This is a genomic window from Halobacillus aidingensis (assembly GCF_900104185.1).
Lineage (GTDB): Bacteria > Bacillota > Bacilli > Bacillales > Halobacillaceae > Halobacillus > Halobacillus aidingensis.
In genome coordinates this window covers 1-115343 of sequence record NZ_FNIZ01000004.1, presented here as the reverse complement: position 1 = coordinate 115343, position 115343 = coordinate 1, and the positions used below count along the sequence as shown (strand labels likewise).

Here is a 115343-nt window from a genome sequence, read left to right as displayed (position 1 = left end):
TGACAAGGGACGAGCTTGTTGATTTGCAAAAAGAAGTGTTGGAGGTCTATGTCGATCGTACGGTTAACCGTTATATCATCGATCTTGTGACAGGGACACGGACTCATGACGGCGTTTACCTTGGGGTCAGCCCGCGTGGATCGATTGCATTGATGAAAGCGGCTAAGGCTTACGCGTTTATTCACGACCGCGATTATGTCGTACCTGATGACGTTCAATTCATGGCTCCGTATGTCCTTTCTCACCGTATGATTCTTACATCGGAAGCACGGTTTGAAGGGCAGACGGCTGAGGCGATCATTGACAGCCTGCTATCCTCCACGTCCATTCCAGTGAAGAGGAACATCAGTGAATGAGACGGAAACTTGGAATCATCGCTAGAAGCCTTGTCGTAGCGATCCTTTTCGTCATCCTCTTTTCCTACGCCATGTTTCAGGGGGGTTTTGTCAGCTGGTTCCTTTTTTATGCATTTCTGCCGTTTCTCCTTTATATGGCGGCTGTCCTCATTTATCCGGTCCATAATTGGAAAATCGAACGGAATCTTTCTAAACGAATGGCGATGGGAAGTGAAACCATCGATGTCGAAGTGAAGTTGAAACGGAAAGTTCCTTTTCCAATCTATTATTGTATTATCGAAGAACACTTACCGGAATCGCTGAAGAAAGTGGACGAGCATTTGGATAAATACAAGACCATGGATAAAGCAGATCAATTCTATGAACCACGTAAAGTGAAAAGGGTTGTTTTTCCTTGGTTCAGTAAGACGATCACTTACCGTTACCAGCTTGAGAAAGTCCCCCGGGGAGACCATAAACTGAAGGCACTCAGAATTAAGACAGGAGATTTCTTCGGTTTTGTAAAAAAGGAGCACGTTTATCATCAAGAAAGCAAATTGCTTGTTTTTCCATATACCCGCCCTGTGAAAATGAAAGACCGGGTGTACAGTTTTGAGCAGGGGGCAAGTCCTTCATTCAAGTTGAATGAAAAGAACACGAACATGGTAACAGGTGTTCGTGAATACATGCCTGGTGACCGCTTTGCCTGGGTGGACTGGAAAACGACGGCGAAGAAGAATGAGATGATGACGAAAGAATTTGAACAGGAAAAAAGTGTCGACATGATGCTGATTCTGAATGGCGTCTATCATCCGGAGATGAGCGAATTGAGTTTTGAAGGGGCGGTGGAATTCACAGCTTCCTTAATGAAGGAGTTCCATAAAACATCTTCCCCGCTATCTTTCATGTCCCTCGGTGACGGACGTAAATACTTTCCTTTTCATCAGGACCACGCTCACCAGCAGCAAATGCAAGGGCATTTGGCCAGAATCCGTCCTGTCGGGCGTATTCCTTTTGCACAACAGTTGGAGCGGGAAAAATCATTGGTTCCAAGTGGTGTGATGCTCATGATCGTCAGTCATCATTTGGACAAGGAGGTCCAGGTTGCGATTAGTAAACTGGCAAAAAGGAGTAAGCGTGTTGTCTTTTTCTATGTACGTCCTCATGGACAAATGTCGTTCCAGGACCATCAAGCTGTGAAGCAGATGAAAAGTCAGGGCGTCGTTGTCAATGTACTGAATGAGGAACAGTTGACGAAACAACAATTTGAGGTGAACACATGATGGAAGAGAGACAATCGTTCATCTATAAACTGATTCTCTATATTACTGGCTTTCTGTTGTTCTGTGAATGGATGCGGCCGATGGAGCAGATTTCCGATACGAATGATGTGCGTGTGTTCTTCATCTACGCGACGTTCTGCTTTTTTATATCCTTTTTGCAAGTGCCGTGGTATCTATCCATTCCCTTGAAAGGGCTGGGGCTTGCGTTCATCATTGATGGACTTTATATCGCGGAACGCATCTTTTCGCGTGACTGGTTTTCTGTTTTATATGAACAGGTGTTATTCAACATCCAGATGATCCAGTCCCAAGAGTGGTGGCAGATGACACCGCTCTTCCGAAGTTTATTGTTTTTGATTCTTCTATGGCTGATGAGCTATTTACTTTATTATTGGTTCGTCGTAGCCCGCCGAATGTTCTTTTTCGTCGTATTGACACTCATTTACGTCACAGTCGTCGATACGTTTACGATTTTTGATGGTAAATGGGCGATTGTAAGAACGTTCATCTTGGGCATGGTTGCGCTCGGGTTATCAAGTTTTGCAAAAGTGATGGAACAAGAGTCAATTTCTTTTAAAGGATTGCAAAAAGCGCAGGTATGGGCTCTTCCACTCCTTGCGATCATTTTGTTTTCCTCTGCGGCTGCTTACGCCTCACCGAAGCTTGATCCGCAATGGCCGGATCCTGTCCCTTATATCGAAAGCGCGGCAGGCGGGGCTGGACCTGGTGGAAGTGGCAGTGGCACCGTTCAAAAAGTCGGGTATGGAGAAGACGACAGCCGGCTTGGTGGTTCTTTCATACAAGATGACACTCCTATGTTCCGTGCGACGGCGGATGGAGAACGTTATTGGCGGATCGAGTCGAAAGATACGTACACAGGAAAAGGTTGGGAAGATACACTTGAAGAGCCAGTGACCAGCATGGACCCGCAAAACATCAGCTACGAATTGTTTACGGACAATGTAGAAGTGGAAGAACAGACGGTCATGATTGAAATGTCACGGCAGGCTTCTTTCCAAAAGTTGGTCTATCCCTATGGCTTATCCTCCCTTGTAAGGTTCCCGAATGATTACGAGCTTTTGGTCCATGAGAACACGGGAGAGATGGATACCGTAAAAGGAGATTCTCCTGCGAAGGTGAATGAATTCGTCGCCAATTATGAGTATCCTTCCTTTGAATACAATCAATTACGGGAAGCGGGAGATGACGATCCTCAAGAAATCCGCGATCAATACCTTCAGCTTCCAGATGGATTGCCGAACCGGGTGAGGAACTTGGCAGCTCAAATCGTCGAGGCCGAAGACAATCGATATGATCGTGCCAAAGCGATCGAGTCTTATTTTTCTTCCAATGGCTTTGAATACTCGACTACCGAGGTTCCCGTGCCAGATGAAAATGAAGACTACGTCGATCAGTTCTTATTTGAGTCCCAACTTGGTTATTGTGATAACTTCTCTACATCCATGGTCGTCATGCTCCGTTCTGAAGGAATTCCTGCCCGCTGGGTGAAAGGATTTACCGGAGGAGAGCGCATCGACACACGTGAAACTGAGCTTAGTGATGGTTTGCAAAATGTTTATCAAGTCACAAGCGGAAACGCCCACTCCTGGGTAGAGGTTTATTTCCCTGAAATCGGCTGGGTGCCTTTTGAGCCGACCAAAGGATTTACGAACAACACGGACTTCTATACCGATGTGGAAACAGAAGAAGGGGAAGATCCATCAGCAGCCCCGGATAGTGAGACACCGGAAGATCAAATGGGGAACCCACAGCAAATGGAAGAGGAAGAAAGTTCTGATGCTGCAGGCGCAGCAGGCTCTTCCGATCAAAGGTACACATGGTTATGGGTGCTATTGAGCGCAATCCTTGTAGTAGCGATCATTCTTTACTTCACAAGGTATCGTTGGATGACGGCGCTGCTCATTCGTAAATATAGGAAAAACAAAGATGAAGAAACGTACGAAAAAGCCTATCATTACCTTTTGAAGGTGCTTGATCATAAAGGATTCAAGCGTAAGCCGGAACAAACCTTGCGTGAGTTTGCGATATCGGTCGATCAGCATTACCAGTCGAATGACATGCGGCGGTTGACCAACCATTATGAACGTGTCATCTACCGGAATGAAGCCCAAAGTACACATTGGCCTAAAGTCACTGAATTATGGGAAAATTTAATCAAAAAGACATTGTCTTGATTCCTTTTCATGCGGTTGATAGAATGAATGAAAATTATCAGATGCATTCTTCCTTCGTATATCCTCGGGAATATGGCCCGAGAGTCTCTACCGGGGCACCGTAAACGCCCTGACTATGAAGGTGGGAATCACGTGACATGTATGTACATGGATGGATTTCTGCCTTCGTCGTCGTAGATTTGAGGCAGGGAATCCATCCATTTTTTTATGAAAATAAAAGTCTATAGATCAAGGAGTGGAACAGATGGAACAAGTACAAGGCATGATTCTCGTGCTGGACTTCGGGAGCCAGTATAACCAATTGATTACACGCAGAATCCGTGAATTCGGTGTGTATAGTGAGCTTCACTCTCACAAAATGAGCATCGAAGAGATTAAAGACATGAACCCGAGTGGAATCATACTATCCGGTGGACCGAACAGCGTCTACGGGGAGGAAAGCTTCCGTTGTGACGAGCAGATTTTCGAACTTGGCATTCCAGTCCTTGGGATCTGCTATGGCATGCAATTGATGACCCATCATTTTGGTGGAAAAGTCGAACGTGCTAAAGAGCGTGAATATGGAAAAGCGGATATCAACGTGGCGAAAGAGCCGGTGATTTTTGCTAAAACACCGAGAGAACAAACGGTTTGGATGAGTCACAGCGACAAAGTCATTGAAGCTCCTGAAGGGTTCCAAGTGGATGCGACAAGCCCGTCCTGTCCAGTAGCCGCCATCAGCAACGATGAAGCACGCATGTATGGCGTCCAGTTCCACCCGGAAGTCCGCCATTCAGAATACGGAAACGACATCCTCCGCAGTTTCGTTTTTGACGTATGTGAGGCGACCGATGATTGGACGATGGAACATGTTGTGGAAATGGAAGTGGAGAAGATCCGTGAAAAAGTCGGCGACCGTAAAGTGTTGTGCGCCTTGAGTGGTGGCGTAGATTCCTCTGTCGTCGCTGCTTTGATCCACCGTGCCATCGGTGATCAGCTCACATGTATTTTTGTCGACCACGGTCTGCTTCGTAAAAATGAAGCGGATGACGTTATGCGCACTCTCGGAGACGGCTTTAACATGAACATCATCAAAATTGATGCGAAAGACCGATTCATGAGCAAGCTTGCAGGTGTTTCGGATCCTGAGAAGAAGCGGAAGATCATCGGCAATGAATTCATCTATGTTTTTGATGACGAAGCAGAGAAATTGAAAGACATCGACTTTCTGGCACAAGGAACGCTTTACACGGATATTATCGAAAGTGGTACAGAGACCGCACAGACGATCAAGTCTCACCACAATGTCGGCGGCCTTCCTGAGGACATGCAATTCGAATTGATCGAGCCGCTGAACACGCTGTTCAAGGATGAAGTGCGTGCGCTTGGAACAGAGCTTGGAGTACCTGAACATATCGTCTGGCGCCAGCCATTCCCAGGACCGGGACTTGCCATCCGTGTGCTTGGTGAAGTGACAGAAGAGAAGCTTGAGATTGTTCGCGAGTCAGACCATGTCCTTCGTGATGAAATTAAAAAAGCAGGTCTTGACCGTGACATTTGGCAATACTTCACCGTGCTTCCGGACATCCGTTCCGTTGGGGTCATGGGCGATGAGCGTACGTATGATTACACAATCGGTATCCGTGCGGTGACATCCATTGATGGAATGACATCGGATTGGGCCCGTATTCCATGGGACGTCCTAGAGAAGATCTCTACGCGAATCGTCAACGAAGTCGATCACATCAACCGGGTCGTTTATGATGTGACGAGTAAGCCACCTGCAACGATTGAGTGGGAATAATCGAACGTTAGTTTACAATTATATCTTAACGTTCGGATTTGGGGTTGACGAATGATGTCGAACCTTGTAAGATAGAGACAAATGAATAAAGCAACACCGTCGTATAATTTTGGGGATAAGGCCCATGAGTTTCTACCAGACTACCGTAAATCGGTCTGACTACGTTGGTGAATAGACGATGAGGGAGACCTGTATAATAGTCTCACCTTTCGTCCGTTTCCTTCGTATAGATGTAGACACTCTTGGAGCTTCCAAGAGTGTCTTTTTTTGGTACCAGGTACATCCGCATGCTTGATGTGTACCTGGTACCAGATGGCCTCAGGACGGTACCAGGTACGAAAAAAAGAGAAAGCGTACCCGGTACCGATCTAGGTGAACGTAGTGCCAGGTATGGAAAATTTATTGTTGTGTACCGGGTGCGAATAGAGATACGGCGTGAGATGAATAGAGGGAAAAGGGGAGGAAACGTATATGAGTAAGTTTTTTAAGTTTGAAAAGTTTGGGACGACGTATCGCAGAGAGTTTATGGCAGGTTTAACGACCTTCCTTGCGATGGCGTACATTTTGTTTGTTAACCCGTCCACACTTGCGCTTGATGGAATTGAGCAGCTTCCTGAGGGTGTGACAAGGATTGATAAAGGAGCCGTGTTTACAGCGACGGCGATTGCAGCGGCTGTTGGTACACTCATTATGGGATTGTTCGCGAAATATCCGATTGCCCTCGCTCCGGGAATGGGTTTGAATGCGTTCTTCGCGTACACCGTCGTTTTAGGTTTCGGGATTCCGTGGGAAACCGCACTCGCAGGTGTTTTGGCTTCTGGACTTATTTTTATTGTATTAACCGTGACAGGCCTGCGGACGATGATCATCGATGCGATTCCTGCGAACTTGAAGCTCGCGGTCGGTGCCGGGATTGGTTTATTCATCGCATTCATCGGTTTCCAGAATTCCGGGATCGTGCAGAACAGTGATGCGACATTAGTACAGCTTGGCGACTTGACGGCAGGGCCGACGCTGCTTTCTATTTTCGGAATCATCGTCAGTGTTATGCTGATGGCGATGGGATTGAAAGGCGGTATTTTTTACGGAATGGTCCTGACATCCATCGCAGGTATGGTGACAGGTTTGATTGCTCCGCCGGCTGGCTTTGGAGATATTGTAAGCACAGCTCCTAGCGTTGCGCCGACTTTCGGTGCTGCCTTTACCCATTTCGGTGAAATTTTCACGATTGAAATGCTTGTCGTCATTTTAACGTTCTTATTCGTCGACTTTTTTGATACAGCTGGAACGCTTGTAGCAGTAGCGACACAAGCTGGTTTTATGAAAGATAATAAATTGCCGCGTGCCAACCGTGCGTTATTTGCTGATTCAGCAGCAACCGTAGTCGGTGCCGCTGTCGGTACGTCCACAACGACATCCTATATAGAGTCTACGGCTGGTGTCGGAGCTGGTGGACGTACAGGGTTCACTTCCGTTGTCACAGCTGGATTCTTCATTCTGGCGCTCTTCTTCTCGCCATTATTATCTGTGGTGACCGCAGAAGTGACGGCGCCTGCGTTGATCATTGTTGGTGTGCTCATGGCTTCCACTTTGAAAAATATCGATTGGGATCAGTTTGAAATCGCGGTTCCTGCCTTCTTTACGATTGCGGCGATGCCGATGACCTACAGCATTGCAACAGGAATTGCCATCGGATTTATTTTCTATCCGATTACGATGCTTTTAAAGGGGCGCGGAAAAGAGATCCATCCGATTATGTACTTCCTTTTTGTTATCTTTGTGTTGTACTTTATCTTCCTGGCATAGGGAGATACTGATAAAAGAGCGAATCTCACCGATAAATATGCGGAAGTCACTGATAAACTGCTGAAACCGACTGATAAATGGTGCAAAGCTACCGATAAAATAGCTGAAGCCGTTGATATGGGTGGAGTGGCTAATATAGTAGGATGACCTGCTAATATATGCTGAAAGTTGCTAATATATTCGATGAACCTGCTAATATAATCGCAAAACCTGCTAATAAAAGCTTCAAAGCTGCTAATATGTCAGTAGAAGCTAGAGCTACCCAGCTCAATCGGCAAAAAAAGAAACCGGCAAGTCGCCCAAACGGCTGCCGGTTTTATTCATCTTCCAAATGGCGGATCGTGATCGGACGCTGTTTCGTTGAATCTGAAATATAGCGGTGGAGCTGGATCACAAGCAGTCCATGCTTATACGTCGCTTCCACTTTGTCATGCCGAACGGGGAAGGGAAGATCGATACTTCTTTCAAATGCTCCATCGGCGATCTCTGATTTGATCTGGTGGCCCCCACGGTTATTGATTTCAATTTTTCCACTTAACGTCAATGTCGAATGGTCAACAAGAACGTCGACATTTTTCGGGTGATTCATTCCAGGGATGTTGACGAAGCAAAGCAGTTCATTGTCGTATTGATACATGTTGATTGCTGGAACGGCGGGTTTCATCATGCCGTCGAAGTCTCCCCAGAAGTCCTGCCCGAAGAAGCGGTCGAGGTTGGTTTTCCAATCTTTAAATTGATTCATGTCATCGTCCTCCAAAAAATGTCATAGATTGCGTTAAAAACTTGTTGTGCACGTCTCTTCTCATGGTTTATAGTGTATGCAAAGTACATCGTCTAGGTGAATGTCACGGTTTGTGCAAACCCTAGCGTAGGAGGCTCTCAACTATGTTAGAAAACCCATTATTGCTCGTTGGGATTATTTTAGCTGTCAATATTGTCTATGTTTCGTTTTTTACCCTCCGTATGATTTTCACGCTGAAGGGACAGCGCTATTTTGCTGCGTTTATCAGCATGTTCGAAATCGTGACGTACATTTACGGGCTGGGGCTCGTCCTCGACCGCCTGGATCAGATTGAAAACGTCATTGCCTATGCCGTCGGGTATGGTCTCGGTGTCATTGTCGGAATGAAGATTGAAGAGAAGCTCGCTCTCGGGTATATTACAGTTAATGTGATATCTTCAGACCCAGACATCGAATTCACCCGCAGACTTCGTGAAAAAGGATATGGTGTTACGAGCTGGTACGCTTATGGCATGGAAGGCGATCGCTTGGCGATGCAGATCCTGACACCACGGAAGTACGAACTCGCTTTGTATGAAACGATCCGTTATATCGACCCGAAAGCTTTTATCGTGGCGTATGAACCGAAGCAGATTCATGGTGGATTCTGGGCGAAATCCGTTAAGAGAGGAAAGATTCGTGATGCCCAAAAAGAACAAGAACAGCAAGAAGCGCTTTGAAGTCGGTGAAAAGGAATCGATCGGGCAATGTCTCGACCGAATGAAAAAAGAAGGATACACGCCGATCCGTCGCGCGGAAGAGCCTGTCTTCCGTGAAGAAACCCGTAATGGGGAAAAAGTGATGGAACCTGTAGGAAAAACGATCGTATTTCATGCGGTAAAGGAATAAAACCGAACGATCAATTGTAACGTTTTTATTAATGTTCGATATTTGCGTTGACATGTTGGAACAGAAATTGATATGATGAAGGCAGAATTGCATAGACGACCTCATATATGACGGGGATATGGCCCGTACGTCTCTACCTGGGAACCGTAAATTTCCGGACTATGAGGGGAGTTTAAGCTGTGAAAAAGCTTTCTCAGACCGGACACACGTGTGCCTGTTCGACTCCTCTCATCTTTTGAGGGGCGTCGAGCAGGCATTTTTCATGCTACGAAAGAAAAGAGGGATTCGATGGCAAGTGTAGGCGTAATCATGGGCAGCATTTCAGATTGGGAGACGATGAAAGAAACGTGCAGCGTTTTGGATGAGCTTTCAATCGATTATGAAAAAGAAATCATCTCAGCACATCGTACACCTGAAGATATGTTCACATACGCGGAAACGGCCCGGGATAAAGGGTTGAAAGTGATTATTGCAGGGGCAGGGGGCGCGGCTCACTTACCTGGGATGGTCGCATCTAAAACGACACTACCGGTCATCGGCGTTCCGGTGGAATCGAAAGCATTGCAAGGGTTGGATTCTCTTTTATCCATCGTGCAGATGCCAGGGGGCGTTCCTGTCGCTACCGTTGCGATCGGGAAAGCAGGCGCGAAAAATGCGGGTCTTCTGGCAGCGGAAATGATTGGAGCTTTCGATCAGGAAGTAGCTTCAAAACTATCAGACTATCGCCGGCAGATGGCAGATAAAGTCGACGGAATGAGGAGGGATCTTCGTGAAACCTGAAGTGATTCGACCAGGAAGAACGATCGGGATTTTAGGAGGCGGCCAGCTCGGTCGTATGATGGCTGTCGCGGCAAGACATATGGGCTATCAAATCGCTGTGCTTGATCCTGCAGAAAATTGCCCTTGTGCCTCAATCGCTGAGGAACACATCATCGCTGAATATGATGACTTGCAAGCAGCGGAACGATTGAGTGAGGTCAGTGATGTGATCACCTACGAATTTGAAAACGTCGACCTCGATGTGGCACGGCTTTTCGAAGAAAAAGGGAAGCTGCCGCAAGGAGCATTTGCGCTTGAAGTGACCCAAAACAGGGCCAAAGAGAAGGAGATTGCCGTCGATGCTGGACTGTCCGTTCCTGAGTATCGTATCGTGACCACTTTTGAAGAGGTGGAAGAAGCGATGGAAGTCACAGGCTATCCTGCTGTCATCAAGACGGTCAGCGGCGGCTATGATGGCAAGGGACAGCAGAAAATCGAAGGCGAAACTCATCTCGAAGATGTCCGGTCTTTCATGAAAGAAGGCGGCACCTACATTGTGGAGCAGTGGCTTGAATTCGATCTTGAAATTTCTCAAGTGTTCACAAGAGGAATGGATGGACGTATCATCCCTTTCCCGATTGCGGAAAATATCCATAAGAACCACATTTTGCATGAATCAAGAGTTCCGGCAACCGTTCCTGGGAAAGTGGAAGAGCGCGCGCATGAAGCTGTTGAAGTATTAGCTGAACGAATCGGAGTGGTCGGTACATTCGCTGTTGAAATGTTCGTCAAAGGAAAGGACATTTTCATCAATGAAATGGCGCCACGGCCTCATAACTCAGGGCATTATACGATTGAGGCGTGCAGCGTGTCACAATTCGAACAGCACGTCCGTGCGATTTGCGGTCTCCCGCTGTTACCGGTCCATTCGTTCGGGGCAGCGGTGATGGTGAACGTGCTCGGGAAACATCGAAGCATTTTGCTGGATCGTCTGGAATATTATCATGGCTTTCATTTTCACGACTATGGAAAAGAGGAAGCCCGTCAGACCCGTAAAATGGGGCACATAACCTTTGTGGGGGACAATTTAAAAGAAATCGACAAAGTCATCACAGAAAATCAGATCCATTTATGGTAGGAGGAAGACAATGATTGAACGTTATACACGCCCGGAAATGGGTGCAATTTGGACAGAAGAAAATAGATACCAGGCTTGGCTTGAGGTTGAACTTTTAGCTTGTGAAGCGTGGAGTGAACTTGGGGTCATCCCGAAAGATGACGTGAAGAAATTACGCGAGAATGCATCCTTTTCCATCGACCGCATACACGAAATTGAAGCAGAAACACGCCACGATGTTGTGGCTTTCACCCGTGCCGTTTCTGAAACGGTGGGAGAAGAGCGAAAATGGGTGCATTATGGACTGACTTCAACAGACGTTGTGGACACGGCGCTGTCCTATCAATTGAAGCAGGCGAATGAAATCATCCGTAGAGACCTCGTCAACTTTATCGAGATCCTTGGTGAGAAAGCGAAGGAACACAAACACACGGTTATGATGGGCCGTACACACGGTGTACATGCCGAGCCGACGACGTTTGGACTGAAGCTTGCCCTTTATTATGAAGAAATGAAGCGTAATCTCGAGCGTTTGGATCTTGCAATGGACCACATTCAGTTCGGAAAGCTTTCTGGGGCTGTCGGAACGTATGCGAACATCGATCCATTTGTTGAAGAGTATGTGTGTGAAAAGCTTGGCCTGAAGCCAGCACCTGTTTCGACACAAACCCTGCAGCGTGATCGTCATGCTCATTATGTATCCACACTTGCTTTGGTTGCGACTTCGATTGAGAAAATTGCTGTGGAAATCCGCGGCCTGCAAAAAACGGAAACACGTGAAGTGGAAGAATTTTTTGCGAAAGGTCAAAAAGGTTCCTCTGCGATGCCGCATAAACGGAATCCAATCGGTTCTGAAAATATGACCGGAATGGCACGCGTCCTGCGCGGCAACATGCTGACGGCATTTGAAAATGTACCGCTATGGCATGAACGTGACATCTCTCACTCTTCCGCAGAGCGAATCATCCTGCCTGATGCAACGATCGCTTTGAATTACATGTTGAACCGTTTCGGAAACATCGTGAAGAACTTGACTGTCTTCCCTGAACGGATGCAGGAAAATATGGAGAAAACATACGGACTCATCTTCTCCCAGCGTGTATTGCTGACGCTCATCGATGAAGGCTTGGTCCGCGAAGAAGCTTACGACCTCGTCCAGCCGAAAGCCATGGAAGCATGGGAGCGCGGCATCCCGTTCCGTGAACTGATTGAAGCAGACGACAAGATTACATCCACCCTGTCCGAAGAACAGCTGGATGCCTGCTTCGACTACAAGCACCACCTGAAACAAGTCGACCGCATCTTCGACCGCATCGGACTGTAACGCTGTAACGAAAGATGATGGACAAATAATGGAAAATACTGTATGACCTGGTACACCAGAATCTGGTGTACCAGGTCATACAAAAAATCCCAATTCCTTAGCGAGGTGTTTCTGAATGAAGGGTTCTTTATTGTACGAAGGGAAAGCGAAACGGGTGTATCATACGGCGGATGAGTCGGATCAGCTCGTTTTATCTTATAAAGATGACGCTACAGCATTTAACGGCAAGAAAAAAGACGAGTTCGCAGGCAAAGGACGCCTCAACAACTTGATTACCTCGAAAGTATTCCAATACTTACACCAGCACAACATTACGACCCACTTTATCAAAGCTCTGAACGATACCGAACAGCTGGTCAGACGAACGGACATCATTCCTCTTGAAGTCGTCGTCCGCAACCAGGCTGCTGGCAGCATTACGCGCCGGCTCGGCATCGAGGAAAAAACGAGCTTTACTCCACCGATCATTGAATTGTTTTACAAGAAAGACGAATTGAATGACCCGCTCATCAACGATGTCCACGCGTATCATCTCACGGACATCACGGAACAAGAACTCACGTTTATTAAACAGCAAGCCTTAGACATCAACATTGAACTTCAAAAGCTTTTCCGTTCGGCAGGGCTGACACTTGTCGACTTCAAATTGGAATTCGGCCGCCTCAAAGACGGCACGATCGTCCTTTCTGATGAAATTTCCCCGGATACGTGCAGGCTTTGGGACAAAGAAACAGGCGAGAAAATGGATAAAGACGTCTTCCGGGAAAGTACCGGTGACTTGATCGATACGTACACCAAAATACTACATCGACTGGAGGAGAGCGTATGCGCAAAGTAAAGATTCACATCACGTTGAAAGAAGGGGTCCTTGATCCACAAGGAAAAGCTGTCCACAACTCCCTGCAATCGTTAGAATATAACAACGTCCAGGACGTACGCGTCGGAAAATACATGGAAGTGATGGTTGAAGACAGTGACAATCTTGAAGCGGAGATCGATCGCATGTGCGACCAGCTTCTTGCCAACCCTGTCATCGAAAATTACAGCTACACGATTGAGGAGGCGGGTTAACGTGAAATTCGCTGTCATCGTTTTTCCAGGATCGAATTGTGACCGTGATATGTACTTTGCTGTTAAAGATCAACTCGGGGCAGAAGCGGATCTTGTCTGGTATAAGGAAGCAAATCTAGCAAACTATGACGGGATTCTACTGCCGGGCGGTTTCTCTTATGGCGATTACCTGCGCTCGGGTGCCATTGCCTCTACTTCTGATGTCATCACACAAATCCGCGAAGCAGCCGAGGCAGGAAAGCCAGTGCTTGGCGTGTGCAACGGATTCCAGATCCTTCTCGAAATGGGACTTCTGCCTGGTGCAATGCTTCCGAATGAAAAGCTCAAGTTCATGTGCCATTACGAAACATTGACCGTCGAGAATGCGGATACGATGTTTACCCGTCAATACGAGGAAAAGGAAAAAATCCAAATTCCAATCGCGCATGGAGACGGCAACTATTTTTGTGACGAAGAAACGCTTCAGAAGCTCCAAAACAACAAGCAGATCGTCTTTACGTATGACCAAAACCCGAACGGATCTGTCGGAGATATTGCCGGCATCACGAATGAAAAAGGAAATGTGCTCGGCATGATGCCACACCCGGAACGGGCGGTCGAAGCTCTTCTTGGTCACGATGACGGTCTTCGTCTATTTCAATCGATTTTGACACACTGGAGGGAACACCATGCCATCAATGCTTGAGATCAGTCCAGAACAAATCGAAGAACAGCACGTCTATAGAGAGATGGGGCTGAAGGATGACGAGTATGCATCGATTCGCTCGATTCTCGGCCGTCGTCCGAATTACACAGAGACCGGCTTGTTTTCGGTCATGTGGTCGGAACACTGCAGCTACAAAAACTCCAAACCGCTTTTGAAAAAGTTCCCGACTGAAGGGTCGCACGTGCTCCAAGGTCCAGGGGAAGGAGCGGGAATCATCGACATCGGTGATGATCAGGCCGTTGTTTTCAAAATCGAAAGCCACAATCACCCGTCTGGTGTTGAACCGTATCAAGGGGCGGCAACTGGCGTCGGTGGAATTTTGCGTGACGTCTTCTCGATGGGCGCACGCCCAATCGCGCTTCTGAATTCGCTCAGGTTCGGTTCGTTGCAGCAACCACGTGTGAAGTACCTTTTTGAAGAAGTCGTCCGCGGCATTGCCGGTTATGGCAACTGTGTCGGTGTCCCAACGGTCGGCGGAGAAGTCCAGTTCGATGATGCGTATAATGGAAATCCGCTCGTCAATGCGATGTGTGTCGGATTGATCGATCATAAAGATATCCAAAAAGGAATTGCGGCCGGTATCGGTAACACGGTCATGTACGTCGGAGCCAAGACCGGGCGCGACGGCATCCACGGCGCTACCTTCGCATCGGAAGAATTGTCGGAAGAGTCCGAAGAAAAGCGTCCATCCGTACAAGTCGGGGATCCGTTTATGGAAAAACTGCTCATCGAAGCTTGTCTTGATGTCATCCAGCACGATGCTCTTGTCGGTATTCAAGATATGGGAGCGGCAGGACTGACTTCATCCGCAAGTGAAATGGCGAGTAAAGCAGGCACAGGAATGACGATGAATCTCGACCATATCCCGCAGCGCGAAGAAAATATGACGGCTTATGAAATGATGCTCTCTGAATCTCAGGAAAGGATGCTGCTCGTCGTAGAAAAAGGACGCGAAGAAGAGATCGCAAAAGTTTTTCGTAAGTATAATCTTGAAGCGGTAGCGGTCGGTGAAGTGACGGATACGAAACGCTTCTGCCTTGAGCATCACGGGGAAGTTGTTGCTGACGTTCCCGTTGATTCTCTTGCTGAGGATGCACCGGTCTACCATCAGCCGTCCCGTATCCCTGCGTACTATGAAGAGTTTCAAAGAATGGAAAATTATATTCCGAAAATCACAGATTACCGGGAGACATTGGTGAATCTATTGAAACAGCCGACAATCGCCAGCAAAGAATGGGTGTACGATCAGTATGATTCCATGGTCCAGACGAATACCGTCGTCACACCAGGATCTGATGCGGCTGTGCTTCGCGTACGCGGTACAAACAAAGCGCTTGCGATGACGACCGACTGCAATTCCCGTTATCTCTATGTAGACCCTGAAGTCGGTGGGAAAATCGCAGTTGCTGAAGCAGCAAGAAATATCGTCTGCTCGGGTGGTCGCCCACTGGGAATCACAGACGGACTCAATTTCGGATCACCGGAAAATCCGGAAATCTTTTGGCAGATGGAAAAAAGCGTCGACGGCATGAGCGAGGCGTGCCGTAACCTTGAAACGCCTGTCATCGGTGGGAATGTCAGCTTGTACAACGAATCGTTCGGTGGTCAGGCGATTTACCCGACACCGATCGTCGGTATGGTCGGTTTGATTGATGATGTTAAGCATATCACTCGTTCCCATGCGCAACATGCCGGCGACCTCATCTATGTAATTGGGGAAACGAATGCAGAATTCGGGGGCAGTGAACTGCAGGGCATGCTTGAAGGAAAGCATTTTGGAAAAGCCCCGTCGCTGGATTTAAAGATTGAGTATAACCGTCAAAAACAGCTTTTGACAGCGATTCGCGCAGGACTTGTCGTCTCTGCTCATGACGTATCAGAAGGTGGTCTATCTGTTGCCCTTGCCGAAAAGCTTTTTGAAAACGAGTTCGGTTGTGAGGTGACGCTAGAAGGCGAACCTGTCACAGCGTTGTTTTCAGAATCGCAGTCGCGTTTTATCGTCACCATAGCCCCGGAACAAAAGGACGCGTTCGAACAGAGTGTCACGGACGCCCGTTTGATCGGAACCGTGACGGAGAACGGGGTGTATAGAATCAAGCAGGAAGGCGTCGTTCTGGAAGAAAAGACATCAGTGCTGAAAGAAGCGTGGAAAGGAGCGATCGGATGCTTGGTGAAATCAAAGGTTTGAACGAAGAATGCGGCATTTTCGGCGTCTGGGGCCATCAGGATTCGGCCCAGCTGACGTATTACGGACTGCATGCCCTCCAACACCGTGGTCAGGAGGGAGCGGGCATCGTCACAACAGATGGGGAACAGCTGAAGCTCGCCAAAGGGCACGGCCTCATCAATGAAGTTTTTTCAGAAAATCAGCTCGATGACTTGAGTGGTCATGCTTCGATCGGTCACGTGCGCTACGCAACGGCAGGGGACGGCGGCTATGAAAATATCCAGCCGCTTCTCTTCCGCTCCCAAACAGGGGGACTTGCACTTGCGCATAATGGAAACCTTGTGAACGCCCAAGCGTTGAAAAACCAGCTGGAGGCGCAGGGAAGCATTTTGCAGACGACTTCCGATACTGAAGTGGTTGCCCATTTAATCAAACGTGCCCGCCATCTGCCTCTCGAGCAGGCCATCATGGAGGCTCTGTCGATGATCAAAGGCGCGTATGCGTTTCTCGTCATGACTGAGGACCGCATGTTTGTCGCCAATGACCCGCGCGGGTTGCGTCCACTCAGCCTTGGTCATCTGGGAGAATCATGGATCGTCTCTTCAGAAACATGTGCCTTCGATGTTGTCGGTGCCGAGTATGATAGGGAAATCGATCCTGGTGAGCTCTTGATCATATCAGATGAGGGAGTGGAATCCAAACGGTTCTCCGCTCCGATTCAGCGCACGCTCTGCTCGATGGAATATGTCTACTTTTCAAGACCTGACAGCAATCTCGACGGAAAAAATGTCCACGCTTCCCGTAAACGGATGGGCAAATCGCTTGCGGAAGAAGCTCCGATTGATGCGGATGTTGTGACAGGTGTTCCGGACTCAAGTATTTCGGCAGCCATCGGTTACGCAGAAGCTTCCGGGATTCCGTATGAGCTCGGGTTGATCAAAAACCGCTATGTCGGCCGGACATTCATACAGCCGTCTCAAGAGCTACGTGAACAGGGTGTGAAAATGAAGCTCTCTGCTGTCCGAGGGATTGTCGAAGGGAAAAAAGTGGTCATGGTCGATGATTCGATCGTGAGGGGTACGACGAGCCGCCGAATTGTGAAGATGTTGAAGGATGCGGGAGCGAAGGAAGTTCACGTGCGGATTGCGTCTCCACCGATTAAAAACCCGTGCTATTACGGCATTGATACTTCAAACAGTGGGGAATTGATCGCCGCGAACAATTCCGTCGAGGAAATCGAAGAGCAAATTGGCGCTGACAGTCTCGCTTTTCTATCAGTTCAAGGATTGAATGACAGTATATATCAAGGAGAAGAGTCGCTGAGACACGGCGGTTGTATGGCGTGTTTCACCGGCAATTACCCGACAGAAATTTATCCGAACACGATGCATCCATATGAAAAGGCATAGGAGGGAAGCGAGATGAGTCAATCGTATAAAAAGGCGGGAGTCGATGTCGAAGCTGGTTACGAAGCGGTCGAGCGGATGAAGAAGCATGTCGCCCGTACGATGCGTCCGGAAGTGCTGGGAGGACTCGGTTCTTTCGCTGGATTGTTTGATCTCAGCGGCATGAGCTATGAACAACCTGTCCTTGTGACAGGCACAGACGGAGTCGGAACGAAGCTGAAGCTGGCGTTTGAGATGGATCAGCATGATACCATCGGTGTAGATGTTGTCGCGATGTGTGTCAACGATATCGTCGCGCAGGGCGCAGATCCGCTTTTGTTTTTGGATTACATCGCCTGTGGAAAAAATGATCCTGCGCGTATCGAGCAGATCGTCAAAGGAATTTCAGATGGCTGCGAACAGTCCGGGGCTGCCCTAGTCGGTGGCGAAACGGCAGAAATGCCAGGCATGTATGAGGCGGATGAATACGACCTCGCCGGCTTTGTCGTCGGAATGGCGGATAAGGAGCAGATCATCACAGGTTCTGAGATCAAAGAAGGAGATGTCTTAGTCGGCCTTCCTTCCTCCGGCGTCCATTCGAACGGCTTTTCTCTTGTCAGGAAACTCATCGCAGACCTGGACCTCGATACGGTACCTGCGGGCTGGACCCGCACACTTGGAGACGTCCTGTTAACGCCAACGCGGATTTATGTTCCTGAGATTCAAGCGCTGAAGAAAAACACCACCATCAAAGGCATCGCGCACATTACAGGAGGCGGCTTTTACGAAAACCTTCCACGCACACTGCCGGAAGGACTTGGGTGTGAAATCGACATCGACAGTTGGCAGGTGCCGGAAGTGTTCCGCTTTTTACAGGAAAAAGGATCGATCAGCAATGAGGAGATGTTCGGTGTGTTCAACATGGGCATCGGCATGGTCGTCGTGCTTGATCCTTCTGATGTAAACGCCGCGTTCGGAGCTTGTGATGATGCGGTCGTCATCGGAAAAGTGACGAACGAGGAAGGAGTGCAGGGAATATGATCAACATCGCTGTCTTCGCCTCCGGCACCGGTTCGAATTTCGATGCAATCGTCAGCAAAGTGGAATCCGGAGAGCTCGAAGCGAACATCGCCCTGCTCGTCTGTGACCGCATCGGGGCCCCTGTCATCGAAAAGGCTCAGAAGCATGAAATCGATACCGTCGTTTACCGGGCGAAAAGTTTTGCAGACAAAGCCGCCTATGAGCAGGCGGTGCTCGATGACTGCCGGCAGCGAGGGATTGAATTCATCGTGCTTGCTGGATATATGCGCCTTATCGGACCGACGTTATTGAAGCCTTATGAGCGCCGCATCGTCAACATCCACCCGTCCCTGCTGCCGGCGTTCCCAGGGAAAGATGCCATCGGTCAGGCGTTGGAGAAAAAAGTGAAAGTGACTGGCGTAACGGTCCATTATGTCGATGACGGCATGGATACAGGACCGATCATCGCCCAGGAACCTATTCCTATAGAAGAAAACGACACAGCTGATGATGTAAAAGACAAAATCCAGGCGGTCGAACATCGCCTCTACCCACAAGTGATTCAATCATTATTCATCAAGGAGGAATCTCAATGAAAAAACGTGCCCTACTGAGCGTATCCAACAAACAAGGATTGACTGATTTTGCAAAGAAACTTCACGAACTAGACTATGAGCTTATTTCTACAGGTGGCACGAAACGAGCCATTGAAGAAGCAGGAGTCCCGGTCAAATCCATTTCCGAGGTCACTGAATTTCCGGAAATCATGGACGGACGTGTGAAGACGCTTCATCCTTCGGTCCATGGTGGGTTACTCGCAAAGCGCTCGAATGAAGAGCATATGAAGCAGCTCGAGGAACTGAACATCGAGACGATCGATCTTGTCGCTGTGAACTTGTACCCGTTCAAAGAGACAATCGCGAAAGAAGGCGTTACGGAAGCAGATGCGATTGAGAACATCGATATTGGTGGACCGACGATGCTGCGCTCGGCTGCGAAGAGTTTTGAAGACGTCGCGGTCGTCGTTGATCCTGTCGATTACGTTGAGGTCGTTGAAGGACTCAAGAACGATGCACTTTCTTATGAGGCCCGCCGTAAGCTTGCGGCCAAAGTGTTCCGTCATACCGCCAATTACGATGCGATGATTGCGGAATACTTTTCCGGTTTGACAGAAGAGCCATTTCCAGAGACGTATTCCGTCACTTATGAAAAAGTACAATCCTTACGCTACGGAGAAAACCCGCACCAGGACGCGGCTTTTTATAAGAAAGCGAACTTCGATGGCACGTCGCTCGCTGAAGCGGAACAGCTGAACGGAAAAGAGCTTTCCTATAACAACATTCAGGATGCCAACGCGGCTCTTGAAGTGGTGCTTGAGTTCAACCAGCCGGCTGCTGTCGCGGTCAAACACATGAACCCATGCGGTGTCGGAGTTGGTGAGAACTTGCATGACGCTTATGTAAAAGCGTATGAAGGTGATCCTGTTTCGATCTTCGGTGGAATCGTTGCCTTGAATAGAGAAGTCGATGCCGATACAGCTGCGAAGCTGAAAGAGATTTTCCTTGAGATCATCATCGCTCCGTCCTTCAGTCAAGAAGCGCTTGATATTCTGACAACGAAGAAGAACCTCCGCCTGTTGAAAGTGGACATGAAGAAAGCCGACCGTCCGGCTCATAAGCTCGTGACCGTCAATGGCGGGCTGCTTGTCCAGGATGCGGATGAAGGGTCTCTCGATGATGTCGAGCTTGAAGTGGCAACAGAACGTGAGCCGTCTGAACAGGAGCTTGAAGATTTGAAGCTTGGTTGGAAAGTCGTCAAACACGTGAAGTCGAACGCGATCGTCGTAGCGAAAGGGGACCGCACGCTCGGTGTCGGTGCAGGACAGATGAACCGTGTCGGTGCAGCGAAAATCGCTTTTGAGCAGGCAGGTGAGAAAGCAGAAGGCAGCATCATGGCGTCCGACGCCTTTTTCCCGATGCCGGATACTGTGGAAGCCGCAGCGGAAGCGGGTGTGACAGCGATCATCCAGCCTGGCGGTTCCAAGCGTGATCAAGATTCCATTGATGCCTGTAACAAACATGGCATCGCGATGGTCTTTACAAAAATGCGTCACTTCAAACATTAATCGAAAGGGTGGAGTCTTATGAACGTATTGGTCGTCGGTCGAGGTGGCCGGGAACACAGCCTTGTACAAAAGTTCGCAGAAAGTGATCAAGTAGATCGTATTTTCGCTGCCCCTGGAAATGCAGGGATGAGCAAAATTGCTGAATGCATCGATATGAGTGAGCAGGATTTTGACGGTCTGGTTGCTTTTGCCCGGGAGAACAATGTGGGCCTGACCGTGGTAGGCCCTGAGAACCCTTTGCTTGATGGATTGGTGGATGCTTTCCAAGAAGCGGCTCTGCCGGTGTTCGGTCCGACCAAAGCGGCCGCTCTGATCGAAGGAAGCAAGCATTTTGCTAAACAGCTGATGCACAAATACGAGATTCCGACGGCTGGATACGAAGCTTTTTCCAATGTGGAAGCGGCTCAATCTTACATTAGGGAAAAAGGTGCGCCGATTGTCGTGAAGGCGGACGGACTGGCGGCAGGAAAAGGGGTCGTCGTGGCTGAAACCGTGGACGAGGCGTTGTCAGCAGCGGAAGACATGCTTGAAAATGGCCAGTTCGGCGATGCGAGCCGTGAAATTGTCGTGGAGGAATTTTTGGCAGGCGAAGAATTCTCGCTCATGGCGTTTGTGAATGGTTCGAATGTCTATCCGATGATTCCTGCGAAAGACCATAAGCGCGCATTCGATGGAGATCAAGGTCCGAATACAGGCGGAATGGGCGCCTTCGCTCCTGTGCAAGCATTGAATAATTCTTCGTACGCCTTTGCTGTCGAGGAGATTGTGAAGCCGGTAGCGGCAGCGATGGTGGAAGAAGGCCGCCCGTTTACAGGGATTTTATATGCAGGCTTGATCGAAACTTCAGAGGGCCCGAAGGTGATTGAATTCAATGCGCGATTCGGTGATCCGGAAACGCAGGTCGTTTTACCTTTGTTAGAAAATGACCTCGTGCAAGTGGTGAACGATGTACTGGATGGGAAAGATCCTGGATTGAAATGGTCAGAGGAAGTTTGTGCAGGTGTTGTGGTCGCTTCCGCGGGCTATCCTGGTCCATATGAAAAGGGGCGTCCGTTACCTGAGCTTAAAGCGGATGATGGTTTTGTCGTCCATGCAGGGACAGCTTGGGAAAGCGGGAAGTATGTATCCAGCGGCGGGCGCGTCCTTTTGATTGGGAACAAAGGAGAAGACTTGGCGCAAGCGCTGGATCGTACGTATCAATCGCTCCGTCCATTTGAGAATCAGAGGGACTTTTTCTTTCGAAGAGATATCGGACGTACATCAGTCTCTTCGGCGGCTTCGCATGCCGACGTAGAATAAAGCGGCTATCGAGCCGATGACGGTGACGATGACGAAACCGACGTCTGTAAAGTACTCCATAAAATCCATATGTTTCATCCTTTTGAAGAAAGAGCGGGGCAGCCCGCTCTTTTTTTGTTAGTGATTGTGATATATATCAATGGGAAGTCGTATATATCAATTGAAAATTGAAGATATCGACCAAAATCCGGATATATCGGCTAAACTTTATTTTTATCGGCCAAATTTTTAATATATCGACGGAACAGGAAAATCATCGGCAGAAACATGCCGTACACCTCCGCGTTTATTGGTCCTGCGGAATATTTTGCTGCCAGCTTTGCTCAATGCCGTCTTTTTCTGTAGACATTTCCTCATAAACGGCTGTCAACGGGCAGAAACGTACAATTCCTTCCGCAACCTTCAATGCAGACAACATGATTAGAAGCGGGTGGGAAGAATCGCACTCTTTACGTGCACCGCGGATCGTCAAATAGGTCAGCATACTAAGACCTGCGGTGATGCGGACCATACTGTTGATGATACCGATATTCGGTTTCATTGTGCTTCCTCCTTACCAGAATGGAAGTTCCTGTGTTACGATAGAACATAATGATCTCAGGGAGGTACGCTCCATGAACGAAACACGCTTTCGTTGGCGGAACCGTCAGCTGCGTGAACATGCAGCCGTCATTGATGGAAAAACGGCGCCGACGAAGTTAATCAAAAATACAACTTACTTGAATGTTTACTTAAAGAAATGGATGCATGGCCATATCTGGTTGTATAATGATCGCATCATTTATACCGGCCAAAAGCTTCCTTCCAATACAGAAGGTACGGAAATCATTGATGGCACAGACAGTTATATTGTGCCTGGCTATGTTGAACCGCATGCCCACCCATTTCAGTTATATAATCCCCAGAGCTTTGCAGAATATGCGGCAGAGACAGGGACCACGACGCTCGTCAACGATAACTTGATGTGGCTTTTTTTAACAGAAAAAGAGAAAGCGTTTTCTTTATTGGAAGAGTTCATGGATTTACCTGCAACCATGTACTGGTGGGCGCGCTTTGACCCGCAGTCCGTGCTTCGAGATGAAGACCGTTTTGCCTTTGATTCGCAAATCCCGGATTGGATCGCTCACGATGCGGTCATCCAGGGTGGAGAGCTGACGGCATGGCCGGATGTCCTTCATCATGGGGACGAGCAGATTTTACACTTTATGCAGGAAACCAAACGTTCAAGGAAGCCTTTGGAAGCCCACCTGCCGGGCGCTTCTGAACAGACGCTTGTGAAAATGCGCTTGCTCGGAATGGATTCAGAGCATGAATCGATGAGTGCTGACGATGTTCTGAAACGATTGGAAATCGGTTATCAGACAGGGTTACGCTACTCGTCCATCCGCCCGGATCTTCCGGATATTTTACAAGGGCTTGTGGAACAAGGGCATACTCACTTCGACCATATGATGTACACGACCGATGGATCCACGCCTGGATTTTATCGTGAAGGACTGATCAATCCATGTATCCAAATTGCATTGGATGCCGGCGTGCCGGAAATTGATGCGTACATGATGGCGACGTATCAGGCGGCCCGTCATTTCGGAATTGAAAATCGTGTAGGAAGCTTGAACGCCGGGCGCGTCGCTCACCTGAACTTTTTATCAGACCCGAAAGACCCGATGCCTCACTCCGTCATTGCAAAAGGTGAATGGACGAAACGTGATGGTGAGGTTTTGAAAAAAGAAACACTAATCCAGTGGGAAAAAAATGGCGTGAAGCCGCTCGATCTCGATTGGGAAGTGACCGATGCAGATATGCAGTTTTCCATGCCGATCGGTCTTGAGATGGTGAACGATGTCATCATGAAACCTTATGCCATCGATACGGACATTTCCACCGACCGATTGAGCGATGAAAATAAAGAATCCTACCTCATGCTGATGGACCGTGAAGGCGAATGGATGGTCAATACACTGCTGAAAGGTTTTACGCAGACATTAGGTGGCCTTGTCAGCTCGTACAGCAATACTGGGGATATCATATTGACAGGAAAGTCACGTAAAGATATGAAAAAGGCCTTTCAGCGCATGAAGGAAATCGGTGGGGGAATTGTGCTCGTCAATGAAGGAGAAATCCTTTTTGAACTGCCATTGTCTCTTGGCGGCGTGATGGCCGATCTGCCGATGAGAGAGCTCATGGAGGAAGAAGCGAAATTGAAAGAATGCCTGCTGGATCATGGTTTTACGTTCAATGATCCCGTTTACACGCTTCTCTTTTTGTCATCCATGCATCTGCCATTCATTCGCATCACACCGCTTGGAATCATGGATGTGAAAAAGAAAGAGGTACTCTTTCCTTCGATAATGCGTTAAAATAAGAGAGGGAATACAGATAAGGAAGTGCTGTCATTGAGAAAGCTTACATTCTTCAGCTTGCTTGCCGTCCTTTTTCTCAGCGCTTGTAATGAGGAAGCAGGGGCTGCACAACCTGAAGAAACGAAAGAGAAAGAAACAGCGGTCGAAGAACAAATAGAGACAGAAGAGAACGTGACCGTTGATGAAAAGGAAGAAACCGAACAAGCCCGCACAGAAACATTTCCACTGACGGGGGAAGCGACGGCTGAAAAAGCAGACCACCGTGCCTTGTCCGTCATGGTGAACAACCATCCGAAAGCAAGACCTCAATCAGGCTTGAGTCAGGCCGACATCGTCTATGAAGTTTTGGCAGAGGGGCAGATCACACGTTTCCTTGCTTTGTTCCATAGTGACATTCCTGATACAATAGGTCCGGTAAGAAGTGCACGTCCATACTATTTCGAAATCGCTGATGGCTTTGATGCGCTTTATACGTACCACGGTGCGTCGACGTCGATCAATCAACAAGTAGCAGGCAGCGGTGTCGATTACCTGGATGGAGCGATGTATGATAACAACGGCTGGTTATTCGAACGGTCCTCGGATCGTGCAGCTCCTCATAACTCTTATCTTTTGACAGAGGGAGTCGAGCAGGCGGTTGCGAACAAAGGCTATGATGAATCAGGAGAACCTGAAGCACTACCGTTTGCTGAAGAAGGTTCGTTTGAAGGAACACCCGTGGATGACGTCCAGATTACTTATGGCAGTCGGACGAATGTAAGTTTTACTTATGATGCTGCGAAAGAGCAGTTTTTACGTTCCAGTGATGGAGAGCCGACCATCGACCGTTTGAATGAAGAACGGGTGGCTGTAGAAAATGTTTGGATCATAGAAGCAGACCACCGGATTATTGATAACGCCGGTCGTCGTGCGATTGATCTCACTTCAGGCGGGAACGGGTATCTTTTACAAAAAGGACAAATGAAAGAAGTAGAGTGGAAGAACGTCGATGGACGATTGCTTCCCTATAAAGACGGCAGCCCGCTGGCATTTACACCAGGGAAGACTTGGGTGAACATCATTCCAGGAAACGCTGCAGTAGAATCGGAGTAAGGAGGGAAAAGGCATGCAGATCGATAAATTGAGAGGAAAGACGCTCGATCAACTGTTCGAAGCGGTTTTATCTTTGCAAAGTGTAGAAGAATGCTATGAATTCTTTGATGATCTCGCAACGATGAATGAAGTGCAGTCACTCGCTCAGCGATTGGAAGTAGCGCGCATGCTGCGTGAAGGCTTCACTTATCATAAAATTGAAACCGAAACAGGTGCATCCACGGCGACGATCTCCCGTGTGAAACGCTGCTTGAATTATGGCAATGACGCTTATACACAAGCGCTTGACCGTGTGCAAGCGAAACAAACCGAATAGTTTATGAGAGGCTGCCTTTATTGTTAGGCAGTCTTTTTTTGTTGGCGCTGGTGAAACACTTCCATGATTCTAAGAAAAAACGGACAGGCATAGGCTAGTACTATGGAAGGGGAGCTGTCCGATGAAGACGATGTTGAAAAAAGGCGCCATGATCATTCTCGGCAGTATGATACTTTCACTTGGCATCAACTTTTTCCTGATTCCAGATCATGTTTTAGATGGAGGCATCATCGGAATCGGGATGATCGCCAATTACATATGGGGGCTTGAGGTCGGGCTGACGATTATCTGCTTCAGCATTCCGATCTTTACGCTCGCCTGGTTCTATTACCGTACGTATTTCTACAACAGTCTGCATGGGTTGTTGATTTCTTCTTTTTCCATTGACCTTCTCCAAGGGTTGCGCGCCCATCATTTGCCGCTCGATCCAGCGATCAGTTCCATCATTGGAGGAGCGCTCGTTGGCGGAGGAATCGGGTTGATGCTCCGCGTGCATACAAGTACGGGTGGCACCGACCTGCTCGCCCAAATGATCGCCGATTGGTGCAAAGTCAATGTCGGCTTCGTCATCCTCGCGATAGATGCCGTTGTCATCGGTGCCAGTGGCTATCTGTTTTCGCTCGAGACACTCATGCTCTCCGCCATCACCATCCTAAGCGTCGGACTCGTAACCATGACCTTCACATCCACCCGCCTCCTACCTGAGCAACCTTCGTGACCTGGTAATATATGTATGACATCGTCTTTGATGATTTAGTTTGGTAATAATTGTATGACCTGGTCTCCAATAACTTCCCAGCAACACAACCATAGCCCGACTCTCATTTTAAATAGAGAGGACGGGCTTTTGTATGTTTACAATTTATGGTGTACCAGGTCATACATATATTACCAAATCAAACTCCCGCAACCACTCTCACAAAGGTCATAGAATTGTTTGGTTGTGCCCCTCAACCCGGGGATGAAAATTTGCTATAATGGGTAGATGGATAACTGTTGTTTTGGAGGACGGAAATGTACAATATAAGCGAGTGGGATCATGTGTTCAAGCTTGATCCGAATAAGACGATTACAGACGCAGAATTGAAGAAGATATGTACATCAGGAACAGATGCGATTATTGTCGGCGGTACAGACGGCATTACGTTCGAGAACGTCATGGATTTGCAGGAACGCATTGAGGCGTACGATATCAGTTTCGTGCTTGAAGTTTCGGATATTGAAGCGATAACGCTTGGGTTTGATGCTTATTTCATCCCTCTTGTGCTGAATAGTGGCGATAAGAAGTGGATGATCGATGTGCAGCACCAGGCGATCAAAGAATATGCAGATGTGATCGAATGGGAGGACATGCTGCCCGAAGGGTATTGTGTACTCAACCCTGAAGCGAAGGTGTTCAAACGGACCGATTGCTCGCTTCCGGATTATGAAGATGTCCTAGCCTATGCCCGGATGGCTGAACACATCTTCCGTCTGCCCGTTTTCTACATGGAATACAGCGGAACGTACGGGAACCCCGGCTTGGTCAAAGACGTGGCTCGTGAATTAAAAAATACATCTCTCGTCTACGGCGGGGGCATTACTTCGGAAGAACAGGCGTCAGAAATGGCCGCTTATGCAGATGTCATCGTTGTCGGCGATGTGATTTATGATAACCTAGAGGTTGCTCTTAAAACGGTCGAAGCCGTTAAATCAATGAAGATGAAGGATGGTGGACCCTCATGACACAGGCATTGAACGCATTGATTCAAGGCTTGAATACAGAACAACGAGAAGCGGTGACCCACACAGAAGGCCCGCTGCTCATCATGGCAGGTGCAGGAAGTGGTAAAACACGAGTACTGACTCACCGCATCGCCTATCTACTTAGTGAAAAAGATGTTGCGCCACGGAATATATTAGCGATTACGTTTACCAATAAAGCGGCACGCGAAATGAAAGAGCGTGTCGAATCTCTTGTCGGCAAAGACGGAGAAAAAATCTGGATGTCCACGTTCCACTCGATGTGTGTACGGATCCTGAGACGTGACATCGACCGGATCGGTTATGACCGTAACTTTTCCATCCTGGATTCGAGCGATCAGCTTTCTGTCATTAAACAAGTGCTGAAAGAGATCAACCTCGACCCGAAAAAATGGGACCCACGTGCGATGCTCGGTGCGATCAGTAATTCGAAGAACGAACTGATGACCGCGGAGGATTATGAAAGAAAAGCGAACAACATGCATGAAGAACAGATCGCTCAAATTTATAAAGGCTATCAAAAGAAGCTCCGCAAAAATCAGTCACTCGATTTCGACGACTTGATCATGCAGACTCTGAGACTTTTCGACGAAGTGCCCGAAGTGCTTGAATCCTATCAGCGCCGCTTCCAGTACATTCATGTCGATGAGTATCAGGATACGAACCATGCCCAATATCAACTCGTTAAACATTTGGCGAGCCGATACCAGAACCTTTGCGTCGTCGGAGATTCCGACCAGTCGATTTATGCGTGGCGCGGAGCGGATATTCAAAACATCCTGAACTTTGAAAGTGATTACCCGAAAGCACGGACGATTCTACTTGAGCAGAACTACCGCTCCACAGAATTGATCTTGGATGCTGCCAATAATGTCATTGATAAGAACAGTGGCCGTAAGCCGAAGCGTCTTTGGACGGACAATAAAGGTGGAGAGAAGATCCATTACAAGCAGGCAGGAACCGAACGTGAGGAAGGTCTTTTTGTCACAGATAAAATTGAAGACCTCGTCCGCCAAGGAAAGTTCCGCTATCAGGACGTGGCGATCTTGTACCGTACGAACGCCCAATCACGTACGATTGAGGAAACGTTCGTCAAAGCAGGCATCCCGTATCAGATGATCGGTGGCACGAAGTTCTATGATCGTAAAGAGATCAAGGACCTGCTGGCCTACCTGCGTCTCATCGCCAACCCGAACGACGACTTAAGCTTCCAGCGTGTCGTCAACGAACCGAAGCGCGGTGTCGGAAAAACGAGTATGGATAAAATGCTTGCCTATGCGGCAGATCACGACATTTCCCTATACGAAGCTGCAGCCGAAGTTGACTTTGTCGGCGTCAGCGCCAAAGCAGCGAAAGCGATCATGAGTTTTCGTAAGATGATCCAAAACTGGGCGGAGCAGCAGGAATTCCTTTCTGCGACCGATATGGTCCAGGAAGTCATCGACAAAACTGGCTATGAAGAGATGCTCATGAACGAGAAAAGCATTGAAGCGCAAAGCCGTCTAGAGAACATCGAAGAATTTAAATCCGTTACAAAGAATTTCGAAGAGTATGCAGAAGATAAGACACTCGTCGCTTTCTTGACGGATCTCGCTTTGATTGCGGATATTGATTCTATGAATGAAGACCCTAGTAGTGACGATACGGTTACGTTGATGACACTGCACTCAGCGAAGGGACTGGAATTCCCGGTCGTCTTCCTGATCGGTATGGAAGAGAACGTCTTCCCACACAGCCGTGCGCTTATGGATGAAGAGGAAATGGAAGAAGAACGCCGTCTCGCCTATGTCGGAATCACCCGTGCGGAAAAAGAGCTGTTCATTTCTCATGCAAAAATGCGTACGCTCTACGGCCGGACGAACATGAATCCAATCAGCCGTTTTATTCATGAAATTCCGCAAGAGCTGATCGAAGGAAAAGAAGAGAAAGAAGAACTGCCATTTTTCAATAAAAAACGTGAAAGCACGCCTTTCGGTACGAAGCCTCAAGCAGCTCCGAAAAAACGTGCCGCGAAGAAGCCTGAGAAAAAAGCTTCGTCAGGTGGAGAGAAGATCGGCTGGCAGCCTGGGGACAAAGCGCAGCACAAAAAGTGGGGCGAAGGCACGGTCGTCAAAGTGCAGGGTGAAGGAGATGCGATGGAACTCGATATCGCCTTCCCAGCACCAACAGGCATCAAGCGCCTGCTTGCCCGTTTTGCTCCGATTACGAAAGCGTAAGGAAGTGGATGGATATGAACGCAACGGAAGCTAAGCAAAAGATCGAAATACTCAGACAGAATCTCGAGCAGTATAGCTATGAATACCACACGCTCGATGCTCCGAGTGTTTCGGACTATGAATATGATAAAAAGATGCAGGAACTGATTAAGCTTGAAGAAGAATATCCGGATTTGCAGACGCCGGATTCGCCTTCCCAGCGGGTCGGCGGAAAACCTCTCGATGCTTTTGTAAAAGTACAGCACGACATCCCGATGCTCAGCCTTGGAAATGCTTTTAACGATGAAGAACTGCGTGACTTCGACCGTCGCGTGAAAAATGGCACTGATGCAGAGGTCAATTACGTATGTGAACTGAAAATCGACGGCCTTGCGGTTTCTTTGAAATACGAAGATGGCATCTTCGTCCGGGGAGCGACGCGTGGAGATGGAACGACCGGGGAGGATATTACGAAAAACCTTCGTACTATCCGCAACATTCCTCTTCGCCTGAAAGAACCAGTGACCGTCGAAGTCCGTGGTGAAGCGTATATGCCGAAGAAATCGTTCATGGCATTGAATGAAGCGAAAGAATCAAATGGGGAGGAACCTTTCGCCAACCCGCGTAACGCAGCCGCAGGTTCACTAAGGCAGCTGGATCCGAAAATCGCCGCCAAGCGTAATCTGGATATTTTCCTATACGGCATCGGCGTCTGGGAGAACGATCCGACCGAAGCCCACAGTGAACGCCTGGAGAAAATGAAAGAGCTCGGATTGAAAACGAATCCGGAGTGGAAAAAGTGTAACGATATCGAAGAGGTCATCGACTATGTGAATAGCTGGGTCGAACACCGCGCGGACCTTGATTACGAGATTGACGGCATCGTCATCAAAGTGGACAGCCTAGATCAACAAGAAGACTTAGGCTTTACAGCGAAGAGCCCGCGCTGGGCAACGGCCTATAAGTTCCCAGCTGAAGAAGCAATCACGAAACTGAAAGATATTGAACTCAGTGTCGGCCGTACAGGAGCCGTGACGCCGACAGCGATTCTTGATCCCGTCAAGGTCGCGGGAACAACGGTCCAACGTGCATCCTTGCACAATGAAGATCTGATTATCGAAAAAGATATCCGCATCGGAGACACGGTCGTCATCAAAAAAGCCGGGGACATCATTCCGGAAGTCGTCCGCGTTCTTGAAGATCAGCGGACAGGAGAGGAAGAACCGTACCGCATGCCGGAAGAATGTCCGGAATGTGGCAGCGAGCTCGTCCGTCTCGATGAAGAAGTCGCCTTACGATGTGTGAACCCGAACTGCCCGGCACAATTACGGGAAGGCTTGATCCACTTCGTTTCAAGAAATGCGATGGATATTGAAGGTCTTGGAGAAAAAGTGATTGCCCAACTGTTCCAGGAAAACTTGATTCATACGATCGCAGATTTATATAAGCTCGACCGTGAAGAGCTCCTACAGCTTGATCGTATGGGTGAAAAATCGGTGGAGAACCTTTTGAACGCGATTGAAGCTTCAAAAGAAAACTCCCTCGAACGACTGCTGTTTGGTCTTGGCGTGCGTTACGTCGGTTCAAAAGCAGCTAGCACGCTTGCCCAGCATTTTGAACATATGGACGCTCTCGTCGAAGCGGATGCTGAGGCTCTAGAAGCTATTCCTGAAATCGGCAGCAAAATGGCCGAATCGATTGCCAGCTATTTTGATGAAGACCAGGTCATACAATTATTGGAAGAATTGAAGCAGCTCGGTCTCAACATGGAGTATAAGGACGCTAAGAAGAGCGATCAGCCGATCGATTCTCCTTTCAACGATAAGACTGTGGTACTTACAGGGAAAATGGAAGAATACAGCCGTTCGGAAATGAAGAAAATGATCGAGGAACTTGGCGGTAAAGTGACAGGAAGTGTCAGTAAGAAAACCGACCTTCTCATCGCTGGCGAAGACGCCGGTTCCAAGTACACGAAAGCATCAGATTTGGGGATTGAAATTTGGGATGAAGAGCAGTTTAAAAACGCTCTATCCTGATTGATCAAACGTTTTATGGTTATACAAGAGGAGCCGGAGCGTGATTGAACAAAGACGCTCCGGCTGGTCTCATTAAGGGAGTGGAAAGCATGAGGAAGATGCACGCACTGTTGCTTAGTTCATTGCTCGTCGTAAGCGCGTGTACGCCCGTTTTTGACAACAGAGAAGAAGTCATACAGGAAACGAAAGATGAAAAAAATAATCAATCCGCCATCATCCCGAACTACAATATGTCGGAAAAGGATTATCGGATGATCCTGACAGAAAGCAGTCCGAAGGTTTCAACCGCACGAGCCGTGACGACGAACCAGATGGGGAACCGGATGGACATCGATGAATTCGAAAGTGGCCTCCGCCGCCATTCTAAAGAATATTTCGATCCGGACAAGTATTTTTTCCAGCCAGGTCAATACTTTGAAGGGGATACGCTGCTCCAGTGGTTAGGCCGGGAGAGTTCAGGAAATGAAGATGGCTTAAATCCGGAACTTAATGAAGATGAAGCGACCGAAGAAGAGTTTCGTGAAAGTCCACGATATATATCGAATATCATCGAGCAGAATTACTTAGTTAGACAAGATGAAAATAAGGTGGAGCTAAGCGGAGTGACCATCGGAATTTCATTGAGAACCGTCTATAATTTCACGGCTGAAGGCCAAAGCCTCTCTGTAGACCATTCAACTGAGGAGCTTCTTCAAAAAGGGAAAGAATATGCCGGGGAAATTTTGAAGCGGATTCGGGAGAGAGAAGAGCTTAACAATGTTCCGGTTGTTTTTGCCCTGTATGAAGAAGAGGAAGCGAGCTCGAAAGTTCCAGGCAAGTTTTTAAGTAAAACGTATGTCAAAGGGTCCGACCTTACCATTAATGGTTGGGATAACATTGATGAAAAGCACGTCCTGTTTCCTTCCAATGAAGGAGAAGAGGATCACTTCGATGACTCACAGATCTTTACGGACTTCAGAAAAGAAGTATCCGATTACTTCCCGAACTTTGTAGGTATGATCGCCAATGGATTTTACGTGAATAACGAACTTCGCGAAGTGTCGATTGAAATTCCGATCCAGTTCCAGTCTGAATCGGAAGTTGTCGGTTTTACACAATATGTGTACAGTCTTGTAAACGAAATGTTTGCAGATCATTATAACGTCCAAGTGAATATCCACAGCATGGATGAACCGGAAAGTCTGATCGTCAAAAAAGCCGGCGAGCAGGAACCTTTCGTTCATGTTTACGAATAACACAAAGACCACATGGCCCACTCCATGTGGTCTTTGTTATTAAAGAAAATGCCAGGATTGTTTAAGAGTGGATTTCGAGACTTTAGTTGAGAGGATAGGGGCTGCGGGGAATAACTCGCTTTCCGCGGGAGCGCGGTGAGCCTCCTCGGACTGCGTCCTGTGGGGTCTCACCCTGCACTTTTTCCCCGCAGGAGTCTCGCCATTCCCCTTCGCCCCTTTGCCGTGGGAAATTCTCGAAACCACTTCTAAGAAATCAGCTTGTATGATCGAGGAAAGTGGATCATATAAACCTCTCCACAGAACGTAAAAGCTTGATACAAAGCGCTTTATATTTCTAACAGTTGGATAGTGGCAGGCAATCCAACTTGCTACAGGGGGTCGTTTCTCCCTTATATCGAATGGGTTGGTTGGGAAGCTGCGAGACTCCCGTGGGCGATGGAGCTAGACGAGTAGCTTCCCAGGCACCCCTGACTCCCATTATGGCAAACGAATCCCGAAAACATATCGAAACTGAGTCTTCCACAATCGGAAGCTTTCTTATAAGAGAAGTGGTTCGTGGAATGATTGAAATTCGACAAAAGTAGAAAAATATCGAGCAAATCCGATTATATTAGAAAATGTTTGGCCACAGTTGTGCACAGGCGGATATTTCCGATGAAATCAGTCTCAATCGATTGAACTAGATTCACCGTTACGATAGAATAGTTATGGAAACGCTTAATGTGGTAATTTTCAAACTATTACATAGCGTCACCCATTTTACTTTTCAAGGAGGCGGTTTTTTTATGGTAGTCCCTTACAAACACGAACCATTTACTGATTTCACAGTGGAAGAAAATCGGAAAGCTCTGCAGGCGGCAATCAAGCAGGTAGAAGCGGACCTTGGAAAAGAGTACCCTCTGATCATCGGCGGGGAGCGGATCATGACGGATGACAAGATCGAGGTCGTCAATCCGGCCAACAAGAAGGAAGTCATCGGCTATGTGTCGAAGGCGAATCAGGACTTGGCTGAGAAAGCTCACCAGGTGGCAGACGAGACGTTTGACTGGTGGAGAAAGACGAAAGCGAAGTTCCGTGCAGATATCCTTTTCCGCGCTGCGGCAATCGTTCGTCGTCGTAAGCATGAGTTCACGGCACACCTCGTGAAAGAAGGCGGGAAACCATGGAAAGAGGCAGATGCGGATACAGCAGAAGCGATCGACTTCATGGAGTATTATGGGCGACAAATGCTTGAAATTGATAAAGGCGTGGAAATCAATTCCCGTCCGATAGAAAATAACCGGTTTCATTACATTCCGCTTGGGGTAGGGGTTGTCATTTCCCCATGGAACTTCCTTTTTGCCATCATGTGCGGAACGACGGTTGCCGCTATGGTATCCGGCAATACGGTTCTTCTGAAGCCGGCGAGTGCAACTCCGATCATCGCTTACAAAATGATGGAAGTGTTAGAAGAAGCAGGACTGCCGAAAGGGGTCATCAACTATATCCCGGGAAGCGGAAAAGAAGTCGGCGACTATCTTGTCGATCACCCTCGGACGCGTTTTATCAGCTTTACAGGCTCTCGTGAAGTCGGTACCCGTTTGTTCGAACGTGCCGCAAAAGTCCACGATGGTCAAAAGTGGTTGAAGCGTACCATCATAGAGATGGGCGGAAAGGATACGATCGTCGTCGACAGCGATTCTGACCTCGAGCTTGCTGCTGATGCGATTACGTATTCGGCCTTCGGTTTTTCCGGACAAAAATGCTCCGCATGTTCCCGTGTCATTGCTCATGAAGGTGTGTATGATGAGCTGCTGGATCGAGTCGTTCAGAAGACGAAGGAACAAGTGAACTATGGCGATCCAACCGATAACAGCAACTATATGGGGCCGGTCATCGATCAGGGCGCTTATGATAAGATCATGAGTTATATCGAAATCGGTAAGGAAGAAGGAAGACTGATGACAGGCGGAAAAGGAGACGACAGTAAAGGCTGGTTCGTCGCACCGACGGTTTTTGCTGACCTTGATCCGGAAGCCCGCCTTATGCAGGAGGAGATCTTCGGTCCAGTTGTAGGCTTCACGAAGGCGAAATCATTCGATGAAGCGATCGAATTCGCTAACAATACCGAATATGGCTTGACTGGGGCAGTCATTTCCAACAATCGCGAGCATATTGAAAAAGCACGCGAAGATTTCCATGTCGGTAACCTGTACTTCAACCGTGGATGTACAGCAGCCATTGTAGGCTATCATCCGTTCGGTGGATTCAATATGTCCGGAACCGATTCGAAGGCCGGTGGACCTGATTATCTTATTCATCATATGCAAGGCAAAACAACATCTGAAATGTTGTAATAGAACGACCAAAAAATCCCTCATCCACATGTATGTGGAAAGGGATTTTTTTATGAAAAATGGAACATACTAACGCTGTCGGGAAAAGGGAACATTTCCCCATTTTTTTATGGGCTCTAAAATTTTTAAAAATAAATTTTGTGAATGAATATCATAAAAATGTCACATATGTGTATTTTTATACTGAATTAACGAATAAAAATACAATTACGACCCATTAACACAATTTTTGCAATGTTCTTACAAAAGTTATATGATATAGTTGTACCTGTGTTTGGTTTTTTTAAGTCAATACGACTTAAGAACCATGCGTCGGTACGATTTGCATAGGATTGTATAAACCAACATTTGGGAGGTGGAAATGTGTTTGAACTCGCTACTGCAACATCAGCAACCATCGCTGGAGCAACATGGTTCTGGTTATTTGTACCAATGCCAATTTTAATTATTCTATCTATCATTACACTATTCACTGAGAGGAGCGAATAACAAAACATGAGTACTGCTACGTTAATAACGTTTATTGTCTATTTAATCGGTATGCTGGGAATCGGTTTTGCTGCATATCGTCTAACAAGTGATTTATCTGACTATGTCTTAGGTGGTCGTCGTTTAGGTCCAGGAGTTGCCGCACTATCTGCCGGTGCATCCGACATGAGTGGTTGGTTGCTACTAGGTTTGCCTGGCGCGATTTATGCTGGAGGATTGTCCGCAGCTTGGATCGGTGTCGGTCTCGCTATTGGTGCATACTTAAACTGGCAGTTCGTCGCACGCCGACTTCGTGTATTCACGGAGATTGCAAATGACTCGATTACTGTTCCAGACTATCTTGAGAACCGCTTCCGTGATCACTCCCACGTGTTACGTGTCATTTCTGCAGCTGTCATTCTTTTATTCTTCACCTTCTATACATCTTCCGGTATGGTTGCCGGTGCGAAGCTGTTTGAAGCTTCCTTTGCATTGAGTTATACACAAGCTCTATGGTTAGGTGCAATTGTTACTATATCTTACACTTTCTTAGGTGGATTCCTAGCCGTAAGTTGGACAGACTTTGTTCAAGGTATCTTGATGTTCTTTGCATTGATCGCTGTACCAATTGTTGCGATTACTGAACTTGGTGGTTGGAATGCTGCAACAGACGCAGTAGCCCAAATCGATCCATCTCACTTGAACATGGTTCAAGGTGTCGGTGCCCTTGCGATTCTATCTTCCCTTGCTTGGGGACTTGGTTACTTCGGTCAGCCGCACATCCTTGTACGTTTTATGGCCCTACGTTCTCCTAAGGACGTTCCGAAAGCACGCTTGATCGGTATCGGCTGGATGGTTCTAGGTCTTTACGGTGCGATCTTCACAGGTCTATTCGGACTTGCGTACATCAACACTGCGGATGTAGCGGATCTTTCTACATTTAATGCAGAAGTGATGACAGAAGGCGGCATCCAAATGCTTGTCGACTCGGAGAAGATTTTCATCACGTTCTCCCAAATCCTGTTCCACCCAGTCATTGCAGGTATCTTACTAGCAGCGATCCTATCTGCCATTATGAGTACCATTGACTCTCAGTTGCTTGTATCTTCTTCTGCACTTGCAGAGGACTTCTACAAAGCACTGTTCCGCCAGAATGCTACTGAAAAAGAATTGGTATGGGTTGGTCGTGCTGCCGTAGCCGGTATCGCCTTGATCGCCGTGCTTCTTGCAGGTAACCCGGACAGTACCGTTCTTGGTCTTGTATCTTACGCTTGGGCAGGTTTCGGTGCCGCATTCGGTCCCGTTATCATCTTGTCCCTATTCTGGAAAGGCATTACACGTAATGGTGCGCTTGCCGGAATCATCGTCGGTGCGGTTACCGTTGTTGTATGGGCGGACTTCTTGAGTGGCGGAATCTTCGACCTTTATGAAATCGTACCTGGTTTCATCCTTGGTGGACTTGTCGCTATTCTTGTCAGCCTTGCTGGTCAACCACCGAAAGATATTGCTGAAGAATTTGATAAAGTTACGAAAATGTAAAAAGTTAAGTTCTTCACTACAAAATTCCCGGTCTTATGGCCGGGAATTTTTTCTTTTAATAAGGGGATAAAAGGCAATGGTGGAAATATAGTTGTAGTCGTTTATAGGGTCAGTGTTGTGGAGCTAGGCTCGCTTTCCTGCCGGGTTTCGCCTAGCTTTTTCTTAATCAATCTATTTTAGATGACTTTTTCTAAATCGTTATGTGGCTAATCAGCGTTTTATTGAATCCGAAGAATTACACTTCAGTAAACGCTACATTCACAGTTCTTCCAGTCAGGAAGCTATCCAATCATACAGCGAGTTTCGGGAATCCCTCTTTCCCAACCCACCAAATCCACTTACTAAAGTCTAGAAACTAACCCTTCCAAATAAGGGAGCTTTCACGGTAAGACAGCGTCCTTTTGATGTGTTAAGATAAGAAAGGTGTATCCGTACGTTGAAAATGGATTCTGATATTTGGTATGATCATATATTATGTGAGATCGAAATGGAGGTCGCATTATGTCCAGAATTAGCAAAGAGGAAGTGAAGCACGTCGCGAATCTCGCGCGCCTTGCGATCACGGAAGAAGAAGCAACGACATTCACAAAGCAGCTTGATGACATCATCACGTATGCTGAACAGTTGAATGAACTAGATACAACAGGCGTCGAGCCTACGACCCACGTTCTTGATTTGAAGAACGTCATGCGTAAGGACGAGCCGAAGAAATGGATTTCTCAGGATGATGCACTGAAAAATGCACCAGACAAGCAGGATGGACAGTTCAAAGTGCCATCCGTATTGGAATAAGGAGGTTCGACGATGTCTTTATTTGACTATACATTACGTGAGCTTCAAGAGAAGCTACATAACAAAGAGATTTCTGTCACGGACTTAGTGGAGGAATCTTATAATCGAATTGAAGAAGTGGACGAAGAAGTTCAGGCGTTCATTACTTTGAACAAAGAAGCAGCGAAAAAGCAGGCGGCAGAACTTGATCAGGAGCGCGGCAACGACGATGCGAAGCTCTTTGGTCTACCAATTGGTGTGAAAGACAACATCGTAACAAAAGGACTGCGTACGACAGCAGGAAGCCAGATTCTGTCTAACCTCGATGATCCTTTGTACGACGCGACGGTTGTCAACAAACTGAATGACGCCAAGTCCGTTACCATCGGAAAATTGAACATGGATGAATTCGCGATGGGTTCTTCCAACGAAAACTCAAGCTATGCAGCGGCTCGTAACCCTTGGAATACCGATTACGTTCCAGGCGGATCCAGTGGTGGTTCTGCAGCAGCTGTAGCCGCAGGAGAAGTTCCTTACTCCCTCGGTTCTGATACAGGTGGTTCTATCCGTCAGCCAGCTGCTTATTGTGGTGTGGTCGGATTGAAACCGACATACGGTCGTGTTTCCCGTTTCGGATTGATCGCATTTGCCTCTTCTCTTGATCAGATCGGACCGATCACTCGCAGCGTCGAGGACAACGCGTTCTTGCTTGAAACGATCGCTGGTCATGACAAGATGGACTCTACTTCTGCGAACGTCGAAGTGCCGAAATACACCGAGTCTCTGACTGGTGATGTGAAAGGCATGAAGATCGGTGTGCCGAAAGAGTACCTTTCTGAAGGGGTTTCTGAAGAAGTAAAAGAAGCAGTCAAAGCTGCTCTTAAAGAATACGAAAAAATGGGTGCGACTTGGGAAGAAGTTTCTCTTCCTCACTCCAAGTACGCGCTATCCACGTACTACCTGATTTCGTCCTCTGAAGCATCTGCGAACCTGGCCCGTTTCGACGGTGTCCGTTACGGTAAGCGTGCGGAAGATGCGAAAAACATGCTTGATATGTTCATGCGTTCCCGCGCCGAAGGTTTCGGTGACGAAGTGAAGCGCCGGATCATGCTTGGAACCTTTGCACTAAGCTCCGGGTACTACGATGCGTACTACAAGAAAGCCCAGCAAGTTCGTACATTGATCAAGAACGATTTTGAAAAAGTATTCGAAGACTACGATGTCATCATCGGGCCGACAACACCGACACCTGCCTTCAAAGTAGGGGACAAAGTCGATGATCCAATGACGATGTACGCAAACGATATTTTGACGATTCCGGTTAACCTTGCAGGCGTACCAGGAATCTCTATCCCATGCGGTTTCTCTGGAGACGGTCTTCCGATCGGCCTTCAGATCATCGGAAAACACTTCGATGAAGGTACCGTTTACCGTGCCGCTCATGCCTTCGAACAGGCGACTGATTATCATAAACAACGCCCGTCCCTTGGAGGTGCGCGCTAATGAACTTTGAAACGATTATCGGACTTGAAGTCCACGTAGAATTGAAAACAGACTCGAAAATCTTCAGCCCGTCTCCGAACATGTTCGGAGATGATCCAAATACGAACGTAAACCCGATCGATCTTGGGTACCCAGGAGTTCTGCCGGTGTTGAACGAAGAAGCCGTCAACTTTGCGATGAAAGCATCCATGGCATTGAACTGTGACATCGCGACAGACACGAAGTTCGACCGTAAAAACTACTTCTATCCGGACAACCCGAAAGCTTATCAAATCTCCCAGTTTGACAAGCCGATCGGTGAGAATGGTTACATCGATATCGAAGTCGATGGCAAGAAAAAGCGTATCGGTATTACGCGTCTTCACATGGAAGAAGATGCTGGTAAACTGACACACAGTGATGACGGCTACTCCCTTGTCGACTACAACCGTCAAGGTACTCCGCTCGTTGAGATCGTATCTGAGCCGGACATCCGTTCACCGAAAGAAGCGTACGCGTACTTGGAAGCATTGAAGAACATCATCCAGTACACTGGCGTTTCCGACTGTAAAATGGAAGAAGGTTCACTAAGATGTGACGCCAACCTTTCTATCCGCCCGATCGGTCAGGAAGAGTTCGGTACGAAGACAGAGCTTAAGAACTTGAACTCCTTCTCCTTTGTACAAAAAGGACTGGAATTTGAAGAGAAGCGTCAGCAGAAAGAATTGCTTTCCGGTGGAGAAATCCTTCAGGAGACACGCCGTTACGATGAGCAGACGAAAGAAACGATTCTGATGCGTGTCAAAGAAGGTTCTGACGACTATCGTTACTTCCCAGAGCCGGATCTAGTACCACTACACATCGATGAAGCTTGGAAAGAACGCATCCGTGCCGAAATTCCTGAGCTTCCAGATGCTCGTAAGAAGCGTTACATCGAAGAACTGAAACTTCCAGAATATGATGCAATGGTTCTGACAAACAACAAAGAGCTCTCCGATTTCTTCGAAGATACAATTGCCGAAGGAGCGGACATCAAGCAGGCATCCAACTGGTTGATGGGTGAAGTTTCTGCTTACATGAACAAGCACTATAAAGAACTTCATGAACTTGAGCTTACGCCGGCTTCTCTTGCGAATATGATTCAGCTGATCGAAGACGGAACGATCAGTTCCAAGATCGCGAAGAAAGTCTTCACAGAGCTTGTAGAAAAAGGCGGCGATCCTGAGAAGATCGTTAAGGATAAAGGACTTGTACAGATTTCCGACGAAGGCCAGCTGACTGAAATCGTCGTCGGCATCATGGACAACAACCCGCAGTCCATCGAAGACTTCAAGAACGGAAAAGATAAAGCCCTTGGATTCCTTGTCGGACAGGTGATGAAAGAAACCAAAGGACAAGCGAACCCGCCGATGGTTAACAAGATCATCCTTGCAGAAATGGAAAAGCGCTAAGCGCTTGAATGATAAGGAAGCACGCACTTGCTGGTGCGTGCTTTCGTATGGTTTAGGACTTGCCATCATATACTATAGAAATGGTTTGCAAATCCAGGAAAAAGCGCTATGATGTAGAATGGAACATGCTTGGATAGAAAAGGGGGTCATACACGATGAAACGTGCCCGAATTATATATAACCCGACCTCTGGAAGAGAAGTCATACGCAAGGTTCTCCCGGACATTCTGCAACGGTTCGAACAGTCCGGTTACGAAACCTCCACTCATGCCACAACATGTGCTGGTGACGCCGTCAAAGCAGCGGAATACGCCGTCGATCGTGAATTCGATCTTGTTGTCGCTGCAGGGGGAGACGGAACCATCAATGAAGTGATCAACGGACTTGCCGAAAAACCACACAAACCGAAAGTCGGCATCATTCCAGTCGGGACAACGAACGATTTTGCCCGTGCCTTACACGTGCCTAGAAACATTCATAAAGCGGTGGATATCATCCTGGAAGGTTACAGCCATCCGCTCGATATCGGCCGTGTCAACGACCAATATTTCATGAACATCGCCGGTGGCGGTAAAATAACTGAAATCTCTTATGAAGTACCGAGTAAGCTGAAGACGATGATTGGTCAGCTCGCTTACTACTTAAAAGGCATTGAAATGCTGCCATCGATCCGTCCAACCTATGTCGAGATGGAGTATGACGGCAAATGGTATGAAGGCGAGATCATGCTTTTCCTCGTCAGTAACACCAACTCTGTCGGCGGCCTGGAAAAACTGGCTCCATCCGCCCGAATGGATGACGGGCTTTTTGATCTGATGATCATTGAAAAAATGAACATCGCAGAATTCGTCCGCTTGGCGACACTAGCGATTCAGGGCAACCACTTGAATCATCCGAAATTCTTCCACACGACCGCAAGCCGTGTGAAAGTGAAGACAGATGAAAAGATGCAGTTGAATATTGACGGGGAATTCGGTGGATTATTGCCCGGGGAATTTGTCAATTTATACAGACATCTGGACTTTTTTGTCCCAGAAGATATATTTAAAGAAGAAGAAGCTGACGAAGAAGAATAATGGGGAGCGCTGCTGTGTGAGACAGTGGCGTTCTTTTGTTTTGTTTGTAGGCAGTACTCTAGCCCGTCGGGGCGACTTCACACTTATGGATATCCGGCTGCGTCGCCCAGCTGCTCGAGGTCATAAGTACACCGGCTCTGAAAAGGGAGATCACTTTTCAGTTCCGTTGTTCTTATGCTTGTCGCAGCTACCAGGGCGACTCCGCACTAAATGATATGATAAACTACGTGTAGAGTATATAGATAAAGAATGCGATAAAGGACGGATGAACAATGGCGAAACCGAAACCGCCGGTACAGAAAAACGAGACGATTGAACTGAGCTTTGAAGATTTGACCCACGAAGGCAATGGGGTAGGGAAAGTCGATGGCTATCCACTTTTCGTACCACATGGCCTTCCTGGTGAAAAGGCCGAAGTCAAAGTCGTCAAAGTGAAAAAGAACTTCGGCTTTGGCAAGCTGGTGAAAGTGACAGAAGCAAGTGAAGACCGTGTTGAGCCGCCATGTGATGTTTTCTACCAGTGCGGCGGCTGTCAGCTTCAACATATGAGTTATCAAATGCAGCTCGATATGAAACAGAAGCAAGTGAAAGACAACATGAAGAAAATCGGACATCTCGAGCATGTCCCTGTCCACCCGACAGTCGGTATGGAGGACCCGTGGCGTTACCGAAACAAAGTCCAGATTCCTGTCGGGCAGAAAGAAGACGGCGAACTGATGACAGGCTTCTATCAGAAACGAAGCCACAACATCATCGACATGGACACATGCCTGATCCAGGACGAAATGAACGATCGCATGGTCGAAACCGTCCGCCGCATCGCATCCAAACACGGAATCGATGCCTATGATGAACAGACCCATCGCGGTGTACTGAGACACATCATGGTCCGTACCGGCCAGAATACGAAGGACATCATGATTGTACTCGTCACAAAAACGAAAAAGCTTCCGCACAAAGACAAAATGATCGATGAGATCCGTGATGCTTTTCCAAACGTGAAATCGATCGTTCATAACGTCAACAGTGCGAAAACGAACGTCATCCTTGGAAAAGAAACGAACATCATCTGGGGCGATGAGTACATTTATGACACGATCGGCGATATCCGATTCATGATTTCACCGAAGTCGTTCTACCAGGTCAACCCGACCCAGACGAAGAAACTTTATGACCAGGCGCTAGACTATGCCGATTTAAGAGGTGGGGAGACCGTCATTGACGCTTACTGCGGTATTGGAACCATTTCCTTGTTCCTCGCTCAAAAAGCGAAGAAAGTGTACGGCGTAGAAATCGTACCCGAAGCCGTCACTGATGCGAAGAAGAATGCGCGTCTGAACAAGATGGAAAACGCAGAATTCTATGTCGGACAAGCGGAAGAGCTTATGCCATGGTGGCGCAACCAGGGGCTGCGTCCGGATGTTATCGTTGTCGATCCTCCGCGTAAAGGTTGTGACGAAGAGCTGTTGAAGGCGATGCTGGATATGGAACCGGAGAGGATTGTTTATGTATCCTGTAATCCGTCGACACTTGCTCGTGATCTTCGTATTCTAGAGGATGGTGGGTATGAGACGAAGGAAGTTCAGCCTGTTGATATGTTCCCGCAGACGAGTCATGTAGAGTGTGTGACGTGGCTGGAGAAGAAAGAAAAGTAAAATCTCAGTAGTATTTCTTAAGGGAGTTTTTGAAGTGGAAGCGAACAAAATGTGGTTGTCGTTACCAAAGGATTTTAGAAAACAACTGATAGCCAATGTCTACTGTACAAACTGTAGTGATATCGTCACAATCACTGACTTCATCATCGTTGATCATCCTGTGGGTGTTATGTTGGATGGCAAATGCGAAAACTGTGGCAGTAAAGTAGCGAGAGTAGTGGAGATGGATGAATGAAGTAAAAGTAAATTCTTAAGCCTATAAGGGACCGGTTGTTGTGTGTGGGGGAGGTAACCACACACAACAACCGGCCTGTTTTTTACATGTTATATTCTTTGAGGTGCAGGGTAACTTTATAGAGGAAGCGTTGTCCCATTCTTATAAAAAAGAATCGTGATAGAGTAATACTCTAAGGAGAATGAGGGCACTTGATTAAGGGTATAGATAAGGAAACCCTTGGCCAGAATCTTGACACAAACGAAACTACTTACATTCACTCACTAGGAAGGGGAAATTCTCATGGCTGATGAAAATATAAGCAAGGATTTAGTTGATGCGGCGTTTAAAAAGAAAGAATCAGAAGAAGAACAGAAAGTAAAAGAAGAGGAAAAAGCAACCGTAGGCGATATTATAACTTTCCAAAAAGACGGTCAACAGTTTGAAGCTGTCGTCACTTCTGTTAATTTACAAAACTCCGTTGTTTGCGATATGACCATTATGGATGATTTCCACGAGCGCAATTTAGATTTCGAAAAAACCGTTGTTGCTCATACAAACTACAGCATTAAAAAACGTCGCGACGTGTAAGTTCAACAATAGTAATTTAGATAAAAGAGCATCACACTTATCAAAGTGTGATGCTCTTTTTGTGGGTAAGCGTGGTGGTGGATTTGATACAAACATCAATTTCGGTACTGACCCCACTGTGTTAAAACATTACCGTAGCGGGTGTCAGGCACCGTCTCTTTTAGGGCGGAATATTTAGTTGCTTTAATAACTATTGGAACACTATCTTGCAGGAAAATTTATATGTTTACCGAATGTAGCATTAAAAGGAGGAGATAGTATGTACGAGCAATATACTAGGCAAGCTTTGCCATCAAGGAATTATAGAGAGTTGGTGGGAAGTGCAATTTGTGTCTTTAACTCTAATAATTCATTTATAATTGAGAATATTCTAAGACACGATAAAGAACATGAGTATAGTTGGTATGAATTAATTGGTGGTACTTCTGGTGAACTTAGCAAACCAATAAAAGAAACTATAACTAAATATTCAGACACAAAAATTTCTAATCACTTTAGTAACATTGTTCAGAAAAGAAACAGGATTATACACAGCTTTCAAATTACTCATAGTGGTGAACAAATGCTAGCGACCAAACAAAAGGATAATAAACAATTCATAATTACAGAAGAGTATTTATATGACTTTATTGAAGAGAATGAAAAATTAAGTAGCTTACTTCATGAATTCAGACGATATTGATATGTGAATAGATATTTATTGAATGAAAGGTAACCACATAAATATTTATCTTGTGAATAAGAATTTACAGTCATAAGAGTTGTGTGGAGGTCCCTGATCCCCACTTAGCTAAAGTATTAATGCAGTGGGGGTCAGGCACCGACGTTTAGATTATCATTTTTCCAAAAAATGTTTACAATACACTTTGGTTTTTTTATAATAATACTATGTCTAGGGATTTTTTCCCTGAGGACGAACGGATGTCCTTCTGGCTGTGCGAGAGTACAGTGTTGCAAAAGAATCTCACTCAAAGATGCTTTTACTTGAGAACTTACTTTTAATTCGGTTACATCCGTGGTTCAGGCTCTCTACAAACAATTTGTTTGTGAGGGCCTGTGTTGTTTATGAAAGGATGGTCTAGTCCATGAAAGACATAATTAAAAAATATATTGAGGTCGAGGCAAAAAAACATTCAGATAGGTATCATATCTACCATAATTCTCTACATATTGAACATGAAAGAAATAAGAAGCGCTTCGGTGAAGCCTACAGTAATAAAGAAGTTAAAAAGCCATTTGTCTGGTCAGTAGATAAAAAGTATAACCCCTTCTACGTTTTAAAGAATTCAGAAAAAATAGCTAGCGCTATAGCAAAAAAAATTAAAGAAGGAACTTATAAGCCTAAAGCTCCGTATATCCATGAAATTCCAAAAGGCAATGGTAAGAAACGTGAAATTACAGTCTATCAAATTCCAGATGCTGCAGTATCAAACTATTTATATAAGAGACTTCTAAGTAAGAATAAACACAGGCTGAGTTCATTATCTTATGCTTATAGAAACGATAGAAATGTGCATTTTGCAATACAGGACATTGGTTTAGATTTGCAATCTAACTCGAGGTTGTTTGTATCCGAATTTGACTTCAGTGATTTCTTCGGTTCTATTAATCATCAATATCTATATGACCAACTAGATCAAAATGGCTTTATGGTAAGTGATTTTGAAAAACAGATAATCGAATCTTTTTTAGGGAGTTTAGAAAGAGGGATACCTCAAGGTACTTCTATTTCACTATTTTTGGCAAATATTGTTTGCTGGAAACTGGATAGAAGCCTAGAATCTGAGGGGTTGAGGTTTGCGAGATATGCAGATGATACAGTTGTTTGGTCCTCTAACTATAATAAAATATGTGAATCCTTTGAATTAATAAGTAAGTTCTCGAAAGAAGCTGGGATAGAAATAAACGCCGATAAATCTAATGGCATTAATTTAATGGTTAAACCAGGTTTACCCTCAGAATTCGACAAGACTAAAGAATATATTGAGTTCTTAGGTTATAAGCTTTCTCTGAGCAGTATAAGCATCAAGGAAGAATCGGTCAATAAAATTAAAAAGCAAATTAGCTATCTGCTTTACAAAAATTTAATTAAGCCACTGAAGGGTTATCAATTAAAGAACATAATCGTACCAAGTAATGATGAGGATCCAGCTTTAGTGACTGCTATGATGCAAATAAGAAGATATCTCTATGGGAACCTTTCGGAGTCTAAGTTGAAAAGTTTCGTTAATGGAAAATATAAAAGAATTAGATTTAAAGGAATTATGAGCTTTTATCCACTAATAGATGATGTAGAACAACTGAAAGAACTGGATGGTTGGTTAAAATCGACTATATATAACACTCTAAAGCTTAGGAAAAAGCTATTCCTCAAAAAAAACATCCTTAGAGTTTCATACAATTTCCCTTTTAATGTGAGTGAGAAAGATTTAATTACTCGATTTAAGTCCGCTTCTTTTAAGGGAACAAAAGGTATCTATGAAATACCAAGCTTTCTAAGGATTTATCAGGGGATAAAAAATGGCATTACAAATAACGGTATTGAATATACAATGAACGAAAAGGCCTTTGAATATGACTATTAATACGAGAATTGGGAAGAAAAGTATGACTGCTTAATTTTTGGTATGATTGATACTGGAATCAAATTTTTAAGAATTAGTGATATACAATAAAATGGAGTAGATTGAGGAATAGGTGCCTGCCCTACACGCAGCGGGGCAGGCACCTACATTTATGCCTATAAGGTACAATTCAGTTGTTAAAGACTCTAATGATTTTGAAAGGAGAATAATTAATGGAAGAGCCTAAAAGGCTTGCAATACGCAAGGATGTACTTCGTGACTTATACCTCTTATCTGGTAACCGATGTGCCTTTCCTGAATGTACAAGGTCTATATTAAATGGTAGTGGGAACCTTGTTGGTCAAGTTTGTCATATAGAGGCTGCTATGCCTGGTGGAGAGCGATTTAATCCAAATCAAACTAATGAAGATAGAAGAGCATTTAGTAACCTAATGTTACTTTGCTATGATCATCACATTGAGACAAATAATGTAAATAAATACACAGTTGAAATTTTAAGGGAAATGAAGCGATCCCATGAGAAAAAATTTAGTGATGCAGCTGAAAAGTTGTTTGAAAGTACTGTCTCAGATATGACCCTCCTTCAAGAATTTGAATACTGTAGTAACTTAAATAGTATCAATAAGGTTTTGGAATGGGGAAATACCGAAAGTGAGTTATTAGAGGTGGTTCCTTTATTTAATAGCCTTTTGGACAAAAGACTTAGAAAGTTAACCCCAAACACAAGAAGTATCTTTAGTGTTATGGTTGCAAGGTCTGAAGGTTCAGAAATAAATTTAAATGAAATTAGGGACGTGACTGGAAGTTCTCAGTCTGAAATGGTAAACGCAGTTGCAATGTTAGAAAGGTATGGTTTAATTACTGAGCCTGAGGAGAATGAATATTTAATACCAGTAACTTATTTCCAAGAATATGATATGTGGGACATGTGGTATGAAATAAAGAAATATTCGGAGCAGTCGTCAATTTCTTTGAAAAATATTATAGAGGATATGCAATTTTCGTTATTTGATTAATATTAGTAAAATACATAGAGACAAACTCTTAAGTTTCCTCAATAAATCACAAATAGCAGAACCGTCCCCACATTATTTATATAAACGACAAGTTGCCCTTCTTCGTTGTATTGGTGTACGGAAAAATTTATTTTTATTCTAATCAGTGCTTTCAGTGATATTAATGACACACCTCTTTATAGTGATATTTGCTTTGGAAACAAATTATTATAAGGTGAATTCATATGTTGGTGCCTGACCCCCACTTCGCTAAAGTATTAATGCAGCGGGGTTAGGCACCAACATTGGGGCGATGAGTACATTTATGACACAATCGGCGATATCAGATTCATGATCTCACCATAATCGTTCTACCAAGTCAACTCGACACAGACGAAAAAACTCTATGATCAGGCTCACGAATATGCCGACTTAAGAGGCGGAGAAACCGTTATTGATGCTTACTGTGGTATCGGCACGATCTCCTTGTTCCTCGCTCAAAAAGCAAAGAGACAAGCTGAAGAGCTTATGCCATGGTGGCGTAACCAGGATTCGTCCAGACGTCATCGTCGTCGATCCTTCGCGCAAGGGTTGTGACCAAGAGTTGTTGAAGGCGATGCTTGATATGGAACCGGAGCGGATTGTGTATGTTTCCTGTAATCCTTCGACGCTTGCACGTGATTTGCGTATTTTAGAGGATGGCGGGTATGAGACGAAGGAAGTCATACGTATTCAATGATTCGGAGGTGTATTTCAAATGGCGCCTACTCCATTAACTCATAAAGAAATCAAGATCATACTGGATACAGCCGATTGGATTATTGCTCGGGGAGGCAGGTCACAACTCGCCAAGATCTTGAAAGGGTCAAAGGAGAAGAAGTTGTTGGAGTTCGATTTAGATGAAAGCCCAGGTTATGGGTTTTATAAAAATGAGAAACTTGAGGACGTCACAAAGAAAATCAATTGGATGATTAAACGTGATTTCATAGAGCTTCAAAATTTCGGGAAGCTTCCCCTGATTGTTTTCACAGACCGAGGGTGGTTGATCCAATCGTATCAATATGCAGATAAACTGGTTCGTGAATGGGAAGAGTGGATTGAAGATGGGAAAAAGGCCCCTGATATGACTTATCTCAAAGATCGGGACAGGCAGATGATCCTTCTTATGCTTGAAAAAATTAAAGAAACTGGAAACAAGGCTTTTATTCCTTATTTGCAATTATGGGAAGAGATCGATTACAAAAAAGTTCGGGCTGCCATTCGGAAAACGATTAGAGTACTGGAAGGAAAAGAACCTTTCGATGGTTCGACGTTAAAAGATAGAGAGGAAAGAATTCAGAAAGCCTTAGAGGGCCAGCCGGAGTACGAGATTTTCAGGTGAGGGAGCTTCTAATAAAATTAGCTTTCATCTTCAGAGCACATAACTCAGCAATAATAAAAAGGGAGTTAACAATGGAAGCAAATAGAAAATGGATATCAATACCAGAAGATTTCAGAAAGAAGCTCATTGGAAACGTTTTTTGTACTAATTGTAAAGGTACGGTCACCATTACAGACTTCATTATTGTCGATCATCCCGCAGGTGTAATGTTGGAAGGAAAATGCAAAAACTGCGGCAAAAGTGTAGCAAGAGTAGTAGAGATGGATGAATGAAGGAAAAGCAGGGGAGGGCCCCTGCTTTTTTATATCTCTGATAAGTTAATCTTTGGAATAGTGTGTAGGCCCAGTGGTTCATATGTTAGCATGAGCAATTAACATACTAATGGTGTGAAAACGAGCCGTCCTTCCTTCAACTCGGGGCAATCCAGTCTTATTTCAGCTTTCTACGGCTGATTAAATCAGATACAACAAAAGCGAGGTCATCATTTCCATACAGAGACAGCACTTCAAGCAGAGTCTCAGAATCAATGTAATTCGACTCCTTTTTTGGGACGGTCAGCTCCATGGCATCGACCAGTTCTTTATTTTTCTCCTGATAGGGATAGGCCTCTTTATAAATGGCTACAGGATCCAGGTCGTGGTTGATGCACCACTGGGCAAAAAGCAAAATCATCATTTTTTCGCCTTTTTGATAATTACGAATCACTTCTTCTTCACGGCTTCGATCCACTTAGCATGCCTCCTTTGTAAGCGTGGGACGGTTTCTTTATTATCTACTTGCAACAGTTTCTTCCTACTATGATATCAGATATTTTATTTTTCTTAGATGCGCATGACGAAAAAAACAGGAGGCTAGGTGCCTCCTGTTTCTTACTTACGCGTTATGATAAGCCAAATCTTTCTTCTTCTTCAAATCAAAACGATCCGCGTTCATCACTTTCACCCATGCCGCAACAAAGTCATGGACAAATTTCTCTTTGTTGTCTTCCTGTGCATACACTTCACCAAGCGCACGCAGGACAGAGTTGGAACCGAAGACGAGGTCGACGCGTGTCGCTTTTCTTACAAGCTCGCCTGTTTGGCGGTCGCGTCCTTCGTATTCGTTGTAATCACTCGGCTTCCACTCGATGCCCATATCAAGAAGGTTCACGAAAAAGTCGTTGGTCAGTGTACCGACATTGTCTGTGAATACGCCGTAGTCTGTGTCTTTGTAGTTGGCACCAAGTACGCGCATACCACCGACGAGCACAGTCATTTCCGGAGCAGAGAGTCCGAGAAGTTGTGCTTTGTCGACAAGCAGTTCCTCTGGGCTCAACGTATATCTCTTCTTCTCATAGTTACGGAATCCATCAGCCATCGGCTCGAGGACTTCGAAACTTTCTTCGTCCGTTTGTTCTTGCGTGGCATCGCCGCGTCCGGAGACGAATGGAACAGTTACTTCGACACCAGCATCTTTGGCCGCTTTTTCTACAGCTGCGCTACCGCCAAGGACAATGAGATCCGCAAGGCTGACTTCTTTATCGAACTGTTTCTGAATACCTTCGTAAACGGCAAGCACTTTGGAAAGTTGCTGTGGTTCGTTTACTTCCCAGTCTTTTTGCGGAGCAAGGCGGATGCGGGCACCGTTCGCGCCACCACGCATGTCCGATCCACGGTATGTGCTCGCTGCAGCCCATGCCGTTTTCACAAGTTCGCTCACTGAAAGTCCGGAATCGAGGATTTTTTCTTTCAACTCTTCCACTTCAGCGTCCGTCAACTCATAATTAACCGTAGGAATTGGATCCTGCCAGATCAAATCTTCCTCTGGCACTTCTGGTCCAAGGTATCTTGCTTTTGGTCCCATGTCACGGTGAAGAAGCTTAAACCATGCACGTGCAAAGGTATCGGCAAATTCATCCGGATTTTGATGGAAACGACGGGAAATCTTTTCGTAATCAGGGTCCATACGCAGAGCCATGTCAGCTGTTGTCATAAAGGTAGGAACTTTTACAGATGAATCTTCTGCATCTGGAGCCATGTCTTCTTTTTTAGGATTGACCGGAGCCCACTGGTTCGCACCAGCTGCACTTTTCGTCAGCTCCCATTCGTATCCGAACAAAAGATCATAGTAGCCGTTGTCCCAAACGGTCGGATTCGCTGTCCATGCACCATCAACACCACTCGTAATCGTGTCGCGGCCTTTTCCGCTACCGTGAGAGCTCATCCAGCCTAAGCCTTGATCTTCAATGTCAGCCGCTTCAGGAGAAGCACCGACTTGATCAGGGTCACCGGCACCGTGAGCTTTACCGAATGTGTGCCCACCTGCGACAAGCGCGACCGTCTCTTCGTCATTCATCCCCATACGGGCGAATGTTTCACGGATGTCACGGGCACTCGCAAGCGGATCCGGTTCGCCATTAGGACCTTCAGGGTTTACATAGATCAGTCCCATCTGCACGGCAGCGAGCGGGTTTTCGAGTTCACGGTCACCGGAGTAACGGTTGTCGCCGAGCCATTCTTTTTCATTTCCCCAATAGACATCTTCTTCTGGATGCCATACGTCTTCACGTCCTGCGCCAAAGCCAAAGGTCTTCAAGCCCATGGACTCAAGCGCGACGTTTCCAGTAAGTACGAGCAGGTCTGCCCATGAAATTTTATTGCCATATTTTTGTTTGATCGGCCATAGTAGGCGACGGGCTTTATCAAGGTTTGCGTTATCCGGCCAGCTGTTCAATGGTGCAAAACGCTGGGTACCTGTGGCTCCACCACCGCGTCCATCTCCTGTACGATACGTACCGGCTGCGTGCCACGACATACGGATGAAAAGGGGACCATAATGTCCGTAGTCTGCCGGCCACCAGTCCTGACTGTCTGTCATCAGCTCATGAAGATCCTGCTTCAAGGCGTAATAGTCGAGCTTGTTGAATTCCTCTTCATAATCGAAGTCTTCTCCCATGGGGTTCGATTTTTTATCATGCTGACGTAAAATGTGCAGGTTCAGCTGGTTGGGCCACCAGTCTTTGTTCGTTGTGCCGACTTTCGTTGTCGTTACGGCACTTTCTTCCTTTGTTTTTTCGTGGGATACGGGACACTTACCAGCTTGGCTGTCATGCATTTCATTTTTGTCCATGAATGATACCCTCCTATATTTGTGAAAAATTATAATCGGTCTTAGATTATAATTATAATAAAAAAGGCTATGATTTGAAAGAAAGAACCCTCCGATTTACTAGAAAAAATTTTATTTCATTTATAGGCAGGTCGATATGAATCATAATTTAATAGATATCCAACAGGTGAAGCAGTGGTCTTTCATCAGTCATTACCTCACGATATAATGGCACTAGAAGGAGTGATCGTGATGAAAATAGGAAGAAACGACCCATGCCCGTGTGGCAGTGGGAAAAAATATAAAAAATGCTGTGGAAATAAAAAGGTTGTAGATTTATCGGGAACGATTTTAAAAGAGGAATTGGATCAGCTGTATTTCCGTTTTGAGGAGTATGTGGCCGAATATTATCCTCTCTTGCTGCCTCCTGAAGAATCTTCAGGCGAGCTGGACCGCTTTAAGGCGCATATGGACATGATGGAAAGGACGGTCTTTGAGAAGAACGGCCAACAGGGACAATCGATCATGCAGGAATATGTCGATCGTGTTGCCAAAGACATTTCCCGTCCGATGACCAAGCAATCGGTAGAAGCATGGCCGGAATCCGTTCCTGGATTGTTTACGTTGACCGAGCGAACGTCTGATCATTCGGTCCAAATGAAGCAGGAGTGGACGGACGAAACTTACGATGTGCGGGAATCCACCATTGCCCAGGGTATTCAAGATTCAGAGACCTATTATTTCGGGGTCCTTATGAAGTGGGGAAGGGAGTACTTATTTGTTCCTGGTGCTTTAAGTATGGTTCCAGAGGCTTTTGATAAATTTTCCTCGATTGTCGAGAAGGAGTATAAAGCGAGCAAGTCGCGGAAGTCGATTGTTGCGTTCTTCGCCTCACGTTTTACCCATTATGTCGATGTGCTTTTCCACTTGGAATTGGAGCAGGACACGGATATCTCCGAAGTTTGGAACGGCAGTGATAAAGAAAGAGAAGTGCTGCGTCTCCTGGAGGAACACCTGGCTCCAGAGGCGAAACAGGGGGAAGCGTTTGAGCATATGCAAGTCATTTGGATGTATTACTGCGATCACTATTCACCTACGATCCGTAAGCCGGAAGTATTTGCTGCGGTGCTCGAATACTTTTACAGGGAATCCCCTTTTACGGGAAGCTCTCTTCCAAGTGCCACCCAAAAGGAACTGGCGAAGAAGTATGGCGTGAGCCCCAATAGTATCTCCAGACGGTTTGATGATTTGGAAGAGGTCTTTTTCGACATGGTGGAAAAGAGTGGGGGCATGGAACAGTCTCCTTCTCCACAGATGGCCATTCCTACATTTCCAAGCTGGGAGGTGGCAGCCGAGCGGGTCAGTTATGAAATGAATTTCCGTCTTTCTAATAAGAGTTTTTCTTCGATAAATGAAATGGAGCAGTTTATTCAATCGAACGAGAATCAACCTTTTACACCTGAAACGGATGAACAGAAAGCGCAATTGTTGGCTTACGATGCCTATCAATCAGACTCGCTGGAACAGAGAGAAAAGCTCGTGGAGGAAGCCCTGCAACTGGATCCGGGATCTGTGGATGCGCGTGTCCTTAAGGCTTCATTAGAAGAAGAAACTACAAAAAAACTTCTTTTGCTGTTGTCAGCATGTAATGATGTACTTCGTGATGGGTGGCTGGATACAAGCGAAGGAGACCTTTGGAGAGATGTGTTTGCCCGACCGTTTATGCGCGCGCAGGAACTCCTTGCCGCGGTTTATGCAGAGAAAAAAGAATATAAGGAAGCCATTCACTATTACGAAGGATTGCTGGAGTACAACGAAAATGATAACCAGGGCATCCGTGAAAAGCTTTTCCCTCTCTATATCCAGACAGGTCAGGAAGGGAATGCGCATCGTCTGCTTGAAAAGTATGAAGATAATGGTACATGGAACATGTATTCAGATGTACTTCTTGCAATCATCGCGCAACTTCAGGGTGACATTTTACAAGAATGGGTGATGGAAGCAGAACAAACGAATCCTTATGTCATTCCTTATTTGCTTGGTGAAAAGACGTGGACAAACCTTCCAGAAAGTTATCGTCCCGGTACAGAAGAGGAAGCAATTGTGTATGCTTATTGTAACGCCAACGCCTGGGAATCCCACAAAAAAGAGTTGGTGAGATTTCGCTGAACTCTAACAAATAAGAAAGAGGAGGAGTGTAAAACTTGGCACGGAAGAGGAAAAAGAAGCGGGTTGATAAGAAAAAAAAGCTGGATGAAGAATGGTTAGAAGAACCTATGTCAGACGAAAACTTTGCCTTTATAGCAGGATACACGTCCGGTGGCTTTCCATTCGGTATCACGCATGAAGAAGCAGAAGAAATGGAAGATTGTAAAGAGATCTTTGGCCGAGCTCCTTCACCATCTATAGAGGATGAGGATTTACCCTTTTGATTGCACAGAAAGATATAAAGCAATTGAAATTCACACAAGCAGGAGTTCAATAACGAACTCCTGTTTTTTTACATTCAAAATCATTGAAAAATATTCCTATTGTGTATAGCATGAAAGCATTGATTCTAGTAAACGATGCTCCCGAGCAAACATAGAAAATCAGCCGATGAGATAGGGGAATGATTGTGCGTCACTTATCCAACTACTTATACATATTTTATTCGTTCGTCTTTGCCTTGAATGTTGTTCACGTGTTTTGGAGCAACTCTACCTTATATACCATCATAGGAATTCTTGGAATCGTCATGCTGGCGATCAGTTTTCCTCGTGCGGATCGAGTGTTTAAGATCCTGGGGATGGTGCTGTTAGTTGCTGGAGCGTTTTTCTTTTTCTCGAGTGAGACAACATTCCAAGAGATTCCTTCGTTCTTTGCCGGGAACATTGGACTCCTCTTCCTATTATCCATGCTTCCATGGATGAATAGTGTCGTGAAAGCGGGGAGGTATAACAAGCTCCTGCAATCCTTATTAGGAAGCAATGCTAATGGACTAGGTTCCTTGTATGTCCGCAGTGAAGTGACCATGGTATCCTTGGCCGCTTTCCTGAACTTGTCTTCTGCCACCATCTCGCAGGACTTGCTGAAGGAACAGTTGAAAGATGTAAAAACGAAAGTGAAGAACAGTTTTATTTTAATGGCGACACTGCGGGGATATTCGCTTGCTTTATTATGGAGCCCGCTTGAGATCCTGCTTGCGACCTCGATTTTCATTACCGGGGCGAACTATTTAGAGGTTTTGCCATGGATGCTGTTGATCGCGGTTCTTGGGATTTCGATGGATTCATTCATTGGTAAAATGATGTTCCGTAAACACCGGATCGAAGCACCTTCATTAGAAAAAGGGACCGGGAAAAGCCGAAAAAAACTGGTCCAGTTCGTTGTCGCGCTCGTCCTGTTTTTAGCGGTGGTCGTATTCTTAGGAAACGTCGTTCAGCTGGACTTCCTTTTTGCTGTGACCGTATCGATCTTCCCTTTCGCTTTCACATGGGCTGTGCTCGTGAAGCGGAAAAGAAGTTTCCTGCAGATCGGCTGGCCGACATGGAAATGGAAAACGAACCACTTGAGCAACTTTATCGTTCTCCTGCTCGCCCTTTCTTTTTTGACGGAAACGTTGAACGCTTCGCCATACTTGAAATATTTGCAGGATCCGCTTATCGCGCTTGAAGGAAGTCCGCTTCTCATTATGCTCTTCATCCAGGCCGCTTTCCTTGTGATGACGCTGTTAGGAGTCCATCCGCTGGCAACGATGGGAATCTTCGGTGGGGTCAGTGAACTGTTGATTGGAACGTTCCCTGAGGTTACGCTGACGATCCTTCTGTCTGCCTGTGCGATTGCGACAGTACCATCCGCCCCTTATGGATTGATTGTAACCATTACTTCTGTGGCTTTACGGATGAATCCGTATCAAATCGTACTTAGAAACCTCCCGTACAGTATTTTGCTCGGTTTCTTAGGAATAGGTATTTCCTTACTCACGCTGTTGGTTTATTAAATTCATAGATCAGATAATAAGGATTGATAGAATGTAGAAATTCTATCAATCTTTTTTTGTCCAGATTTTTATGTGCCAACTCTACTCTTTGGGAAGCTGGTTTGATCCTTAGCGAACGAGAAACAGGCCCTACGACCAACAATCAGGAAGGAATCACAAAAAATAAAAGCGCTGATTATCTTGATCAGCGCTTGTTTGCATAATTGAAAATAAGGTATGGAAAAGGTTCATCATTATTCAGGTGAACGCAGTTCGGATTCTGTCACCCATTTGTGGTCTGTGACTTCCTGATCGCCATTAACGGTTGTAAAGTCAAGCATGTAAACAGTGGTTTGTTCGGCTGAATCAATGGTCGCTGCTGCCCCTTCCATGCCTTCCATATGATCAGCGTTAAGCGTCACTTCCGTTCCTTCTTCAAGGGGAGCGTCTCCAGGTTCTTCAAGCTCTTCGTGTATGACCCATTTGTGATCTGTCACAGGTTCTCCGCCTGAAGTAGGGGTGAAGGATACGGCATAAGCAGTCGTATTGAAAGCTCCTGTGACCGTAGCTTCCGCCCCTTTCATCATTGGCTCATCACCTTCAGCATGTTCGGCCTCGATGATCACTTGGTCGCCTTCATTGAATGCAGGGTTATCGGCCTCTTCTAATCCATCTGGAATTTCACCATCACTGGACATATCATGGCTGTGCCCTTCTTCCATAGAATGATCATCGTCCATGTTTTCCTGGCTGCTATCATCTTGGTTTATTTCCTCTTCATTGGCTGCTTCTTTATTACTTTCTTCATTGCCCTGATTTTCTTCATTTCCACACGCGCTCAAGAGAAGAATCAAACTTAACAATAGAAAAATCCCGTAACGTTTTTTCATGCGAATCCCTTCCTTTCCATTGGTAGTGAACAACAATATATCAAATTCTTCCCATTAAGAAAAAGATCAATACTTGAGGCAGAGAAAAATGATTCCAAGGATAGAGGGTAAAAGAACAGGTTGAAGAAAAAGTCTATAAAAAATCCATAAATTCTGCACAATTGGTGGGGATAGACAATAAACGCTACTTTGATTAAGGAATATCCTACGTGTGTTGTTTATATACACTACGTGGTATAGGTACTATAGAAAAGGAGGAATGATGATGGGTGGAATGATGGATGGTAACGGAATGGGGAACAGCTTTTTCGGAGGATTTTTTAGCTTTGGTTTGATTTTTTTGATTCTTATCATCGCTATTTTTCTTATAGCCAGATGGATGATGAAACCAAATGCAAAAGAACGTTCTTTTAATGATAAGGAGCGAGGAGAATCGAGTTCAAAAGATGTGTTGAAGAAACGCTTAGCAAGTGGGGAGATCACAGAAGAAGAATATGATCGTTTGAAGAAGAAATTGGATGAGTGATGTGGGAGGTAGAAGTGGTGAAACGGATGTGGTTTGGATCATTCATGATTATAGCGCTCATTGCTGTAGGAGTCTGGGTGTTCTTTCAATCTCCATTTATGCAGGGGAAGAGCGCAGGGGAGATAAACAGTAGTGAACAAGGACAAAGTATTCTGGACATTCAACCGATTGAGGCCGGCAGCCGGCCTACAAAACAATTTGAGCTAACGGCGAAAGAAACAGATTGGGAAATACAAACGGGGGAATCCGTCAATGCCTGGACCTATAATGGAACGGTCCCTGGTGAGGCTTTACGTGTTCAACAGGGCGATTTTGTTCAAGTGGAACTGCACAATGAATTGGAAGTTCCTGTTACCATTCATTGGCATGGGGTTATTCTTCCCAATCGGATGGATGGAGTTCCGGGTGTGACGCAGGATGCTGTAGAGCCTGGGGAGTCCTTTACCTATGAATTCATAGCAGAAGACGCAGGAACGTATTGGTATCATTCACATCAACATAGTTCTCTCCAAGTAGACAAGGGGTTATATGGGCCGCTTGTTGTTGAGGGAAAAGGGGAGAAACCGGAACATGATGAGGTTTTCATCTTAGACGAATGGGCGGTTAACCAGGACCGTGAGAACTGGACGAATATGGGTGGAATGATGATGGGTTCGATGCAGGGAGATGGTGAAGCAGATACGAAAGAAATGTACGATACATTTACAGTGAACGGCAAAGCGGGAGATGCGATCGATCCTTTGAGAATGGAAGAAGGAGAAACAGCACGGCTTCGCTTCGTCAATGCCGGATACCAGCTTCACCGACTCGTTTTTCCTGAAGGGTCCATGGAAATGCTCGCTGTCGATGCGGAGCCTGTGCAAAATTCAGGGGAAAGAAACGTGTTGGAAATCGCTCCTGGTGAACGAATCGATGTCTTATACACGAAGGGGGAGGAAGGTGAAATCATCGGGGAAACGCCCTCGGTTGAAAACTCACAAGATATGCAGATCCTTGTTCTCTCTTCGGATTCAGATGGGGAGAATTTACAAGTAAAGGCAGAAGACGCTGCGACCAGTAAAGGTACTTCTCATGCGAGTAAGGATTTGCTTTTTGAGACCGTACCGGATGTGGACGTGTCGTACAATATGGACCTTAGTATGGGGATGAATATGGGAGAAGGGATGACGTGGCAGATTAATGACCGTGTTTTTCCTGATACACCGCCGATTCAAGTGGAAAAAGGAGATATTGTGAGAGTGGATATCACCAATGAAGGACGATTGAATCACCCTATGCATTTGCACGGCCATCGTTTTCAAGTAGAAGCAGAAGATGGAGGAGCGGTCGTGAAAGATCTGATTAACGTGAAACCTGGAGAATCGTATACGATTTATTTCGAAGCGGACAATAAAGGGGAATGGTTGTTCCATTGTCATGATAATAATCACGCAGATCGTGGCATGGTAACCATTGTGGATTATACAAGTGTTTTTTCACCCTTCGAGCTGAATCAGACGAATCAGCCTTAATAATAGAAACGGAGGTTTAAAAGATGAGTGAAGAACATTCTCATGAAAAACATAAAGAACATCATCATGAAGAGTCTCATGAGGGCCATGATCATTCTCACGAAGGTCATGATCACGGAGCGATGATCGATGATTTCAAACGAAGGTTTTATATATCATTAATTATTACAATACCTATTCTGGTCCTTTCACCTATGATTCAAGAGCTTTTGGGATTCAGCTTCACATTCCCGTTTGATCAATATGTTTTATTTGGTTTAGCTACCTTCGTTTTCTTCTACGGAGGGTGGCCGTTCTTAACAGGGGCCCTCGATGAATTGAAAAATAAAAATCCCGGGATGATGACTCTGATCGGACTCGCCATATTCGTGGCTTATGCCTACAGTTCCCTCGTCGTATTCGGATGGTCGGGAAGAAATTTCTTTTGGGAATTGGCTACTTTGATCGATATTATGCTCCTGGGTCACTGGATTGAGATGAAGTCCGTGATGGGGGCTTCTAATGCTCTACAGGAATTGGTAAAACTGATGCCGAGTGAGGCCCACCGCCTGACAGAGGACGACCAAGTCGAAGATGTGCCCGTCCATGAACTGAAAGAGAATGATCGTGTACTCGTGAAGCCGGGAGAGAAAATTCCGGTCGATGGGAAAATTATAGATGGAAAGTCAGCGATTGATGAATCCATGCTGACTGGTGAGTCGGTGCCGGTAGAGAAAGAAGCGGGAGAAGAAGTGATCGGCGGTTCCATTAATAAAGAAGGAAGTCTCACGCTGGAGGTAGAAAAGTTAGGAGATGACACCTATTTATCGCAAGTCATCACACTTGTGGAAGAAGCACAAAACTCAAAATCCAAAGCACAGGATTTCGCTAATCGTGCGGCTAAATGGTTGTTCTACCTGGCTCTGGGAGCGGGGATCACAACGTTTGTAGTGTGGCTCGCCTTAGGTTTTTCATTGGATGTAGCCTTAGAACGTATGGTCACTGTCATGGTCATCACATGTCCTCACGCCTTAGGATTGGCAGCACCTCTGGTTGTCGCAGTTTCCACTTCACTCTCTGCAAAACAGGGGCTCCTTATAAGGAACCGGACACAGTTCGAAAATGCACGTAACGTGGATGCCGTTATTTTTGATAAAACAGGGACACTGACAAAAGGGGAGTTCGGCGTAACTGACCTTATTCCAGAAGAAGACGATGAAAAGAACCTTCTCTACTGGGCAGCAAGTGCGGAACAGAACTCTGAACACCCATTGGCTCAAGGTATTCTGACGGAAGCAGAAGACCGGGGAATCTCCCTTGGGAAGGTGGAAGACTTTGATTCTGTCACCGGAAAGGGATTGAAGGGAACCGTGGATGGAAAAGAAGTGAAAGTCATGAGCCCGGGTTATATGAAAGAGCACGACCACGATTATGATCAGGACACGTTCAGCCGCTTATCGGAAGAAGGGAAAACGGTCGTGTTTGTCCTCGTGGATGACAACTATATTGGTATGGTTGCATTAGCTGATATGGTCCGGGATTCGGCGAAGCAAGCCGTTTCTGAATTAAAAGAGAGAGGGATCCACTCGATCATGCTCACAGGGGATCACCAAAGAGTGGCTGACTGGGTGGCTGAACAAATCGGCATTGATGAAGTATATGCGGAAGTCATGCCGGATCACAAAGCGGATCAAGTGAAAAAAGTACAGGCAGAAGGCAGGAAAGTGGCCATGACCGGGGATGGAATCAATGATGCGCCGGCTCTCGCGACTGCCGATGTAGGAATTGCTATTGGAAGCGGAACCGATGTTGCGGTGGAAACGGCAGATATTGTACTAGTGAAGAGCAACCCAAGAGATATCGTATCCATAGTTACCTTATCCAAAAACACGTATAAGAAGATGGTCCAGAACTTATGGTGGGCAGCAGGGTACAACATCTTTTCCATTCCGCTGGCAGCAGGTGTACTTGCTCCTGTAGGCATCGTGTTAAGTCCTGCTGTGGGAGCTGTTCTCATGAGTCTGAGCACAGTGATTGTGGCAATTAACGCAAAACTTCTTAAAGCTTCCTGACTTCAGTTTCCTGCACAGATTCTGCACAAATAGAGGGTAGTATTGAAAAAAATAGGTTTCCCCCTTTAAAAATGAGAGGTTATATGAGGAATAAAATATCAATCAAATTAGGATTGCTTTTCTTAATTTCTATGATTTTAATCGAACTTTTGCTTTTTGCGGTATTATATACAACCGTTTCTTCCCATCGAATCAATGAAGTGATGGAGGGGCTGTTGACGCGTGGTGCAGGTCACCGTGATGTGTTAGAAAATTATTTTGATGAATCTACTCTCGCTCACGTAGCCTTGATGGAATCGGAAGCTGTTACGGAGGTCATCATTACAGATGGGGATGGAAACATCTTATCGGAATCGTTTAATGAGAAGCCTTACCCGGATGTGTTTTATGAAGCGATTGACGGAAAGGGAGAAGAGAAAGAGCGGGTCATTGAGGATGAATGGAGAACAGAGCCATACGTGGCCACAGTCTCCCCAATCATCGTGGGGAATGAACATATAGGAAATGTGTTCATGTTTTCTCCTTCTGAAGTGATTCGCAGTATCATTGGTCATCTAACACGCCAGTTTCTCCTCGTTATGGTCGTCCTTATCTTGGTTACGATCCTGATTGTTGTCGCTCTATCCAAGTTTATTACCCGTCCCCTTATTCGAATGAAAGAAGTGACAGAGAACTTAAGTACCGGAAAAGTGGAGGAGTATCTGGATGAACATCCGAATGATGAACTGGGGGTTCTTGCCTCTTCGATCAACCGATTATCTGAAGATCTCGAACGAATAAAAAAAGAGCGTCACGACTTTTTATCTGCGATCGCTCATGAACTGAGGACACCTCTAACTTATGTCAAAGGCTATGCAGATGTTGCGTCAAAAAAGAAGACACCCTCCGAAGATAAAGATCACTATTTGAACATCATTAAAGAGGAAGCCACTCATTTGACGGACATGGTTCAGCAACTTTTTCAACTAGCAAAAATGGATGAAAATTCGTTTGTTATTGAACCTCAATTCGTTGATCTCTCCTTGGTTCTCATGGAAGTAAAGGATCATCTGCGACCCGTCTTAGAGGAAAAGAAAGCCCAATTGTTCGTGGATGTTCCTTCAAAAACGATGATTTATGCGGACCCTATGCGATTGAAACAGGTCATTCATAACATCGTGGATAATGCTCTTCGTTATGGAGGAGCAGAAACAAAGATAATGATTACAGCGGAAAGCGAAAAACAGCACGTGACCATCAAGATATCTGATGACGGGCCCGGGGTCCCTGAGAACTCTCTACCATCCTTATTCGAACGGTTATATCGTGTAGATAAGGCGAGATCCAGAGAAATCGGAGGAACGGGACTAGGCCTTTCCATTGTGCGCGAAATCATTGAAATGCACGGGGGAGTCGTGAAAGCTTTCAATGATGAGGGATTGACCATCTCGATCACTTGGCCAAAGGAAGATAACTATGAAAAGAATACTCTTAGTCGATGATGAAAAGCGAATGTTGGACTTATTAGAACTGTATTTGGTACCTCACGGATATGTGGTTCACAAAGTTAGGAGCGGGGCAGAAGGGTTGGAAGAGTTACGGACTTATTCTTACGACCTTGTGCTTCTGGATATTATGATGAAGGATATGGATGGAATGGAAACGTGCCGGAGAATACGTACATTCAGTAAGGTTCCAATCATTATGCTGACCGCCAAAGATCAGAAGGAAGACGTCATTCAAGGTTTGAAAACAGGAGCGGATGACTACATAACCAAGCCGTTCGATGAAGAGATCCTGATCGCCCGTATAGAAGCATTATTGCGGAGAGAACATCCACAATCCTCTATCGAAATAAATGGCTTGGAGTGGAATAGTGATACCTATGAATTACACTTTGGGAGCGAGGAAATCCCGTTGACTCCGAAAGAGTTCCAACTCTTAGGACTGCTGCTCAGACGTCCAAATCATGTCTATGATAGGAATGATCTGCTCGATCTCGTGTGGGGCATCCAATCAGATACTGACGGAAGAACGATTGATTCCCATGTCCGTCACATCCGTGAGAAAATCCGACGCTCAGGGTTTCCAATTAATGACCACTTGAAAACGGTTTGGGGTGTCGGATACAAATGGATAAATTAGTAAAAAACACGTTTACTTATACGGGTACTCGGTATTATAACAATGTAAGATCAAAATGATAAGGAGGAATTATTTATGGCTCACCAGCAGGATCAGGAAACGCTGAAGGTTTTACATGAATGTATGGAGGCATGCAACCATTGCTATGATGCTTGTCTCAAAGAAGAAGACGTGAAAATGATGGCTGAGTGTATTCGTTTGGATCGTGAGTGTGCAGATATTTGTGGATACTTAGAAGCAGCGATCACGAGAGGTACTCCTTATGTGGCGGAACTCGCATCTGTATGTGCGAAAATTTGTGATGATTGCGGTAAAGAATGCGCGAAGCATGATCATGACCATTGCCAAGCATGCGCGAAAGCTTGCCAAGAGTGTGCCGATGCTTGTAGAAAGATTGCGTAACCTAAAAAACAGATCAGCTGAAGAGCTGATCTGTTTTTATTTTTGTAGAGAATGCTTTTGTGCCTTAATGAAGGAGAGACTATAGCAATTTCTTTGAAAGCGGATAGACCCCGAGGCTTTGGATGACGAGAGAAATCAATACCGTCGCAAAAGCTAATGATAGAAACAATTCATGTCCACCCGTCTGCTGAACTTGAAAACTTAAAATAAGAAACACGGACATTGTTCCTTTAAGGCCGGACCATGAGATCACCGTTGATTCACGCCAGGAAATTTCTTTCCGCCAATGGGGGAAAAGGGTTGTACTGCCTGCAATGATGAGGAACCGGACGATCATCGATAGCAGGAAGACGAGAAAAGCAAATCCCCAGACAGGTGTGCTCAAATAGGGAGCGGCCTTAATACCGATCAGTAGGAATAATAGAGAAAGCAGCGAAATCTCGACGATGCCCCAAAAACCGTCCAATGACTCTTTGAAATGTTCTTCCTTTATGGTTCGACCGTATTCAAAGGAGAGCATAAGACCAGCCGATACTGTTGCGAGAACCCCTGATACTCCAATGGCTTCCGCCAGGTTGAATATTCCATAGGCCACAACGATACTTAGCATCACCTGATATTCTTTGTTGTGGGTGTAATGAACCCCTTTACTCATCAACCAGCCGAACACGGTACCCAAGCAAGCCCCACCTAAGGAAACGACTAAAAACTCGCTCGTAAATGAGAAGAGAGAGAAATCTTCACTGCTCGTATAAATGCCCAGAAGCACAGAAAACATGACGATACTCGTCCCGTCATTCAGAAGGGATTCCCCCTCTACCACATCTGCTATCTTTTCATCGCCTGTAGAGTTTTTTAAGATCGATACAACGGAAACCGGATCCGTTGGCGTTAGGATGGAAGCGAGCAATAAAGCACCGATGAGAGAGAGGGAGATAAAAGGTCCACTGACAATATAAACAAGTGCTCCTAAAATTCCGGCCGTCAACAGAAGCCCGGCAGTAGCTAGAAAAAGGATAAAGCCCATATGCTTTTTGAACTGTTCCGCCGGGAAACGGTAGGCGGACACAAATAATAGAGCAGGGAGAAACACATGATAAATCATATGCTCTGTCACTTCGATGGAAGAAAAATAAGGGATGAAAGATAATGCGATTCCAATAAAGACGAGAACCGTTGGTACAGGAAGGTTTTCCTGCTTTTTATCGAGTGTGAAGATGAAAAAACCGATGAACAATAGTAGGATTCCTTGTGTGATGGACATGGTCGAACCTCCTTTTTCTATGTATGGTTTGCCATTATCCTTTGGAAGAAATAATGAAACTTCTTTTATATAATCTATATGATATCAAGCTGCTTTTTTCGCATAAGAAAGTGAACCCGTGCTATGCTTATGATAAAAGCAATATACAAAAGGGGGTATATGGAGTGTCTAAAGAGTTTTGGAATAAGAGCTTTTCAAAAGAAACGTATGTGTACGGGAAACAAGCGAATACGTTCGTAGTTGAAATGACTGAACAGTTGAAAGAAGCCCGATACGTAGGTTGTTTCGCGGAGGGGGAAGGAAGAAATGCTGTCCACCTGGCGAAACAGGGGCATCAGGTAACGGTATTCGATCAATCGGATGAAGGACTGACCAAAGCTGAACAGTTGGCAGAAGAAGAGGGCGTTCATATAGATACTGTTCAGGCGGATTTGACGAAAAAAGAAATGAAAGCTGCCCAGTTTGATGCAGCTGTTATGGTCTTTGGTCATGTGCCGAAAGAGAGTCAATCGTTTCTTATTGAGCAGATGATACGGTCGGTAAAACCTGGAGGGGTTGTCCTCTTTGAAGTCTATTCTGAGGACCAGCTTGCCTATGGTACCGGAGGTCCGAAAGATAAACGCATGCTATATTCTCCTGAAGATGTTCTGCACTGGATCAGTGAGTACGAATGCCTGCATTTTTACTATGGTGAAGCGGACCGGACTGAAGGAGAACGGCATACAGGTGTCGGTCATGTGATTCAGGCATTCATTCGAGTATGAGGAAACGAGCCCTGCCACAACTGAAAGTGGGTAGATTACGGATATCAATTAAAGTTATGATATATCAATTGAAAATCGAATATATCAATTATAATTCAAAAATATCAATTAAAAATGAAAAATATCAACCAAGACTCGTGAAAATCCCTGCTCCCCTTTCTGAAAGGGGAGCAGGGATTTCTTTTTGTCTCTAAAGTGCCGTCGCTTGGTGCTTATTCACCAAAAGCCTCCGGCAGCATTTTAAATCCATCAACCTCGGCATCTTCTTCCACTTCAATCATAATGCAGCGTTTCCCTTTGTAATTGACCTGTCTGACATACTGAAGGTCCTGGGGGCTGATCGATATATTGGCGATTTTCGTATTGATTTTTATCGACTTCGAATTGTATTTTGGTACGATACTGCTTGCTTTCAGCTCATAGCCTTCATTATCGGTAATTTGAGCAAATGCGTGTTTCACTTTCTCTGAATCGACCTGTTCGCCGCTCGATTTCAATACGCGTTCGACATCTCTGTAGTCGAGTTTCGGGGGAGTATCGTCTTCGTTTTCTTCGACGGTACGGTTGATTTCCCCGTAGACGTTGGCAAGGGTGGAAGGGCTCAATTGGTCCCCGACGACGTCACGGATGACTTCTTCGAAAATGGCTTTATCCTCTTTAGCCGTCATGATTTCTTCCCCGTTTAACACGTCTTCAATGAAACGGTAGTCAGGTTCGTTCGCTTTTCCGGCAGAGTAGAGGATGTGGTTTACATCCGAAGCACCGTCTGTAATTCCTGGGAAAAGGAAGCCTGTCATCGGGTTTTTCAAATCGATGACAGGATCGACTTCAATTTTATATTTGAATTCTTTCTCAATATAGTCGAACTGAATTTCTTTTTTCGGATCTTCTGTTTTATTGATGCTGCAGAGGATGAACGGGTTCGAATAAACGGCGTCGCGACTGCTTTCCTCTGATTCTTCGCTGCGGCGTCTCGTAGGCTTCATATATTCAGCGCGGATGAAGGAGATGACAACATCCTTTTCATAGGGATGATCGCGGATGATTTTTTCTGTCATTTGAAGCATTTGTTCCTTCCAGTCGTCCACATGGTTACTTAGAAGACCTTTATGTAAAATCAGCTGGCTGTTATCTTCGGCTTCACGCTGAAACTTCAGTTCGAACAGTTTTTCATCGAGCTGCCCGGTGAGAAGCTTTTTGAAATTGTTCATATAAAGCTCTTGCTGATCTTTATCGAGCATTTCAAATGGCTGGCTCTGATGATGATAAATTTCTGTCGTTTCTTTCATGATATAGACGTTGAAAATATTTTTGATTTTCAATAGGTCATTGTCCACTTTGAGCTGCCTGCGGATGCCGGCAATGTCTTTTTTGTCCATCCATCGTTCACTCCTAAATTCGTTCCATGATTCTCTCATTTTAACACAGAGAATATAGAATCGACTGAGGATTTCGAGATGTTTATGGGGAGGTAAAAAGCGAGACTAGACACCATCTTCCCATATGAAGGTTTCCGAAGTTATGTGAAGCAAGGAGGGTTCCTTAATGAAGGAACCCTCATCATATTAGTTATCTTGTTTTGCTTTTTTGGATTTGCGCGCTTTTTGGGCTTCTTGTTTATGAGCTTCGTTAGCTGCTGCGCTGCCGAATTCCTGAGAAAATTCAGTATCGGCTTTTTTCGGGTCAAATCCCTTTTTGTTCTTTTGCTCAGCATCGTGTTTCTTTGTTCTTTTCGCCATGATTGTTCACCTCCGTCTCCTTTTTATTATGAAACGGAATTGTATTTCTCATGTAAGGAAGTGGTGAAATTCATCTAGAAACGATAAGAAATCCAATGTATAATAAGTGAAGTTAAAAAAATAGATGGAAGAAGCGTGTGTGCCTTCTTCCATCTATTTTTCGTTGTATATTGAACGGAAAGGAGGAGGACAGGTATGGATTTTTTTGAGCGGATGGAACAAGAGACGGGTGTCCTTTTGAACGATGTTCAGCAACAGGCGGTGGTGCACACGGACGGGCCGCTGCTTTTGCTTGCGTCACCGGGTTCAGGGAAAACGACGACACTGAATATGAAGATCGGTTATTTGATCCTCGAGAAAAACGTTGACCCTGACCGAATCATGGCGGTCACGTTCAGTAAAGCGTCAGCACGGGATATGTCAGAACGTTTCGATCGTTTCTTTTCCGGTCTGACGAATGAAAAGGTCCACTTTTCCACCATCCACAGTTTCGCCTACAAAGTGGTCCGTGAATCATTGCGGAAGAATGGTCAAGACTTCCAGCTGATTGAAGGAAATATAAGTGATGAAGAATTGAAAAAAGGCTGGGACGGGCCAGAGGTTCCTCTTCATAAGAAGTTTATTTTGAAAAAGTTATATGAAGATGCGAATGGTGTGCAGATGACGGATGATGAGATGGACGAGCTGATGAGGTACATCAGTTTTGTGAAGAACCGTATGATTGAAGGGAAAGAGCTCGACCGGGTGCCTTGTCAGGTGAAACAGGCATCGTCCATCTACCAATCGTATGAAGCATTTAAGAAAAAGGATCCGTTTAAATTGTTGCTTGATTTTGATGATATGCTCACGTATTGCCATGAAATCTTATTGGACGATGCAGCAATCCTATCCAAGTATCAGCAGCAGTTTGAATACATTTTGACAGATGAAAGTCAGGATAACTCGCTGGTTCAGCATGAAATCGTTGAATTGTTGGCAAAACCGCAGAACAACCTTTGTGTCGTAGCGGATGATGATCAGTCGATTTTCATGTGGCGCGGTTCGGATGTCGACAAACTCTTGGACTTTGAAGAAACGTATCCGAACGGAACCGTTCTGACGATGTCCCAGAATTACCGCTCATCGCAGGACATTGTGAAGGTATCCAACCAGTTCATCAAACGCAATAAAAAGCGGTATGCAAAAGAAATGTTCACGGAAAATGAGGCGCACACTCCAATCGAGATCAAAAACTTGAGCAACTATGAAAAGCAGTTGAAGTATCTCACGGAACAACTGAAAAAAAGAGAGCCGGGAGAAGAAGTGGCTGTTCTCTACCGCAACAACGCATCGGCTGTACCGATCGCTGATCAGCTCGATAAATCCGGCATTGATTTTTATATGAAAGACATCGATCCGAAGTTTTTCAAACACTGGGTCGTAGAGGATATCCTGAACTTTATGCGTTTTTCCTACAATGATCGCCGCGTCGATATTCTCGAGCGGATTCATACGAAGTTCAATGCTTACATTTCGAAAAAGCAGATTTTCTTTTTGAAAAAGAAAAATAGCCAAGCGTCCGTTTTCGATCGGCTTTTGGAAAGGGACCTGCCTGACTATCAATCGAAGAACATCAAAAAGGCAAAAAAGCTGTTCAAAGACATCAACGAAATGGAGCCCGCCCAAGCGATCCGCACGATCAGGGAAAAGCTTGGTTACGATCATGCGCTCCAAAAGATGTCCGATAAATTCGGCTTCAATGCCGAACACCTGATGAACATTTTGAACACCCTTGAAAAGATTGCCGAGGGATTAGGCTCACTGAAAGGTTTTGCTGATCGTTTAAAGGAGTTGGAGAAGCTTCTTCAAACATCTAAGTACAATAAAAACAAAAGCGCTCTGACGCTGACAACGTTCCATAGTGCCAAAGGTCTTGAATATGACAAAGTGTACATGATCGACCTCGTTAATGGCGTCATTCCGTCGAAGGATGATATGGAAACGTACCGAAATAAGGAAGCTGGACCAATGGAGGAGGCCGTCCGTCTTTTCTATGTTGGAATGACACGCGCAAGGACAAACCTTGAGTTGTTGACGTACAACTACAAAGGCAGTGAACGCGTGACAGAATCGATTTTTTTGATGAATGTGAGGAGGATTCTTCAGCCGGAAGGAGAGAAGAAGACGCTGAGAAAGCGGAAGCGTCAAGCTCCTGATTTATCAGATGAAAACCTGCTCCAAATGGATGAGGTGGAGATTGGAAAACCCATCATTCATCGGAAGTTCGGTCCCGGTGTCATCAAGGAATATGATACCGACCAGATCGGCATCCAATTTGTAGAAGCAGGTTACAAAGAACTGTTGTTAGAGGTTTGTTTAGACAATGGATTGTTGAGTAAGAGTACAGAAGGTATGAAACGTTAATAGAACCCACCCAGAAGGTGCCAGGTCCATAGGATCGAGGCATCTTTTTTTTAACATTTTATCAGGGACTTAATTGGAAACTTTCTTTCTTCAACCGTCACATTAACATTCTTTTACACCTCTTTCACCTCTGCTTATCGTTCACTTAATAAAAAACCTATAACATAGATCTTAGAAGTTAAATCTTTTCCCGAAGTGATGAAAAATGTGCACCACTCGCGGAAACGAGTCCTTCTTACCCGGTCGGTATGGCGCGTTTCTATTGTTCAGAAGAAGAAAATCTAATCCTTCACTTGAACGCAAAGGAGATGAAGTCTGATGATCCGAAAGCTTAGCATCACCTTCATAACACTGGGACTCTTGATGGTTTTATGGAACGGTTACCAATGGTGGATGCAAAGTCAGGTCGTTTCCTATGACCCAGAATTACAGACGGAGCTGCGCCAAAGCTATTCGGTTTCTAAAAATCCAGGTGACTCTTCCTACACCGTGGACCATGTTTCTGCTGAAACGTATGAAACCTTTGAAGGGATGGAAGAGTTGACGATTCCGAAACTTGGGAAAAAGTACCCTGTGTATTACGGTTCTGATCCAGACACGTTAGAAAAAGGAATCGGAATGTATGATACGTCGTTTACGACATCTCCATCCGAAGGTGGCCACACCGCACTCGCCGGTCACAGGGAGACGACTTTCGTAGGGCTTGATGGTTTAGTGGAAGGGGATTTTATCTACTTAACGGAAAACAACATCGAGTATGAATACCAAATCAATAAAATCTGGGTGACGGACGCGGAAGATACATCGGTCCTGGCCCCCAAATCATCTCCGACGTTGACATTGACCACTCGTTATCCGTTCGACTTTATCGGTTCTGCACCTGAGCTTTTTATCGTACAAGCATATTTAGTGAAGCAGCAAGAAATACAATAATGACAGACCTCTCCTTTTGTGAAGAAAGGAGGGGCTTTTTAGTTTGTTATGTGTGAGGAAAAAGAGATTGGTGCGTGAATCCTCTCCTTAAAATTAAAGTATGCTTTGAAATCAACCGAAGTTTTAATGCCATCCTGGTCATACTCTTTAATCAAACGGATATGTATTAGTAAAAAGGAAGGGGGCATATGTACTAGGTTGAAAAACTATTTTGAAATGAGGGTGGAAGGTGGATCAAGAATCAAAAACGAAAACTTCAGGCAGTGAGGAAGAGAAAAAATCTTCTACAGGGTTAGAGGAAAATGTCGGAGGTCTGCTTGCCTACTTGCTCGGCTTTATCAGCGGCATCGTTTTCCTTCTCATTGAAAAGGAAAATGAGTTCATTCGTTTTCATGCCATGCAGTCCGTAATCTTATTTGGTTTCTTTTTTGTTTTTGGATTTGTTGTCAATTTCATTCCGATTATCGGACTTTTTGTCAGCTTATTGATGGCTCCAGTTTCTTTGGTGTTATGGATTTTGTTGATGGTGAAAGCGTATCAGGGGGAAAGGTATCATTTACCGGTGACGGGGAAAATGGCGGAAGAGCAAATTCAGAAGATGGCAAAATAAAATACATGACCATTAGGCTACCATCTTCCCTTGGATGGTAGTTTCTTCTTTTTAGCAGGAGTGAATCGATAAGGTGTCGAAATGTGAAAAAAGCATTTGAATAAGATGTCAGAGAAGTGAGGTCATACGGATGGCGATTACTTATAAACAATGCCCCAGGTGTCATTCGAAAAAGGTAGCCACCATTTTATATGGGGAACCAACCTATGAAGCTTACCAACAAGCAGAAGAAGGAAAGGTCGTGCTGGGCGGTTGCTGTGTTCTGTTTGATGGACCTGAATATTCTTGTAACGATTGCGGATATCGTTGGAATAAACGTGAAGCCATAGAGGCAGCTTATGCCCGTATAAAAGGAATCAACTTTTCCATAGGAGGGTTCTTTGAAGGGGAGTTTTTCGTTGAAGTCAACTTCGAAACAAGAGATATGAAATGGGGGCACCGGAATGAGGGGGGAGAAAAGGTTAATGTTAAGCAATTGAGGAAAACCTCCGTCGATCGTATCATCGCTGAAATCCAAGCGGTGAATCTTCTGAACTGGAAATCTCGTTATTCTAGTGAATTTCCAATTATGGATGGAACGCAATGGAGTTTAGAATTGCTCAGGGATGGAAGGAGTATCGTAAAGTCAGGAGATAATGGTTTTCCTGATGAATGGGATCCATTCTATGAGATTATGGAAAGATATGCAAGGTAGGTCTTTAGAAAGGGGAATGAAAGATGCAAAAGTTGAACATGAATCCCATTGAGAAATTTCTTCAACAAAATTCTGTCATGGTTCTGGATGGTGCTTTAGCGACAGAACTCGAAGCTTATGGCTGTGACTTGGACGATCCGTTATGGTCAGCGAAAGTGCTGCTGGAAAATCCGAAGGCCATCAAGGAAGTACATAAAGAATATTTCAAAGCGGGAGCGGATTGTGCCATTACCGCCAGTTACCAGGCGACGATTGCTGGCTTTGCGGAACGGGGCTTTTCCGAAGAGCAATCGTTATCGTTGATTAAGAAAACGGTTGAGCTTGCCAGGAGCGCCAGAGATGAATATTGGGAAGAAGGTTCTTATGGTAACAATGTGACCCCGTTAGTGGCCGCTTCGATCGGTCCATATGGCGCTTATCTTGCAGACGGATCAGAATACACGGGGAATTATGGGGTGACCGATCAACAGTTGGTCGATTTTCATCGTCCCAGAATGAAGGCGTTGGTGGAGGCGGGAGCAGATCTCCTAGCAATGGAAACGATCCCTTCTTTTCAAGAGGCGAGAGTATTGGCTACATTATTATTAGAGTTTCCGGAGACGTATGCCTGGATGTCGTTTACATTAAAAAATGGAAAAGAAATCAGCGACGGTACGGCTCTTCGAACGTGTGCTGAAGAGCTGAATGATAGCAACCAAGTCGCTTCAGTCGGGGTGAACTGTGCACCAATGGAAATAGCGGCAGAGGCGGTGGCGGTCCTGAAAAAACATACAGACAAGCCATTGCTTATGTATCCGAACTCCGGCGAAACGTATGACCCAGACTCCAATACGTGGTATGGGGAAGGTTCTTCAGTCTATTTTGATGATGCATCCCAACAATGGGTTGAAAGAGGTGCTTCGGTCATCGGCGGGTGCTGCCGGACGACTCCCCAACACATTCGCGTGTTGGCAGAAAAGTGGAAAATGAAAAGATAGAAACAAAAAGAAGGGCTGAGATGAGCCCTTCTTTTTGTTTCTATTGAATATGGCGGTTAAAGAATTCCAGTACTTTCCTGTACACGAGAATTTCGTTTTCTTTCTTGGAAAAACCATGTCCTTCATCCTCCAGGACAATGTATTCCACGTCTCTTCCTTTCTCTTTTAAAGCTTCAACGACTTGATCGGATTCCGCTTTGACTACGCGAGGGTCCTTTGCGCCCTGAATGACGAGCATCGGCTTCGTCATCGTATCAAGGTAGTTGATCGGAGAGTCTTCGTCGAGCTTTTCTTTATCTTTTTCAGGGTCACCGACCAACTGGGCCATGGCTGGCTTCCAGTGTTCAGGTACGGAGTCGATGAAACTGAACAGGTTGCAGGGGCCGAAGATATCGACGACCGCTTTGAAATAGTCCGGATGTCTGCCATGAAGCAGGAGAGACATATAGCCTCCGTAGCTGCCGCCCATCAACAGTATGCTATCTTTCGTTGCGTACCCTTCATCGATCAACCAGTCGAGACCGGCGACGTTATCGAGCCTAGGAGCATGTCCCCAGTCGCCCTCAATCATTTTTTCAAATGCCTGTCCATATCCTGTCGAGCCCCGGAAGTTCGGAGCGAAAAGACTGTATCCTTCATGGACGAGAAACAGGAAGAGAGAGCGGAAGGAAGCGCGTTCCGCAGCTTGTGGGCCTCCGTGAGGCCAAAAAATCATATGGCCATTATCTTTTTCAGGCTTTGGACGGTACAATAAAGCTTCTATTTCTAAGCCGTCAAAAGATTCATAGGTGACATAATCAGGTGATGTCAAATACTCCTTATTCACGCCTGGGACGCCGTATTTCGTTAACGATTCCCAACCTTCTCCCGTCTGTTTGTACAGATTAGCAGGTACCGTCGCAGAGTCACCGCGAAGGTACACCGTTCCAGAATCAGCAATGACTAATTGATCGATGACACTGACGGGAGACTCCAGATTTTCGAGTTGCTTCTTGCCCAGCTTATAACGGTAAAGCTGATCACGTACACCTTTTTCACTGATGATATACAGGGACTCCGTCGTTTGATCATACTTCATGTGCTTTAAATCTTCCGCCTCTGCGTGCACGACTTTTTCAAAAGACTTCGTTTCAAGGTTGAAGCGGGCGAGGTAGGAAAAGTCACTTTCGTAATTGGTGAGCAAGTAGATTTCCTGTTCGGAAACGAAAACCGCTTCGGATACCGTGTGCTGAGGCTCAGGTGAAGGGGTAAGAAGAAGGTCTTCCTCTCCTGTTTTTACATAATACAACTGGTATGTATTCGAAAAAGCCTTCATATAGAGGAAGCTCTTTTCCTCTGGGCTTTTGTCGACCAGAACCGTCATCCCACCTTCACCGTGAACGATGACTTCTTCCTCTTCAGTTTCCAAGTTAAAGCGATAGCCTTTCATGTACGTTTCGTCATCTTTTGTTGACGTATAGTACAACTGCTTTCCGTCTTTTGATAAAAAGGGGTAGATGTGGCGGGCACCATCTTTTTTACGTACAGGTTGGAGAGGGCCTCCTTCAGGCGGTATGGCATAAATTTGTCCATTTTCATCGCCATCTTTATCCACAACAGCAATCATGAATTTCCCTTTAGGATCGTAGGTGACGTGCTCACAGCTTTGATTGTGGAACGTTAGTGGATAGGGGAAAGTATTCGGAAGATCCATCGCCCATAGATTGTATTTGCCATTCAAATTTGTACTGAAGACAAGCTGAGATTCATCCGCACTTACGGCAAATGTCTCTATTCCATACGTTTGAAAGAATTGTTCAACATCGGGTTGCGGGAATTTTAACATGTACAAAACTCCATTCCTTTTTTTGTCATTTAACAAGTTTCGACATTCCTTTGTTGATTCCTCCTTGTCTCGCATGTGACTGGAGTAATCGACAAAAGAGTGAACCGTTCTCCTCAACACCATATACATAAAACAGCTGCTCAAAGAAAATCAAATAACAATTGACAATGATAATCGTTATCAATTAATATATTTATATACTTACATAGGGAGTGAAGCCAACCATGGGACATTGTTTATATGTCATTAAACCTTTCCGATATGAAAGGAGAAATGCAGGTTGTGGCTGTCACAAAACGATTCGCTTTGGAATAGGCCAGCGCTTATATGTGTTGAACGATCCTTTTTATATAGAAAGCCACGGGTGGAACGTCAGCGTCCAGAGAGAAGGGGAAGAGCCTTTCAACATGTCTGCACGTTTTATAGATGAACTTTATCAAAAACGGATGTTGATGACTTGGTTGGATGTAGAGTTGCAAATGAATTACCAAGCATACAAAATTGATCAGGCTCTACATGTTCAAGATGAAGGTTTATTCCAAATGTATACGAAAGCATATAAACAGATGAAACATTTATATACGCATGAAGCTGTATCAGAAGGGAGTAAGTCATGACGAAGATCCTGATTGGCTTTGCCAGTATGTCTGGAAATACAGAGGATATAGCTGACCTTTTAAAGTCTCATTTAGACTGTGACCATGAGGTGGAAATGCGCGAGTTAGAAGACATAGAAGTCTCTTCGCTATTAGAATATGATGGTTTACTTATTGGCTCCTATACATGGAACGATGGGGATTTACCCTATGAAGTAGAGGATTTTTATGATGAGCTGGCTGATGTTGATTTAACAGGCATATCAGCAGCCGTGTTCGGATCCGGTGATGCCGTGTACCCTCGTTTCTGTGAAGCTGTCCATTTGTTGGAAGATCAATTGAAAGAAGCGGGTGCGGATCTTATTGCAGAAGGGTTGAAAATTGAAATGAATCCAGATACAGAAGAAGACCTGAATGCGTGTTCGCAGTTTGCAGAGAGTGTATCCAACCATTTTCTGAACGTCAAAGCATAGGCATACTCAGTGAACACCAGTATTTGGATTCCATCATTTCAATAGTCTCTCAAAAAGCCTTTACCATTATAAAACGCAGAGGATAATAGATCTCCTCTGCGTTTTTATCTTCTTGTTTATGCTTTGACTGTTGTTTTGTTTCCATAAAGGATGCGTTCTATCATAGATTTGTCCATATCCAGACGAGACATACCATTCTTACTCAGAAGTTCCTGTGTATTACTGTCGTCAAAAGAAATGTTTTTATTCCAATAAGGACGGAATACGCTCATCGGAGCATTGAATACTTGCTCTTCCTTCGTTAATTCCCCCTCGTAATCGGACGGGACCATCTCGATATTATGAAAATCAAGCTTTTCCTTGATCATTTCAAATAACAAACGATTGGTCGGCGGATGAGGATTCGTAATGTGATAGATGGCTTTGGGATGATCCATATTCAGAGCGGCAGTGAGTACATCCACCACATAGTCGACAGGGACGAAGTTTTGACTGGTCTCACCTGTACATAAGAACTTAAACGTTTGGTCCTGCAGCTCCTTTTTCCGTTCTGTTCGTTTCTTAAGAATTTCAAGGCCGCGAATGACTCCATATAATGCGAAACTCGTGTCTGCTTCTCCAGTTTTTGAATCTCCGATAATAATGGAGGGACGGAAAATTTTGATATTTAACGTATGATTGTAGCCTAGAACAAGGTGTTCGGCGTGACATTTGCTTTCTTCATAAGCATTCACAAACGTCTGCTCCTTTTCGTGTAACTGCTCTGAAGCCTGACGTTTCATTCCAAGCGTGTATGCTGTGCTTACATAATAAAAGTTTGCAGCATGAATGTCCTGCGCAAGATGAAGCACATTCTCTGTACCGTTCACATTGACTTTGAAGGTTTTATCACGTTCATTTTCATCAAAAGAAAGGAAGGCAGCGCTGTGATAAACCGTGTCAATCTGGTCTCGCAAACGAAGGAGTTGCTCTTCACTGACTCCAGCGTTTTTAAGAGACAGGTCGCCTTCGATGACGTGGAGCTTTCCCTTGGCATCTGCAGGAATGTCCTCCTTAAGGTTTTCCGCTTTACGCTGACTTCTTACTAGGGCATAGACGTTATGGTTGTCGTTCAGCAATTTCAATGCTAGTTGTTTTCCTAAAAAGCCTGTAGCTCCTGTAATCAAAATGTTCATGTTAGCTCCTCCGATGTTTCATTCATGTGTCTATATAACAGCTGTGTTGTTCATAATAGAATGAAAGATTTCCAAATCTATAACATTGTCCAGCTCTAGCTATCATTCGTAGTGGATACAAGGATAACATATAGCGAACGGAATGTTGTGAAAAAAGTATGAGAAAACATTGGAAGCAGCCCATTGATCATGATCTCTCGAGCAGTCTCTGAGCATAGGCATCTGACATGTTAGAATGGACAGAGAATACGAGTGTCCTTGGAGGTACCATTTATGAATAAAAGCCAGTTGTTAAAGAACTTGAAGGAAAGCCAAAAGCGTGAAAAGGAAAGACAACGAATGCAGGAACAGAAATTTTGGAATCATCCCTCTGGTCTCGATGATCTTGAGGGTGTATTGGAACAACGGACGAAAACAGAACTGGATGAGATAAGAAAGAATTTCGGCTTTAAAGGGTTAAGTTCGCTGAATAAAGCAGATTTAATCGCCCACTTTAAGGAACTGCTTCCCGTACATTTGCACCGGACTCTATCCTATATGAATGAAGGAGCCTATGAACTGGTAAAAAAGCTGGCTGCAGGGGAAGCGCATGTCAGCGGAAAAGACGTTCCTTTTTCTACTGCGAGAAAAATGGTCGAGCGCGGCTGGGTGTTTCCTGCGAGAAATGATGGAAAACGGGTATGGGTGCTTCCGAAAGAATTAAGATCGGCGTTCCGTGAAGCAGACGGGCAAAAGCTTCAGCAGCAAGTCCGTGAAAATACAGAGTGGATTCGTTTGACCAAAGGCATGCTCCATTATTATGGGTATATCACACACGGGGCGGTTATTTCAGCGTTGGAGCGACTTAGCGGAAGGGGAGTAGACATCCAGCGTTATTTTGAAGTGATGCGGCTTTGTTCTTATTATGAAGTGAGCACTATTTCTGGAGGATTTTTCCACGCCGGTCTAGATTTCGAAGAAGAGAAAGAGCTCATGACCCAGCACGAATCTCGGCCTGAAGTTCCCTATTATCCTTTTTCAAAGGAACAGTTACTAAGAGCAGGGGCGACGGATCCGTCGGAAGCCATGCAGCCTTTTATGGAGCTGATTCGAAACTCTTATGATGTAGATGAGGAGGAAATCCTCGATCAGGCGTATATGTTTGGAGAGCTTCTGAAAGAAGGGGTGGACATCAATGAACTGTTGGAAGAATTCCAGGAAGCGTTTGAAATCCCTAATCGCCAGGTGATGCAGCAAGTAGCGGACACTTTCGTCTACGCCAACAACCATACCCGGATGTGGATGTTGAAAGGTCACAAACCAGTTGAGCTCTCTCGTCATAAGCAGGCTTCCTCGGAAGTAGAAACCAGTGAGAAGGTCGTCCCTTTTAAACAAGAGAGAAAGATCGGACGAAACGAACCTTGTCCCTGTGGCAGTGGCAAAAAATATAAGAAATGTTGTGGATCGCTAAAGTAGCCCATTGTGCGAAGAGGAGGATAAACAGTGACAGTCAAACTGAGGAAGGTTGCTGATGAGTTAGAGATAATCATGGAAGAATATATGGCATTTTTTGATCGGGAAACGTATGAAGTCGTTCGTTTTCCTCCAGGAATGTATGATGATGCCGAAATGGGCGAGCCTTATGAGGCGCGGATAGATTGGCTGGAGGAGGACTGGGAGATCGCGAACATGGTCGTCCAAAATAAAGAGAGATTCGTGGAACTGCCTTCTAAGTGGGATATTCATGACTACGAAATCATCGAGAGTTTCTCTTATTCTATTAAAGATGAACAAGTCAGGACACAGGTGCTGAATGCCATCCGTGGACGTGGTGCTTTCCGCCGCTTCCGGAAGCATATAGAATATCACGGCTTGTTGGAGGATTGGTACAAGTATAAGTCAGATTGGTATGCGGAGATCGCAAGGGAATGGTGCGAAGAAAATGACATTCCTTATGAAGAATAGGCAATGAAGAGTCAGTCTTCCCTCAGGGAGCTGATTCTTTTTTTTCTTGCAAAGGAGGTGGGAGGTCCTAGTTCGGAATGTATACATATTGGAGATCCAGATAAAAACGGTTAGTCACTTTTGTTCATTTTGTCTGCTCAAGCAGGTTTTTGCTGAAAGAATGAAGTATTTGGTAAATAACCTATAAATTGGGAGGCATTTGATGAAAAAGAAATTATTGACGGTAGCTGTAACAGGTGCACTTTTGACAACAGGTGGATTGATTCCGGGAAGTGGAACCGTTCTGGCTGGAGACAACGGAGCGAATGGACCGAACTACAATGGAAATGAAACCATCAAAAATGAACGCCTGCATTCTTATGAAGAGATGGCTGATTTCTTACATAAGCTTGATCAGCGTTCAGAAGCACTTGAGCTTGAAGTCTATGGGCAGTCCGTAAAAGGAAGAGATTTATATTTAGCGAAGTTCGGCGCCATGGATGAAGACAAGCCGACCGTCCTGTTTCTCACCCAGCAGCATGGGAATGAAACGCTGACGACAGAAGGCGCCTTGCAAGTCATCAAACATTTGACTTCCAATGGGAAGAACGTGAAAAACATTCTTGAAAACGTGAATGTTCTCATTGCTCCAAGGTTGAATGTAGATGGAGCGGAAGGGGATGTGAACTTCTCTTTGGATGATTACGTGTCAGGAACGCACACACGCTATAATGCGAACGGGGTAGACTTGAACCGTGACCACGTCGATCGCGAGCAGCCTGAAACGAAGGCGTTGCATGAAGAAGTGCTGCAAAAATACAGTCCTGATTATATGATCGACTTGCATCACCAGGGAACACAGGTGACGCTTGGGGATACAGGTGAGCTGGTATCTGGTTCTATTTTATATCCGACAAATTCAGAGGTGGATCCAGAGGTTCGTGAACAGTCGAAGAAATTGGGAGCTGTCGTCTACAACGCCGTTGAATCCAAAGGTTATGGTCTTCTTTCTAAATATCCTGGTGGAACGGCACAGACGATCAGCCGTAATGGACTGGCTGCTGAATATGGCATCTCCACCCTGTTATTTGAAATGAGAGGAATGGCCGACCATTATCGTGAAGATTATGTCCTTGGCCAGAAGAGTAATGGATATTTGATCCAGCAAGCGGTGACAGCCATGACAGCTACACTGGAGGCTCTGGCGGATGGTTCGCTTGAATCTGCTGATCCTTCGTTCTGGGATACATTACCTGAGAGTAACTACGATGGAGAATAATGTAAGGGGGACTTCCTTTTTAGGGAGTTCCTTTTTTATATCCTGCTTCCTAAGAGCGCAATTCTGACTTCCAGCGTGTGATTCAGCATTCCAGCGCGCGACCCAGCCCTCCAACGCGCGACCCAGCATTCCAGCGCGCGACTCAGTCCTCCAACGCGCGGCCCAGCATTCCAGCGCGCGACTCAGTCCTCCAACGCGCGACCCAGCATTCCAGCGCGCGACCCAGCATTCCAGCGCGCGACTCAGTCCTCCAACGCGCGACCCAGCATTCCAGCGCGCGACCCAGCATTCCAGCGCGCGACTCAGTCCTCCAACGCGCGACCCAGCATTCCAGCGCGCGACCCAGCATTCCAACGCGCGACCCGGCATTCCAACGCGCGACCCAGCATTCCAACGCGCGATACAGCTTACCGAAGCGCGACTCATGCCCTCTCAAAGGCGGACTTACACTTTTCTTCTTTCATCACACCACCGGCGACTCAAGACAGGAGTGACATAGTGCATATCTGAAATCCTCCACCTTATATTATTCCTTCTAAGTATGGGGGAAACTAGAGTAATTCAGTGGTGAGCCGTTTATTTACACCAGGTAGGGGAATGGTTTATCACGAAAGAAAAAGAAGGTGAAGTAGGTATGCTATTTTCTGGAACGAAAATTTCGGATTTATCCGTCACATCTGTATTACTTATTCTGGTTGGATTCCTTTCACTTGGAATCAGCATTTATTATTTTATTGATTTGACCCACAGCATTTTACAGAAAGAAAAATTCGCCATTGATCAGCAGGCTTTCGATCTAGTGCGGGCAACTTCCTTTGGAGGAGCAGAGCCGCTGGCAAAAGCTATCTCTAAGGCAGGGTCCGTAATCTTTATGGTCATTGTTTCACTCATCCTGGCTGTCTATTTGCTGTTCTTTTCGCCATTCAGTCGATGGGTCGGTGTTTATTTCATTTTGGCTATGGGTGGCGTCAGTGGTCTTACGGCAGGATTAAAGTCATTCTCCAGTCGTGCCAGACCTGAGTTCAAGGGTGATTATCACGGCGCGACATCCAGTTTTCCGAGTGGTCACGCGTCCGGCGCTCTCGTTTTTTATGGTTTTATCATCTACCTTTTCGCAATCAGTAAACTTGAACCAAGGTGGAAATGGGGGATCAATATTGTTTTGTCCCTCATCGCAATGCTTATCGGTATCAGTCGTGTTTATTTAGGGGTGCATTTCTTTACAGACGTCGTTGCAGGCTATTTGTTTGGGATAGCCTGGCTTCTCATTTGTCTTACTTCCCTTGAAGTGACGCTATGGCATCAACGGAGGAGACAAAGGTTGTCATAATCCCGTCTTTTTTTCATGCTCACCCTTTTTATGAATAGATATAAAAGAGCGAGCAAAAAGGGGGCGATCACATGGCTGTTATTAAAGCTCCAAGCAAACATATTGACATGTTGGCACGATTGCTGCGAGCGGAGGCTGTCGGTGAAGGGAAGCAGGGGATGTTACATGTAGGGGCTGTGACCGTGAATCGCGCAAGAGCGAATTGTTCAGATTTTAAAGGGGTGAGTACATTGCCAGAGGTGATCAATCAACCGAAAGCATTTGAAGCCTTGCAACATGGCATGTACTACCAAAGAGCGCGGGAAAGTGAAAAACGTTTGGCACGGAGAAACGTGAAGGGATATAGGACCTGGCCGGCGAAGTACAGTTTATGGTACTTCAGACCGGACGGAGACTGCCCACCGACGTGGTACGGTCAGAGTCAGGTTGGAAGATATAAATCTCACTGTTTTTATGAGCCTGTGGCGGGCGAATGTGATGAAATTTATAATACATTTTAATCATGAATAAGGCTGACAGGCGGAAGAGGAGCCTGTCAGCTTTTTTAATTAAAACCATTTGTATTTTCTTGATAAGGGAACAAAATGCTTCGTAAAAGAAAAGCGACGGGAATGGAAGGTGGCGATTTCAATTCCGATACGATGCACTTCCTGGTCGATGCGCTGTTGCTCTTTCTTGAATTGTTCAAGGCTTGTCGTGTTCAGGAGAAGTTCGGTGTTGTACCATACATTCGTCCTGCAGTGGCTAAGGAAAAACGAGGAAAGTTTTTCGTCGTGCCGTCGCAGCAGTCGGTCCATCCATTTAATGAAGCGGGCATAATGAGCGGAAAGTTCATCCTGGACGATGTCTACAAGCTCAGCGAGAACATCATTGATTCGTTCGTGATCTTTCCGGCGGTGCAGCATAAGACGGGAATCCGGCCATATTTTTTCTTTTGAAATGATGTGGTGAAGGGCTAAGGGAAGGTCGTAGTTGATGTGGGCATTGATGCCGAGAAGGGCATCCTGCAAAACAAACGTTTGTTTTTGTTCGGCCATACGAAAGGCAAGTGTCCAGCATCTCGAATCTTCTTTTTCTGATTGGAGATTGTCCATGGCTTGGAAATAACGGTCAGCAAAGTGGATCAGCAAGCGTTCCATCCAAATAGGATCGGTAAAGAAGTCAGCAGCCAGCCTTTTTTGCATTTCTTTCGTCATTAAAAGATAAACCCGTTGAAAGACGCTGTTGAAATCCTTGTGTTCTTCCAATGTTTTCAAACGTTCTTCCATTTGAAGGATGACAAGGTCCAGGGTTTGCGACTCTTCTACAGAGCTTTGTACCGTTCTCAAAGGCCCACCCTCCCAAGTAGTCATTTATATCTATTATAGCACCTTATTCTCGGAAGTGAGTACGTATGATTCTTACATTCTTCTGAATAAAACCAAACACAAAGGGTATGAACATATAAAGATGTTGATGAACTGGAGGGTCAAAAATGGATAAGATGAATCGAGGGGTCATTACAGCCCTATCGGCAATTGGAATTGCACAAGCCTTAAAAATTATTACTCATAAAAAAGTGTCTGGAGAATGGGATGTGAAGCAGGTAGCGACAACAGGTGGAATGCCGAGCTCCCACTCGGCTGGAGTTTCGGCGCTTGCGACTTATATCGCTGCCAACAAGGGATCACGTCATACGGAAACAGCTCTCGCAGCGATCTTCGGTGTGATCGTTATGTATGATGCTCAAGGAATCAGGCGTCATACAGGTGAAATCGCGCAATTGGTCAATGATCTCGAAGATAACTTTGCCGCGATTTCTGGTGATTTTCCGAGCTCTGAATTTGTTGAGCGTGATAAAGAATTGAAGGAGCTTCTCGGTCATCAGCCGATTGAAGTGCTTGGCGGGGCTATTCTTGGAGCAGCTCTCGGATATTTTTCTGCAAAGCTCGAAGGATAAAGCAAACCAAAAGAGCGAAAAGTAAGACCAGGAGGTGATTCGAATGAACATATCGAACAATCCTGGAAAAGATGTGTTTGCAAGCTCTGGCACGAATGTGAGTGAAGTGAAACGGAGAAATGGACAATCAGGTCTTTCCTACAATCAGGTGAAAGAAATGCTTGCACGTAAACAAAACCAAAAGTGATGATAAATAAAGGCCTGCCCGTTGATGGGCAGGCCTTTTCCTTGGGTCTAGGAAGTGATAGCATTTTGAGCTGTAACTGTGGACATATTGCCCTGTGGAGCGACATCCAGCTCCAACGTCCTAAGCATTTGTTCTTATTGTTCTTCGTTCACATCAACAGCTGCCGTATTGTTGTTCATATACGCTGCGGATAAATGATCGTCATCTTTGTTGCGTCCCTCGAGAGCTGCCTGCAGCTTCTGATTAGCAGATCCGCGGTCTCTGCCTTTAGGGTTGTTTTTCTTCCTGCTTTCACTATTTTTACTCATAATCATCATCCTCCTTATGGTTCCTTCTTAATTTCTCCAACAATCCTCTCCTTATGTCTTACTTTTTACCTTTATGCATGAATGAATTAGACCAGTTTGAAAAGACTAAGGAAAAAGCACGGATATTGCAGTGAATGACTGAATGCAATCCAAATTGGAGGAGTTCAAAATGCCGGAAAGCCCTCGTTTATCCTCGTCTGAAATCGGAGTTTTATGGATGACTTATCAGCAGAAGACGATGATTCTTACGATGCTTGAATATTTCATAGAACAAGCGGACGATCCTGAAGCGAAACAAATTATGACGAATTTAAGATCAACCATGCAGCCGTATGTAGGGAAAATCGAATCCATGTATCGGGCAGAAGACTTGCCTGTTCCCATCGGTTTTACAAAAGAAGATGTGAATAAAGGTGTCCCGAAGCTTTTCGATAATGGTTTTGACATTATGTTCTTGCGTTTGGTGGAAGAAATCACCATGGGGATGCACACACTGAATTTAACCATGTCTTATCGTCAGGATGTCACGTTGTTGTATCAGGAGCTGACCCAGATTACTCAAAAATGCTATGACGACTGTACTCAATTTTTATTGACCAAAGGTTATCTTCCAAAATCTCCTTATGTAGCCGTGCAAAAGCAGGTGGAGCATGCGAAAGGGACAAATTATTTAGGCATGTTCAATCCTATAAAAGGAAAACGGGCGCTGAACACAGTCGAAATCGCCCATATCCACCATTCAATCGAATCCAATGTAACGGGTATGCAGATGATTTTTGGATTTGCTCAATGCGCCACTTATCAAGAGGTAAGCAATTATTTTCACAAAGGTGGGGAATTAGCTAAGGGGCTGGTCAAGGAAATGAGTGAAGTGTTTTTACAAAATGACCTTCAAGTGCCTTCAACAGCAGGCGGGAATTTTACGACTTCCAAAATTCCGCCGTTTTCAGATAAGCTTATGATGTATTGTGTTAGCTTGTTTTGTAGTTTTTCACTTGGCGGGAACTCTTTAGGGACAGCTTTCAGTTTGCGGAATGATCTACCTGTGAAATTGAGCGTTTTTATGAAGGATGTTTTTGAGTATGCCCATGATGGAGCTAAAATCATGATTAAGCATGGGTGGATGGAAGAGCCGCCACAAACCATTAAACATTAGAGAAATGAAAACCTGACATTTGTTTGTCAGGTTTTTTAATGTCTGGGTAATTAGAAATAATGAATTGTCACACCTTTTTTTATGTCAAGATTTCGATGTTGACAACCCTCCCTTTATCCTTTAATATCATAAAAGCAATAAAACATATAAAATTACTTGGTTTTAAGGAGGTTCCTGATATGAAAAAGTTCTTTTTGCTTTTATTTATAGGTTTTTTAGTGGTGGTTCTCGCTGCTTGCGGGAGCAGTGAGGAAAATGATCAGACTTCTTCAGATGAAGGGAATGAGTCTGGCGAGTCTGAGCAGACCTTGCTTGAACAAATTCAAGAAAGTGGAGAATTGGTGATCGGTACAGAAGGAACGTATCGTCCGTACACCTTCCACGATGAAAATGATAAATTGACTGGTTTTGACGTAGAGATTGCACGGGAAGTGGCCGATCGTCTTGGAGTCAAGCCTGTGTTTAATGAAACGAAGTGGGATTCAATGTTTGCTGGTCTGAATGCGGAACGTTTTGATATGGTTGCCAACCAGGTTGGAATTACAGAAGAACGCCAGGAAGAATACTCTTTTTCTAATCCTTACATCCAGTCTTCAGCGGTCATTGTCACCCACAAAGATAACGAATCCATTGGAAGCTTTGAAGATTTGGAAGGTGTGAATGCTGCCCAATCGATGACAAGTAATTACGCGGACATTGCCCGTGAAAATGGAGCAGAAATTACTAGTGTTGAGGGATTCAATGAATCAATGCAGCTGCTTGCCACCAAACGTGTGGAGGCGACTGTCAACGACCGTTTGTCTGTACTTGACTATTTGAACAACCGTGAGGAGGCACCAGTCAAGATCGCTGCACGTCAAGATGATGCTTCTCAAAGTGGACTGCTTTTCCGTCAAGGTAATGAAGATCTTGTGAAAGCAGTCAATGAAGCGCTTCAAGAAATGAAGGACGATGGCACATACCTTGAAATTTCCGAGAAGTGGTTTGGTGAAGATGTATCTAAGTAATATCTTTACAGACCCTGAAATGGAAAAGTATATCGATATTATTGTGAGCTCTTTTCTCCCTTTGGTGAAAGGGGCTTTCTACTATACAATTCCGCTGACGCTGATTACCTTTGCCATCGGTTTGGTTTTAGCTGTGATTACAGCTCTTATGAGGCTTTCCAACATGAAAGTCCTTCAATGGATAGCACGCGTTTATGTGTCGATCATTCGCGGTACACCTTTGCTTGTGCAATTGTTTATCATCTTTTTCGGGCTCCCGTCTGTTGGAGTGACGATCAACCCGTTGTATTCTGCCATCATCGGTTTTTCGTTGAATATGGGAGCTTACAATTCTGAGATTATTCGTGCGGCCATTTTGTCGATACCTAAAGGACAGTGGGAAGCCTCTCACTCGATCGGTATGACGAACTTGCAGGCGTTACGCCGTGTCGTTCTGCCTCAAGCGACGAGAGTATCGATTCCGCCATTGTCGAATTCCTTCATCGGCTTGATTAAAGATACATCGTTGGCATCGACGATTACGTACACGGAAATGTTCCGTAAAGCACAGGAAATCGCGGCAACGAACTATCATTTTCTGCTTGTCTATACGGAAGCGGCAGTGATTTACTGGATCATTTGTATCGGTCTTTCCTTCGTGCAGGATCGTGTAGAAAACAGGCTGGATCAATATGTCGCAAAATAGGAGGCTGCTGCTATGATTACTGTCAAAGACCTCAATAAATACTTTGGAGATTTGCACGTACTGAAAAACATTCATATGGATGTCGCGCGCGGGGAAGTGGTCGTTGTGATCGGCCCCTCGGGTTCTGGGAAAACAACGCTGCTCCGCACATTAAACATTCTGGAAACGCCGGAAGAAGGGGAAATTACCATTGGTAAGCAATCGATGGATTTTTCCAAACCACTGAAGAAAAAGCAAATCGTCGAATTCAGAAAACAGACCGGGATGGTGTTTCAGAACCATAACCTTTTCCCGCATTTCACCGCACTGGAAAATGTGATGGAAGGTCCTGTGACCGTCCAAAAGATATCCAAAGCGAAAGCACGTGAACGAGCGAAGGATATCTTAACGAAGGTCGGCCTTGGTGAGAAGCTTGACGCTTATCCTCATCAACTCTCAGGAGGACAGCAACAGCGTGTCGGCATTGCCCGTGCTCTCGCGACGGGAGTGGAAGTCATTTTGTTCGATGAACCCACTTCAGCTCTTGACCCTGAGCTCGTCGGTGATGTCCTTGATGTCATGAAAGAACTTGCGGAAGAAGGGATGACGATGGTCGTTGTCACCCATGAAATGAGCTTTGCGGAAGAAGTGGCCGACCGGGTCATTTTCATGGATCAGGGAAAAGTTGTCGAAGAGGGGACCCCTGAACAGATTTTCCAACAGACGAAAGAACCGCGTACCCAGCAGTTTTTGAATCGAATACGAAAGTAAAGTCAGGCGATTCTGCCTGGCTTTTTTTTTTTTTTTGAGGAATTTTCAGTATCTTGATAGGACGTTAATTTTCAGCGTTAGGTCGCTATTCCCTTGAGTTAGGGCGGTATTACCCAGCGTTAGGTCGTTGCGCGATATAGATTTGTTTGAATATTCTTTACTTCCTAGTCATAAACTCATAAACTGTGAGTGAGCAAGTATTTTCCATTACATATGTTGGAGGAAATGCTATGAAGACAATAGAGCGCGTGAGCATTGTAGAGTATGAAGAAAAGTATGCAGCAGGGGTAGCGAAAATGTGGAATGAGAGCCGTGATAACTGGGGTGGTGATGCGGTTGTCACGACGGCAGAGGACGTCGTGGAAAAGGAAGCGGAATCTACGAATCTTCATTTGTTTCTTGCTGTAGTTGACGAGGAAGTTGTCGGTTATTGTGGACTTTCGGAGTATAAGGAAGATACAGGAGCTCTTTATATTCCGCTTTTAAATGTGCATCCAGGATATCACGGGTTGAAGATCGGAAAAAAATTGCTGCTTCAAGCCATAGATCAAACGGTCGAATATGGTTGGCCGCGTCTTGATCTTTTTACATGGCCGGGAAATACGAAGGCGGTGCCGCTTTATAAAAAGTGCGGCTTTTTCTGGGAGGATCGGGATGATGCGACTCATCTGATGAACTTCATGCCACAGGTGCTTCAAATTGAAGCGTTGAGACCTTTTTTTGATAAGCATGATTGGTACTCGACAAGTATGAGGCCGATTGAAATCAAGCCTGATGGAAGGAAAGAAAAAGGTTTCACTTTTTATGAATATCGCTGGGAAGCAGAAGACGAGTTTGTGCGGGTTCAGTTCGAACGTACTGGGCGTGGCATCTCTCTCATTGAAACGAATGACTGGCGGGTAGAGATGGAAGTGCCTGATTTTAAACTTTTGGAAAACAAAGATTACCCTGTAATCTATCGGGTAGAGAATTTTACGAGCGAGGGTCTCGAAGTATCATTGTCTGGAAATTCCTCATCACTTGTAAACGAAGATTTGAATGAAGAGACAATGGTAGAGTCCGAATGGAGTACTTCATCCAGCGTCCAAGTTCATGTACCGGACCAAGAGCCAAGCCCATGGAAAACCCACCCTGTCATCGGAGCGGATATCACGATCAATGGCAGACGCCTTCCATTGAGAACGGGTGTTTTTCCTCTCCAAGCAGGGAAGGTGGATGTCCGTACGGTTCAAAAATATTGGCGCCCGCGGCAAAAGGGCACGCTTTATTTGGATGTGGAAAGCCGTATGGAAGAAAAAACAGTATGGACGATCAAGTGCCCTCACCAAAAAGTAGTCGAGTGGTCGCAATCATCGGTGGAGGTCGAGGTGGAAGGCAAAGGGCGTGCCACCATTCCGGTTTCTGTTGAATTGTTGATGAATGGATTTTTGAATGAGGAAGTGGAAGTCGATGGACGTACAGAGGATGGCCGTGCTTTTTCCTTCCGTACAAAGATTGCGCTTGCTTTTCCGGGATTCGGTGGGAAATTTGGTGGAGATACCGATACGGAATGGTATGGCTACAATGGTCCTTATTATGTGTGTATCGAGAAAAGAAATCATATGGTTTCTGTAGGATCGGTCAGGTCGAAAGAAGATCCACTTCTTCTTATGACTCCAAAGCTTGGTCATCCGTTCAGTGAGGAATTTTCGAAAAAGATGGCGACGTCGGTCGAGTATATTGAGCTGGCGGAAGCTTTTGTAGTGAAAACTTCCCTTGAGTCTGAGGCCTTCCCGGGGATTGTGTTGAATAGTTATTACAAAATCTATGGCGACGGGCTTGTTGAGATCCATCACGAGCTAATCAATAACGGGGGTAATGATTACAAAAATCTTCATTTGCTGCAGCCAGTTTTTCCGAAATATAAAGCTCTCGCTCTCCCTGAAAAAGACGGCGTGGTGATTGGTACGGAAGCGTTGATCCCTTACACGGAATACTTGCGTGATAAAGATCTTTCAGAACGATGGCTTTATACGACAAACCGTGCTGGCGATACGTTCGGGATCGCGTGGCCGAAAGAAGCAACGGGGAGGAAAGATGACTGGCGCTTCGCTTTTGAGTACCCCCTCGACCAGCTTCCTTCAGGACAAAAGATCTGTCGCGGACCGATCCAAATTGGTGTGAATGTTACCACTCATTGGTCCGACTGGCGTGAAATGGTCTTAGGGGAGGTGGATCCACTTCCGGAGAAGCCAGTGTTTGAGGTGGTACCGAAAGAAGGGTTTGTCTCAAAAACAGGGGATGAAGTGACGCATTCGTTCCGGTCTTTACTGACTCCGCATGTGTATGGAACCTTGACGATCGAAAATGACGCAAATTCGTATAGGAAAGAAGTGAAGCGTGAGGATGGTGTGACCGCCATTGATGTGCCGATCGTCCACGAGCGTCCTGGTCTCACTACTTTAACTGGCACCTTCCGTTCTGAAGGGAGAAACGCTGATTTCATGACTTGTCAGCTCGTCCAGGGAGATCAAAAGGTGAATGTTAGCCAAGCAGAAGATCGTTGGACGGTCGATAACGGTGTATTAACGTTTACAGCCTCGTCTTCTTATTTTCCTGGAATCTACTCCCTCTGTCATCAAGGGCGCGAGTTCCTTCATCACCAGTATCCAGAAGCAGGTCCGAGAAGCTGGTGGAACCCATGGGGTGGAGGACTGCGCTATGTCATGGATGGTGTGAGTCCTTTTTCGATGATGAAAGAAGAAACGAAAGTGGAATCCGTGTCGAAGGAAGATCATAACGGCAATCATTGGACGGGAATTTGTATGGCTACAACCTTCCATGAACATGAAAAGATGAAAGGTGTGACCTTGAAACAATATGCCCTGACATTACCTGAAGTGCCGGTCGTAGCCGTTTATGCAGAAATCGAGCAGGGAGCTCCTCGTACTTTTGCTGCTGAGAAAATAGCGCTGGAAGCCTTTTTGAAACCGGATGAAAACTTATCCTCATGCTATGCTCGAATCCCGACGGAAGGGGTTTTCCATACGTATTACGCTGGGGTAGAGGAGTATGAGCTCGAATCCGGCCCTTCTGTTGTCATCGGTTCGGATGGAAAAAAGGATCACCTGATGATGATCCACTCCCAAACGCGGAAGCAGGCGGAAATGTATATGAACCAAGACGTTTTCCTCGTGGAATCTGTTCACGAGTGGTCCGCTTCATCACAAAAGGCAGCTGCTGTTCGGCCAACATTTTTTGTTATAGGTGAACATGAGGAACCATGGAAGCAGCACCCGTTCCACCGGATTTCTTTCAAGGGGATATAAGATGAAAATCATTGATGCCCATATCCATTTTTCCAGCATCCAAAGTTTTAAAGACACGGGAAAGGACTTATCCCGTGTCGATTATACAAAAGAAGGACTTCGCAAAGAGATGAAAGATGGTGATATTGCTTTTGCCATTGGGATGGGCGTGACTGAAGGGAAGGAAGGCTTTCCGGACCGTCAAGTTCAGACACCCATGGGGCTTGATTTGGATGAGGGTTCGCCACCTGGATTGGGGGTGTGTCCGGGGATTAATCCTTTCTGCTTGGATCAGCACGCATTGGACCGATTAGAAACGAAGCTTCAAGAACCCGAGACCGTTGGTATTAAAATTTATCTCGGCTACTATCCGTTTTACGCCTATAACGACATCTATCAGCCTGTGTATGACCTTGCTGCTGCGTACGAGGTGCCTGTTGTTTTTCATACAGGAGATACGTATTCAGAACGAGGATTATTAAAGTATTCTCATCCGCTGACATTAGATGAAGTCGCAGTATCGAGGAGGGACGTCAACTTTGTCATGGCTCATCTTGGAGATCCTTGGGTACTGACAGGAGCGGAAGTCGTTTATAAAAACCGGAACATGTTTGCCGATTTATCCGGCTGGCTCGTTGGAACGAAAAAAGAACTGGATGCCAGGCTTGCAGATAATCATTTCGACCATGTCCGCCATGCGTTGACCTATTGTGATCACTACGAGAAGTTGCTTTTCGGTTCTGATTGGCCGCTCGTTCCGATCAAGGATTACGCAGAATTTATCGGTGCTTTTATCCCATCGAAGCATGTGGAAGATGTGTTTTATGAGAATGCCTGCCGTGTTTTTCCTAGAATTGAAAAGCTAATGTGAGAAAGCCCGCCCCGGATCGAGGGGCGGGCTTTCCAGTTATCCATGCCTAAGTGAAAGAAAACGGGGGAACACTTATGATATGGTAGAGGCAACGACTGAAGCGATAAAGGAGATTTTTATGAATTTACAAAAAGGATGGAATCTGAAGCAGAGTTATACAAAGCTCCCGGATTCTTTTTATACAAAAACGAGCCCTTCTGAAGTCGAGAAGCCTGAACTCGTTCTCTATAATGAGGCGCTCGCAGAAAAGATGGGCTTAAATACAGAACCGGATCCCGCTGTTTTTGGAGGTAATGCAGTACCGGAAGGAGCGGAACCGATCGCGCAAGCCTATGCCGGCCACCAGTTTGGTCAATTTACGATGCTGGGCGACGGAAGAGCGGTATTGCTTGGCGAACAGGTGACGCCTGAGGATGAGCGCTTCGATATCCAGTTGAAAGGATCTGGACGTACGCCTTTTTCCCGTGGGGGTGACGGACGGGCGACGCTCGGTCCAATGCTACGGGAATACATCATTAGTGAAGCGATGCATGGATTAGGGATCCCGACGAACCGGAGTCTCGCTGTTGTGACGACAGGGGAGTATGTGCAGAGGGAAGACCTTCTTCCTGGTGCTGTACTGACCCGAGTCGCATCCAGTCATTTACGTATCGGGACATTCCAATATGCGGCCGGTCTCCAGGACCACGACCAGCTGAAGGCCCTAGCCGATTATGCGATCAAGCACCATGACCCTGAAATTCTTGATTCAGAGCAGCCTTACTTGTCCTTTTTCGAAAAAGTGATTGAAAGGCAGGCGTCCCTGATTGCCCAGTGGCAGCTCGTCGGGTTTATTCACGGCGTGATGAATACAGATAATATGACCATCAGTGGAGAAACGATCGACTACGGTCCGTGTGCGTTTATGGACACCTATAATCCAAAAACTGTTTTCAGTTCGATTGATCGCCAGGGCCGCTACGCCTATATGAACCAACCCCCGATTGGAGCCTGGAATCTGGCTCGTTTTGCAGAAACTCTTATACCGCTATTCCATGAAAATCAGGAGAAGGCTGTGGAAATGGCCCAGGAAGCGCATGCCAAGTATGAAAAGTACTATCACACTTATTGGCTCAACGGGATGCGGGCAAAATTGGGAATGGTGACAGAGGAAGCTCAGGACCAACCTTTAATTGAAGATTTATTGGAGATTATGGAGAAGAATGAAGCGGATTATACCAACACCTTCCGTGCACTAACTCTCGGCCGGCCAAATGAAACAGTCCTCTATGGAAAGCCGGCGTTTACCAACTGGTACAAGCAGTGGCAGGCGCGTTTGGAGCGTCAGGAGAGCAGTGAAGCGGATGTCCACGAATTAATGAAAAAATCCAATCCTTCCATTATTCCGCGTAACCACCGGGTGGAAGAAGCACTTGAAGCCGCGGTGGAAGAGGGAGATTTCAGTGTTGTGAAACAACTGCTTTCTGTTTTGGCGGATCCTTACGCTTACTCTGAAGAGCAGGAAGCCTATGCAGAATTACCTGAACCATCTGACCAACCTTACCGGACATTCTGCGGGACTTGAGCGAATTGCGTCATAGCTGAAAAGGTAAAAAGCGCCCTAACTCAAGTGGAAAGCTCCTTAACCCAAGTTAAAAGTGCCTTAACGCGAAATCAAAGTGCCTTAACTCGACCGAATGACAAAATAACTCGAATGTTTAACAATGACCGAACAACAAAACGGCCAGGGTTCAGCCCTGGCCCATTATATCTCATCCAACTTTTTTAGTTCTTCAAACAGATCATCATAGTAGTTTCGTTCAAAGACGAGTACGGTTTCGACCTTATGATCCATGAAGAACAAACTTATCCCGTGCTCAAGGGAAATAAAGGTTTCCTCAAAGTCGACAAAATCTGGATCAAGCTTCTTAAAGAGTTTCTTCGCTTTCCTCTCCCTCATATTTAGGAATGAAATCCCTTTGCAGGTGACCTCGGCGGGAGCTGTAAATTCATATGCGTTGTTTGTTTCTTCATCTTCTTTGTAATAGGAGAATACCCCAGACTTTACGAAGTGATCGGAAGTTGGTTCATCTTCATCACGAACGAACTCGATAGGTGGTTCATTCATGACTTCTCTAACTTCTTCTTTCCTCATGTTGATCCTTAGTGGTCCTGCAGACGTATAGGGGATGATTTCCATAACTGTGACTTCCTTTCGTTTATTCTCTAAAAGTTTAGCATAGCTCCAGCAGTTATGTTCTGGTAATCTATGGTCAGAGCTTTTGACAGAGGACTTTGGTCTGATTATAATAGTATGTATAGCAACTATTTAGGGAGATTGCATATGAATTTAAGTTTTCAAGATTATATTAGCATCAAGCTTCATCAGACGGATTTAAAGTTGACGAGCTATGTGAAAGCACAGCTGCAGCCTTACAACCTTGCCCCCGAGCAGAACTTGATTATGATGTTGCTTTGGGAAAAGGACGGCATGACGCAAAATCAGCTTGCTCATCATTTGAAAAAAGATAAGACGAACATTGCCCGGATGGCTTCGAACCTTGAGAAAAAAGGGTTCATCAAGCGGAACTTTTGTACAGAAGACAGACGTTCTTTGGAACTTTATTTGACGGAAGAAGGACGGGAGTTGAAAGAACAAGTCGTACCTGTCGCAGAAGCCTTCAATGACGCTGTGACGGAAGGGATTTCAAAAGAAGAACTGCAAGAATTGGATCGGCTCCTTACGAAAATGCAAAACAATATTGAAGGGTGAGGAGCCCTTTTTTTAATCAGATAGTAGATGTAGCAACTAATTGAAAGGATGGTTGACGTGGCAAACTTTCAAAGAGAAGTGAAAGATCACTGGTATGTGGAATATCAAGAGATGGGATTTCCTGCGATTCAAAAAGGATGGGTCTTGCCCGCGGATAGGTGGCGCGATTTCGATCCATTCATCCTGATGGCCGAGGATTGGTTCAAAAAAGGAACATTTCCGGATCACCCGCACCGTGGATTCCAGACCGTCACGTATGTCGTCGATGGACGTTTGGAACACATTGATAATGCAGGCGGCCGCGATATTCTTGAGCCTGGTGACGTGCAGTACATGAATGCAGGCTGGGCGGCAAGGCATGCGGAAGACGGAGTGGAAGATGATGTCGCGCATACCCTCCAGCTATGGTTGAACCTTCCGAAAGACAAGAAGAACTCCGAGACCATTTACCAAAATGTATATGGAGAAGAAGCTCCTGTCGTTCCTTTTGACGGGGGAGAGGTGAAAGTGTTTTCTGGGAATGTGGCCGGAGTGGAAGGACCACTGAACTCCATTGTTCCCATTACGCTCAGCGAAATCACCCTATCAGAAGGCGCATCATTCACCCTTGATTTACCTGAAAACCACAATGCATTCCTATACGTCCTTGCAGGTGATGTTGTAGCAGGTGAAAATGAAGTGAATTTGAAAAAGCACGGCGTCGGTACGCTATCTTTCAATGAAGAAGGGGAAGGAACCAGCGAGTTAAAGCTTGTTTCCAAGAAGCGCCGAACGAAGGTGCTTGTCTATTCTGGGGCACCGATTAGGGAAGAAATTGTCCCGCACGGACCATTCGTCATGAATTCAATGGGAGAAATCAAACAGGCATATGACGACTTCCGCAAAGGAAAATTCGGCCCTCCTGCTGTATGATAAAAAGACTCCTGTTTATTCAGGAGTCTTTATTTTTTTGGTGTACTGTTTATTTTCATACATTCGCTTGTCAGCCAGATTGAGATACATATCTAAATTTAAACCTTCAATAAAAGAGTCAGCTGGAAGTTGGATCAAGCCATAGGAAATGGATGCGCCTTTTTCGATCTGCTTAATCGTTTCATTAAGGTTCTGGGCTAATTTTTCTGCGGTATCCTCACTGCACGCAGATAGGACAAGGACAAATTCATCCCCTCCGAATCGGAAAGCGCCGTCAAAACCTTCGTGGATGTTAGAAAGACATCTGGCGAATCTTTTCAACACACGATCACCTTCTTGATGACCTCGACGATCATTGATCTCTTTAAAGTTATTAAAGTCAACAAGGACCAGAGTGATAGGAAAGCCTTCTTTCTGAGCCCTTACCAGTTCTTCTTTTACATACGGGTAAAAATACCTGCGGTTATACAATGATGTTAGTGGATCTCTTATGCTTTGATGCTTCAGCTTTTTGTTTTGCTCATTTATGTACCCTTTAAAAAACGAATTCTGCCTCTTATTCGTAATGTCAAAAAAGCGCTCAATAATTGGCGAGGAATCGATAACCGTTTCCACATCTTTGATCGCTTTTAGGACTCTTTGTATGCTGCACATTCGAGTACTATGAGTCAGGTGGAGCATCAGATCAATCGTGAAGTAGTTGCGTTTAGCAAAAGCAATCCCTACGTGGACCCCTTCTTCATAGTCTTTCTCTATATACCTTTCATACTCTTTTTCTGGTAGGAAGAGGGCGTCGCAGGACCTGTGCAGTGTTTGGGATAAGTGGCTGGAATAGTCAGGATAGTGTTCTACATAACTTCTGAATTCTTTTATATGACTCATATCCAGCAAATGATCTTCGATAACCTTTGGGATAATCGTGTGTAAAGCTTGAGCGTATGTATGGTTTAACTTCGTCCATGGGATAAAGCCTTCCATTTTCATCACCTGCCTAAAAGGTTTTGTGATTCTTATGTCCTCGGACTTAAGGACAGGTTCTATATAATAGAATAGATGAAATATTTGGTAAATGCTAGACTTAATGTACAGAATTGTTTATGAAGGAGGAAATATAATGGATTTTAAAAAAGTAGAAGATTTCACAGCATTTACAGACTTATCGCGACGCTGTTACCCAGGGATGAAATTAAATACTCGAGAAGAGCAGGAAAGGTACACGGAACACAGGCGAAAAATGGCTCAGAAGGATGACATTCACACGATCGGTCTTTATGAAAAAGAACAGCTTGTTGGTGGATATATCGCTTATGACCACGTTATGAATGTATATGGGCAGCAAGTGAAAGCTGGTGGAATTGGGACCGTAGCGGTCGATCTTCCATACAAAAAACAAGGGCATGCGAAGCGGATCATTCAGCAATTCCTAGCAGAAGCTAGAGATAAAGGACAAATCATCGCCCACTTGTACCCGTTCCAGCCTTCGTTTTATAAGCGAATGGGATTTGGATTAGGACCGCGGTTGTCGACCTACCATTTTCATCCCTCGCAGCTTCCAACCTACGATGGAGGTGAGAAGGTCGAAGTGTTGAATGCCGATGATCAAGATGAAGTGAAAGCCTGTTATGACACATGGGCAGAAGACAATCATGGGGCCACGGCTATTCCTACGTACGGCTTCGCTTTCCTCGAAAAAGAAGAGCTTCACACATTCGGGGTGAGGGAAGAGGGCAAGCTGACAGGGTACGTGACGCTTGAATTCAAAGAGGGCGACCACTTTTTACAAAACGATTTGCATGTAAAAAGCTTCTTCCATACGTCTACAAAAGCCTATCGCTCGCTTATTCGATATCTACATAATCAAAAAGATCAGGTACGCTCCATCTATTTCCCGACGTTTGACCAGGAATTTGCTTATTCACTAAATGACCCCGTCCATGTTGATGAACAACTCATCTTTTCGATTTATCATAAAGTCAGTGAAGAAGGCCGGGGATTGATGTATCGCATATTGGATATTCCTGCATTTCTTGAAAAAATAGGAGAGGTCTGCTTCGGAACGGATACGGTTAGGGTTGGCTGGAAAGTGAAAGACTCTTTTTTGAATGAAACGCACGAATCGGTCTGGCAGTTTACGAATGGAAAGCCGCAGCCAACAGGTGAAGAGGCCGAAGTGACCATTGAAATTGATATCGCCCATTTCTCTTCTCTGATGATGGGCTGTGTATCACTGTCAAGTTTGTTGAGAAGTGGTGCAGCTGTCAGCGAGGGACGTACCGTGGACCTTTTTCAACATCCGGAACAGCCGAAATGCTGGACATTTTTCTAACAGAAACCATACCTATATAACATGTAGATCAAGGTGTGGGGAGATGGAACGATGAGAAAGAAAAATGTATTCGTAGCCGTGAAGCATTTTGAAAGGGGCCCTTTTGCAAAAGTTCTTGAGGCTTTTCGGGTACGGTATGAAAGAATAGGGGAGACGGCAGGAACCATTTACACCGCTCCGCTTTCACATGAAGAGCTCGTTGCTCTTGCAGACTTTATGGATATGAGCGTGTACGCTTTGGAGTTACAAAGAAAAATTTCTTTAAAGAATTTTGAAGAGAAATTGCAGGTTAAATATCCCGGAGTGAAGCTTGAGCAGCTGCTGCGCGTGTATTTTGGTAAAAAAACCGTTCCGCTATTGGATGAAAAATAATTTTGTGCGATGGTTGACGCGGCTTGGATATGGGTATATAATAAAGTTAATTATTCTTGTTCGGTTAGGAATGAAAGCTAAAGGAACGTGAAAGTGACTTTCGTCTTGAATGAATAGGCAGAGCAATTATAGTAATACAATGTGGATCGTCATCCACGCAGGAGGTAACAACATGTTACAAGGTACAGTTAAATGGTTCAACGCAGAAAAAGGTTTCGGATTTATTGAAGTAGAAGGTCAAGACGACGTATTCGTACACTTCTCTGCTATTCAAGGCGAAGGATTCAAAACTCTAGAAGAGAACGAACAAGTTTCTTTCGAAATCGTTGAAGGCGACCGTGGCCCACAAGCGGCTAACGTTCAAAAATAAGTAAGACAAAAAGACTTCCGACTCGTTCGGAAGTCTTTTTTTTATATTAGTGAAAAACGGATATATTTCGGAAAGTCACTGATAAAAGTGTAAAAGCCACTGATAAATACGCTAAACCCACTGATAAATTTAGAAAAGTGACTGATAAAAGGTTAAGAGCGACTGATAAAATCAGAGGCTGCTAATAAAATTATGAAAGCTGCTAATATATGGCATGAAGTTGCTAATAAAAGTGCCAGACCTGCTAATATATTACCTGAAGTTGCTAATAAAAGAGCACAGGCTACTAATAAACCTTTCCCCGCCATACCTCAATGAACAAAACAAAGCCAGACTCTCGTAAAGAGTCTGGCTTCTTTCTAATTTTACACCCACGTATAATCTTTCCCCCAGCTTTCCTGAGCAAGCTGACGGATGCCATCGACGATGGAATTTTCCACTGCGTAAGCATCCCCCTGCTCGTAAGGGTTGTAGTGAAAAGCGTATAACCTTGAAACAAATTCATGGAATGGTAAGGAGCTTTCGCCTTCCATTTCGCCATTTCCGATGACGCTTGGTTCAATATTCTGTCCCCAGTTTTGAGAGCCGTCATTGTTCGGGTTATAAAAGTAGATTCTTTCCTCGCCACTCGGGTCTTTCGCAATTCTCGTAATTGAAACGGCGTGGAGACCGAGCAGTTTGCCGTGCACGTTCGTAATAAAAATGCCGACAGGGTTTGGATAGATCAATTCATAATCATCATTGTATTCCGTATGATGTGTGGCGTAGAAAAGTTTGACGAATCCAGGATAATCCAGCACGTATCCGGTGATCGGATCGAACACGGAGCTGAATCCTTTCTGCACCCAGTTCCCATAAAAAGCCGGGTTGACCCAGCGGTGTCCGTCTTCTCCTCGTAAAGCAACACGTGTCATCATTTCACTGTAGATCTTGTCCAGGTGTGGCACGAGGACTAGGGATACAGGATCGAGCTCTTTATCAAGGTCCGGAGCAAGTCCGCCTGTTAGCTCTTTGGAATGAATCGGTGTTCCTTCGAATGTGAAGTCCAAATCGCCATCACGCGCAGCTCGTGGAATGATTTCCAGCAAGAAGCCTGGGGCGTGCTGGGCCCATAAGCTGATGCCACGGGCTGCTTGACATGTTGGATTGAACCCTTGACCAACGCCGAGCGGCTGACCGAGCACTTGAATCGTGCCCGCGACGAGGATGCTGTTTGCTGTGACCCCTTCGCCTGTATTCGTTGTCGAATACAGAGCATTACGTACATCCGGACGGATATCAAGCTCCACCAGACGCCTTAATCCTGGCGCAACAGGGGAGTGGGACAGCACCCCGCGCTCAAGTAACATCGACAGGCCGTAAATCGCCTGGCGTGTCGCCGGGAAGATCGAAGCCCGGATCAGCTGGATGACAAGTTCACGATTCTCCTCGAGGTTTGCGCTACCTTTGCTGTTCAAGTTCAACGCATAGGCGAGAAGCGCAGGGTTTCTTTTACTCAAAAATCGAATCAATGTAGCATGATGTGGAGCGACAAGTCCCGTTTCACGCATGGATTGAGCGAGTGCGACACTTTCAGAAATAAGGTCCGTACGTGTGAGTGTTTTCAATTGTGAACGGTACGCATGGACGTCATTGAACTGAGCACTCAGTTTTGAAGGCCCTTCAATGGCTGAGATAAATTGTTTCAGTTCTGTCTTCCCTTGTTCATCCGAATCTTGATCAAGCATTTCCTTCGCCATTTTGATCATGGATACAATTCGCTTCACCATGATCGGGCGTTGGGCTGTGAGACGTTTGATTTCATTAATGAGCGTTTGGATCAGAGCGCTTGAGGAAAGATGAGTAGATAGGAATTGAAACAGTCTTCCTGCTTTTTCATCATTCTCATGCTTTTCGATCCTGGAACTTTCACTGGCATCCGGGAACAGCAGATTCAGGTTCAGGACCATCACTTCATTCAAAAACTCTTCGGCCATTTTAGGTGAGACATTCGGATTTGTTGCTTTTCCTTTAGCTAAGGCGAGCATACGCAGTTCGCTGAGGACTTCGATGATCATAGGCAGCCCCTTCGCTTTCAAAGAACCTGCTACAAGGGGAGGCTGGAGTTTTTCCGCTGCTTCCCACGGTCCATCTTGAAATACACCCGCTTCTTCCAATCGACCGGCATGCTGATATAAATTTTCAAAGCCATCCTCTGCTTCAATGAGGCGGTTCGCCTCCTGATAGACATCGGTCTGGTACTTTGATTTGGCGAAGGATGGAGCTTTATTTAATTCGTCTAAAGCATAGATGAAACGTTCGACAAGGGCACTCGTCGTTTGAGGCATAAAACCTCTCCTTTCTCTATCGCTTGCGCTTATACGTAGAAATTGTATTGCTCGTATGTCTTCAGCAAATCGGTCATTTCTTCACTGTCACGGCCATAGAAAAAGATCGTTCCATAATGGTTTCCGAAGCCGACACGTTCGGCTACTTTTCCTTGAGGAGGGGTAAACATATCGTGCTTCTCAAAGTACGGGTGGTCTTCAAGCTCTTCAGGAATCTTCAAGTCTTCCACATAATCCACGTTCGGGTGAACCATTAGGCACCCAGCGTAGTTTTGATAATCATAAGGATCAGGGAAAAATTCGCGGATTTCTTCTTCTGTTGTATTTGGATCACTGCAAAGGATTTGGGCTTCATAGGCGCTGAATCCATAAGCGCGCTCAATCAACTCGAAAATATGACCTCCAGGTACGCGGGCAGCCACTTCTCCAAAGTGAAGCGTTCCATCCTGGGTGATAAAGTATTCGGGGTGGATGACGCCGTACTCGATTTCGAAAGCGTCGACCAGTTGTTGAACCGCACGTTCAATCAGTGGGCGCTTTTCCTCTAAGCTTGGGGAAGCCGGAACGAAGTTGGAATAGCCAAGCTTCACATATTCCGTAATATTGAGGAAGCGCACTTTACCTTTATGGATGAACGCTTCACACGAGAATTCCTGTCCGTCAAGGTGACTTTCCATCAATAGTGGGAAATCTGTATCCTGAATTCGTTCAATATCTTCATTATTATAGATCGCCAAATGACCGACAGAGCCTGCCTTGTCCAAGGGTTTGACGTGAATCGGATCGAGGTGGTCTCCTTCTAGTTTCAACAAAGCTTGGTTGACGCGTTTCAAGAAACGCTGGACGTCTTCCTTCTCGTGGGCCTCTTCAAAAACGCCGACTTTGATGCCGGAAATTTGAGCTTTCCGCTTCATCATCCCTTTGTCGCGAAGCAATAAAGAACGGTTGAATACGCGAGGATCTTCACGGAAACGAGCGTTTAGAGCACCAGCCCATTCCACACATTCTTCATATAAAGGAACAGCAAGTTCGACACCCATGTCCTTCAACTGCTTATACAGGTGATCAGAGCTTTCATTGAGCTTATTAAAGTCCCATCCTACAAACGGAATCTCGTGCTTTGCTGCATACGTTTCAAAATCTGCAGGTCCGACAACGACGAATGGACGGTTCATGCGAGCTGCAGCCTCTATAGCCTGCACACTCCAGCCGACTAAAGCCGTATAATACGGTTTTGTTTTAACCGTCTCATCTACAGTCGCATTCAATTCAAGTTGATCTAGATCCATTTCGAACCTCTCCTTTGTCAGTGAAAATATAAGTATAGGAAACTTTGACACTGTTACTCTTAAAGTATCAGAGTAGGCCAAAAACTGTAAGCTTTATTCGCGCATTCGACAAAACTAGTGTTTCTTCTACAATGAACATAGCCGGAGGATGCTAAGGGTTACCTTCCAGAGCGTCGATTTCCCGGGAAATAAAACGAATCATAGATTAAATGAGTTTAGAATAAGTGATTTTCGTCAAAAGTATAGTACTGAAAAAAGGAAGGTGCCTATGACAAAACAAAAGACCTATCAGGACCGTTTGAAAAACCTTGACCCTCGCAAAGCGGTGGAACGGGGACGTACTTATTTTTCAGAGAAAGAGTATGGAGAAAAGCTTCGTACGTACAGCAGTCGAATCGGGACGAAAATCGTCTATTATAGTTTGCTGTTGTATTATGCCTTCAAAAGCCCTGATACTCCGAAGAAGGCAAAATTGACGATTGCGGGGGCATTAGGGTATTTGATTCTCCCCGTGGATGTGATCCCGGACTTCATTCCGGTCGTTGGTTTTACGGATGATAGTGCGGTCATCATTTATGCTGTCTATCAAGTGATTTCTCATATTGATGAACATGTGAAAGAACAGGCGAAAGCAAGACTCCTCAAACTTTTTGATGGTCAAGTGGATCTCGAAGAGTTAGAAGACCCTGTGCAAAAAGAAAAGTAAGCAAGGAGACCTTTTCCAGGTTTCCTTGCTTTTTTCATGTTCCACAATCATGTATAATAAGCGTGTTTTGTAAAAGGGAGAAGATACAATGACAGCAACATTCCAACACTTGAAAACGGATGGAGCCTTTTTCAAGTATTTAAATAAAAAGAATCAATATAAACAGCCTGTTCGAGAGTGTATGCTGCGGACGATGGCGAAACTTCAAGATACAGACACGACCGAGCACCGCCCGGGGATGCTGCTTGGCAAAATTCAATCGGGAAAGACGCGCACATTCATCGGGGTGATGGGTCTCGCCTATGATCATGGTTTTGATATGGTGATCCTTTTGACGAAAGGGACGAATGCGCTCGTCAAACAGACGTATGCCCGCCTTCACGAAGAGTTCGAAGGGGCAATCGAACAGGATGCCCTGCAGGTTTTTGATATTATGAACATGCCTGATAATCTACGAAAGTATGAATTATCTCAAAAACTGGCGTTGATTGTGAAAAAGGAGACGCACAATCTTGACCGTCTTCAACAAGCGGTGATGGAAAAATATCCATCACTAAAAACTAAACGTGTGCTTTTCATTGATGATGAAGCCGACTTCGCAAGTGTCGCATATGAATACAAGCGGGAACAAAACATCAAACAGATGCGGGTGATTGCATCAAAAATCAATAACCTTAGAAAAACGCTCGACCGCCCAGCCTTTTTACAAGTAACTGCGACCCCTTATTCCCTCTATTTACAGCCGGAAGAAATGAAGGTCCATGAAGGGAAAGTGTTCGAACCGATCCGCCCGGCTTTCACAGAGCTTGTGCCTGTCCACGACCGTTATATCGGTGGCGATGTCTATTTTGACAAAAGTGAGAAGGATGGTCACCTTGCTTCTTACCTTTATCATGAAGTGGAAGAAAAAGAGCTTGAGGTTATGAAGAAGATGGATGGCCGCCGTGTGAAAATGGACCGGTTGTTGAGTCAGAAAAATATTACGAACATCCGGAAGGCGGTTGTGAACTTTATAGTAGGCTCGAGCATCCGTCGTTTTCAGCAACGGATGAAAGGGCGCAGGGAACAAAAGTATTCCTTTATCATCCACACCGAACGTGGGAAAAATGCGCATGCCTGGCAGGCGGAATTAATCCAGGGGTTTGAAACGTTACTTATTGAGGCTGCCCGATCGGAATCTGAGGAGTTCCATAAACTGGTGCGTGACTCTTATGATGACCTTATCCGTTCGGTGAAGACATTGAAAAAGACCCCGGCTCCTTCTTTTGAAGATGTGTATGAAGAAGTCCGTCATTCTTTGGATGAAGAATATATCGTCAGTAGTGTCGTCAATTCGGAAAAAGACGTCACCGAGCTGCTTGATCATAAGGGGGAGCTGAAGCTTCGAGCTCCAATGAACATTTTTATTGGCGGGCAAATCCTTGACCGGGGAGTAACGATTCACAATCTGATCGGCTTTTTCTATGGAAGGAACCCGAAATCCTTTCAGCAGGATACGGTTTTACAACACTCCCGTATGTATGGAGCAAGACCCGTCGCTGATCTTGCCGTGACCCGTTTTTACACGACACAAAAGGTCTACAGCGTCATGAAACGGATCCATGAGTTCGACAGAGAACTGAGGAATGCCTTCGAACGCGGCGGGCACCATAAAGGCGTTGTTTTTATTCAAAGGGCTCTCAATGATACGATTATGCCTTGTAACCCTAACAAAATTCTCTTATCAAGCCTTACGATGATTAAACCACACAAGCGGATGCTGCCTGTCGGTTTCCAAACAGGGTATAAAACGCATATCGAAAAGACGATACGCAAGATCGATCAGCTTGTCAAAAAAGCTATAAACAGTGCTCTTGCCACCAAAGAGGGTGCCTATCTTATTCCAGTAACGAGTGCTAAGGAAATACTCCGTCTCGTCCATGAGACGCTTGAAATGGAAACAGGCCATGATTTTCATCTCGATGAATATGAAGGCATCCTTGATTACTTGAGTTCTGAGGCACAGGAAGATGCTTTTGTCTGGCTGCTTACAAAAACGAACAGGCAGATCAGTCGCTTCAAACAGGATGGAAAGTTCGAAAACTCTCCTGATACCCCAGGTAAAGGAACTGGGGAACTGACAGTGGCAAGGAAAGTTGCTCAACAATACCCGGCATTAATCATGCTTCGTCAGGTAGGAAAAAAAGAACATGGTTGGCGCGGGGCGCCATTTTGGTGGCCTGTCCTCGTTGCGCAGGCAGAGACAACTCCCACGGTGTACGCAAATAAGACCATTCAAGAATAGGAAAGAAGCCTGACCAATGGGCCGATTGGACAGGCTTTTTTTCTATTGGATTCATACGGGTTGATGTATAATGGGAGAAAAATAACGGTGTGGAAAAAGGATGGAGGTGGAAGCAATGGAAGTGGTCGGTGAGTATAACGGATGGTTGGTGCTTTTATCGGTAGTCGTGTCCATCTTGTCTTCTTATACAGCCTTACAAATTGTGAACCGGATGGCCTCCGTTCATCGTACAAGATATAAATGGTTGACACTAGGGAGCCTTACTTTCGGTGGCGGCATCTGGTCGATGCATTTTATTGCCATGCTTGCTTATGACATGGGAATGCCTGTAGTGTACGACGTTGCTTTAGTTGTACTAAGCATCTTAGCTGCTGTTGCATCCAGTTTCATCGCCTTTTTTATTATTAGTAAAGGATTGGATAAGAAGGTGTGGCGGTTTACGGGAGCGGTGCTCATTGCTTTGAGCATCGTGTCCATGCATTACATCGGGATGGATGCCATGAAGATGAACGCCTTTATAGAATACAATCCATGGCTGGTGGCAGTGTCCGGAGGCATTGCACTAGCTGTTTCCTTTGTAGGGTTACGCCTTTTTTCCTTGTATGCACAAAAAGGGAAGGTCGATGACAAGAAGGGGCAGCTTAAAGTATGGGGAAGTTCTATATTTATGGGGATGGCTATCTCAGGCATGCATTACACAGGAATGGAGTCCGCTGCCTTTTATATGGATGGAAGCAGTCCCTCTCTGACCAGCGGTCCCGTAGTGGAGCCGACTATGCTTGGATGGATGATTGCGGGAGGCGCCCTTTTAACGATCGGCTTTTTGATTGTATTGATCAAGTTTGATACGGAAATGGAAACGACAAATACACGTCTGGATGTGGCCAACCAAATGTACCGGTCCATCCTGGAATCTGCTAATGATGCCGTCGTAACAGCCGATGAAAAAGGGGTCGTGTTGGCCTGGAACAAATCAGCTGAGCGTACGTTCGGCTATATGGCAGACGAAATGATCGGTGAGCCTTTAACGAAAGTGATGCCCGAACAATATCGGAATGCACATCAACAAGGCATTGAAAGGTTTAATCGAACAAAGAATGCCCATGTAATCGGGAAAAGCGTAGAACTTGAAGGCTTACATAAAGATGGATCCACTTTTCCTGTGGAACTTTCCTTATCGACAGTGGAAGACGAAGGAAGGACCTATTTTACAGGCATCATCCGGGATATTACGGAACGGGTAAAAAATGAAGAACGTATTCGAGAACTGGTCTATAAAGATGACCTCACTCATTTACCTAACCGTCGAGCTCTTTATGAACATTTGACAGGATTTATTCAGGAGCACGAAAGCCTGGCTGTCATGTTCTTGGATTTTGACCGGTTCAAGCAGATCAATGATGTCTATGGACACCGGATGGGTGATTTATTGTTGAATGAAGGAGCTGAACGTGTCAAATCCCGATTGTCTGCAGGTGATTACCTGGCCAGACAGAGCGGGGATGAATTTATTATCGTTCTTCCTGATACAAGTGCGAAAGACGCAAGAAAGATCGCTGAGTTGATTATAGATGAAGTTGCTGCTTCTTTTACAATAGAAGATAGGGATCTATACATCTCAGGTTCTATTGGTATCAGCCTCTACCCAAATGATGGCACCACACCCGATTTGCTGATCAAACGTGCCGACACGTCGATGTATCAAGCGAAACAGAATGGGGGAAGCCAGTACTGCTTTTATACAGAAGAAATGGATCAGCACATCACTCGGAAACTCCAACTGGAAAACGGGCTGAGAAAAGCCGTCGAACAGGAAGGCATTGATGTGTATTACCAGCCCCAACTGGACGTTTTTTCTGGAAAAATTATTGGCTTTGAAGCCCTGGCTCGCTGGAACCACCCGGATCTTGGTTTTATAAGTCCTGATGAATTTATTCCCCTCGCCGAAGAGACGAAATTGATCGTCCCTCTCGGAGAAAAAATCTTGCTCGAAGCTTGTCGACAATTTCGTCAATGGATGGATGAAGGACATGACCTGGAAAGAATCAGTGTCAATTTATCAGCAATTCAGTTCATGGATCCAACCATCATTTCTACCGTCGAGAGTGTTCTTAGACAGACGGAGGTAGCACCTGAACATCTGGAGATCGAGCTTACTGAAAGTATTGTACAGGATTCCGTACAGGCACTGCCGGTGATGCACCGGATGAAAAAGATGGGGATTCAACTCGCATTGGACGATTTTGGGACAGGATTTTCATCACTTAGTTACTTGAAGGACTTTCCGTTGGATACATTGAAAGTGGATCGTTCCTTTATTCAGACCATTCATGAGAATGAAAAGGACCGAGCTGTTGTGGACACGGTGATTCAATTAGCGGATCGGCTCGGGTTAAGTGTCATTGCCGAAGGGGTGGAAACAGAAGCTCAGCTGGATTACCTCCGCAGCCGCGGGTGTGTGGAATATCAAGGGTATTTCTTCAGTAAGCCGTTAAGCAAAACAGAAGCGAGTGCTCTTTTAACTCGATCAATGGCTATGTAATAAGCACATAGCTTTGTTATTAAAGAATATGACAGGATTGTGGAAGACTCGATTTCGAGACTTTTCGGGGTTCGTTGCCGTGTTGAGCACGTTAGGTGTGGCTGGGAAGCTACTCGCTTTCCTGTGGGGGAGTGGCAAGCTTCCTCGGACTTCGTCCTGCGGGATCTCGCCTATCTCCTTTCTCCCACGGGAGTCTCGCAGCTTCCCAACCACCCCATTCCATGAAGGTGAGAAACGAACCCCTTTCCTGTGGGAGGTTGCCTTCCACTAACCTGGTGTTATAAGCATAAAGCGCTCTATAACAAGCTTTTCGTGTGCAGAATAGCGTCCTTAGGAGTTCATTCCCCTCCAATTACCATGGGCATAATAGCAGCTTATTCCGGATGTGGTTTCGAGATACTTATATGGCAAAGGGGCGGAGGGGAATGGCGAGACTCCTGCGGGAAAAAAGTGCATGGTGAGACCCCACAGGACGCAGTCCGAGGAGGCTCACCGCGCTCCCGCGGAAAGCGAGCCATTCCCCGCAGCCCCATCCACTCCACAAAAGTCTCGAAACTGAGTCTTCCACAATCGGGAGCATTTCTTTAACTCTTTGATTTTTGGGATAGAAAAAAAGACCCAGGATATGGGTCTTTTTTTATTACTTATTTTCAATGGGCTCATCAAATAAGTCCGTGAACTTGGCGACGTTCTCGTAACTGAATTCGAACGCCATGCGTACTTCACCAAATCCAGGTTGATAGAAATACCCCTGAACTTCATAACTGCCCGGGTTTTCTCTGACTTTTGTGAGATGGAAGTATCTTTGGATGAACTGGGCCATTTCCTCCAGTTTCTTATTCCGTACCTTGATCCATTGGTCTCTTAATTCTTCTGTTGGAAAGTCAGATTCTTTTAACATTTGCTCACTCCTCTAAGGAAATCAAAGCTATGAAACTGTTTGTTACCATTATACTATAAAAGCTCACAGTGATTTTCAACTACTATCCGAAAATTATGACACTCTCTCACTTAACCTTTAAAAGCTTATGAACAAGAGAACTAGATTATTAGTCGTTTTTGAGTGAGTATCATTTCTAAGGGAAGATTTTTTGAAAATACACTTTACCTTTACGTAACGTTACCCTTTATAGTGGGGTTTGAAAAGGGGGATTCCTTCATGAAGATTACGGAAGTAGCGAAGAAGTTAGAAACAACAACAAGAACCATTCGATTTTACGAAGAAAAAGGCTTGATTGCACCGGAAAAAGCGAGCAATGGATACCGTATATACACAGAAGAAGATGTCAGGGATTTGCGTACCATTCTGGCTTTGAGAGAGGTCGGGTTATCTACGAAGGAAATTAAGAAGGCATTGGAACAGAATGATGATTTCACAGATTATTTACATACCCAGCGTTCATTGCTTTATGAAGAGATGCTGCAGATCAGAGATATGGTGGCAACTGTAGACCGTATAGTGGATATGATTGGGAAGGCAGGAAAGGAGGAACAAATGACGAACATGGCACGTGAATTGAAAGGTTTAAAAGAGAAGCGGACCAGCTGGCGCGATCGTTGGAATTTTGACGATCAAGCGAAAGATTACGACGACAACATCAAAACAACGGGGTATCGCTTCAATGTTCATGAGCATTATGACGAGGCTCTTAAGATGGCTCATGCATGGGTGAATGCATCACCTGGGGAGAGAGGGGTAGATATCGGGGCAGGTACAGGGAACTTGAGCGGACTATTTTTGCGGCAGGGCCTTCCTATGATTGCTGTTGATCAGTCGAAAGAGATGTTGAAGGTATGTGCAGAGAAACACCCTCAAGCGGAAACACGCCTTGGTCATTTTCTTTCTCTTCCCTTAAACGATAAAGAGGCGGATTTCGTCGTCTCGAGCTATGCGCTTCATCATTTAACAGATGAGGATAAGGATCTTGCTCTTGCAGAGTTTGACCGGATCCTGGGTGACCACGGGCGAGTAGTCATTGCCGATTTAATGTTCAGAGATGAGTCAGACAGAAAAAGTGTCCTGGAGAGCTATCAAGAATCAGGAAACGAAGAAGCGGTGGAGGCGATTGAAGATGAGTACTATGCTGATCGTTCACGCTTGATCAGATGGTGGGAAGATCACGGGTATGATGTGGAAGCTCATCAGTTCAATCCGATTCTCCATCTGCTATATGCTGAAAAGAGGGAAAGGGGTACATCTAATGAATGACTATATTCAGACGATGCGCCAAATGATCGGCCATGAAACATTGCTGACAGTCGGTTGTGGGGCAATCATTGAGGATGACCATGGGCGCATCCTCCTGCAAAAACGTGCGGATCATGGTGTGTGGGGGATTCCGGGTGGGCTTCTTGAAATTGGAGAGACCTTCGACTCGGCCGTCAAAAGGGAAGTCAAGGAAGAAACCGGGCTGGACATGAAGTCGATGGATTTATACGGCATTTATTCAGGTGAAAGTGGTTTTGCTACTTATGAGAATGGAGACCGAGTGTTCAGTGTGCAGATCGTCTTTCGCAGCAGCTCCTATGAGGGGAAACTGACGACGAACCACGAGAGTAAGAGGCAGGCTTTCTTTCATGCTGAGGAGATCCATGAAAATCTTCTGAACCCTCATCAGGCCCCGTTTATTCGAGATTGGATTAAAGGAGTAAGTATACCGGTGATCCGCTGATGAAAACCCTTTCTTGCTTTCCACAAATTTTCCACATTTGTAAGAAAGACAAAATATTCCTTGAAGAAGCCTTGTCATGACAGTGTTCTGAACAACTTTTATGTGGGAAGGGAGTTGAGACCACCGATATGGGTGTGTTTACAGACGGTCGTTCCGTGTTACAATGGCTAACACAACGATGAATAAAGGAGAAATGACATTGAATAAAAAGTGGTTATTAAGTTTACTATTTGTAGCGTTCGTTTCCTTACTAGCAGCCTGTGGTAACGATGAAGAAGGCGCTTCTGATAATAAGGAAAAAGAAAAAGAAGAGAAAACAGAACAAGCAGAATCAGGTGAACAACCGGAAGCACCTAAACCGGACCTTGAAGGTGTACCGGAAGTTGTCGCTAGTGTAAATGGTACAGAAATTAAAAAAGAAGAGTTTGAAACGACTTATAAAGGTCAGTTCCAACAAGCAGCGATGCAGTCTCAAATGACAGGTCAAGAACTTGATCAGGACCAATTGAAGAAGCAAGTAGCCGAAAGCCTGGTTGGACAAGAGCTGTTGATGCAGGAAGCGGATAACCGTGAATTCACAGCTTCTGAAAAAGAGGTAAACCAGACGCTTGAGGAATTGGCAAAGCAACAGCAAGTCGGTTCGGCTGACGAATTTCTCGCTGCGCTTGAAGAACAGGGAATGAGTGAGAAAGAAGTACGCTCTCAAATTCAGACACAAGTTAAAATTGACAAGTTGATTGCTGAAGAAGCTGGAGATGTGAAACCTTCAGAGGAAGAAATCAAAGAAGCTTATGACAAAATGAAAGAGCAGCAAGAAAGCATGGATACGGAACAAGAAGTACCATCTTATGAAGAAGCAAAACCAACGATTGAACAGCAGTTGACTCGTCAAAAAGAAGGACAAGCCACACAAAAACTCGTTGATAAGCTGCGTGAAGATGCAGAAGTTACAGTTAACCTATAATACACCAACAAAAACCAGACCTTTTAAAGGTCTGGTTTTTGTTGGTGCTTGATTGGAATATAATGTAAGACCTGGTCACCCATAAAATGGGTGACCAGGTCTTACATATTTTGGTTGAGCAAGGGGTGTAGTTTTCATATTTCTTCTAAGGGAAAAGGAAGTAGTGTACAATAGGTGCTACGTACGCTTCGTGTGTATCTTTTTTGACTTTTTATAATGTGTAACGTGAAAAAGGAGGGGGAGGCCATCTTCTATCCCTTTTCCTTAATATTTGTGTCCATCATTCAAGGAGGAATAGCCCCGTGATCATTGCGATCATCTTTTTGCTGTTCGTATCGCTTTTTTTCTCTGGAAGTGAAACGGCTCTTACGGCAGCTAACAAAATGAAGCTCCAATCGAGAGCGAAGAAAGACGATAAAAAAGCAGGTAAATTACTAGATTTACTCTCACATCCCAGTGAGTTCATCACTACTATTTTAATTGGAAATAATATCGCTAATATTCTGTTGCCAACGCTTGTGACTACACTAGCTATTGAATATGGGTTCAGTGTGGGGCTGGCTTCTGCCATACTGACGGTAACCATTATTATTTTCTCGGAGGTCATCCCGAAATCGGTGGCTGCTGCGTTCCCGGATCGCATCGCTTTGACTGTTTACCCAGTCATTCGTTTCTTTGTAATCATTTTCAAACCCATTACTATTGTCCTGAACCGATTAACAGGATTTATAACCAATGCTTTATCAAAAGGACAGACAAATGAATCTTCCATTTCAAAAGAAGAACTTCGCACGATGGTGGACATTGCAGATTCCGAGGGGACATTCAATGAAGCGGAATCCCACCGAATCAAAGGTGTGCTTGATTTTTATAATTTGAATGTAAAAGATGTTCTGAAAACACCGCGTGTCGATATGATTGCCATTGATCAGGAAGCTGCCTTCGAGGAAGTCCGTGACATGGTCGTGCAACACCCATTCACCCGTTACCCCGTCTATGGGGAGGATATTGATGATATCATCGGGGTTTTCCACTCGAAATATTTGATTTCCTGGGCGATGGAACCGGAAAAGCCGTTTATAGACTATACGTACAAAGATCCGCTGGTTGTCTATGAGTTTCATAAGATTGAATGGGTGTTTAGGAAAATGACGAAAGAGAAGAAGCACATGGCGATTGTTTTGGATGAGTATGGGGGAACCGAGGGTGTTCTTACCCATGAAGATGTCATTGAAGCAATGATCGGTTTGGAAATCGAAGATGAAATGGATGTAGAGAGTGATTCAATCATTGAAAAGATTTCAGAAACAGAATTGATTTGTGATGGTAAAATCACGTTGCGCCGCCTGAATTCCATCTTTGATACAGAAATTCCGGAAGAGGAAGATGTTCTTGCGGGGTATTTGATCAAGGAATTCAATGATTTCCCTGACGAAGGAGATGTATTGGAACAAGACAATCTAACGTTCAAAGTGTTGGAAATTGAAGGGCGTATGGTGCGAAAAGTGCAGATTATTAAATGATTTTGAAGTTGAAAAATAGGAAAGACCCGGTCACTCTAATCAAAGGGGACCGGGTCTTTTTTGATATTTATTCTTTTATTGGTGCATCAAGTTCGTGGTCTTTCACTTCGGCCTGTGGTAGCAAAATCTTTTCAAAATCGAAGGCATTCAGTTCATCCTTGTCCCTCACTTTGTTCGGTAAATCAGGATTGGCAAGTGCTCCAGTGCCTATGGAGACAAGATCAGCTTGTCCTGATTCGAGAAGACTTTCGGCACGTTCCTGCTCCTGGAGCTGGCCATTGGCGATGACTGTGATTCCACCATACGTCTTCGCTGCGCCGGCAAGCGTCTTGGAACCTTCACCGAAGGAAGGGGCTGTTGCATCCCCGTCTGTGACGTGGATGTAATCGAGTCCAGTCTTTCCTAGTGCACCGAAGATCTGCTCGGCTTCTTTTTCACCACCGGCCCATTTGTGTGTTTGGTCGGCGACTTTACCTTGAGAAATGCGAATCCCGATAATAAAGTCTTCTCCTACTTCTGCAAGTATTTCATCTACGACTTCCAACACAAAACGTAGGCGGTTCTCAACGGTTCCCCCGTACTCATCTTCACGCTTGTTCAAATAATCAGTTAAAAACTGATCCAGTAGATAGCCGTTGGCTCCGTGTATTTCCACTCCATCAAAACCAGCTTCCTTCGCGCGGCGGGCAGCCGCAACAAAATCCTTTTTCACCTCTAAAAAGTCCTGGTCATCCATCGCACGTGGCGTCTGGAATGTACCTGACCCTCCATAAAATCCCAGTTGTTCCCCTTTTGGAGGAATGGCAGAAGGGGCGATGGTTTCGTCCGTGTAGGCATTGCCCTGGCTTTGTCCACCGGCATGCATGAGCTGCGCGATGATGATGCTTCCTTCTTCGTGAACAGCATTCACGACCGGTTTCCATGCATCTGCCTGGATATCCGTCGCAATCCCCGGTTGATTGTTGTATCCCTGGCTGAAGGTCGTGTCTGGATAGATGCCTTCCGTAATGATGGCACCGAAGCCACCTTTGGCAAAACGCTGATAATATTTTTTCATGCGGTCATTCGCACGGCCGTCTGCTTCGGCACTGATCCGGGTCATCGGTGCTACGACATAACGGTTGTTTAGTTGTTTACTATCTAAATGATAAGAGTCAAATAACATGAGAGAATCCACCTTTCCTGATGTAGTCATCCTTAAGCGTACTCTCAAACTATCTCAGTTTCAAAGTAAGTGCTCATCGATGACACATTTAGGCTACCCATCCTTAATAATTTCTATAAACTTCCATAATGATACACCGTGGAATAATAAATGAAATGGGAGTAGGATAATGAGTAACTATTTTACGGAGGTTATTTAGAAAGAAATTTTTTGCCCTCGATTGTAAGAGATGAAGAGGTGATCCCATATTTGGAAGATTAATTAAAAAATGGATCATCTCTTCAAAGAGATGATCCATTTTTTTATGCAAATTGCTTTAAAGCTCGATACATTTCTTCACCTTCGTCATTGAGTACATGACCATTACCATGACAACGTCCACATTCCGTGCTGTAACTCGTTTCTTCAACCGCCATTTTCCAAGCCGTCTTTTCACTCGCATGATTTACGCGGCTATAGTGATCCATGATCATGTTCGCCTTACTGTCGTCATATTCTTTATAAGTTCCGGTTCCGTGGCAAAGGGGGCAGACGTTGTAAAGATGACTCACCGTTTTTGTATTCAAAAAGAACACTTCCTTCTGATTTGATATAGTTAAATTATGATTGATTTTATGGAATATTCAGACTAATTGCAATAGATTTTGGACATATAAAAAAGAAAAAAAGTCCTTCGTTCACAATTTCGTGAAATTTGCCTACTGATATAAAGATATAGCCCAATCTATCGGTGGAGTGAATTTCTGTACGATATGAAGCGAAAGGTCATCCGATTTGAGGATGACCTTTCGCGCCAAAGAGGGTACGAGTCGCGCCAAAGAGGGTACGAGTCGCGCCAAAGAGGGTACGAGTCGCGCCAAAGAGGGTACGAGTCGCGCCAAAG

The 115343-nt window shown here is 45.3% G+C and carries 104 protein-coding genes, 1 pseudogene and 3 riboswitches (1 of these 108 running past the window's edge); of the genes and pseudogenes, 85 read left to right on the top strand and 20 right to left on the bottom strand.

Annotated elements, in window-relative coordinates:
* The 5 genes from BLS23_RS05405 to BLS23_RS05380 form a co-directional block, all read left to right on the top strand.
* Positions 1-356, top strand: partial view of an AAA family ATPase gene (locus BLS23_RS05405; protein WP_089651525.1) — the 3' portion only. It extends 610 nt beyond the left edge of the window; only the last 356 of its 966 coding nucleotides appear in the window; its start codon lies beyond the left edge, outside the window; its stop codon occupies positions 354-356.
* On the top strand, positions 353-1618 hold the full coding sequence (locus tag BLS23_RS05400) for a DUF58 domain-containing protein (protein ID WP_089651524.1): 1266 nt from the start codon (positions 353-355) through the stop codon (positions 1616-1618). Before BLS23_RS05405 ends, BLS23_RS05400 begins: the two co-directional genes overlap by 4 nt.
* The gene (locus tag BLS23_RS05395) at positions 1618-3813 is read left to right on the top strand and encodes a transglutaminase TgpA family protein (RefSeq protein ID WP_089651523.1); all 2196 of its coding nucleotides are present in this window, start codon (positions 1618-1620) and stop codon (positions 3811-3813) included. The genes BLS23_RS05400 and BLS23_RS05395 overlap by 1 nt, the downstream gene beginning before the upstream one ends.
* A 34-nt stretch (positions 3814-3847) precedes the next feature.
* A riboswitch (purine riboswitch) is annotated at positions 3848-3949 on the top strand.
* Between the two features lie 108 nt (positions 3950-4057).
* The gene (guaA, locus tag BLS23_RS05390; protein WP_089651522.1) at positions 4058-5596 is read left to right on the top strand and encodes a glutamine-hydrolyzing GMP synthase; all 1539 of its coding nucleotides are present in this window, start codon (positions 4058-4060) and stop codon (positions 5594-5596) included.
* 79 nt (positions 5597-5675) lie between these two features.
* A riboswitch (purine riboswitch) is annotated at positions 5676-5778 on the top strand.
* 289 nt (positions 5779-6067) lie between these two features.
* A complete protein-coding gene (locus tag BLS23_RS05380) occupies positions 6068-7402 on the top strand; it encodes an NCS2 family permease (protein WP_089651520.1) in 1335 nt (444 codons plus the stop codon).
* 316 nt (positions 7403-7718) lie between these two features.
* On the opposite strand, the gene BLS23_RS05375 is transcribed toward BLS23_RS05380, so the two are convergent.
* Entirely contained in the window at positions 7719-8144 is a 426-nt protein-coding gene (locus BLS23_RS05375; protein ID WP_089651519.1) for an Hsp20/alpha crystallin family protein, read from the bottom strand.
* 143 nt (positions 8145-8287) lie between these two features.
* Here BLS23_RS05375 and BLS23_RS05370 point away from each other — a divergent pair, with 143 nt between their 5' ends.
* The 14 genes from BLS23_RS05370 to purD all read left to right on the top strand — a co-directional run bounded on the left by BLS23_RS05370 (position 8288) and on the right by purD (position 22005).
* On the top strand, positions 8288-8863 hold the full coding sequence (locus BLS23_RS05370) for a DUF2179 domain-containing protein (RefSeq protein ID WP_089651518.1): 576 nt from the start codon (positions 8288-8290) through the stop codon (positions 8861-8863).
* A complete protein-coding gene (locus tag BLS23_RS05365; RefSeq protein ID WP_089651517.1) occupies positions 8826-9032 on the top strand; it encodes an NETI motif-containing protein in 207 nt (68 codons plus the stop codon). Before BLS23_RS05370 ends, BLS23_RS05365 begins: the two co-directional genes overlap by 38 nt.
* An 81-nt stretch (positions 9033-9113) precedes the next feature.
* Positions 9114-9214, top strand: a riboswitch (purine riboswitch).
* Positions 9215-9320: 106 nt separating this feature from the next.
* Complete coding sequence (gene purE, locus BLS23_RS05360) at positions 9321-9812, top strand: 5-(carboxyamino)imidazole ribonucleotide mutase (protein ID WP_089651516.1); 492 nt, start codon at positions 9321-9323, stop codon at positions 9810-9812.
* Positions 9802-10929: a 5-(carboxyamino)imidazole ribonucleotide synthase gene (purK, locus tag BLS23_RS05355; protein ID WP_089651515.1), complete on the top strand. Its 1128-nt coding sequence runs from the start codon at positions 9802-9804 to the stop codon at positions 10927-10929. Before purE ends, purK begins: the two co-directional genes overlap by 11 nt.
* Before the next feature lie 10 nt (positions 10930-10939).
* Positions 10940-12232, top strand: a complete 1293-nt coding sequence (purB, locus tag BLS23_RS05350) for an adenylosuccinate lyase (RefSeq protein WP_089651514.1) — start codon at positions 10940-10942, stop codon at positions 12230-12232.
* A 115-nt stretch (positions 12233-12347) separates the two neighbouring features.
* On the top strand, positions 12348-13070 hold the full coding sequence (gene purC, locus BLS23_RS05345) for a phosphoribosylaminoimidazolesuccinocarboxamide synthase (protein WP_089651513.1): 723 nt from the start codon (positions 12348-12350) through the stop codon (positions 13068-13070).
* The gene (gene purS, locus BLS23_RS05340) at positions 13058-13303 is read left to right on the top strand and encodes a phosphoribosylformylglycinamidine synthase subunit PurS (RefSeq protein ID WP_089651512.1); all 246 of its coding nucleotides are present in this window, start codon (positions 13058-13060) and stop codon (positions 13301-13303) included. Before purC ends, purS begins: the two co-directional genes overlap by 13 nt.
* A gap of 1 nt (position 13304) precedes the next feature.
* Positions 13305-13988: a phosphoribosylformylglycinamidine synthase subunit PurQ gene (gene purQ / locus BLS23_RS05335; protein ID WP_089651511.1), complete on the top strand. Its 684-nt coding sequence runs from the start codon at positions 13305-13307 to the stop codon at positions 13986-13988.
* Complete coding sequence (purL, locus tag BLS23_RS05330) at positions 13972-16197, top strand: phosphoribosylformylglycinamidine synthase subunit PurL (RefSeq protein ID WP_089651510.1); 2226 nt, start codon at positions 13972-13974, stop codon at positions 16195-16197. Before purQ ends, purL begins: the two co-directional genes overlap by 17 nt.
* Positions 16173-17585 (top strand): amidophosphoribosyltransferase, encoded by a 1413-nt coding sequence (gene purF, locus BLS23_RS05325; RefSeq protein ID WP_089651509.1) that lies wholly within the window; start codon positions 16173-16175, stop codon positions 17583-17585. The genes purL and purF overlap by 25 nt, the downstream gene beginning before the upstream one ends.
* Positions 17586-17597: 12 nt before the next feature.
* The gene (gene purM, locus BLS23_RS05320; protein ID WP_089651508.1) at positions 17598-18602 is read left to right on the top strand and encodes a phosphoribosylformylglycinamidine cyclo-ligase; all 1005 of its coding nucleotides are present in this window, start codon (positions 17598-17600) and stop codon (positions 18600-18602) included.
* Positions 18599-19177 (top strand): phosphoribosylglycinamide formyltransferase, encoded by a 579-nt coding sequence (purN, locus tag BLS23_RS05315; RefSeq protein WP_089651507.1) that lies wholly within the window; start codon positions 18599-18601, stop codon positions 19175-19177. Before purM ends, purN begins: the two co-directional genes overlap by 4 nt.
* Positions 19174-20706 carry a bifunctional phosphoribosylaminoimidazolecarboxamide formyltransferase/IMP cyclohydrolase gene (gene purH / locus BLS23_RS05310; protein WP_089651506.1) on the top strand — a complete coding sequence of 511 codons (1533 nt, stop codon included), beginning with the start codon at positions 19174-19176 and terminating at the stop codon, positions 20704-20706. Before purN ends, purH begins: the two co-directional genes overlap by 4 nt.
* Positions 20707-20724: 18 nt before the next feature.
* A complete protein-coding gene (purD, locus tag BLS23_RS05305; RefSeq protein WP_089651505.1) occupies positions 20725-22005 on the top strand; it encodes a phosphoribosylamine--glycine ligase in 1281 nt (426 codons plus the stop codon).
* Here purD and BLS23_RS22195 read toward each other — a convergent pair.
* The gene (locus BLS23_RS22195; protein WP_337193754.1) at positions 21967-22074 is read right to left on the bottom strand and encodes an EYxxD motif small membrane protein; all 108 of its coding nucleotides are present in this window, start codon (positions 22072-22074) and stop codon (positions 21967-21969) included. The two genes, purD and BLS23_RS22195, sit on opposite strands and share 39 nt — an antisense overlap.
* 217 nt (positions 22075-22291) lie before the next feature.
* A complete protein-coding gene (locus BLS23_RS05300) occupies positions 22292-22546 on the bottom strand; it encodes a YgaP family membrane protein (RefSeq protein WP_089651504.1) in 255 nt (84 codons plus the stop codon).
* 73 nt (positions 22547-22619) lie between these two features.
* Between BLS23_RS05300 and BLS23_RS05295 the strand changes: the two genes are divergently transcribed.
* The 23 genes and pseudogenes from BLS23_RS05295 to BLS23_RS05180 all read left to right on the top strand — a co-directional run bounded on the left by BLS23_RS05295 (position 22620) and on the right by BLS23_RS05180 (position 49801).
* Positions 22620-24365, top strand: a complete 1746-nt coding sequence (locus BLS23_RS05295) for an adenine deaminase C-terminal domain-containing protein (RefSeq protein ID WP_089651503.1) — start codon at positions 22620-22622, stop codon at positions 24363-24365.
* A 27-nt stretch (positions 24366-24392) separates the two neighbouring features.
* A complete protein-coding gene (locus tag BLS23_RS05290) occupies positions 24393-25460 on the top strand; it encodes a DUF3048 domain-containing protein (protein ID WP_425250613.1) in 1068 nt (355 codons plus the stop codon).
* 13 nt (positions 25461-25473) lie between these two features.
* Positions 25474-25776: a YerC/YecD family TrpR-related protein gene (locus BLS23_RS05285; protein WP_089651501.1), complete on the top strand. Its 303-nt coding sequence runs from the start codon at positions 25474-25476 to the stop codon at positions 25774-25776.
* Between the two features lie 130 nt (positions 25777-25906).
* Complete coding sequence (locus BLS23_RS05280) at positions 25907-26494, top strand: YitT family protein (protein ID WP_089651661.1); 588 nt, start codon at positions 25907-25909, stop codon at positions 26492-26494.
* Positions 26495-26790: 296 nt separating this feature from the next.
* On the top strand, positions 26791-27501 hold the full coding sequence (gene pcrB / locus BLS23_RS05275) for a heptaprenylglyceryl phosphate synthase (protein ID WP_089651500.1): 711 nt from the start codon (positions 26791-26793) through the stop codon (positions 27499-27501).
* Complete coding sequence (gene pcrA / locus BLS23_RS05270) at positions 27498-29735, top strand: DNA helicase PcrA (RefSeq protein WP_089651499.1); 2238 nt, start codon at positions 27498-27500, stop codon at positions 29733-29735. Before pcrB ends, pcrA begins: the two co-directional genes overlap by 4 nt.
* A 14-nt stretch (positions 29736-29749) precedes the next feature.
* Entirely contained in the window at positions 29750-31750 is a 2001-nt protein-coding gene (gene ligA, locus BLS23_RS05265) for an NAD-dependent DNA ligase LigA (protein WP_089651498.1), read from the top strand.
* Positions 31751-31839: 89 nt separating this feature from the next.
* The gene (locus BLS23_RS05260) at positions 31840-32985 is read left to right on the top strand and encodes a CamS family sex pheromone protein (protein WP_089651660.1); all 1146 of its coding nucleotides are present in this window, start codon (positions 31840-31842) and stop codon (positions 32983-32985) included.
* Positions 32986-33770: 785 nt separating this feature from the next.
* On the top strand, positions 33771-35321 hold the full coding sequence (gene pruA / locus BLS23_RS05250) for an L-glutamate gamma-semialdehyde dehydrogenase (protein WP_089651496.1): 1551 nt from the start codon (positions 33771-33773) through the stop codon (positions 35319-35321).
* A gap of 495 nt (positions 35322-35816) precedes the next feature.
* Positions 35817-37328 carry a sodium/proline symporter PutP gene (gene putP / locus BLS23_RS05245; protein ID WP_089651495.1) on the top strand — a complete coding sequence of 504 codons (1512 nt, stop codon included), beginning with the start codon at positions 35817-35819 and terminating at the stop codon, positions 37326-37328.
* Between the two features lie 501 nt (positions 37329-37829).
* Positions 37830-38120 (top strand): Asp-tRNA(Asn)/Glu-tRNA(Gln) amidotransferase subunit GatC, encoded by a 291-nt coding sequence (gene gatC / locus BLS23_RS05240; RefSeq protein ID WP_089651494.1) that lies wholly within the window; start codon positions 37830-37832, stop codon positions 38118-38120.
* A 12-nt stretch (positions 38121-38132) separates the two neighbouring features.
* The gene (gatA, locus tag BLS23_RS05235; protein WP_089651493.1) at positions 38133-39602 is read left to right on the top strand and encodes an Asp-tRNA(Asn)/Glu-tRNA(Gln) amidotransferase subunit GatA; all 1470 of its coding nucleotides are present in this window, start codon (positions 38133-38135) and stop codon (positions 39600-39602) included.
* Complete coding sequence (gene gatB, locus BLS23_RS05230; RefSeq protein ID WP_089651492.1) at positions 39602-41032, top strand: Asp-tRNA(Asn)/Glu-tRNA(Gln) amidotransferase subunit GatB; 1431 nt, start codon at positions 39602-39604, stop codon at positions 41030-41032. The genes gatA and gatB overlap by 1 nt, the downstream gene beginning before the upstream one ends.
* A gap of 155 nt (positions 41033-41187) precedes the next feature.
* A complete protein-coding gene (locus BLS23_RS05225) occupies positions 41188-42108 on the top strand; it encodes a diacylglycerol kinase (RefSeq protein ID WP_089651491.1) in 921 nt (306 codons plus the stop codon).
* 272 nt (positions 42109-42380) lie between these two features.
* Complete coding sequence (gene rlmD / locus BLS23_RS05220; protein WP_089651490.1) at positions 42381-43763, top strand: 23S rRNA (uracil(1939)-C(5))-methyltransferase RlmD; 1383 nt, start codon at positions 42381-42383, stop codon at positions 43761-43763.
* A gap of 49 nt (positions 43764-43812) precedes the next feature.
* Entirely contained in the window at positions 43813-43998 is a 186-nt protein-coding gene (locus BLS23_RS05215; RefSeq protein WP_244157098.1) for a hypothetical protein, read from the top strand.
* A gap of 282 nt (positions 43999-44280) precedes the next feature.
* Positions 44281-44568: a YkvS family protein gene (locus tag BLS23_RS05210; RefSeq protein WP_089651488.1), complete on the top strand. Its 288-nt coding sequence runs from the start codon at positions 44281-44283 to the stop codon at positions 44566-44568.
* A gap of 259 nt (positions 44569-44827) precedes the next feature.
* A complete protein-coding gene (locus tag BLS23_RS05205; protein WP_089651487.1) occupies positions 44828-45250 on the top strand; it encodes a selenium binding protein in 423 nt (140 codons plus the stop codon).
* Between the two features lie 403 nt (positions 45251-45653).
* A complete protein-coding gene (locus BLS23_RS05200) occupies positions 45654-47153 on the top strand; it encodes a reverse transcriptase domain-containing protein (RefSeq protein ID WP_089651486.1) in 1500 nt (499 codons plus the stop codon).
* Positions 47154-47365: 212 nt separating this feature from the next.
* Positions 47366-48169 (top strand): hypothetical protein, encoded by an 804-nt coding sequence (locus BLS23_RS05195; protein ID WP_089651485.1) that lies wholly within the window; start codon positions 47366-47368, stop codon positions 48167-48169.
* 285 nt (positions 48170-48454) lie between these two features.
* Positions 48455-48872: pseudogene (locus BLS23_RS05190) on the top strand (class I SAM-dependent RNA methyltransferase); the annotation flags it as partial.
* A 33-nt stretch (positions 48873-48905) separates the two neighbouring features.
* Positions 48906-49529, top strand: coding sequence for an RQC-minor-1 family DNA-binding protein (locus BLS23_RS05185; RefSeq protein ID WP_089651484.1), 624 nt, complete (start codon positions 48906-48908; stop codon positions 49527-49529).
* A gap of 71 nt (positions 49530-49600) precedes the next feature.
* Entirely contained in the window at positions 49601-49801 is a 201-nt protein-coding gene (locus BLS23_RS05180; RefSeq protein WP_089651659.1) for a hypothetical protein, read from the top strand.
* A gap of 157 nt (positions 49802-49958) precedes the next feature.
* Here BLS23_RS05180 and BLS23_RS05175 read toward each other — a convergent pair whose 3' ends face one another.
* Complete coding sequence (locus BLS23_RS05175; protein WP_208599161.1) at positions 49959-50258, bottom strand: hypothetical protein; 300 nt, start codon at positions 50256-50258, stop codon at positions 49959-49961.
* Between the two features lie 144 nt (positions 50259-50402).
* Entirely contained in the window at positions 50403-52637 is a 2235-nt protein-coding gene (gene katG / locus BLS23_RS05170) for a catalase/peroxidase HPI (protein ID WP_089651483.1), read from the bottom strand.
* A 231-nt stretch (positions 52638-52868) separates the two neighbouring features.
* On the opposite strand from katG, the gene BLS23_RS21910 reads away from it, so the two are divergent.
* From BLS23_RS21910 to BLS23_RS05155, 3 genes are all read left to right on the top strand, one after another.
* Positions 52869-54785: an SEC-C metal-binding domain-containing protein gene (locus tag BLS23_RS21910; protein ID WP_208599160.1), complete on the top strand. Its 1917-nt coding sequence runs from the start codon at positions 52869-52871 to the stop codon at positions 54783-54785.
* A gap of 35 nt (positions 54786-54820) precedes the next feature.
* On the top strand, positions 54821-55048 hold the full coding sequence (locus BLS23_RS05160) for a hypothetical protein (protein WP_089651481.1): 228 nt from the start codon (positions 54821-54823) through the stop codon (positions 55046-55048).
* 179 nt (positions 55049-55227) lie between these two features.
* Positions 55228-56598, top strand: a complete 1371-nt coding sequence (locus BLS23_RS05155) for a hypothetical protein (protein ID WP_089651480.1) — start codon at positions 55228-55230, stop codon at positions 56596-56598.
* Between the two features lie 233 nt (positions 56599-56831).
* Here the strand turns inward: BLS23_RS05155 and BLS23_RS05150 are convergent, their stop codons facing one another.
* On the bottom strand, positions 56832-57467 hold the full coding sequence (locus BLS23_RS05150) for a YdhK family protein (RefSeq protein WP_089651479.1): 636 nt from the start codon (positions 57465-57467) through the stop codon (positions 56832-56834).
* A 265-nt stretch (positions 57468-57732) separates the two neighbouring features.
* On the opposite strand from BLS23_RS05150, the gene BLS23_RS05145 reads away from it, so the two are divergent.
* From BLS23_RS05145 to BLS23_RS05120, 6 genes are all read left to right on the top strand, one after another.
* The gene (locus tag BLS23_RS05145; protein WP_167356017.1) at positions 57733-57993 is read left to right on the top strand and encodes an SHOCT domain-containing protein; all 261 of its coding nucleotides are present in this window, start codon (positions 57733-57735) and stop codon (positions 57991-57993) included.
* Positions 57994-58019: 26 nt separating this feature from the next.
* The gene (locus tag BLS23_RS05140) at positions 58020-59504 is read left to right on the top strand and encodes a multicopper oxidase family protein (protein WP_244157104.1); all 1485 of its coding nucleotides are present in this window, start codon (positions 58020-58022) and stop codon (positions 59502-59504) included.
* A gap of 23 nt (positions 59505-59527) precedes the next feature.
* On the top strand, positions 59528-61555 hold the full coding sequence (locus BLS23_RS05135) for a heavy metal translocating P-type ATPase (RefSeq protein ID WP_089651476.1): 2028 nt from the start codon (positions 59528-59530) through the stop codon (positions 61553-61555).
* An 83-nt stretch (positions 61556-61638) separates the two neighbouring features.
* Complete coding sequence (locus tag BLS23_RS05130) at positions 61639-63036, top strand: sensor histidine kinase (RefSeq protein ID WP_167356015.1); 1398 nt, start codon at positions 61639-61641, stop codon at positions 63034-63036.
* Positions 63011-63679, top strand: coding sequence for a response regulator transcription factor (locus BLS23_RS05125; RefSeq protein WP_089651474.1), 669 nt, complete (start codon positions 63011-63013; stop codon positions 63677-63679). Before BLS23_RS05130 ends, BLS23_RS05125 begins: the two co-directional genes overlap by 26 nt.
* 75 nt (positions 63680-63754) lie before the next feature.
* Positions 63755-64081, top strand: coding sequence for a four-helix bundle copper-binding protein (locus BLS23_RS05120; protein WP_089651473.1), 327 nt, complete (start codon positions 63755-63757; stop codon positions 64079-64081).
* A gap of 79 nt (positions 64082-64160) precedes the next feature.
* Here the strand turns inward: BLS23_RS05120 and BLS23_RS05115 are convergent, their stop codons facing one another.
* The gene (locus tag BLS23_RS05115) at positions 64161-65345 is read right to left on the bottom strand and encodes a cation:proton antiporter (RefSeq protein ID WP_089651472.1); all 1185 of its coding nucleotides are present in this window, start codon (positions 65343-65345) and stop codon (positions 64161-64163) included.
* 164 nt (positions 65346-65509) lie between these two features.
* Here BLS23_RS05115 and BLS23_RS05110 point away from each other — a divergent pair, with 164 nt between their 5' ends.
* Positions 65510-66109 carry a class I SAM-dependent methyltransferase gene (locus BLS23_RS05110; RefSeq protein ID WP_089651471.1) on the top strand — a complete coding sequence of 200 codons (600 nt, stop codon included), beginning with the start codon at positions 65510-65512 and terminating at the stop codon, positions 66107-66109.
* 212 nt (positions 66110-66321) lie between these two features.
* Here BLS23_RS05110 and BLS23_RS05105 read toward each other — a convergent pair whose 3' ends face one another.
* Both BLS23_RS05105 and BLS23_RS21685 read right to left on the bottom strand, forming a co-directional pair.
* Positions 66322-67488, bottom strand: a complete 1167-nt coding sequence (locus BLS23_RS05105; RefSeq protein ID WP_089651470.1) for a DUF4317 domain-containing protein — start codon at positions 67486-67488, stop codon at positions 66322-66324.
* A gap of 186 nt (positions 67489-67674) precedes the next feature.
* Positions 67675-67848, bottom strand: coding sequence for a hypothetical protein (locus BLS23_RS21685; protein WP_167356014.1), 174 nt, complete (start codon positions 67846-67848; stop codon positions 67675-67677).
* Between the two features lie 195 nt (positions 67849-68043).
* Here BLS23_RS21685 and BLS23_RS05100 point away from each other — a divergent pair, with 195 nt between their 5' ends.
* The 5 genes from BLS23_RS05100 (at position 68044) to mmuM (ending at position 73465) form a co-directional block, all read left to right on the top strand.
* Positions 68044-70251 carry an ATP-dependent helicase gene (locus BLS23_RS05100; protein WP_089651469.1) on the top strand — a complete coding sequence of 736 codons (2208 nt, stop codon included), beginning with the start codon at positions 68044-68046 and terminating at the stop codon, positions 70249-70251.
* A gap of 318 nt (positions 70252-70569) precedes the next feature.
* Positions 70570-71184, top strand: a complete 615-nt coding sequence (locus BLS23_RS05095; protein ID WP_089651468.1) for a class D sortase — start codon at positions 70570-70572, stop codon at positions 71182-71184.
* 229 nt (positions 71185-71413) lie between these two features.
* Positions 71414-71794, top strand: a complete 381-nt coding sequence (locus BLS23_RS05090; protein WP_089651467.1) for a DUF4870 domain-containing protein — start codon at positions 71414-71416, stop codon at positions 71792-71794.
* Positions 71795-71924: 130 nt separating this feature from the next.
* A complete protein-coding gene (locus BLS23_RS05085; RefSeq protein WP_089651466.1) occupies positions 71925-72488 on the top strand; it encodes a hypothetical protein in 564 nt (187 codons plus the stop codon).
* A gap of 38 nt (positions 72489-72526) precedes the next feature.
* Positions 72527-73465, top strand: a complete 939-nt coding sequence (gene mmuM, locus BLS23_RS05080) for a homocysteine S-methyltransferase (protein WP_208599164.1) — start codon at positions 72527-72529, stop codon at positions 73463-73465.
* A 40-nt stretch (positions 73466-73505) separates the two neighbouring features.
* Here the strand turns inward: mmuM and BLS23_RS05075 are convergent, their stop codons facing one another.
* Positions 73506-75290 carry a S9 family peptidase gene (locus BLS23_RS05075; RefSeq protein WP_089651464.1) on the bottom strand — a complete coding sequence of 595 codons (1785 nt, stop codon included), beginning with the start codon at positions 75288-75290 and terminating at the stop codon, positions 73506-73508.
* A gap of 224 nt (positions 75291-75514) precedes the next feature.
* Between BLS23_RS05075 and BLS23_RS05070 the strand changes: the two genes are divergently transcribed.
* Positions 75515-75907, top strand: coding sequence for a hypothetical protein (locus BLS23_RS05070; protein ID WP_089651463.1), 393 nt, complete (start codon positions 75515-75517; stop codon positions 75905-75907).
* Positions 75904-76359, top strand: coding sequence for a flavodoxin (locus tag BLS23_RS05065; protein ID WP_089651462.1), 456 nt, complete (start codon positions 75904-75906; stop codon positions 76357-76359). Before BLS23_RS05070 ends, BLS23_RS05065 begins: the two co-directional genes overlap by 4 nt.
* 116 nt (positions 76360-76475) lie before the next feature.
* On the opposite strand, the gene BLS23_RS05060 is transcribed toward BLS23_RS05065, so the two are convergent.
* The gene (locus BLS23_RS05060; RefSeq protein ID WP_089651461.1) at positions 76476-77534 is read right to left on the bottom strand and encodes an SDR family oxidoreductase; all 1059 of its coding nucleotides are present in this window, start codon (positions 77532-77534) and stop codon (positions 76476-76478) included.
* A 273-nt stretch (positions 77535-77807) separates the two neighbouring features.
* On the opposite strand from BLS23_RS05060, the gene BLS23_RS22110 reads away from it, so the two are divergent.
* The 5 genes from BLS23_RS22110 to BLS23_RS05030 all read left to right on the top strand — a co-directional run bounded on the left by BLS23_RS22110 (position 77808) and on the right by BLS23_RS05030 (position 82566).
* Positions 77808-78989, top strand: coding sequence for an SEC-C metal-binding domain-containing protein (locus BLS23_RS22110; RefSeq protein ID WP_089651460.1), 1182 nt, complete (start codon positions 77808-77810; stop codon positions 78987-78989).
* Positions 78990-79016: 27 nt separating this feature from the next.
* On the top strand, positions 79017-79478 hold the full coding sequence (locus tag BLS23_RS05050) for a UPF0158 family protein (RefSeq protein ID WP_089651459.1): 462 nt from the start codon (positions 79017-79019) through the stop codon (positions 79476-79478).
* 202 nt (positions 79479-79680) lie between these two features.
* Positions 79681-80736: a M14 family metallopeptidase gene (locus tag BLS23_RS05045; RefSeq protein ID WP_089651458.1), complete on the top strand. Its 1056-nt coding sequence runs from the start codon at positions 79681-79683 to the stop codon at positions 80734-80736.
* A 634-nt stretch (positions 80737-81370) separates the two neighbouring features.
* Complete coding sequence (locus tag BLS23_RS05035) at positions 81371-82066, top strand: phosphatase PAP2 family protein (RefSeq protein WP_089651456.1); 696 nt, start codon at positions 81371-81373, stop codon at positions 82064-82066.
* Between the two features lie 71 nt (positions 82067-82137).
* On the top strand, positions 82138-82566 hold the full coding sequence (locus BLS23_RS05030) for a cell wall hydrolase (protein ID WP_089651455.1): 429 nt from the start codon (positions 82138-82140) through the stop codon (positions 82564-82566).
* Between the two features lie 48 nt (positions 82567-82614).
* Here the strand turns inward: BLS23_RS05030 and BLS23_RS05025 are convergent, their stop codons facing one another.
* Positions 82615-83394, bottom strand: a complete 780-nt coding sequence (locus BLS23_RS05025) for a DUF5995 family protein (RefSeq protein ID WP_089651454.1) — start codon at positions 83392-83394, stop codon at positions 82615-82617.
* A gap of 146 nt (positions 83395-83540) precedes the next feature.
* On the opposite strand from BLS23_RS05025, the gene BLS23_RS05020 reads away from it, so the two are divergent.
* Both BLS23_RS05020 and BLS23_RS21680 read left to right on the top strand, forming a co-directional pair.
* Positions 83541-84005: a divergent PAP2 family protein gene (locus BLS23_RS05020; RefSeq protein ID WP_089651453.1), complete on the top strand. Its 465-nt coding sequence runs from the start codon at positions 83541-83543 to the stop codon at positions 84003-84005.
* Between the two features lie 43 nt (positions 84006-84048).
* The gene (locus BLS23_RS21680) at positions 84049-84192 is read left to right on the top strand and encodes a hypothetical protein (protein WP_167356013.1); all 144 of its coding nucleotides are present in this window, start codon (positions 84049-84051) and stop codon (positions 84190-84192) included.
* A 134-nt stretch (positions 84193-84326) separates the two neighbouring features.
* On the opposite strand, the gene BLS23_RS21675 is transcribed toward BLS23_RS21680, so the two are convergent.
* A complete protein-coding gene (locus BLS23_RS21675) occupies positions 84327-84500 on the bottom strand; it encodes a hypothetical protein (protein WP_167356012.1) in 174 nt (57 codons plus the stop codon).
* Positions 84501-84669: 169 nt separating this feature from the next.
* Between BLS23_RS21675 and BLS23_RS05015 the strand changes: the two genes are divergently transcribed.
* The 7 genes from BLS23_RS05015 to BLS23_RS04985 all read left to right on the top strand — a co-directional run bounded on the left by BLS23_RS05015 (position 84670) and on the right by BLS23_RS04985 (position 93820).
* Positions 84670-85656, top strand: coding sequence for a DUF3231 family protein (locus tag BLS23_RS05015; RefSeq protein ID WP_089651452.1), 987 nt, complete (start codon positions 84670-84672; stop codon positions 85654-85656).
* Positions 85657-85835: 179 nt separating this feature from the next.
* Positions 85836-86663: an amino acid ABC transporter substrate-binding protein gene (locus BLS23_RS05010; protein WP_089651451.1), complete on the top strand. Its 828-nt coding sequence runs from the start codon at positions 85836-85838 to the stop codon at positions 86661-86663.
* Entirely contained in the window at positions 86650-87348 is a 699-nt protein-coding gene (locus BLS23_RS05005; protein ID WP_089651450.1) for an amino acid ABC transporter permease, read from the top strand. The genes BLS23_RS05010 and BLS23_RS05005 overlap by 14 nt, the downstream gene beginning before the upstream one ends.
* Before the next feature lie 12 nt (positions 87349-87360).
* Positions 87361-88098 (top strand): amino acid ABC transporter ATP-binding protein, encoded by a 738-nt coding sequence (locus tag BLS23_RS05000; RefSeq protein ID WP_089651449.1) that lies wholly within the window; start codon positions 87361-87363, stop codon positions 88096-88098.
* A 230-nt stretch (positions 88099-88328) separates the two neighbouring features.
* Entirely contained in the window at positions 88329-91406 is a 3078-nt protein-coding gene (locus BLS23_RS04995; RefSeq protein WP_089651448.1) for a GNAT family N-acetyltransferase, read from the top strand.
* Position 91407: 1 nt separating this feature from the next.
* The gene (locus tag BLS23_RS04990) at positions 91408-92256 is read left to right on the top strand and encodes an amidohydrolase family protein (RefSeq protein ID WP_089651447.1); all 849 of its coding nucleotides are present in this window, start codon (positions 91408-91410) and stop codon (positions 92254-92256) included.
* Positions 92257-92374: 118 nt separating this feature from the next.
* Positions 92375-93820, top strand: a complete 1446-nt coding sequence (locus BLS23_RS04985; protein ID WP_089651657.1) for a protein adenylyltransferase SelO — start codon at positions 92375-92377, stop codon at positions 93818-93820.
* A gap of 180 nt (positions 93821-94000) precedes the next feature.
* Here the strand turns inward: BLS23_RS04985 and BLS23_RS04980 are convergent, their stop codons facing one another.
* Positions 94001-94435, bottom strand: coding sequence for a hypothetical protein (locus tag BLS23_RS04980; protein ID WP_089651446.1), 435 nt, complete (start codon positions 94433-94435; stop codon positions 94001-94003).
* Positions 94436-94579: 144 nt separating this feature from the next.
* Here BLS23_RS04980 and BLS23_RS04975 point away from each other — a divergent pair, with 144 nt between their 5' ends.
* Both BLS23_RS04975 and BLS23_RS04970 read left to right on the top strand, forming a co-directional pair.
* The gene (locus tag BLS23_RS04975) at positions 94580-95008 is read left to right on the top strand and encodes a MarR family winged helix-turn-helix transcriptional regulator (RefSeq protein WP_089651445.1); all 429 of its coding nucleotides are present in this window, start codon (positions 94580-94582) and stop codon (positions 95006-95008) included.
* 48 nt (positions 95009-95056) lie between these two features.
* Entirely contained in the window at positions 95057-95920 is an 864-nt protein-coding gene (locus BLS23_RS04970; RefSeq protein ID WP_089651444.1) for a pirin family protein, read from the top strand.
* 15 nt (positions 95921-95935) lie between these two features.
* On the opposite strand, the gene BLS23_RS04965 is transcribed toward BLS23_RS04970, so the two are convergent.
* The gene (locus BLS23_RS04965) at positions 95936-96898 is read right to left on the bottom strand and encodes a GGDEF domain-containing protein (RefSeq protein WP_167356011.1); all 963 of its coding nucleotides are present in this window, start codon (positions 96896-96898) and stop codon (positions 95936-95938) included.
* 136 nt (positions 96899-97034) lie between these two features.
* On the opposite strand from BLS23_RS04965, the gene BLS23_RS04960 reads away from it, so the two are divergent.
* The 3 genes from BLS23_RS04960 (at position 97035) to BLS23_RS04950 (ending at position 98988) form a co-directional block, all read left to right on the top strand.
* A complete protein-coding gene (locus BLS23_RS04960) occupies positions 97035-98246 on the top strand; it encodes a GNAT family N-acetyltransferase (RefSeq protein WP_167356010.1) in 1212 nt (403 codons plus the stop codon).
* A 51-nt stretch (positions 98247-98297) separates the two neighbouring features.
* Positions 98298-98618 (top strand): hypothetical protein, encoded by a 321-nt coding sequence (locus BLS23_RS04955; protein WP_089651441.1) that lies wholly within the window; start codon positions 98298-98300, stop codon positions 98616-98618.
* A gap of 172 nt (positions 98619-98790) precedes the next feature.
* Entirely contained in the window at positions 98791-98988 is a 198-nt protein-coding gene (locus BLS23_RS04950) for a cold-shock protein (RefSeq protein WP_089651440.1), read from the top strand.
* Positions 98989-99353: 365 nt separating this feature from the next.
* On the opposite strand, the gene BLS23_RS04945 is transcribed toward BLS23_RS04950, so the two are convergent.
* Positions 99354-101315: a hypothetical protein gene (locus BLS23_RS04945; protein WP_089651439.1), complete on the bottom strand. Its 1962-nt coding sequence runs from the start codon at positions 101313-101315 to the stop codon at positions 99354-99356.
* Between the two features lie 29 nt (positions 101316-101344).
* On the bottom strand, positions 101345-102604 hold the full coding sequence (locus tag BLS23_RS04940; RefSeq protein ID WP_089651438.1) for an ATP-grasp domain-containing protein: 1260 nt from the start codon (positions 102602-102604) through the stop codon (positions 101345-101347).
* Between the two features lie 268 nt (positions 102605-102872).
* Here BLS23_RS04940 and BLS23_RS04935 point away from each other — a divergent pair, with 268 nt between their 5' ends.
* The 3 genes from BLS23_RS04935 (at position 102873) to BLS23_RS04925 (ending at position 108136) form a co-directional block, all read left to right on the top strand.
* Complete coding sequence (locus BLS23_RS04935; RefSeq protein ID WP_089651437.1) at positions 102873-103310, top strand: YkvA family protein; 438 nt, start codon at positions 102873-102875, stop codon at positions 103308-103310.
* An 88-nt stretch (positions 103311-103398) separates the two neighbouring features.
* Positions 103399-105594 carry a Z1 domain-containing protein gene (locus tag BLS23_RS04930; protein ID WP_089651436.1) on the top strand — a complete coding sequence of 732 codons (2196 nt, stop codon included), beginning with the start codon at positions 103399-103401 and terminating at the stop codon, positions 105592-105594.
* Positions 105595-105709: 115 nt separating this feature from the next.
* Entirely contained in the window at positions 105710-108136 is a 2427-nt protein-coding gene (locus BLS23_RS04925; RefSeq protein ID WP_167356009.1) for an EAL domain-containing protein, read from the top strand.
* A 640-nt stretch (positions 108137-108776) separates the two neighbouring features.
* On the opposite strand, the gene BLS23_RS04920 is transcribed toward BLS23_RS04925, so the two are convergent.
* Positions 108777-109037 (bottom strand): hypothetical protein, encoded by a 261-nt coding sequence (locus BLS23_RS04920; protein ID WP_089651434.1) that lies wholly within the window; start codon positions 109035-109037, stop codon positions 108777-108779.
* A 258-nt stretch (positions 109038-109295) separates the two neighbouring features.
* Between BLS23_RS04920 and BLS23_RS04915 the strand changes: the two genes are divergently transcribed.
* The 4 genes from BLS23_RS04915 to BLS23_RS04900 all read left to right on the top strand — a co-directional run bounded on the left by BLS23_RS04915 (position 109296) and on the right by BLS23_RS04900 (position 113295).
* Positions 109296-110345, top strand: a complete 1050-nt coding sequence (locus BLS23_RS04915) for a MerR family transcriptional regulator (RefSeq protein WP_089651433.1) — start codon at positions 109296-109298, stop codon at positions 110343-110345.
* Positions 110338-110808, top strand: coding sequence for an NUDIX hydrolase (locus tag BLS23_RS04910; protein ID WP_089651432.1), 471 nt, complete (start codon positions 110338-110340; stop codon positions 110806-110808). The genes BLS23_RS04915 and BLS23_RS04910 overlap by 8 nt, the downstream gene beginning before the upstream one ends.
* Positions 110809-111001: 193 nt before the next feature.
* Complete coding sequence (locus BLS23_RS04905; RefSeq protein ID WP_089651431.1) at positions 111002-111772, top strand: SurA N-terminal domain-containing protein; 771 nt, start codon at positions 111002-111004, stop codon at positions 111770-111772.
* Positions 111773-112074: 302 nt separating this feature from the next.
* Entirely contained in the window at positions 112075-113295 is a 1221-nt protein-coding gene (locus BLS23_RS04900) for a hemolysin family protein (protein ID WP_089651430.1), read from the top strand.
* Positions 113296-113362: 67 nt separating this feature from the next.
* Here the strand turns inward: BLS23_RS04900 and BLS23_RS04895 are convergent, their stop codons facing one another.
* Both BLS23_RS04895 and BLS23_RS04890 read right to left on the bottom strand, forming a co-directional pair.
* Positions 113363-114460, bottom strand: coding sequence for an oxidoreductase (locus BLS23_RS04895; RefSeq protein ID WP_089651429.1), 1098 nt, complete (start codon positions 114458-114460; stop codon positions 113363-113365).
* Between the two features lie 302 nt (positions 114461-114762).
* The gene (locus BLS23_RS04890; protein ID WP_244157096.1) at positions 114763-115035 is read right to left on the bottom strand and encodes a hypothetical protein; all 273 of its coding nucleotides are present in this window, start codon (positions 115033-115035) and stop codon (positions 114763-114765) included.
* Between the last annotated feature and the right edge of the window lie 308 nt (positions 115036-115343).

What these genes read in the sequence shown, in the direction of transcription:
- BLS23_RS05365 (WP_089651517.1), top strand. Translation starts at nt 8,826, where the DNA reads ATGCCCAAAAAGAACAAGAACAGCAAGAAGCGCTTTGAAGTCGGTGAA.
- BLS23_RS04905 (WP_089651431.1), top strand. Translation starts at nt 111,002, where the DNA reads ATGACATTGAATAAAAAGTGGTTATTAAGTTTACTATTTGTAGCGTTC.
- BLS23_RS05375 (WP_089651519.1), bottom strand. Translation starts at nt 8,144, where the DNA reads ATGAATCAATTTAAAGATTGGAAAACCAACCTCGACCGCTTCTTCGGG.
- BLS23_RS05150 (WP_089651479.1), bottom strand. Translation starts at nt 57,467, where the DNA reads ATGAAAAAACGTTACGGGATTTTTCTATTGTTAAGTTTGATTCTTCTC.
- BLS23_RS05125 (WP_089651474.1), top strand. Translation starts at nt 63,011, where the DNA reads ATGAAAAGAATACTCTTAGTCGATGATGAAAAGCGAATGTTGGACTTA.
- BLS23_RS05200 (WP_089651486.1), top strand. Translation starts at nt 45,654, where the DNA reads ATGAAAGACATAATTAAAAAATATATTGAGGTCGAGGCAAAAAAACAT.
- purL (WP_089651510.1), top strand. Translation starts at nt 13,972, where the DNA reads ATGCCATCAATGCTTGAGATCAGTCCAGAACAAATCGAAGAACAGCAC.
- BLS23_RS05105 (WP_089651470.1), bottom strand. Translation starts at nt 67,488, where the DNA reads ATGGACAAAAAAGACATTGCCGGCATCCGCAGGCAGCTCAAAGTGGAC.
- rlmD (WP_089651490.1), top strand. Translation starts at nt 42,381, where the DNA reads ATGGCGAAACCGAAACCGCCGGTACAGAAAAACGAGACGATTGAACTG.
- purN (WP_089651507.1), top strand. Translation starts at nt 18,599, where the DNA reads ATGATCAACATCGCTGTCTTCGCCTCCGGCACCGGTTCGAATTTCGAT.
- BLS23_RS05135 (WP_089651476.1), top strand. Translation starts at nt 59,528, where the DNA reads ATGAGTGAAGAACATTCTCATGAAAAACATAAAGAACATCATCATGAA.
- BLS23_RS05195 (WP_089651485.1), top strand. Translation starts at nt 47,366, where the DNA reads ATGGAAGAGCCTAAAAGGCTTGCAATACGCAAGGATGTACTTCGTGAC.
- BLS23_RS05070 (WP_089651463.1), top strand. Translation starts at nt 75,515, where the DNA reads ATGGGACATTGTTTATATGTCATTAAACCTTTCCGATATGAAAGGAGA.
- BLS23_RS05215 (WP_244157098.1), top strand. Translation starts at nt 43,813, where the DNA reads ATGTGGTTGTCGTTACCAAAGGATTTTAGAAAACAACTGATAGCCAAT.
- BLS23_RS05015 (WP_089651452.1), top strand. Translation starts at nt 84,670, where the DNA reads ATGCCGGAAAGCCCTCGTTTATCCTCGTCTGAAATCGGAGTTTTATGG.
- BLS23_RS05210 (WP_089651488.1), top strand. Translation starts at nt 44,281, where the DNA reads ATGGCTGATGAAAATATAAGCAAGGATTTAGTTGATGCGGCGTTTAAA.
- BLS23_RS04995 (WP_089651448.1), top strand. Translation starts at nt 88,329, where the DNA reads ATGAAGACAATAGAGCGCGTGAGCATTGTAGAGTATGAAGAAAAGTAT.
- BLS23_RS05155 (WP_089651480.1), top strand. Translation starts at nt 55,228, where the DNA reads ATGATTGTGCGTCACTTATCCAACTACTTATACATATTTTATTCGTTC.
- BLS23_RS05260 (WP_089651660.1), top strand. Translation starts at nt 31,840, where the DNA reads ATGAGGAAGATGCACGCACTGTTGCTTAGTTCATTGCTCGTCGTAAGC.
- BLS23_RS05300 (WP_089651504.1), bottom strand. Translation starts at nt 22,546, where the DNA reads ATGAAACCGAATATCGGTATCATCAACAGTATGGTCCGCATCACCGCA.
- BLS23_RS05225 (WP_089651491.1), top strand. Translation starts at nt 41,188, where the DNA reads ATGAAACGTGCCCGAATTATATATAACCCGACCTCTGGAAGAGAAGTC.
- BLS23_RS21910 (WP_208599160.1), top strand. Translation starts at nt 52,869, where the DNA reads ATGAAAATAGGAAGAAACGACCCATGCCCGTGTGGCAGTGGGAAAAAA.
- BLS23_RS05140 (WP_244157104.1), top strand. Translation starts at nt 58,020, where the DNA reads ATGTGGTTTGGATCATTCATGATTATAGCGCTCATTGCTGTAGGAGTC.
- BLS23_RS04950 (WP_089651440.1), top strand. Translation starts at nt 98,791, where the DNA reads ATGTTACAAGGTACAGTTAAATGGTTCAACGCAGAAAAAGGTTTCGGA.
- purC (WP_089651513.1), top strand. Translation starts at nt 12,348, where the DNA reads ATGAAGGGTTCTTTATTGTACGAAGGGAAAGCGAAACGGGTGTATCAT.
- BLS23_RS05030 (WP_089651455.1), top strand. Translation starts at nt 82,138, where the DNA reads ATGGCTGTTATTAAAGCTCCAAGCAAACATATTGACATGTTGGCACGA.
- BLS23_RS21680 (WP_167356013.1), top strand. Translation starts at nt 84,049, where the DNA reads ATGAACATATCGAACAATCCTGGAAAAGATGTGTTTGCAAGCTCTGGC.
- pruA (WP_089651496.1), top strand. Translation starts at nt 33,771, where the DNA reads ATGGTAGTCCCTTACAAACACGAACCATTTACTGATTTCACAGTGGAA.
- katG (WP_089651483.1), bottom strand. Translation starts at nt 52,637, where the DNA reads ATGGACAAAAATGAAATGCATGACAGCCAAGCTGGTAAGTGTCCCGTA.
- BLS23_RS05280 (WP_089651661.1), top strand. Translation starts at nt 25,907, where the DNA reads ATGTTGAAAAAAGGCGCCATGATCATTCTCGGCAGTATGATACTTTCA.
- BLS23_RS05060 (WP_089651461.1), bottom strand. Translation starts at nt 77,534, where the DNA reads ATGAACATTTTGATTACAGGAGCTACAGGCTTTTTAGGAAAACAACTA.
- BLS23_RS05295 (WP_089651503.1), top strand. Translation starts at nt 22,620, where the DNA reads ATGAACGAAACACGCTTTCGTTGGCGGAACCGTCAGCTGCGTGAACAT.
- BLS23_RS22110 (WP_089651460.1), top strand. Translation starts at nt 77,808, where the DNA reads ATGAATAAAAGCCAGTTGTTAAAGAACTTGAAGGAAAGCCAAAAGCGT.
- gatC (WP_089651494.1), top strand. Translation starts at nt 37,830, where the DNA reads ATGTCCAGAATTAGCAAAGAGGAAGTGAAGCACGTCGCGAATCTCGCG.
- BLS23_RS04910 (WP_089651432.1), top strand. Translation starts at nt 110,338, where the DNA reads ATGAATGACTATATTCAGACGATGCGCCAAATGATCGGCCATGAAACA.
- BLS23_RS05130 (WP_167356015.1), top strand. Translation starts at nt 61,639, where the DNA reads ATGAGGAATAAAATATCAATCAAATTAGGATTGCTTTTCTTAATTTCT.
- BLS23_RS22195 (WP_337193754.1), bottom strand. Translation starts at nt 22,074, where the DNA reads ATGGATTTTATGGAGTACTTTACAGACGTCGGTTTCGTCATCGTCACC.
- BLS23_RS04940 (WP_089651438.1), bottom strand. Translation starts at nt 102,604, where the DNA reads ATGGATCTAGATCAACTTGAATTGAATGCGACTGTAGATGAGACGGTT.
- purF (WP_089651509.1), top strand. Translation starts at nt 16,173, where the DNA reads ATGCTTGGTGAAATCAAAGGTTTGAACGAAGAATGCGGCATTTTCGGC.
- BLS23_RS04915 (WP_089651433.1), top strand. Translation starts at nt 109,296, where the DNA reads ATGAAGATTACGGAAGTAGCGAAGAAGTTAGAAACAACAACAAGAACC.
- BLS23_RS05005 (WP_089651450.1), top strand. Translation starts at nt 86,650, where the DNA reads ATGTATCTAAGTAATATCTTTACAGACCCTGAAATGGAAAAGTATATC.
- BLS23_RS04920 (WP_089651434.1), bottom strand. Translation starts at nt 109,037, where the DNA reads ATGTTAAAAGAATCTGACTTTCCAACAGAAGAATTAAGAGACCAATGG.
- BLS23_RS05145 (WP_167356017.1), top strand. Translation starts at nt 57,733, where the DNA reads ATGGGTGGAATGATGGATGGTAACGGAATGGGGAACAGCTTTTTCGGA.
- purM (WP_089651508.1), top strand. Translation starts at nt 17,598, where the DNA reads ATGAGTCAATCGTATAAAAAGGCGGGAGTCGATGTCGAAGCTGGTTAC.
- gatB (WP_089651492.1), top strand. Translation starts at nt 39,602, where the DNA reads ATGAACTTTGAAACGATTATCGGACTTGAAGTCCACGTAGAATTGAAA.
- BLS23_RS05205 (WP_089651487.1), top strand. Translation starts at nt 44,828, where the DNA reads ATGTACGAGCAATATACTAGGCAAGCTTTGCCATCAAGGAATTATAGA.
- BLS23_RS05115 (WP_089651472.1), bottom strand. Translation starts at nt 65,345, where the DNA reads ATGTCCATCACACAAGGAATCCTACTATTGTTCATCGGTTTTTTCATC.
- purB (WP_089651514.1), top strand. Translation starts at nt 10,940, where the DNA reads ATGATTGAACGTTATACACGCCCGGAAATGGGTGCAATTTGGACAGAA.
- BLS23_RS04955 (WP_089651441.1), top strand. Translation starts at nt 98,298, where the DNA reads ATGAGAAAGAAAAATGTATTCGTAGCCGTGAAGCATTTTGAAAGGGGC.
- BLS23_RS05095 (WP_089651468.1), top strand. Translation starts at nt 70,570, where the DNA reads ATGATCCGAAAGCTTAGCATCACCTTCATAACACTGGGACTCTTGATG.
- BLS23_RS04980 (WP_089651446.1), bottom strand. Translation starts at nt 94,435, where the DNA reads ATGGAAATCATCCCCTATACGTCTGCAGGACCACTAAGGATCAACATG.
- mmuM (WP_208599164.1), top strand. Translation starts at nt 72,527, where the DNA reads ATGAATCCCATTGAGAAATTTCTTCAACAAAATTCTGTCATGGTTCTG.
- BLS23_RS05180 (WP_089651659.1), top strand. Translation starts at nt 49,601, where the DNA reads ATGGAAGCAAATAGAAAATGGATATCAATACCAGAAGATTTCAGAAAG.
- pcrB (WP_089651500.1), top strand. Translation starts at nt 26,791, where the DNA reads ATGTACAATATAAGCGAGTGGGATCATGTGTTCAAGCTTGATCCGAAT.
- BLS23_RS05075 (WP_089651464.1), bottom strand. Translation starts at nt 75,290, where the DNA reads ATGTTAAAATTCCCGCAACCCGATGTTGAACAATTCTTTCAAACGTAT.
- BLS23_RS05380 (WP_089651520.1), top strand. Translation starts at nt 6,068, where the DNA reads ATGAGTAAGTTTTTTAAGTTTGAAAAGTTTGGGACGACGTATCGCAGA.
- BLS23_RS21685 (WP_167356014.1), bottom strand. Translation starts at nt 67,848, where the DNA reads ATGGCGAAAAGAACAAAGAAACACGATGCTGAGCAAAAGAACAAAAAG.
- putP (WP_089651495.1), top strand. Translation starts at nt 35,817, where the DNA reads ATGAGTACTGCTACGTTAATAACGTTTATTGTCTATTTAATCGGTATG.
- BLS23_RS05000 (WP_089651449.1), top strand. Translation starts at nt 87,361, where the DNA reads ATGATTACTGTCAAAGACCTCAATAAATACTTTGGAGATTTGCACGTA.
- BLS23_RS05100 (WP_089651469.1), top strand. Translation starts at nt 68,044, where the DNA reads ATGGATTTTTTTGAGCGGATGGAACAAGAGACGGGTGTCCTTTTGAAC.
- BLS23_RS04985 (WP_089651657.1), top strand. Translation starts at nt 92,375, where the DNA reads ATGAATTTACAAAAAGGATGGAATCTGAAGCAGAGTTATACAAAGCTC.
- BLS23_RS04945 (WP_089651439.1), bottom strand. Translation starts at nt 101,315, where the DNA reads ATGCCTCAAACGACGAGTGCCCTTGTCGAACGTTTCATCTATGCTTTA.
- BLS23_RS05120 (WP_089651473.1), top strand. Translation starts at nt 63,755, where the DNA reads ATGGCTCACCAGCAGGATCAGGAAACGCTGAAGGTTTTACATGAATGT.
- purS (WP_089651512.1), top strand. Translation starts at nt 13,058, where the DNA reads ATGCGCAAAGTAAAGATTCACATCACGTTGAAAGAAGGGGTCCTTGAT.
- BLS23_RS05035 (WP_089651456.1), top strand. Translation starts at nt 81,371, where the DNA reads ATGCTATTTTCTGGAACGAAAATTTCGGATTTATCCGTCACATCTGTA.
- pcrA (WP_089651499.1), top strand. Translation starts at nt 27,498, where the DNA reads ATGACACAGGCATTGAACGCATTGATTCAAGGCTTGAATACAGAACAA.
- BLS23_RS04925 (WP_167356009.1), top strand. Translation starts at nt 105,710, where the DNA reads ATGGAAGTGGTCGGTGAGTATAACGGATGGTTGGTGCTTTTATCGGTA.
- BLS23_RS04935 (WP_089651437.1), top strand. Translation starts at nt 102,873, where the DNA reads ATGACAAAACAAAAGACCTATCAGGACCGTTTGAAAAACCTTGACCCT.
- BLS23_RS05395 (WP_089651523.1), top strand. Translation starts at nt 1,618, where the DNA reads ATGGAAGAGAGACAATCGTTCATCTATAAACTGATTCTCTATATTACT.
- purE (WP_089651516.1), top strand. Translation starts at nt 9,321, where the DNA reads ATGGCAAGTGTAGGCGTAATCATGGGCAGCATTTCAGATTGGGAGACG.
- purD (WP_089651505.1), top strand. Translation starts at nt 20,725, where the DNA reads ATGAACGTATTGGTCGTCGGTCGAGGTGGCCGGGAACACAGCCTTGTA.
- BLS23_RS05370 (WP_089651518.1), top strand. Translation starts at nt 8,288, where the DNA reads ATGTTAGAAAACCCATTATTGCTCGTTGGGATTATTTTAGCTGTCAAT.
- BLS23_RS04990 (WP_089651447.1), top strand. Translation starts at nt 91,408, where the DNA reads ATGAAAATCATTGATGCCCATATCCATTTTTCCAGCATCCAAAGTTTT.
- BLS23_RS04895 (WP_089651429.1), bottom strand. Translation starts at nt 114,460, where the DNA reads ATGTTATTTGACTCTTATCATTTAGATAGTAAACAACTAAACAACCGT.
- BLS23_RS05010 (WP_089651451.1), top strand. Translation starts at nt 85,836, where the DNA reads ATGAAAAAGTTCTTTTTGCTTTTATTTATAGGTTTTTTAGTGGTGGTT.
- BLS23_RS04960 (WP_167356010.1), top strand. Translation starts at nt 97,035, where the DNA reads ATGGATTTTAAAAAAGTAGAAGATTTCACAGCATTTACAGACTTATCG.
- BLS23_RS05285 (WP_089651501.1), top strand. Translation starts at nt 25,474, where the DNA reads ATGCAGATCGATAAATTGAGAGGAAAGACGCTCGATCAACTGTTCGAA.
- purH (WP_089651506.1), top strand. Translation starts at nt 19,174, where the DNA reads ATGAAAAAACGTGCCCTACTGAGCGTATCCAACAAACAAGGATTGACT.
- guaA (WP_089651522.1), top strand. Translation starts at nt 4,058, where the DNA reads ATGGAACAAGTACAAGGCATGATTCTCGTGCTGGACTTCGGGAGCCAG.
- BLS23_RS05085 (WP_089651466.1), top strand. Translation starts at nt 71,925, where the DNA reads ATGGCGATTACTTATAAACAATGCCCCAGGTGTCATTCGAAAAAGGTA.
- BLS23_RS21675 (WP_167356012.1), bottom strand. Translation starts at nt 84,500, where the DNA reads ATGAGTAAAAATAGTGAAAGCAGGAAGAAAAACAACCCTAAAGGCAGA.
- ligA (WP_089651498.1), top strand. Translation starts at nt 29,750, where the DNA reads ATGAACGCAACGGAAGCTAAGCAAAAGATCGAAATACTCAGACAGAAT.
- gatA (WP_089651493.1), top strand. Translation starts at nt 38,133, where the DNA reads ATGTCTTTATTTGACTATACATTACGTGAGCTTCAAGAGAAGCTACAT.
- BLS23_RS05020 (WP_089651453.1), top strand. Translation starts at nt 83,541, where the DNA reads ATGGATAAGATGAATCGAGGGGTCATTACAGCCCTATCGGCAATTGGA.
- BLS23_RS05400 (WP_089651524.1), top strand. Translation starts at nt 353, where the DNA reads ATGAGACGGAAACTTGGAATCATCGCTAGAAGCCTTGTCGTAGCGATC.
- BLS23_RS04970 (WP_089651444.1), top strand. Translation starts at nt 95,057, where the DNA reads ATGGTTGACGTGGCAAACTTTCAAAGAGAAGTGAAAGATCACTGGTAT.
- BLS23_RS05065 (WP_089651462.1), top strand. Translation starts at nt 75,904, where the DNA reads ATGACGAAGATCCTGATTGGCTTTGCCAGTATGTCTGGAAATACAGAG.
- BLS23_RS05045 (WP_089651458.1), top strand. Translation starts at nt 79,681, where the DNA reads ATGAAAAAGAAATTATTGACGGTAGCTGTAACAGGTGCACTTTTGACA.
- BLS23_RS05185 (WP_089651484.1), top strand. Translation starts at nt 48,906, where the DNA reads ATGGCGCCTACTCCATTAACTCATAAAGAAATCAAGATCATACTGGAT.
- BLS23_RS04975 (WP_089651445.1), top strand. Translation starts at nt 94,580, where the DNA reads ATGAATTTAAGTTTTCAAGATTATATTAGCATCAAGCTTCATCAGACG.
- BLS23_RS04930 (WP_089651436.1), top strand. Translation starts at nt 103,399, where the DNA reads ATGACAGCAACATTCCAACACTTGAAAACGGATGGAGCCTTTTTCAAG.
- BLS23_RS04965 (WP_167356011.1), bottom strand. Translation starts at nt 96,898, where the DNA reads ATGGAAGGCTTTATCCCATGGACGAAGTTAAACCATACATACGCTCAA.